The 115343-nt window shown below is 57.5% G+C and carries 98 protein-coding genes and 4 tRNA genes (2 of these 102 running past the window's edge); 67 read left to right on the forward strand and 35 right to left on the reverse strand.

The genetic code is table 11. The features are described 5' to 3' along the window. On the forward strand, positions 1–1487 hold the 3' portion of the coding sequence (locus GTQ55_RS07250) for a C39 family peptidase (protein WP_161858131.1). The gene continues 382 nt to the left of window position 1, outside the view; the window shows 1487 of its 1869 coding nt (coding positions 383–1869); its start codon lies beyond the left edge, outside the window; its stop codon occupies positions 1485–1487. 114 nt (positions 1488–1601) lie between these two features. Here GTQ55_RS07250 and murQ read toward each other — a convergent pair whose 3' ends face one another. The 3 genes from murQ to GTQ55_RS07265 all read right to left on the reverse strand — a co-directional run bounded on the left by murQ (position 1602) and on the right by GTQ55_RS07265 (position 5154). Continuing rightward, on the reverse strand, positions 1602–2588 hold the full coding sequence (murQ, locus tag GTQ55_RS07255; protein WP_161858132.1) for an N-acetylmuramic acid 6-phosphate etherase: 987 nt from the start codon (positions 2586–2588) through the stop codon (positions 1602–1604). 73 nt (positions 2589–2661) lie between these two features. Further along, the gene (locus GTQ55_RS07260; RefSeq protein ID WP_161858133.1) at positions 2662–3549 is read right to left on the reverse strand and encodes a glucosamine kinase nucleotide-binding domain-containing protein; all 888 of its coding nucleotides are present in this window, start codon (positions 3547–3549) and stop codon (positions 2662–2664) included. Positions 3550–3564: 15 nt separating this feature from the next. Next, positions 3565–5154, reverse strand: coding sequence for a sodium:solute symporter (locus GTQ55_RS07265; protein WP_161858134.1), 1590 nt, complete (start codon positions 5152–5154; stop codon positions 3565–3567). A gap of 210 nt (positions 5155–5364) precedes the next feature. Here GTQ55_RS07265 and GTQ55_RS07270 point away from each other — a divergent pair, with 210 nt between their 5' ends. Next, positions 5365–6219, forward strand: coding sequence for an SIS domain-containing protein (locus GTQ55_RS07270; RefSeq protein WP_161858135.1), 855 nt, complete (start codon positions 5365–5367; stop codon positions 6217–6219). 281 nt (positions 6220–6500) lie between these two features. On the opposite strand, the gene GTQ55_RS07275 is transcribed toward GTQ55_RS07270, so the two are convergent. After that, the gene (locus GTQ55_RS07275) at positions 6501–9662 is read right to left on the reverse strand and encodes an efflux RND transporter permease subunit (protein ID WP_161858136.1); all 3162 of its coding nucleotides are present in this window, start codon (positions 9660–9662) and stop codon (positions 6501–6503) included. A 12-nt stretch (positions 9663–9674) separates the two neighbouring features. Further along, positions 9675–10850, reverse strand: a complete 1176-nt coding sequence (locus GTQ55_RS07280; protein WP_161858137.1) for an efflux RND transporter periplasmic adaptor subunit — start codon at positions 10848–10850, stop codon at positions 9675–9677. Between the two features lie 384 nt (positions 10851–11234). On the opposite strand from GTQ55_RS07280, the gene GTQ55_RS07285 reads away from it, so the two are divergent. Continuing rightward, positions 11235–12284, forward strand: a complete 1050-nt coding sequence (locus GTQ55_RS07285; RefSeq protein WP_161858138.1) for an isoaspartyl peptidase/L-asparaginase family protein — start codon at positions 11235–11237, stop codon at positions 12282–12284. Positions 12285–12360: 76 nt separating this feature from the next. Here GTQ55_RS07285 and GTQ55_RS07290 read toward each other — a convergent pair whose 3' ends face one another. Both GTQ55_RS07290 and GTQ55_RS07295 read right to left on the reverse strand, forming a co-directional pair. After that, positions 12361–13050: a 2OG-Fe(II) oxygenase gene (locus GTQ55_RS07290; RefSeq protein WP_161858139.1), complete on the reverse strand. Its 690-nt coding sequence runs from the start codon at positions 13048–13050 to the stop codon at positions 12361–12363. A 339-nt stretch (positions 13051–13389) separates the two neighbouring features. Then, a tRNA-Arg gene (locus tag GTQ55_RS07295) sits at positions 13390–13465 on the reverse strand. A gap of 572 nt (positions 13466–14037) precedes the next feature. On the opposite strand from GTQ55_RS07295, the gene GTQ55_RS07300 reads away from it, so the two are divergent. The 11 genes from GTQ55_RS07300 to GTQ55_RS07350 all read left to right on the forward strand — a co-directional run bounded on the left by GTQ55_RS07300 (position 14038) and on the right by GTQ55_RS07350 (position 22850). After that, positions 14038–14211 carry a PA3496 family putative envelope integrity protein gene (locus GTQ55_RS07300; RefSeq protein ID WP_161858140.1) on the forward strand — a complete coding sequence of 58 codons (174 nt, stop codon included), beginning with the start codon at positions 14038–14040 and terminating at the stop codon, positions 14209–14211. Positions 14212–14480: 269 nt separating this feature from the next. Next, positions 14481–14825, forward strand: a complete 345-nt coding sequence (locus tag GTQ55_RS07305; RefSeq protein ID WP_183946558.1) for an STAS domain-containing protein — start codon at positions 14481–14483, stop codon at positions 14823–14825. Between the two features lie 15 nt (positions 14826–14840). Then, positions 14841–16616 carry an ATP-binding SpoIIE family protein phosphatase gene (locus GTQ55_RS07310; RefSeq protein WP_161858141.1) on the forward strand — a complete coding sequence of 592 codons (1776 nt, stop codon included), beginning with the start codon at positions 14841–14843 and terminating at the stop codon, positions 16614–16616. Between the two features lie 36 nt (positions 16617–16652). After that, entirely contained in the window at positions 16653–17339 is a 687-nt protein-coding gene (gene ccmA, locus GTQ55_RS07315; protein WP_311736341.1) for a cytochrome c biogenesis heme-transporting ATPase CcmA, read from the forward strand. A gap of 4 nt (positions 17340–17343) precedes the next feature. Next, a complete protein-coding gene (gene ccmB, locus GTQ55_RS07320; RefSeq protein ID WP_161858142.1) occupies positions 17344–18063 on the forward strand; it encodes a heme exporter protein CcmB in 720 nt (239 codons plus the stop codon). Between the two features lie 68 nt (positions 18064–18131). Further along, positions 18132–18890 (forward strand): heme ABC transporter permease, encoded by a 759-nt coding sequence (locus tag GTQ55_RS07325; protein ID WP_161858143.1) that lies wholly within the window; start codon positions 18132–18134, stop codon positions 18888–18890. Between the two features lie 10 nt (positions 18891–18900). Further along, positions 18901–19134 carry a heme exporter protein CcmD gene (gene ccmD, locus GTQ55_RS07330; protein ID WP_161858144.1) on the forward strand — a complete coding sequence of 78 codons (234 nt, stop codon included), beginning with the start codon at positions 18901–18903 and terminating at the stop codon, positions 19132–19134. Positions 19135–19183: 49 nt separating this feature from the next. Then, positions 19184–19633 carry a cytochrome c maturation protein CcmE gene (gene ccmE / locus GTQ55_RS07335; protein WP_161858145.1) on the forward strand — a complete coding sequence of 150 codons (450 nt, stop codon included), beginning with the start codon at positions 19184–19186 and terminating at the stop codon, positions 19631–19633. Beyond that, positions 19630–21639, forward strand: coding sequence for a heme lyase CcmF/NrfE family subunit (locus GTQ55_RS07340; RefSeq protein ID WP_161858146.1), 2010 nt, complete (start codon positions 19630–19632; stop codon positions 21637–21639). The genes ccmE and GTQ55_RS07340 overlap by 4 nt, the downstream gene beginning before the upstream one ends. Positions 21640–21700: 61 nt before the next feature. Then, positions 21701–22282: a DsbE family thiol:disulfide interchange protein gene (locus GTQ55_RS07345; RefSeq protein ID WP_161858147.1), complete on the forward strand. Its 582-nt coding sequence runs from the start codon at positions 21701–21703 to the stop codon at positions 22280–22282. Further along, positions 22245–22850: an IMPACT family protein gene (locus GTQ55_RS07350; RefSeq protein WP_237567876.1), complete on the forward strand. Its 606-nt coding sequence runs from the start codon at positions 22245–22247 to the stop codon at positions 22848–22850. The genes GTQ55_RS07345 and GTQ55_RS07350 overlap by 38 nt, the downstream gene beginning before the upstream one ends. A gap of 333 nt (positions 22851–23183) precedes the next feature. Here GTQ55_RS07350 and GTQ55_RS07355 read toward each other — a convergent pair. Next, positions 23184–23260, reverse strand: a tRNA-Asp gene (locus tag GTQ55_RS07355). Between the two features lie 49 nt (positions 23261–23309). Further along, positions 23310–23385, reverse strand: a tRNA-Val gene (locus tag GTQ55_RS07360). 187 nt (positions 23386–23572) lie between these two features. Here GTQ55_RS07360 and GTQ55_RS07365 point away from each other — a divergent pair. The 7 genes from GTQ55_RS07365 (at position 23573) to GTQ55_RS07395 (ending at position 35056) form a co-directional block, all read left to right on the forward strand. After that, a complete protein-coding gene (locus tag GTQ55_RS07365; RefSeq protein ID WP_237567877.1) occupies positions 23573–24103 on the forward strand; it encodes a cytochrome c-type biogenesis protein in 531 nt (176 codons plus the stop codon). Then, positions 24096–25412 carry a c-type cytochrome biogenesis protein CcmI gene (ccmI, locus tag GTQ55_RS07370; protein WP_161858148.1) on the forward strand — a complete coding sequence of 439 codons (1317 nt, stop codon included), beginning with the start codon at positions 24096–24098 and terminating at the stop codon, positions 25410–25412. The genes GTQ55_RS07365 and ccmI overlap by 8 nt, the downstream gene beginning before the upstream one ends. 227 nt (positions 25413–25639) lie before the next feature. After that, positions 25640–29143 carry a chromosome segregation protein SMC gene (gene smc, locus GTQ55_RS07375; protein ID WP_161858149.1) on the forward strand — a complete coding sequence of 1168 codons (3504 nt, stop codon included), beginning with the start codon at positions 25640–25642 and terminating at the stop codon, positions 29141–29143. 106 nt (positions 29144–29249) lie between these two features. Continuing rightward, on the forward strand, positions 29250–30716 hold the full coding sequence (gene zipA, locus GTQ55_RS07380) for a cell division protein ZipA (protein ID WP_161858150.1): 1467 nt from the start codon (positions 29250–29252) through the stop codon (positions 30714–30716). 113 nt (positions 30717–30829) lie between these two features. Beyond that, the gene (gene ligA / locus GTQ55_RS07385) at positions 30830–32866 is read left to right on the forward strand and encodes an NAD-dependent DNA ligase LigA (protein ID WP_161858151.1); all 2037 of its coding nucleotides are present in this window, start codon (positions 30830–30832) and stop codon (positions 32864–32866) included. 232 nt (positions 32867–33098) lie between these two features. Then, positions 33099–33533 carry a hypothetical protein gene (locus GTQ55_RS07390; protein ID WP_161858152.1) on the forward strand — a complete coding sequence of 145 codons (435 nt, stop codon included), beginning with the start codon at positions 33099–33101 and terminating at the stop codon, positions 33531–33533. A 98-nt stretch (positions 33534–33631) separates the two neighbouring features. Next, positions 33632–35056, forward strand: a complete 1425-nt coding sequence (locus tag GTQ55_RS07395) for a class II fumarate hydratase (protein WP_161858153.1) — start codon at positions 33632–33634, stop codon at positions 35054–35056. Between the two features lie 53 nt (positions 35057–35109). On the opposite strand, the gene GTQ55_RS18045 is transcribed toward GTQ55_RS07395, so the two are convergent. Next, positions 35110–35232 (reverse strand): hypothetical protein, encoded by a 123-nt coding sequence (locus GTQ55_RS18045; protein ID WP_260182114.1) that lies wholly within the window; start codon positions 35230–35232, stop codon positions 35110–35112. A 237-nt stretch (positions 35233–35469) separates the two neighbouring features. Between GTQ55_RS18045 and GTQ55_RS07400 the strand changes: the two genes are divergently transcribed. From GTQ55_RS07400 to GTQ55_RS07425, 6 genes are all read left to right on the forward strand, one after another. Beyond that, a complete protein-coding gene (locus tag GTQ55_RS07400) occupies positions 35470–35676 on the forward strand; it encodes a hypothetical protein (protein ID WP_161858154.1) in 207 nt (68 codons plus the stop codon). Positions 35677–35754: 78 nt separating this feature from the next. Continuing rightward, positions 35755–36819, forward strand: coding sequence for an AraC family transcriptional regulator (locus GTQ55_RS07405; RefSeq protein ID WP_161858155.1), 1065 nt, complete (start codon positions 35755–35757; stop codon positions 36817–36819). A 353-nt stretch (positions 36820–37172) separates the two neighbouring features. Then, positions 37173–38966 (forward strand): acyl-CoA dehydrogenase C-terminal domain-containing protein, encoded by a 1794-nt coding sequence (locus tag GTQ55_RS07410; RefSeq protein ID WP_161858156.1) that lies wholly within the window; start codon positions 37173–37175, stop codon positions 38964–38966. Positions 38967–39070: 104 nt separating this feature from the next. Further along, the gene (locus tag GTQ55_RS07415) at positions 39071–39421 is read left to right on the forward strand and encodes an SCP2 sterol-binding domain-containing protein (protein ID WP_161858157.1); all 351 of its coding nucleotides are present in this window, start codon (positions 39071–39073) and stop codon (positions 39419–39421) included. 463 nt (positions 39422–39884) lie between these two features. After that, positions 39885–41522: an AMP-binding protein gene (locus tag GTQ55_RS07420; RefSeq protein WP_161858158.1), complete on the forward strand. Its 1638-nt coding sequence runs from the start codon at positions 39885–39887 to the stop codon at positions 41520–41522. Between the two features lie 124 nt (positions 41523–41646). Further along, positions 41647–42174: a phosphate-starvation-inducible PsiE family protein gene (locus GTQ55_RS07425; protein WP_183946556.1), complete on the forward strand. Its 528-nt coding sequence runs from the start codon at positions 41647–41649 to the stop codon at positions 42172–42174. 86 nt (positions 42175–42260) lie between these two features. Here the strand turns inward: GTQ55_RS07425 and GTQ55_RS07430 are convergent, their stop codons facing one another. From GTQ55_RS07430 to GTQ55_RS07440, 3 genes are all read right to left on the reverse strand, one after another. Continuing rightward, positions 42261–44057, reverse strand: a complete 1797-nt coding sequence (locus GTQ55_RS07430) for a M28 family metallopeptidase (RefSeq protein ID WP_161858159.1) — start codon at positions 44055–44057, stop codon at positions 42261–42263. A gap of 40 nt (positions 44058–44097) precedes the next feature. Next, positions 44098–45228: a M14 family metallopeptidase gene (locus GTQ55_RS07435; RefSeq protein WP_161858160.1), complete on the reverse strand. Its 1131-nt coding sequence runs from the start codon at positions 45226–45228 to the stop codon at positions 44098–44100. A gap of 570 nt (positions 45229–45798) precedes the next feature. Further along, a complete protein-coding gene (locus GTQ55_RS07440) occupies positions 45799–46374 on the reverse strand; it encodes a lipid-binding SYLF domain-containing protein (RefSeq protein WP_161858161.1) in 576 nt (191 codons plus the stop codon). Positions 46375–46623: 249 nt separating this feature from the next. Here GTQ55_RS07440 and GTQ55_RS07445 point away from each other — a divergent pair, with 249 nt between their 5' ends. Both GTQ55_RS07445 and GTQ55_RS07450 read left to right on the forward strand, forming a co-directional pair. Beyond that, positions 46624–47157 (forward strand): hypothetical protein, encoded by a 534-nt coding sequence (locus tag GTQ55_RS07445; RefSeq protein ID WP_161858162.1) that lies wholly within the window; start codon positions 46624–46626, stop codon positions 47155–47157. A gap of 4 nt (positions 47158–47161) precedes the next feature. Beyond that, on the forward strand, positions 47162–48148 hold the full coding sequence (locus GTQ55_RS07450; RefSeq protein WP_161858163.1) for a heme-dependent oxidative N-demethylase family protein: 987 nt from the start codon (positions 47162–47164) through the stop codon (positions 48146–48148). Between the two features lie 111 nt (positions 48149–48259). Here the strand turns inward: GTQ55_RS07450 and GTQ55_RS07455 are convergent, their stop codons facing one another. Beyond that, a complete protein-coding gene (locus GTQ55_RS07455; protein WP_237567878.1) occupies positions 48260–49180 on the reverse strand; it encodes a helix-turn-helix domain-containing protein in 921 nt (306 codons plus the stop codon). Positions 49181–49456: 276 nt separating this feature from the next. On the opposite strand from GTQ55_RS07455, the gene GTQ55_RS07460 reads away from it, so the two are divergent. The 4 genes from GTQ55_RS07460 to GTQ55_RS07475 are packed head-to-tail and all read left to right on the forward strand — an operon-like array spanning position 49457 to position 53675. After that, positions 49457–50803: a flavin-containing monooxygenase gene (locus GTQ55_RS07460; RefSeq protein ID WP_161858164.1), complete on the forward strand. Its 1347-nt coding sequence runs from the start codon at positions 49457–49459 to the stop codon at positions 50801–50803. A gap of 13 nt (positions 50804–50816) precedes the next feature. After that, entirely contained in the window at positions 50817–51773 is a 957-nt protein-coding gene (locus GTQ55_RS07465) for a bile acid:sodium symporter family protein (RefSeq protein WP_237567879.1), read from the forward strand. 49 nt (positions 51774–51822) lie between these two features. Next, positions 51823–52818, forward strand: a complete 996-nt coding sequence (locus GTQ55_RS07470) for an SDR family oxidoreductase (protein WP_161858165.1) — start codon at positions 51823–51825, stop codon at positions 52816–52818. Then, a complete protein-coding gene (locus tag GTQ55_RS07475; protein WP_161858166.1) occupies positions 52815–53675 on the forward strand; it encodes an SDR family NAD(P)-dependent oxidoreductase in 861 nt (286 codons plus the stop codon). Before GTQ55_RS07470 ends, GTQ55_RS07475 begins: the two co-directional genes overlap by 4 nt. A 5-nt stretch (positions 53676–53680) precedes the next feature. Here GTQ55_RS07475 and GTQ55_RS07480 read toward each other — a convergent pair whose 3' ends face one another. After that, complete coding sequence (locus tag GTQ55_RS07480; RefSeq protein ID WP_161858167.1) at positions 53681–54280, reverse strand: LysE family translocator; 600 nt, start codon at positions 54278–54280, stop codon at positions 53681–53683. A 274-nt stretch (positions 54281–54554) separates the two neighbouring features. Between GTQ55_RS07480 and GTQ55_RS07485 the strand changes: the two genes are divergently transcribed. After that, the gene (locus GTQ55_RS07485; RefSeq protein ID WP_161858168.1) at positions 54555–55337 is read left to right on the forward strand and encodes a TatD family hydrolase; all 783 of its coding nucleotides are present in this window, start codon (positions 54555–54557) and stop codon (positions 55335–55337) included. Further along, on the forward strand, positions 55334–57010 hold the full coding sequence (locus GTQ55_RS07490; RefSeq protein WP_161858169.1) for an aminotransferase class V-fold PLP-dependent enzyme: 1677 nt from the start codon (positions 55334–55336) through the stop codon (positions 57008–57010). Before GTQ55_RS07485 ends, GTQ55_RS07490 begins: the two co-directional genes overlap by 4 nt. A gap of 4 nt (positions 57011–57014) precedes the next feature. Here GTQ55_RS07490 and tcdA read toward each other — a convergent pair whose 3' ends face one another. The 3 genes from tcdA to GTQ55_RS07505 all read right to left on the reverse strand — a co-directional run bounded on the left by tcdA (position 57015) and on the right by GTQ55_RS07505 (position 59088). Beyond that, positions 57015–57824: a tRNA cyclic N6-threonylcarbamoyladenosine(37) synthase TcdA gene (gene tcdA / locus GTQ55_RS07495; protein WP_161858170.1), complete on the reverse strand. Its 810-nt coding sequence runs from the start codon at positions 57822–57824 to the stop codon at positions 57015–57017. Between the two features lie 122 nt (positions 57825–57946). Further along, positions 57947–58411 carry an FKBP-type peptidyl-prolyl cis-trans isomerase gene (locus tag GTQ55_RS07500; protein ID WP_161858171.1) on the reverse strand — a complete coding sequence of 155 codons (465 nt, stop codon included), beginning with the start codon at positions 58409–58411 and terminating at the stop codon, positions 57947–57949. A 242-nt stretch (positions 58412–58653) separates the two neighbouring features. Continuing rightward, positions 58654–59088 (reverse strand): globin family protein, encoded by a 435-nt coding sequence (locus tag GTQ55_RS07505; protein ID WP_237567880.1) that lies wholly within the window; start codon positions 59086–59088, stop codon positions 58654–58656. 458 nt (positions 59089–59546) lie between these two features. On the opposite strand from GTQ55_RS07505, the gene GTQ55_RS07510 reads away from it, so the two are divergent. The 4 genes from GTQ55_RS07510 (at position 59547) to GTQ55_RS07525 (ending at position 63800) form a co-directional block, all read left to right on the forward strand. Continuing rightward, positions 59547–59966, forward strand: coding sequence for an HIT family protein (locus GTQ55_RS07510; protein ID WP_161858172.1), 420 nt, complete (start codon positions 59547–59549; stop codon positions 59964–59966). A 115-nt stretch (positions 59967–60081) separates the two neighbouring features. Further along, on the forward strand, positions 60082–60870 hold the full coding sequence (locus GTQ55_RS07515) for a GIN domain-containing protein (protein WP_161858173.1): 789 nt from the start codon (positions 60082–60084) through the stop codon (positions 60868–60870). Between the two features lie 294 nt (positions 60871–61164). Beyond that, positions 61165–62616 carry a YcjX family protein gene (locus GTQ55_RS07520; RefSeq protein WP_161858174.1) on the forward strand — a complete coding sequence of 484 codons (1452 nt, stop codon included), beginning with the start codon at positions 61165–61167 and terminating at the stop codon, positions 62614–62616. Next, the gene (locus GTQ55_RS07525; protein ID WP_237567881.1) at positions 62616–63800 is read left to right on the forward strand and encodes a TIGR01620 family protein; all 1185 of its coding nucleotides are present in this window, start codon (positions 62616–62618) and stop codon (positions 63798–63800) included. The genes GTQ55_RS07520 and GTQ55_RS07525 overlap by 1 nt, the downstream gene beginning before the upstream one ends. A 35-nt stretch (positions 63801–63835) precedes the next feature. Here GTQ55_RS07525 and GTQ55_RS07530 read toward each other — a convergent pair whose 3' ends face one another. Further along, entirely contained in the window at positions 63836–64330 is a 495-nt protein-coding gene (locus tag GTQ55_RS07530) for a hypothetical protein (protein WP_221296187.1), read from the reverse strand. Positions 64331–64664: 334 nt separating this feature from the next. Here GTQ55_RS07530 and gorA point away from each other — a divergent pair, with 334 nt between their 5' ends. Beyond that, entirely contained in the window at positions 64665–66026 is a 1362-nt protein-coding gene (gorA, locus tag GTQ55_RS07535; protein ID WP_161858175.1) for a glutathione-disulfide reductase, read from the forward strand. 270 nt (positions 66027–66296) lie between these two features. Here gorA and GTQ55_RS07540 read toward each other — a convergent pair whose 3' ends face one another. Then, positions 66297–66656 (reverse strand): HPF/RaiA family ribosome-associated protein, encoded by a 360-nt coding sequence (locus tag GTQ55_RS07540; protein ID WP_161858176.1) that lies wholly within the window; start codon positions 66654–66656, stop codon positions 66297–66299. A 510-nt stretch (positions 66657–67166) separates the two neighbouring features. On the opposite strand from GTQ55_RS07540, the gene GTQ55_RS07545 reads away from it, so the two are divergent. Continuing rightward, positions 67167–68192 (forward strand): hypothetical protein, encoded by a 1026-nt coding sequence (locus GTQ55_RS07545; protein ID WP_161858177.1) that lies wholly within the window; start codon positions 67167–67169, stop codon positions 68190–68192. Between the two features lie 116 nt (positions 68193–68308). On the opposite strand, the gene thpR is transcribed toward GTQ55_RS07545, so the two are convergent. Further along, positions 68309–68872: an RNA 2',3'-cyclic phosphodiesterase gene (gene thpR, locus GTQ55_RS07550; RefSeq protein ID WP_161858178.1), complete on the reverse strand. Its 564-nt coding sequence runs from the start codon at positions 68870–68872 to the stop codon at positions 68309–68311. Between the two features lie 239 nt (positions 68873–69111). Here thpR and GTQ55_RS07555 point away from each other — a divergent pair, with 239 nt between their 5' ends. Next, a complete protein-coding gene (locus tag GTQ55_RS07555; RefSeq protein ID WP_161858179.1) occupies positions 69112–69612 on the forward strand; it encodes an Hsp20 family protein in 501 nt (166 codons plus the stop codon). A gap of 2 nt (positions 69613–69614) precedes the next feature. After that, on the forward strand, positions 69615–70292 hold the full coding sequence (locus GTQ55_RS07560) for a class I SAM-dependent methyltransferase (RefSeq protein ID WP_161858180.1): 678 nt from the start codon (positions 69615–69617) through the stop codon (positions 70290–70292). Positions 70293–70313: 21 nt separating this feature from the next. Here the strand turns inward: GTQ55_RS07560 and GTQ55_RS07565 are convergent, their stop codons facing one another. Next, positions 70314–71360 carry a GlxA family transcriptional regulator gene (locus tag GTQ55_RS07565; RefSeq protein ID WP_161858181.1) on the reverse strand — a complete coding sequence of 349 codons (1047 nt, stop codon included), beginning with the start codon at positions 71358–71360 and terminating at the stop codon, positions 70314–70316. 230 nt (positions 71361–71590) lie between these two features. Here GTQ55_RS07565 and GTQ55_RS07570 point away from each other — a divergent pair, with 230 nt between their 5' ends. The 11 genes from GTQ55_RS07570 to GTQ55_RS07620 all read left to right on the forward strand — a co-directional run bounded on the left by GTQ55_RS07570 (position 71591) and on the right by GTQ55_RS07620 (position 87597). Then, the gene (locus tag GTQ55_RS07570; protein WP_161858182.1) at positions 71591–73450 is read left to right on the forward strand and encodes a beta-ketoacyl synthase N-terminal-like domain-containing protein; all 1860 of its coding nucleotides are present in this window, start codon (positions 71591–71593) and stop codon (positions 73448–73450) included. Positions 73451–73537: 87 nt separating this feature from the next. Beyond that, positions 73538–74128 (forward strand): cupin domain-containing protein, encoded by a 591-nt coding sequence (locus GTQ55_RS07575; RefSeq protein ID WP_161858183.1) that lies wholly within the window; start codon positions 73538–73540, stop codon positions 74126–74128. A 354-nt stretch (positions 74129–74482) separates the two neighbouring features. After that, complete coding sequence (gene fadB / locus GTQ55_RS07580; RefSeq protein ID WP_161858184.1) at positions 74483–76639, forward strand: fatty acid oxidation complex subunit alpha FadB; 2157 nt, start codon at positions 74483–74485, stop codon at positions 76637–76639. An 11-nt stretch (positions 76640–76650) separates the two neighbouring features. Beyond that, positions 76651–77826, forward strand: coding sequence for an acetyl-CoA C-acyltransferase FadA (gene fadA, locus GTQ55_RS07585; RefSeq protein ID WP_161858185.1), 1176 nt, complete (start codon positions 76651–76653; stop codon positions 77824–77826). A 202-nt stretch (positions 77827–78028) separates the two neighbouring features. Beyond that, positions 78029–78113 (forward strand) — tRNA-Leu (locus GTQ55_RS07590). Positions 78114–78292: 179 nt separating this feature from the next. Further along, positions 78293–79606, forward strand: a complete 1314-nt coding sequence (gene tig / locus GTQ55_RS07595) for a trigger factor (protein WP_161858186.1) — start codon at positions 78293–78295, stop codon at positions 79604–79606. Positions 79607–79880: 274 nt separating this feature from the next. Beyond that, positions 79881–80525: an ATP-dependent Clp endopeptidase proteolytic subunit ClpP gene (gene clpP, locus GTQ55_RS07600; protein WP_161858187.1), complete on the forward strand. Its 645-nt coding sequence runs from the start codon at positions 79881–79883 to the stop codon at positions 80523–80525. Positions 80526–80750: 225 nt separating this feature from the next. Then, complete coding sequence (clpX, locus tag GTQ55_RS07605; RefSeq protein WP_161858188.1) at positions 80751–82037, forward strand: ATP-dependent Clp protease ATP-binding subunit ClpX; 1287 nt, start codon at positions 80751–80753, stop codon at positions 82035–82037. 394 nt (positions 82038–82431) lie between these two features. After that, positions 82432–84837 (forward strand): endopeptidase La, encoded by a 2406-nt coding sequence (lon, locus tag GTQ55_RS07610; protein ID WP_161858189.1) that lies wholly within the window; start codon positions 82432–82434, stop codon positions 84835–84837. Positions 84838–85230: 393 nt separating this feature from the next. Continuing rightward, positions 85231–85503, forward strand: a complete 273-nt coding sequence (locus GTQ55_RS07615; RefSeq protein WP_078083765.1) for an HU family DNA-binding protein — start codon at positions 85231–85233, stop codon at positions 85501–85503. A 201-nt stretch (positions 85504–85704) separates the two neighbouring features. Further along, positions 85705–87597, forward strand: a complete 1893-nt coding sequence (locus tag GTQ55_RS07620) for a SurA N-terminal domain-containing protein (RefSeq protein WP_161858190.1) — start codon at positions 85705–85707, stop codon at positions 87595–87597. Between the two features lie 79 nt (positions 87598–87676). On the opposite strand, the gene GTQ55_RS07625 is transcribed toward GTQ55_RS07620, so the two are convergent. Both GTQ55_RS07625 and gloB read right to left on the reverse strand, forming a co-directional pair. After that, a complete protein-coding gene (locus GTQ55_RS07625) occupies positions 87677–89245 on the reverse strand; it encodes a LysM peptidoglycan-binding domain-containing protein (RefSeq protein WP_161858191.1) in 1569 nt (522 codons plus the stop codon). 158 nt (positions 89246–89403) lie between these two features. Continuing rightward, positions 89404–90162 carry a hydroxyacylglutathione hydrolase gene (gene gloB / locus GTQ55_RS07630; protein WP_161858192.1) on the reverse strand — a complete coding sequence of 253 codons (759 nt, stop codon included), beginning with the start codon at positions 90160–90162 and terminating at the stop codon, positions 89404–89406. 201 nt (positions 90163–90363) lie between these two features. On the opposite strand from gloB, the gene GTQ55_RS07635 reads away from it, so the two are divergent. Genes GTQ55_RS07635 through dnaQ form a run of 3 tightly spaced genes read left to right on the forward strand, consistent with a single transcriptional unit; the run spans position 90364 to position 92416 of the window. Further along, positions 90364–91191, forward strand: a complete 828-nt coding sequence (locus tag GTQ55_RS07635) for a class I SAM-dependent methyltransferase (protein ID WP_161858193.1) — start codon at positions 90364–90366, stop codon at positions 91189–91191. 57 nt (positions 91192–91248) lie between these two features. Next, positions 91249–91686 (forward strand): ribonuclease HI, encoded by a 438-nt coding sequence (gene rnhA / locus GTQ55_RS07640; RefSeq protein WP_161858194.1) that lies wholly within the window; start codon positions 91249–91251, stop codon positions 91684–91686. Between the two features lie 4 nt (positions 91687–91690). After that, positions 91691–92416: a DNA polymerase III subunit epsilon gene (gene dnaQ, locus GTQ55_RS07645; protein ID WP_161858195.1), complete on the forward strand. Its 726-nt coding sequence runs from the start codon at positions 91691–91693 to the stop codon at positions 92414–92416. A 109-nt stretch (positions 92417–92525) separates the two neighbouring features. Here dnaQ and nhaB read toward each other — a convergent pair whose 3' ends face one another. Continuing rightward, the gene (nhaB, locus tag GTQ55_RS07650; protein ID WP_161858196.1) at positions 92526–94058 is read right to left on the reverse strand and encodes a sodium/proton antiporter NhaB; all 1533 of its coding nucleotides are present in this window, start codon (positions 94056–94058) and stop codon (positions 92526–92528) included. Positions 94059–94368: 310 nt separating this feature from the next. Between nhaB and GTQ55_RS07655 the strand changes: the two genes are divergently transcribed. The 7 genes from GTQ55_RS07655 to GTQ55_RS07685 all read left to right on the forward strand — a co-directional run bounded on the left by GTQ55_RS07655 (position 94369) and on the right by GTQ55_RS07685 (position 102073). Further along, positions 94369–96066 carry a FimL-related protein gene (locus tag GTQ55_RS07655; protein WP_161858197.1) on the forward strand — a complete coding sequence of 566 codons (1698 nt, stop codon included), beginning with the start codon at positions 94369–94371 and terminating at the stop codon, positions 96064–96066. Between the two features lie 53 nt (positions 96067–96119). Next, the gene (nudC, locus tag GTQ55_RS07660) at positions 96120–96941 is read left to right on the forward strand and encodes an NAD(+) diphosphatase (protein WP_161858198.1); all 822 of its coding nucleotides are present in this window, start codon (positions 96120–96122) and stop codon (positions 96939–96941) included. Between the two features lie 39 nt (positions 96942–96980). Further along, entirely contained in the window at positions 96981–97631 is a 651-nt protein-coding gene (locus GTQ55_RS07665; protein WP_161858199.1) for a cation/multidrug efflux pump, read from the forward strand. 48 nt (positions 97632–97679) lie between these two features. After that, positions 97680–98879, forward strand: coding sequence for a protease SohB (gene sohB / locus GTQ55_RS07670; RefSeq protein ID WP_161858200.1), 1200 nt, complete (start codon positions 97680–97682; stop codon positions 98877–98879). Positions 98880–98926: 47 nt separating this feature from the next. After that, entirely contained in the window at positions 98927–99931 is a 1005-nt protein-coding gene (locus GTQ55_RS07675) for a YhdH/YhfP family quinone oxidoreductase (RefSeq protein WP_161858201.1), read from the forward strand. Positions 99932–100131: 200 nt separating this feature from the next. Continuing rightward, positions 100132–101394: a patatin-like phospholipase family protein gene (locus GTQ55_RS07680; RefSeq protein WP_221296186.1), complete on the forward strand. Its 1263-nt coding sequence runs from the start codon at positions 100132–100134 to the stop codon at positions 101392–101394. Then, positions 101375–102073, forward strand: a complete 699-nt coding sequence (locus GTQ55_RS07685) for a DUF4919 domain-containing protein (RefSeq protein WP_161858202.1) — start codon at positions 101375–101377, stop codon at positions 102071–102073. Before GTQ55_RS07680 ends, GTQ55_RS07685 begins: the two co-directional genes overlap by 20 nt. Positions 102074–102085: 12 nt before the next feature. Here the strand turns inward: GTQ55_RS07685 and GTQ55_RS07690 are convergent, their stop codons facing one another. The 5 genes from GTQ55_RS07690 to GTQ55_RS07710 all read right to left on the reverse strand — a co-directional run bounded on the left by GTQ55_RS07690 (position 102086) and on the right by GTQ55_RS07710 (position 107422). Further along, complete coding sequence (locus tag GTQ55_RS07690; protein WP_161858203.1) at positions 102086–104341, reverse strand: ATP-dependent helicase; 2256 nt, start codon at positions 104339–104341, stop codon at positions 102086–102088. Positions 104342–104409: 68 nt separating this feature from the next. After that, entirely contained in the window at positions 104410–106143 is a 1734-nt protein-coding gene (locus GTQ55_RS07695; RefSeq protein WP_161858204.1) for a SulP family inorganic anion transporter, read from the reverse strand. Positions 106144–106236: 93 nt separating this feature from the next. Then, on the reverse strand, positions 106237–106659 hold the full coding sequence (locus GTQ55_RS07700; protein WP_161858205.1) for a DUF6691 family protein: 423 nt from the start codon (positions 106657–106659) through the stop codon (positions 106237–106239). A gap of 4 nt (positions 106660–106663) precedes the next feature. Further along, positions 106664–107098, reverse strand: coding sequence for a YeeE/YedE family protein (locus GTQ55_RS07705; protein ID WP_161858206.1), 435 nt, complete (start codon positions 107096–107098; stop codon positions 106664–106666). Positions 107099–107107: 9 nt separating this feature from the next. Further along, entirely contained in the window at positions 107108–107422 is a 315-nt protein-coding gene (locus GTQ55_RS07710; RefSeq protein WP_161858207.1) for an ArsR/SmtB family transcription factor, read from the reverse strand. 157 nt (positions 107423–107579) lie between these two features. On the opposite strand from GTQ55_RS07710, the gene GTQ55_RS07715 reads away from it, so the two are divergent. The 3 genes from GTQ55_RS07715 to GTQ55_RS07725 are packed head-to-tail and all read left to right on the forward strand — an operon-like array spanning position 107580 to position 110679. Further along, a complete protein-coding gene (locus GTQ55_RS07715) occupies positions 107580–108467 on the forward strand; it encodes an MBL fold metallo-hydrolase (RefSeq protein ID WP_420028970.1) in 888 nt (295 codons plus the stop codon). Between the two features lie 34 nt (positions 108468–108501). Continuing rightward, on the forward strand, positions 108502–108909 hold the full coding sequence (locus tag GTQ55_RS07720) for a protein tyrosine phosphatase family protein (protein ID WP_161858209.1): 408 nt from the start codon (positions 108502–108504) through the stop codon (positions 108907–108909). Between the two features lie 12 nt (positions 108910–108921). After that, complete coding sequence (locus GTQ55_RS07725; protein ID WP_237567882.1) at positions 108922–110679, forward strand: SulP family inorganic anion transporter; 1758 nt, start codon at positions 108922–108924, stop codon at positions 110677–110679. Positions 110680–110729: 50 nt separating this feature from the next. Here the strand turns inward: GTQ55_RS07725 and GTQ55_RS07730 are convergent, their stop codons facing one another. The 5 genes from GTQ55_RS07730 to ahpF form a co-directional block, all read right to left on the reverse strand. Next, the gene (locus GTQ55_RS07730) at positions 110730–111284 is read right to left on the reverse strand and encodes a DUF1415 domain-containing protein (RefSeq protein ID WP_161858210.1); all 555 of its coding nucleotides are present in this window, start codon (positions 111282–111284) and stop codon (positions 110730–110732) included. Positions 111285–111288: 4 nt separating this feature from the next. Beyond that, positions 111289–111834, reverse strand: a complete 546-nt coding sequence (locus GTQ55_RS07735) for a DUF2058 domain-containing protein (protein ID WP_161858211.1) — start codon at positions 111832–111834, stop codon at positions 111289–111291. A gap of 262 nt (positions 111835–112096) precedes the next feature. After that, the gene (locus GTQ55_RS07740; RefSeq protein WP_161858212.1) at positions 112097–112675 is read right to left on the reverse strand and encodes a YceI family protein; all 579 of its coding nucleotides are present in this window, start codon (positions 112673–112675) and stop codon (positions 112097–112099) included. A 256-nt stretch (positions 112676–112931) separates the two neighbouring features. Beyond that, positions 112932–113765: an alpha/beta fold hydrolase gene (locus GTQ55_RS07745; RefSeq protein ID WP_161858213.1), complete on the reverse strand. Its 834-nt coding sequence runs from the start codon at positions 113763–113765 to the stop codon at positions 112932–112934. A gap of 219 nt (positions 113766–113984) precedes the next feature. Then, positions 113985–115343 carry the 3' portion of an alkyl hydroperoxide reductase subunit F gene (ahpF, locus tag GTQ55_RS07750; protein ID WP_161858214.1) on the reverse strand. Its footprint extends 234 nt past the window's final position, so only the last 1359 of its 1593 coding nucleotides appear in the window; its start codon lies off the right edge, out of view — the gene reads right to left on this strand; the stop codon is at positions 113985–113987.

The raw sequence follows: 115343 nt of genomic DNA on the forward strand, positions 1-115343 counted from the left end.
CGCAAGCGGAGGTCAGCGCCTGCCAAAGCCTCAGTGGCGGCACGGCGTGTTTCACCAACCGCTGGTCTGCGGGATTTTATCTATCGGTAAAAGAGGAAATGAATCAGCAGCCGGGTGTTCTCACGAACAAATTTGGTGCCTGGCTATGGTATATCGATGAGCAGGGGGTGAATCGCACCCATGCGCAGCTGGCGGATGAGCTGGCGGCCTTGGGAGTAAAGCGTATTTTTATCAAGATTGCCGACGGTACACAGAACTGTAACCTGTTTGCTGACGCCTGCTCTTCGACAACCACAGATATCTATAAAAGCCGCGGAATCGAGCCCTGGGCGTGGGCGTATAATTATCCCAATAATTATTCCGCACAGGCGGATGCACTATATTACGCGGCACAATATGGCTACGTGGGCTTCGTATCTGATGTGGAAGTAGAGTTCAATAACACCACCACGGCATTGCACAGCCTGTTTCAGGCATTCACCGATGCCCGGATAGACGCCCAGAATAACGGTTACACTGATAGCAGTTTCGCCATCGGTGCCACCACCTGGGGCAATCCTGCAGACCAGGGCATGAATGTCGGCATTATTGATCAATATGTAGATTTTCATATGCCGCAAACCTACGTCGAAGTTTGGGGCGGCAGTTACATGGCGGACCCGGCCTACTGGATCGAAGTAGGGGACTGTGAATACCGGCAGCTGGGCGCGCAGAAGCCGATCTGGCATATAGTCTCTACCGAGTACAACCAGATTACGCCGGCGCAAATCGAGGCCTTTATGTCTGCCGCCGGTCCCAATGCCAGTATCTGGCGCGTACCTGGTGGCTCCGTTCCCCAGGCTGTGTGGAGTGACTGGGGCAATTTGGATTGGGAGCGTGTGAGTTTTACTCCGGGCAATTGCAGTGCGGGCAATAACGACCTGACGGATCGCCTTGATGATGCTGGAGACCCTCCGCCGCCACAGGTATCGGTTCCTTACTGGAATCAGCTGGATAACTATTACGACCCGTACGGCACCTGCTCGGTGACTTCCCTGGCGATGATCACAGACTATTTTGGTATCACCGACCCCGGTGAGGTTGGCCGTACGCCGGATTATATTTACGAGCGCTTCAATGGCGTATTGCAGACAGTGTCGGCACTGAAGAGCGGATTCAACACCCTGGCACAGGAAGCTGGCAGTGCTATCCGTAATGTAGGCAAAGAGAACGGTACTATTGCTGAGCTGCGCGCACTGGCGTCACAGGGCACTCCAACCATTGTGCACGGGTGGTTTACCCAGCCGGGCCACATCATGGTGGTCACCGGGTTTGACGGTGAGTACTACACCGTGAATGACCCCTTCGGGAAATGGAACCTGCAGAAGTGGGGCAGCTATGACACAAGTGTTTCGGGAGAAGGGCAGCGTTATCCGAAGGATGCTTTTGAATACGCGATCAATGACAATGGAACCGGCGATGATTTGTGGATCCACATCTTTGAGTAAGGAGCTGAAATAGTCAGCCGGTTTTTGCTCTTCTGTGGCACTGGGAGGGGAGTAGATCCCCCCCTTTCAGAGTATTGGATGGGCTTGTTCTGCTTAATTTCTAAAAAGCACTGGTTATACCGCCGGCTCCTCGTCCTTTAGTGCGGTACATTGACGGGGCCCGGAGGTATTTGTATCAGAGGCATCGCGTATCTCTTGCAACGCCCGACGCAGGAAGCCCTGAGATTTTGCCAGTGCCTCTTCCGCCTTGCTGCGCTCAAGGCCACTCAGAATCATCATGATGGCAAGTTTTGCGTTGTGATCGCAGCTTTGCAGTACGCGGTCTGCTTCGTCGAGCCCGACCCCGGTAGTTTCCATTACTATGCGACGCGTGCGGCTGACCAGCTTTTCGTTGGTGGCTTTTACGTCAACCATCAGGTTGTAAAAACTTTTCCCGATACGAATCATACTGGCGGTAGTCAGCATGTTCAGTACCAGCTTTTGTGCCGTACCTGCTTTCATACGTGTGGAGCCGGTGAGAATTTCCGGCCCCACTTCCGGGAGGATGGCGATATCCGCTTCCTCGGCAATCGCTGCGGATTTATTGCATGAAACGGCTATGGTTGTGCAGCCGAGTGCACGGGCGTAGCGCAAGCCTCCAATCACGTATGGCGTACGACCGCTGGCCGCGATCCCGACCACGACATCATTTTCGCTCAGGTTGATATTGCGTAGATCCTCGCCGCCCAGCGTCAAACTGTCTTCGGCACCTTCCTGGGCTCTGTAAATAGCCTCCTCGCCACCGGCAATCAACGCCACCACCATATCTTCGCTGACGCCGAAGGTTGGGGGACACTCAACCGCATCGAGAATACCAAGCCGGCCGCTGGTTCCGGCTCCCATATAAATAAGGCGTGCACCAGATTTAAATGCTTCGGCGATTGCGTCCACCGCGCGGGTAATGTTTGGTAACTCCCGGTATACGGCCTCTGGAACTTCCCGATCCGCATTGTTGATTTTCGTTAGAATTTCTTCGCTAGACAGCAGGTCAATGTCGAGCGTGTCCGGGTTGCGGGCTTCGCTGGCCAGGGATGCCAGTTCGTTGAGCAGTTGTACGTTCATGGCTGAGTAGGACTCCAATGTCTTCGCCAGGATGTGATCAGAAAAATTTTGGCTGGACGATTGCAAAATGGGTTTACGAGGGTTGATGTAAGCTGAGCTTCTGTGCAGTACTTCTTGCCAGCATGCAGGCGCCATCCAGCGCCGTTCCCAGCGCTGGAATCTGCCTTCGCTGGTAATCGGGGTGCAGATGTGGTCTGAGCTTTTCTGCCAGACCGCCAAGAATCGCCAGAGGAAGTGCGTCACCATCACTGGCTGCACGGATAAGTCGGTCTACCTCCGCCGCGGTTTTGGCAATAATGTCGCGGGCCAGCGGGCAACTTGGGTAGTGAGCGAAAACTGCTGGTGCCAATGCAGCATATTCCCGAGATCCTGCGCGCTGCAGCCAGGGCAGTATTTGAGAACGAACCTCACCCACTTCCCGCATGATCTGTCGACACAAGGGGCTAATCACTTTTCCGTGCTTATCCAGTTCCCAAAGCAGGGCGCGCACTGCGCTCTTGCCGATTGCCGCGCCACTACCTTCGTCCCCGACCGCCAGGCCCCAGCCGCCGTATTGGCGGATTACACCATCGCGCCCTAGCCGCATGGCGACAGAGCCCGTACCGATAGCAACCATGACGATCGGGGTCCCGGCACCGGCGCCCAGCAGGGAGGTTTGTGCATCCGATGTAACTTCGACACTGAGAAAGCCCAGTTTCCGCAAACTTTGTCGAAGCTTCTCGGCAGCGACCGGGTTCCCGGCGCCAGCGACACCGCAAGCGAGGTGGACACAGCCGGGCTGAATTCTTTGCCGGGCAACGATTTGCCGGCTGAGTTCGGCGATAGTCTGTATCGCACCGTCGAGATCCTGCGTGAGCGAGCTCGCGCCGGCTTTCAGTGTGAGCAGTGCGCCCGTTGAGTCCTCAAGACGCGCCAGGGTCTTGGTTCCTCCGCCGTCTATCCCTAGAAAAAAAGCACTCATATATGGTGTTCTTGTCTATCCGTTTGCTTGGGTCTGGTTGGGGGTAACTGTGAAGTCCTGTGTACTTTCCGGTACCGGTTTGCCCAGATTACATACTGCAAATGACGCCAGAGTGCCCAGGCATAGCTGCCAAGGGAAGGCGATAACCAGTGGTTCATTGGTATCGGTAAGCAGAGTGATCATCCACGGTTGCTGTAGCAGGGTAACCACAAATCCGACAGCCAATGCCCACCCCACACTGCTGGCATTACCGCGTCTGGTAAGTAGTACTGTGAAAAACACACCGAGTAGGCCCGAGTAGGCAAATACCATTACGGACAGGGCAAACGTTATCAGTGGCAGATCGCTGATCTGCTGCCAGAAAAAGCAGAGTATTGCCATGCCCCCCAAAGCGCTCGCCACCAGAGCCATGCCCCAGCGTCCAGCGCGTACAAAGTGCGCTGCTGGTCGGTGGATGCCGCGCACTCGCAGCCAGTGGCGGTACAGGTCCTCAGTGAGAACGCTTGCCATTGAATTGAGGCTGGAATTAAGGGTGGAAAGGGCGGCGGCAATGACTCCAATCGTCACCAGACCGCGTAAACCGGCGGGCATTTCGTTAAGCACATAGTGCATAAACACTGTGACATCTCCGCCGCTGGGCGCGGATACACTGGTCCCGGCCATCAGCTGAGGATTCTGGTAAAAAATATGCAGCAAAAGGCCGATGCCCATGAATACGGCCATTACCGGTACCACCATGACAACGGAAAACAGTACTGCTCTGGCTCCATCGCGTGGGGTTTTACAGGTGAGGATCCGCTGCGTAACATCCTGATCCAGGCCAAAGGCAGCAATATTCAGCAATACGAAGCCGGTCAGGGTTGCCCACAGGTTGAACGGATCGCTCAGATCCCAGCTGGTATCCACGAGAGTTAACTTGGAGGCTTCACCACCCGGAGGCGTATTCAATGCCGCAAAAAGCTGGCCCATATCTGCGGGAATTTGCCAAAGAAGCACCGCGACTACGGCGACGGCTGCACTGACGTAAACGATGCACTGCAGCACATCGCTCTGAATCACGGAGCGTACGCCACCGATTAGTGTCTGTAGTAGTCCTGCCGCGGTGAGCAGAATGACGGCCGCTATCACATGATTGGCGGCGATATCATTGAACAGAATCATCGATACAGCGATGGCGGCCATATACAGCCGCGCGCCACTGGCAAAAACTCGCCCAAGAAGATAGATTCCACCAGCGCGATTTTTAGCCTTTTCGCCAAAACGGGACTGCAACAACTCGTACACGGTGGTAACGCGATGGGCATAAAAGCGTGGAATGAGGAAACGGGCGACAACAATCGCGGCGATGACGGCTCCCACATTGGTAAACAGATAAGTGAGGTCCCCGCGGTAACCGAGATCCGGTCCGCCGAGGAAGGTGGCGGCAGACTGCGTGGTAGCGAGGGTAGAAATCGCCACCATCCACATCGGCATGCTGTTGCCGGCAAGAAAATAGTCCCGACTGTTATTCGCTCGGTTTTGACTGAAGTACCAGCCGGATGCGGCCAGGACCCCGAGGTAGAGAGCAAATATTCCCCAGTCCAACCCGGTAAACTGCAGTTCCATCAGATGTCACTCATTCTGTTTGCTCGGCCCGCACTTCCATGGGGCTAATTAATTATTCCTGTTATTCCTTGCAATTGGTATCATTTATTCTTTGTGTAAGCAAAGTATTTTCCATCGGTAGTACCGATGGCGACTGCACTGGCTGCCGGATAAGCGCGCGGAATTAACGCCGCGGCAAGCAGCACCACGTTCACTCACTCCGGGATAAATATGGGTTCATTGGCTAAAATTCGTGCGATGCGCGATTCCATGTCCAACCACGAGCGGCGCATTGCCGACTTTCTGTTGGATAAAGTGGAAACAGTGCGCACGCACTCGTCAAAGTCACTGGCAGAAATGGTGGGAGTATCCCAATCCAGCGTCGTTAAATTCAGCCAGAAGTTGGGATACAAGGGATATTCCGATTTTAAGCTGTCGCTGACTGAGTCCGTGGCACGCTCGACGATGATGCCGCAGGCCGCCATCCACGGAGATATTGCCTTTGATGATGATCTTGCCACTGTGGCGCAAAAACTGATCAGCCGAAAGAATCTCGCTTTGAGCGAAACGGTCATGGCGAATTCTGAAGAGGCACTGATGCAGTCGGCGCAGGCTTTGCGCGGAGCCAAACGCATCCTGTTGTTCGGGGTAGGGGCGTCTTCGCTGGTTGCACGGGACCTGGCCTACAAGTTGATGAAGCTGGGTAGGTCCGTGCTGATTGAAGGGGATACACATGTACAGGTTGCCAATGCGGCAACGCTGGGCCCTGGGGACCTCATTTTTGCGATCTCCGAGTCCGGGTTAACCCGCGAGGTGATCCGGGTTGCGGAAACCGGTGCGGCACAGGGGGCCGAGGTGCTTTCTCTCACACGCTTCACCCGCAACCCGCTTACAGAGCTGTCTACTTACCGCCTCTACTGTGTCGCCAACGAGGCTGAGGCGCGCAGCTCGTCGATTCTCGCGCGCACCGCGCAATTGATGGTGACCGATCTGCTGTTTATTTTGACGTCGCAAAAGGACGATAAAGCCAACGAGCTGTTCGAGCGTAGCCGGAAGGCAGTGGAAGTACTCCGCGGCAGGGGATAGGCGCTATTTTTCTCTTTTTCGACAGATTCGAAGTAAAGGGTTGAATCTCAATTGGGGGAATATTATATTCCTAACTGCTCGATGCTTTTGGAATTTATATTTCACTGATGGCTGAGGGCAATTCACCTTGTACTTCCAATTCTGATTTCCTTTTTCGTTGAATTGGCTTTGGAGCCCTCGGGCTCCAATTTTTTTGTAAGACGCCCAGCCATTTTCCCCGCTCGTGAATATTGGTGTTTCAACCAAAGTCCATACCGCGAGCGGGAAACCCACCCAGGTGCTTATCGTGCCGGCGTACCGGTTGCAGGATCCGCTTGTGTACCGCCAGCGCTGCCAGTCAGCCCACGTTTCAAACCTGAGGCCCGATGACGAATATCCATGCCGATGCCGTAAAGAGCCGGAACCAGTAGCAAGGTGACAAAAAAGGCCACGAAAACGCCAAATGCCAGTGCGACCACGATGGGTTGCAGGAACGCGGCCTGGATACTGCGTTCCAGCATCATTGGCAGCAGGCCGACGATGGTGGTGACCGTGGTCAACAGAATCGGGCGGAAGCGGGCAACACCGGCCTCTACCACGGCCTTCAGTGGCGCCATGCCTTTTTCGCGCAATCGATTGCAGTGATCCATCAGCACCAGGTTGTCGTTGACGACGACCCCGGCCGCTGCGGCAATGCCAAAGTAACTGAAGATGGCCATGGTCATGCCGGTGACGGCGTGGCCGAAGATGGCGCCGACGAATGCAAACGGGATGGCGATCAGGATCAGGATCGGTTGCGAGTAACTGCGGAACGCAACCGCCAGCAGGCTGTACATGCCGAAGAAGGCCATGATGTACAAGCCCAGCACTTCCTGAATAAAGCGCTTTTCACCCTCGGCCTGGCCTACGGCACCGCGGATTATTCCCGGGTAGCGCTTTTCCCAGGTGGGGAAAAAGTTCTCATCCAGGTCCTTCATGATCTCGCCGCGTACATCGTCCTTCAGGTCTGCCATCACCCGGGCCGCGCGGTTGCCGTTCCAGCGCTGGATACGTTTGATTCCCGGCGCATAGTGCAGGTCGGCGACGGCGAGCAGGGGTACCTCGCGACCGTCGGTAGTGCGTACGCGGAAGTCTTTCAGGCTCTCGATGGAGCGGCGGGACTCCAGCGGGTAGCGCACCATCACCTTCACGTCCTGGCCAGCCCGAGGCAGTCGCTGTACTTCCTCACCGAAATACGCCTGGTGTACCTGGCGGTTTACTTGCGCGAGGGTGAGACCGAGCTTGGTTGCACCGGGCTTCAATTCGATGCGGATTTCCTCGGAGGCTCCCTCGAGATTGTTGCGTACGTCGTACAGGCTTTCGTAAGAGCGCAGTTGCTCCTCCAGGTCAGCAGTCGCTGCCCGCAGCACGTCCAGATCCGGATGGCGGATGGAGAGTTCGAAACCCGGACCGCCATTGTTGAATGAGTACTGTACCGATACTTCTTTCGCGTCCGGGATATCGCCGAGCAGTTCCCGCAGTCGCAGGGCTGCGTCTTTGGCGGACATATCGCGCAGTTCCGGCGGAGCCAGTTTGACGATGGCCATGACGCTGTCGCGACGGGAGCGGGTATACCAGTTTTCAATCAGTACCCCTTTGCCGTCTGTGCGCTCATTCACTTCTGCTTCCAGGCGCTTCTCTGCGTCCTGCAGTTGTGCCAGTACTTCCAGTGCCCGGCTATAGGGGGCGCCTTCGGGCATGACGACATTGACGATTACTTCGTCAGACTCGATTTCAGGCATGAAGCCTTTTTTCACCCAGCCACTGCCGAACATGCCGAAGCCAATCATCATCACTGCGATAAAAATACTCAGTGTCAGGTAGCGGCGATCAACGGCCCACTGGCCGATACGACGATAGTGGTTTTGGGCAAAATAGATAATGCGGTCGGCAATACTCTTCTGAATGCGACCAAAGCGGCCGAGGGTATTTTCGGCTTCGCTGCGCGGCTTCAGGTTGCGCAGGTGCGCCGGCAAAATAAACAGGGACTCGATCAGTGAGAACAGCAGCGCGAGAATCACCACCCAGGTGATATGACGGGTAAATTCACTGGTGGAGCCGCTGATGAATATCCATGGCAAGAACGCGAAGATGGTCGTCACCACTGCGAAGATCACCGGTTTGGCGACCAGCTGGGTACCGAGCACCGCCGCCGCCAGGCGACCTTTTTCGTCATCCCCGTGCTCGGGGTTATGAGATTCCGTATGAATACTTTCGCCAACCACAATCGCATCATCCACCACGATGCCGAGAACCAGCAGGAAGGCAAAGGTGGACAGCATGTTGAGGGAAACCCCCATGCTGGGCAGCAGAACAAAGGCACCGGCATAGGCAGTGGCAATACCGAAGGCGACCCAGAACGCGACTTTGGGACGCAGACTGAAGACCAGCACCAGCAGTACCAGGATCAGGCCCATCAACGCGGATGAACCGATGGTTTCCAGGCGCCCCTTGAAGTCCACCGCGTTGTCGGTCCAGAGCGTGAGTTTCGCCCCGGCAGGCAGCGTTTCGCTACGCTTGGCGATCCAGTTGCGGATGGATTCAGAGGCCGTGAGGATATCCATGGTCTCGGTGCTCATCACCTGCAGCAGCACTGCCGGCTCCCCGTTCAGGGTTGCGAGGATTTCATTGTCCTCAAACCCGTCCACCACGTTGGCCACGTCCGCGACACGAATGGTTCCGCCATCGGCGGTCTGGCGCACGATGACATTGCCGAACTCCTGTGCGGAGTCGGCCTGGTTGCGCACCTTCAGCTGGTACGTGCCCACCTCGGTGCGCACGGTGCCTGCAGACTGGTTGATGGAGCTGGTACGGATCGCGTCGGCCACCTGTTGAAAGGTCATGCCGTAGCGGCGAAGAGCCTCTTCGCTCACCTCGATAGAGACTTCCTCCATGCGGGTGCCAAACAGGTTCACCACCGACACCGCGGGCAGGGTGGCGGCCTCGCGCCGCAGTTGTTCCGCCAGCCGCTTCAGTTCGCGCTCGCCGAGGTCGCCGTGCACCGCAACCCGGATAAATTCCTGACGGTTTACCCACTGGTGTACCTGCGGTGGTTCAATATCCCGGGGAAACGACGAGATACCGTCGACACGGATTTTCACGTCATTCATAAAACGGGAAAAGTCCACGTTGCTCTCGGCCAGGATATAGACCTCGCCGGAGCCCTCGGAAGAGGAAGAGCGTACCCACTCGATATTGTCCATGTCGCTGACCGCTTCTTCGATGCGGGCGACAATCTGCTCTTCCACTTCCTGGGGCGCCGCGCTGGGCCAGGAAACCCGGATCTCCAGGCCGGGGAAGCGCACCTGCGGGTCCATCTCACGTTCCATGCTGAAAAAGCCGATCAGGCCCGCCACGAAAATGCCAATCATGGCGAGGTTGGCGGCGACAGGATTGCGCGCCCACCATGCAATCAAATTGTTCATCGACGGGCTCCGTTAGTTTCTGGCCAGGTGGGTAATTGGTTGTACTTTCATGCCGTCCACCGCGTTGGCTACGGTGGAGGTGACCACGCGCTCGCCATCGGCAATACCCGCTGCGAGTACCACGCGGTTTTCTGACGTCGAAAGTATGTCAACGGTGCGGATGTTCAGCTCATCGTTTTCATCGACCACATATACCTTGTCGGCGCTGCGCAATGCCGAGCGGGGAACGACCACCGCCAGCTGTTCCTGCTCGCTTTCCGCTTCGGCGGTGACAAACAGGCCTACTGCCAGTGGCGTACCGTGACTGGCGCCCGTGCCGTAGGGGTCTTCCACTTCTGCTACGGCGTAGATCAGGCGTGTCTGTTGATCCACCGCCGCCTGGGTACGGACGATTCGCCCCTGCCAGAAATGTTGTTGCGCACCAATTTGTGCGGACAGCGTCACTGCGGGACCAGATTCCTTGTCACTGGCTTCAAAGCCCATGGGGAGGTTCAGTTCCAGCAGCTGGGAGTCGGTTAGCGGAAGACGTATTTCAACGCGGTCAGTGGCGAATACTCGACCGAGTACAGTACTTGGTGTCACGTACTGACCGATGCCGATATCGCGACTGGCTACCCGCCCGCGAAACGGCAAGCGGATTTTGGTGCGCGCGAGATTCAGTTTGGCGTCGGCGAGCTCGGCCTTGGCGGAGCGGAGATTCGCTTCTGCTTCCAGTACCTGCGGTTTGTTCACCTGCAGTGGGGAAGGGTGTTTGTTCGGATTTAGCTCGAGCCACTGCTGACGCTTGATCTTGGCTGCGGCCTGGGCCTGAAGGAGCAAGACCTCCGCCTGTGCCACGCCGGCCTCGGCGCGCGCAAAAGCGAGGCGGTAGTCTGAGTCATCCAACTGGATCAGGGCTTCACCTGATTCAAACCCCGCGCCCTCGGCAAAGCTGCTTGCCACAGATATAACGCGTCCGGAAACCTCCGGCGTCAGTTCGATTTCTGTATGCGCGCGTACCTCCCCCTGAGTGGTTACCGCGAGATGCACGGCTTGCTGTCTGGCCTCCGTGTAGACGAGTGATACCGGCCGTTGCTCTTCTACTTTTTTTTCTGGTGCCGGCTTGGAGGCAGACATAAGTTGTACAGCGCCAAACCCCAGTGTAAGTACGATCACTGGCGCGGCAGCCTTCATGATTCGTTTCTTCATTGCTCTCATCCTGCCTGATTCGAATTAATCGCCAACAGTCCCGTTGGTGTATGGGTGATAAAACCACGGAATTGCGAAGCCTTGCCACGGCCCAGAGTCGAGAGGAGCTGGATCCGCGGTAAATGGTCTGTGTATCTGGTTTATTGACAACCTGAGGTGCGCGTTTGGATGCGTGGGGGAAAAATAATTTTTTCTGAGTGAATTTCAGGCTCCGCGCGAGGAGCTGACCGGGTGGGGGAAGGGCGGCCATGATCGACCTGTTACTGGCTGCGGGGGATGATCGAAACGGTATCCCGTACGGTGCTTTGATCCGGTGACTGGCAGCCGAGAGGTGGCTGGGTTATTTTGGGTGGCACAACACGTCAACGAATAGCGGAATATGTGATGAAAACTCTTCTCTGTATGACCTCCTGCCTGCTGTGGCTTTCGTTGGGTGCCCAGGCATCTGAACCGGCGAAGTTTGCCATTGCGATTCATGGCGGCGCGGGCACCATTGAAAAGTCAAAAATGACGCCAGAAAAAGAAGCGGCCTACAGGGCCAAACTGGAGGAGGCGTTGAATGCCGGATACCTGGTATTGGAAAAGGGCGGCGCCAGTCTCGATGCGGTAGTGGCAGCAATCAATGTGATGGAAAATTCGCCGCTGTTTAACGCGGGTAAGGGCGCGGTGTATACCTACGAGGGTGCGCACGAGCTGGATGCCTCTATCATGGACGGCCGTGATCGGCAGGCGGGCGCGGTGGCCGGAGTAAAACGGGTAGCCAACCCCATTAACCTGGCGCGTATGGTAATGGAGGATTCTCCGTTTGTGATGCTGGCCGGGGAGGGCGCGGAGGCGTTTGCCAGGAGCCGCAATGTGCCAATGGTCGATAACAAAAGCTTTGATACCGAACAGCGCCGGCAGCAGCTGGAGCGCGCGAAGGAAAAGCTCGACAAGGAAAACAGGCAGGACAAGGACTACCGCGCGGCTGTGGAGAACCTGCCAATCCCCTTTCGGGTAGGTACGGTGGGAGCGGTGGCCCTGGACAAACAGGGCAACCTGGCCGCTGGCACATCGACCGGCGGCATGACCGCCAAGCGCTATGGCCGTATTGGCGACGCCCCGGTGATTGGTGCGGGCACCTTTGCCGATAACCGCTCCTGCGCGGTATCGGCAACCGGTCATGGCGAGTTCTTTATCCGTTACAACGTCGCCGCCGATATTTGCACCCGCGTGGATTACCAGGGCAAAAGTGTCGCGCAGGCGGCGGACGAGGTAATCAACCAGGTGCTGCTTCCTGTTGGGGGAACCGGCGGGGTGATTGTGCTGGATGCCAAGGGCAATATCGCACTGACGTTCAATACAAAGGGCATGTACCGGGGCAGACGGGTTGCGGGCGAACCGGCAGAAGTTGCCATTTTCGGGGCGGATCAAGCGGCACCCGCCGCTCCATAAGGCAGTCGGGAAAGCTTGCCCCCCCGGGCTGGGCTCGGACCACCAGCCCGGTGTCATTGACTGCCGGGAAAGGTGATCAGTTGGCGGTGGCGCCGCTGCCGCCACCCCAGCCAAACAGGGATTTCAATTTTTGCGCAAACCGGCCGCGCTTGGCTTTGCGTGCCTTGTCTTTTGCGCTCACAAGCCATGCCACCTGGATGACGAGCCGCTCCCCGGCAAAGGGGAGGTGTCCGTGGAAGGAGTTGTCCGCGCGCTTGAAAGCGGCCAGCGTGCCGTACTCAGGGCGGATCTCCGGGACAACGGTATCCTCGAAGTCATCAATACGGTTGAGAAAGCGCAGGCAGCCGTCACTGGTTGCTGGCCAGTCGCTGTTCAGGTAGAGCAGGGCGGTGGCAATCTTGGACTGGCCGTCAGTGTGGATGTTGCCATGCCGCTTTTTCAGGCTTCGTGAAATGGAGATAAAGGTGGGGTACTGGGCCAGGTTATCGATGCCGAGCTGTTGGCCCAACGCGTTGGCAAAATCGGGCGCGGTCATATACTCGATCAACTGGTTGATTTTCTCCCCGCACTGTTCCTTTTCATAAGGCAGGTAGCCCGCGCCTTTCAGGCGGGGGAAGTGTTCCTGCAGGTCCTGCATCAAGTGTGCCGGGAGTACATTTTTGGCAACCAGGAAGGAAAATGGATCCGAGCGGACAAGGGTGGTGTCCTTTTGCAGGGCGGAGGCCGCAAGCCATGGAGCAGCATCTGAGGTGGCGACGGTTGTCATTATTATGTCCCTTATTTAGATAAGTGTTCGATCGTTCCTAACGAAACCTTTGCATATCTATTCGTGAAAGTAACAAAGCCGGCAGGCTCGGCCAAGCGGCAATGCAGGGGTTGGCAGGATGCTGTGTATTTTTTGACCTTCGGCTTTGGGGGCCTGATCCTGGTGTCAGACAAGGCCATCGGCGGCACCTGGAGGGACGGCAATAGATTGCATTACCCATGGTTGGTGGCGTCGTGTCTGTTTTGTAGCGGGTTGGATTGATTGCTGAGCAAAAATTGATAAAAAGTGATTCAAAGCAGAGGGTTAGTAGTTGGTGGTGGGGGAGCTTGGATGGAAAGCTGGCGCCCCCGGGTGGACTCGAACCACCAGTCCGGACTTAGGAGGTCCGTGGTTTATCCTGTTAACCGACGGGGGCCGGTGGAAGGGCGCCTATTCTAGCGGCTGATACCGCGCCTGTCACCGCAATGACTTTCGCACGGCTGTGGGTGGTTGCAAATCAGTCAGGGGTAACCCAGTGGCAGGGTGGGTTCTTCCGCTGTGCGCCCGGTTTACGCTGAGCTTTCAGTACGGTATTTCTAACCTCAGGTCCGCCCGTCTTTTTTGTACCCAATCTCACCGGAAGTGCCAACCTCTTCCATCTTAAGCTCGGCACTGTCACCAACGGTAACGTCCGGTGTTGTCGGGTTACAGGCGTTCGTCATTAAGTCCGTCGCGACCCGCCATCTTTCCTGTCCATATATTTGAGGAAAACTGTCGCGAATTGGTAACTATATGCAGGTATTTTGGCGCCAGCTGCAGGCTGTCGGGGAGAGGTTTTTCCCCAGTGGGAATTGGCTGCCGTGTGCGCAGTGTAACCCCGATAAAAAACTTGTTTCCGCAGTAAAAAAGATGCTTGACCGGTGAAGTCGGAGCTGGCTAATCTGCGGTTGCACAACAAAAACAGACAAAGTGTTTCTGCCTTGGCAGATCGAGATTATGGAGTTTTCTATGAGCGGCAACGTTATCGAAAATGACATGGATTTTGATGAAAGCGATTCCTCAGTGGCAGAGGAGCTGCTGTATACGCCCCAGAACCCCAGAGATGCTCGCCGGATGGTCGAAGACCGGTTGGAGGAGATGCGTCTCAGGCGGGAACTGATGGACTATCAGTACGAATTCTAAGCCGACGGGAGTCATCTAGCCTTTTAACACCAACCGGGGTACTTCCGGGTTTATCAGTAAAAGAAACTGCCCGATCGCCATGAGCAACGTGTCTCTGGGAACTGTGGCAGGCCCAAAGAAGGGTGCCTTTGGCACCCTTTTTCATTGGTGGATTACCGTGCGAGCGGCGGGGAAGGTTTCCGGCCGAGCCCCCGCCAGTTTGCACGCCTCCCGGTGGCGTGTATATTGGGACGCAATGGTCAGGAAAGGGAAGGAAAAGGGACCTTCAGATGGTAGTTTCCGACAGGTTTGATAGCAGGGTGACCTCACAGGTTTCCGATGGCGGAGATGCGCTGGTGATTCGCGTTGCCGGTAACTTCGATTTCAATATGCACCGGGAATTCCAGAGGGCGTACCGCAATGTGTCGCCGCCTCCCAGGGCCTTCCTGGTAGACCTCTCGGAAACCGATCACCTGGATAGCGCGGCGCTTGGCATGCTACTGCTATTGCGTGACTACTGCGTGGAAGTGGGGGGTGACGGACCCCAGCCCACTGTCGAGCTGATGAATGCCAATGCACACGTTTCCCACATTCTCTCCGTTTCCAACTTTGATCGAATTTTCAGCATACGCTGAGGGTCCCGGCTTCTGATGCCCGTCTTCCGCGTCCTGATTGTCGAGAGTGATGCCAGCGAGGCGGAAGAGCTGCGGGACCTGGTCCAGTGCTGTGAGTGCACCACCTCCACGGGAGCAATGGTGCCCGTGGCCACTCATTCTGTTCAGAGTGCTGCCATGGCTCAGGAGGCGTACCGGGAATTCCCCCCCAGTCTGGTCATCTTCGGGCCTGTGGCGGCGGCGAAGGTATCTGATGTTGAGATACGCCGGCTGCGCCAGAGCAGTGGGGTTGAACTGGTCCCTATTCTGTTTGTGCAGGATCTGACGGGCCAGGAGACGCCGCCTGCGCCGCCGACCATCTGTGACGATATCCTTGCCAAACCCTACAGTCTGCCACTGGTGGAACTCAAGCTCGCGTCCATCCGGCGCTTCAGTGACTTCAGTCGTTCCCTGATCGCACAGCGCGACCGCTTGCGCCGGCATTATGCGGATTTTTTACACGAGCAGGCCAGCGCGCGCGAGATATTCGGCAACCTCGGTAATGAAAGTTGTCTGGATGATACCTCGGCAATTCGCTACCACCTTTCTCCGCGGGCGGTACTGAACGGGGACCTGCTCGCGGCAACCTATACACCGGACGGCAAACTGGTGCTGATGCTGGGGGATTTTTCTGGCCACGGGCTGGCGGCGGCCGTCGGCGCAGTGCCGCTCACTTCCATTTTCTATTCGATGATGCCGCGCGGCTTTTCCATGAGCCGGGTACTGCGGGAGATCAACCGCAAACTCTACGGCATCCTTCCCCGGCAGATGTTCTGTTGTCTGGTAATGCTGGAGCTGGACCCGCGCCGCAGTCACCTGCGTGTCCTCAATGCCGGTATGCCAAGCCCCTGTCTCAAGCGCAGCAATGGCGAATTGCGCCTCCTCGAATCTCGGCACCTGCCGTTTGGGGTTCTCTCCTCGGACCAGATTGACACCGCCATCGTCAACCTGAGGGTACTCCCGGGGGATCGGCTGTTCCTATGGAGTGACGGCATTCACGAAGCACGGAATAGCAAGGGCGAACATTTTGGTGAAGAAAGGCTGCTGGAACTGTTGCGTGCTGCTGGCGGGTCAGATCACGCGTTTGACCAGATCCTGATGGCAGTGAATGCGCATGCTGCTGAACAGCACGATGACCTGTCGCTGGTCGAGCTTGATCTAAGCGATACCTCGTTGCGCAAGAGCGGCGGCCCAGAGCTAGACCAGGCCGGTGATCGCAAGGGTAGCCGCATCGGCAACTGGTCGATACGCCTGCAGTTGTCGCAGGAGGAGTTGCGGACGTCCGACCCGCTGCCTCATCTGCTCAGTGTGCTGGTGCAGATGCCGGGCGCAGCGCGCTTTCAGGAAGACCTCGCCACGGCGCTCGGCGAGCTGTTCCGCAATGCACTGGAGCACGGGGTGCTGGGGCTGGACTCTTCCATTAAGACAACCGACGACGGTTTTGTACGCTATTACGATTTGTTGGCTGAACGTCGCAGTCGCCTTAAAGAGGGGTGGGTGAGTATTTCACTCAGTTGTAGTGAGAGTGAAGACCGTGGCACCCTGGTGCTGGTGGTCGAGGATAGCGGCTCTGGTTTTGCCGAAACCCGGGAGCCCCCCAGCATCTACGCAGGCAGAGGGCTCAACCTGCTGCAGACGGTGTGCGATGAGGTGAACTATTTGCCGGGCAGCAGTAAGGTGGAGGCCGTTATTCGCTGGAGCAAGGCCGCAGAAGAGCAGGATATGGCCGAGGGACACGTTAATGCCATGCAAAACCCGCCGCTACCGGTATAATGCCGGCTAGTTTTTCATCAACTGCGGTGGGCAATCGTGCCTGGACAATCGGATACAGCAACAGACCCTGTGCGAGACCTCGCCCTCTGTGCGCGTGCGCTGACCTGTGAGCGTGACGGACGAGTCCTGTTCGAAGGTCTTGAATTTGTCCTCACGCCGGGGGCTGCGATCCAGATTGAAGGTGCCAACGGCGCCGGCAAGAGCACCCTTATCCGCACCCTGATCGGCACCGCATCAGACTACACCGGTGATATCTTCTGGAAGGGCCGCTCCCTCCCGAATGCGCTTCCCGCGCTTCGCGCATCGCTGTTGTATATTGGCCACAATGCCGGTGTCCGGCGCGGGCTGACTCCGCTGGAAAATCTGGCCTGGTACGGTGCCAGCGGCACCGATGCGATGGCGGCGCTGGATGCCGTGGGCCTTTTTGGGTTCGAAGATGTGCTGTGCCAACAGCTGTCCGCCGGGCAAAATCGCCGGGTGGCACTGGCGCGGCTGTACCTGTCCGATTCCCCCGCATTGTGGATTCTCGACGAACCGCTGGCGGCGCTGGATGTGGCCGGGGTTGCCAGTCTGGAAGCGCAGATGAACCAGCATCTGCAACGCGGTGGAAGTGTGCTGCTCACATCCCATCAACCGGTAGCGATCGCGCCGCTGACCAAGGTCAGCCTTGCGGATTTCCAGCCACTTCTGGATGCGTCAGCGGAGCAGGCCTATGCGGGCTGAGACCATGCGTTCATCCACTGACATTGCCGAGGCGGTGAAAGTCGGCCCGTCGCGTGCGCCCGGTTTTTACACCCTGTTCCGAACCGAATTTACGCTGGCGGTACGGCGGCGTTCGGATATCGTCAATCCGCTGCTGTTCTTTGTTACCGTGCTGGCGATGATGCCACTCGGCATCGGTCCGGATCCGGAAATGCTCGCGCGCATGGCGGCGGGGCTGATCTGGGTGATGGCTTTGCTGGCGACCCTGTTGTCTCAGGAGTCACTGTTTCGCGGTGACTTTGAAGATGGCTCCCTGGAGCAGCTGGCACTGCAGCCTCAGCCCCTGTATTTCCCGGTCATGGCCAAGGTGCTGGTGCACTGGCTGGTGACCGGGCTGCCACTGGCACTGCTGTCGCCACTGCTGGGGATGATGCTCAACCTCGGAGAGACAGGTTATTGGCCGCTGTTTGTGTCCCTGGCAATGGGCACGGCGAGCCTCAGTCTTATTGGTGCGGTGGGTGCGGCTTTGACGGTGGCCCTGCGGCGACCGGGCCTTCTGCTGGCGCTGATTATTATGCCGCTTTATGTGCCCGTGTTAATCTTCGGCACCGGAACGGTGCAGGCGGCGCTGGATGGCTATAGCTACGCGCCGCAACTGGCAATCCTTGGTGCCATTCTGGCCGCAGCGGCGGCGCTGGCGCCACTGGCGGCCGCGGGTGCCATCCGTATCAGTCTCGAAAACTGACCCTTCTGCATACATTTCACAACCCTGGTGGGGGAAATGGGTAAGAGAAGGGCGTAGGAGTACATATTTTGTCCTGGCAATGGTTTCACAGATTGGGATCGCCGCGCTGGTTTTACCAGAAAACCGGTGCTTGGCTGCCGTGGCTGGGTGCCGCAAGCGTTCTGCTCCTCACCGTCGGTATCGTCTGGGGGCTCGGCTTTGCACCGCAAGACGCGAAGCAGGGCAACAGCTACCGCATCATCTATATTCACGTCCCCGCCGCGTTTCTCGCGCTCGCCGGCTACTACATCATGGCCATTTGCGGTGCGATCGGCCTGATCTGGAAGATGAAGCTGTCTTTTGTGGTCATGCGGGCGGCGGCACCGATCGGTGCTGCACTCACATTTATTTCACTGTTTACCGGTGCAGTGTGGGGTAAGCCGACCTGGGGCGCATACTGGGTGTGGGATGCCCGTATCACGTCCATGCTGATCCTGTTTTTCCTGTATCTCGGGGTAATGGCGCTTTCCGGGGCGTTTTCCCGGGAGCAGTCGGGCGATAAGGCCAGTGCTCTGCTGGCACTGGTGGGTACCGTCAATATCCCGATCATCTACAAATCCGTCGACTGGTGGTTCACGCTACACCAGCCCGCCACGATCAAGCTCACCCAGGCCAGCACCATTGACCCGAGCATGTTCTATCCGCTGATTACCATGATCGCCGGTTTTTACCTGTTCTACGCCTGGGTGCTCACTTTGCACACGCGCAGCCTGATACTGCAGCGGGAGTGGCGTACCCAATGGGTGCGCGAATTGTTCGGGCCTTCTGTGCCTGCGGCCAAGGCTTGAGGGGGCGACCATGCAATTCCAGTTTGAAGATTTCGCCAGTTTTCTCGCCATGAATGGTCACGGCCCCTTCGTGTGGGCCGCCTATGGTGTAGCCCTGCTGGTTCTCGGAGCGTTGGTGGCCTTACCGCTATTGCGCCAGAAAAAGCTGCGCCGGGAATTTGACCGCCAGCTGCGTCAGGAAGAGGCCCGTCGCCGCGCGGCAGTGCAGCGTCAGGAACGCCCGGAGCCCGCGACAGCCGATTGAGGCTCGCTAGCACCCGTAACCGTTTTTATAGATTGATAACAGGTCAACCATGCATCCAGCCCGTAAACAACGCCTGATTCTGGTGGTACTTCTGGTGGCACTTTCCAGTGCTGCCGTGGGGTTTGTCGCCTACGCAATGCGATCGAACATGGACTACTTCTACGCGCCTACCGCTTTTGCCGCCGGTGAAGTTCCATTTGAAAAGCGTATCCGCGCCGGTGGCTGCGTTGTCCCGGGCAGCATCGTGCGCGACGACGATTCCCTCGACGTGCGTTTTGCGCTCACTGATGGTGACGCCGAGCTGGAAGTGGTATTCGACAAGATCCTTCCCGACCTCTTTGCAGAAGGGGAAGCCGCGGTAGTGACCGGAAAGCTGCAGCAGGGCGGTTATGTGCGTGCTGACCAGGTGCTGGCCAAGCACGACGAATCGTACACGCCGCCGGAAGTGGCAGATTCCATGCGCGGTAAGGCGGATTGCCAGGGAGACGCCAAGATATGAGTCCTGAACTGGGCCACTTTGCCCTGATTGTCGGCCTGCTGCTATCGGTCGCGCTGTCCGTGATACCGATGCTCGGAACCTATACCGGCCGGGTGCTGTGGATGGATACCGCGCGACCACTGTCTCTGGGGGTGCTCGCATTCACGTCGCTGGCTTTTGTGTGCCTGACAATGGCCTTTGTAAACAGCGATTTTTCCGTTGCCTACGTAGCGCAAAATTCCAATAGTATTTTGCCGATGATCTACAAGATTACGGCTGTGTGGGGTGGTCACGAAGGTTCGATCCTGCTGTGGCTATTGATGCTGGCGGGCTGGACCGCAGCCGTTGCCCTGTTCAGCCGGCAGCTGCCGGATGTGCTGGTGGCACGGGTATTGTCGGTGCTCGGCATGCTGCTGATCGGCTTCTTCCTGTTTATCCTGCTTACCTCGAACCCATTCGACCGCCTCCTGCCGTTCCCGCCGAGCGACGGTGGCGACCTGAACCCGCTGCTGCAAGACCCGGGGATGATCATTCACCCGCCGCTGCTCTACATGGGGTATGTCGGCTTCGCTGTCGCTTTCTCGTTTGCGATTGCGGCATTGCTGGAGGGGCGGCTGGACAGTGCCTGGGCCCGTTGGGCGCGACCGTGGACGGCGGTGGCCTGGTCGTTCCTTACCCTCGGTATCGCTCTTGGTAGCTGGTGGGCCTATTACGAGCTGGGCTGGGGCGGCTGGTGGTTCTGGGACCCGGTGGAAAACGCCTCCTTTATGCCCTGGCTGGTAGGTACCGCGCTGCTGCATTCTCTCGCTGTGACTGAAAAGCGCGGGCTTTTCCGCAGCTGGACTATCCTGCTTTCTATTTTTGCGTTCAGCCTCAGCCTTCTGGGCACCTTCCTGGTGCGCTCCGGGGTGCTGACCTCCGTGCATGCGTTTGCCACCGACCCGCTGCGCGGCGGCTTTATCCTGGCGTTCCTGGCGGTGGTTGTTGGTCTGTCCCTGCTGTTGTTTGCACTGCGCGCACCGGCGGTCAGTGCGGGTAGTGTGTTCTCCGTGCGCTCCCGGGAAACCTTCCTGCTCGGTAACAATATTATTCTTGTGCTGATCATGGCGGTGGTGATTACCGGTACCCTGTACCCGCTCCTCGCGGATGCGCTGAACTGGGGCAAAATCAGCGTGGGCCCGCCGTTTTTCAATATGTTCTTTGTGCCGCTGATGCTCGTGCTGAGCCTGCTGCTGGGGCTGGGAATACATTCGAATTGGAAAGACAGCCAGATGGGCAAGTTGGCGAAGACCTGGGGGGCACCGGCGTTGATTGCTGCAATTGGTGCGCCACTGGTCACCTTGTTGGCCGGAGATTTCCACTGGGGCGCCATGCTGGGTGTGTTTGCCGGTCTGTGGGTGGTTGCCTCGAGTGTGGCGGACATGCTGGCAAAATCCCGCAATGCCGACTCGCTTTGGGCGGGGCTCAAGCGCCAGCGTGCGAGTTACTATGGCATGCACCTTGGTCATATCGGACTTGCCATCTCTGTGCTCGGGGTGGCGCTCACCACGGTGTACAGTGTTGAGAAAGACCTGCGCATGTCGCCGGGGCAGAGCGCCCAGCTGGCCGGTTACGAGTTCACTTTTGAAGGTGTGCGCCAGGTGCCGGGCCCCAACTACCGGGCGTCAGAGGGTGTGCTGGTTGTGCGCAAGAATGGCCGTCAGGTTGGCGAGCTGCTGCCCCAGAAGCGCAGTTACCTTTCCGGTGGAAACATCATGACGGAAGCCGCCATCGACAGTGGCCTGTTTCGCGATCTGTACGTCGCGCTGGGCGATCCCATGGATAAAAGCAATCTGGGGGGCGACTGGGCCGTGCGCCTGCAGTACAAGGCGTTCGTGATCTGGATATGGCTGGGTGCGGCGCTGATGGCGCTCGGCGGAGCCATCGCCGTAGCGGACAAACGCTATCGTAAAGTAAAGGCGGCACATACCGGCAAGGGCAAGTCGCCTGCTGCTGATGCTTCAGCCCCCTCTCTGGCCGGGACCTGATCCCGGCCGGTTGCGCTTTACATTCTCAAGCCGGATTGAACTAGAAGGATTGCTACCCTTGATGGCCAGGCTGAAACTGTTTCTTCCTCTCATCATTTTTGCCGCGCTGGCATTATTATTCTGGCGCGGACTCTCCCTGAATCCGCAGGACATGCCTTCTGCGCTGGTCAACAAGCCGGTGCCGGAATTCGCGCTGCTGGATGTGGAGTCCAACCGCGAACTCAAAAAGTCGGACCTTCCCAAGAAGCCTCTGCTGCTGAACGTGTGGGCGACCTGGTGTGTTTCCTGTCGAGTGGAGCATCCGTACCTCAACGATCTCGCGGCGGGCGGCGTACCGATCGTTGGTATCAACCTGAAGGATGATAATGAGGCTGCACAGAAGTGGCTGGAGAAATTCCACAACCCGTACCTGTTTTCCGTTTCCGATGTAGAGGGAAGGCTGGCCATGGATCTGGGTGTCTTCGGTGCGCCGGAGACGTTCCTGGTCGATGCGGGGGGCACCATCCGTTGCAAGCATGTGGGCGTGGTGGACGACAAAGTCTGGCAGACCAAACTGCAACCGCTTTACGAGCGTTTACAGAATCAGGAATGGGACAGTTTTTCTGGTGACTTATCAGATTCCCTGCTCGCCCGTTGTCACTGAGACGGAAGAAAAAAAGAGCCGCTTTATCTGCTGGCTGGGGCCAGTATCCGATAAAGCGGCTTTTTTGCGTGAGCTCGAGACAATGCGCGCACGTTACCCGGATGCATCCCATCACTGCACGGCACTGGTTATTGGCAACCCTGCCAATCCCGATGTAATGCAGTCCGATGACGACGGTGAGCCCGGCGGTAGCGCTGGTCGCCCGATGCTCGAGCTGCTGCTGAAGCAGGAGGTTGGCAATGTCGGGGCGATCGTGACGCGCTATTTCGGTGGAACCAAGTTGGGGGTGGGTGGGCTGATGCGTGCCTACCGTGGTGCCGTGGGCGCTGCTTTGCAGGCTGCCGAACTAGAAACATTTGTTCCTACGCTGGCAGTGCGGATTGTCTGCGGTTTTGCCGCGGAGTCCCGCGTGCGTTTTCTGGTGGCGCAACGCAGTGGTGTATGTGAAGACGCCAGCTACACCGACCAGGTAACCATGCCGGTTCAGCTTCCCCTGAATCAGTGGCCCGAGCTGAAAGTCCAGTTGGAGGCGGAAGGAATCTGCTGTCAGGAGTTAAGCCAGGATTAACTCCTTGCTCCCTCGTTTGCCGTCGCGCTAGCGATTATGTCATCTACCTTCATACCCTCTCCGAGCATCTTTGCCCCTCCCGGTATAACCCGTACTGGCCAGTCGCCAGATTGGAGGAAGCGGGAGATCAACGTGTATGTAGCGGCGGAACGTCTGTAGTCCGGGCTGCTGAAGCGCACTAAGATCGGCAATGGCGCCGCGATAGGGTTCGTCAGTGATATTGGGCATAGCCTTCTCCCACGGTATCGGAGAAATACCAGGGTCATGTGGGTAAAGTCGTTAACCGGGGAAAACAAAAAAGGCCCACACTTTCGTGTGAGCCTTTTCTGTATATGGCGGACCGGACGGGACTCGAACCCGCGACCTCCGGCGTGACAGGCCGGCATTCTAACCAACTGAACTACCGGTCCGCATTCCTGACTTTCCTTTGAAAAATCTGCCGGGCAGATGAAAGGATAGTGGTGGGTGGTACAGGGGTCGAACCTGTGACCTACGCCTTGTAAGGGCGCCGCTCTACCAACTGAGCTAACCACCCCGCGTCAGGAGCTGCGTATAGTAATGATATTTTTTTGGGCGTCAACGCTTTTTGAAAATATTTTTGAGATTCAATGAGTTAAGCCCGCGAGCGGGTGAAAAGCGGCGGCTGTGTGGCACTTGCCGCGAGGCGTGTAGGGACGCCGTGGCGCTGCTATAATCCGCGCACTTTCCACCGGAGAAATTCAGTGCCGAACAAAATTCACAGGACGCCGCTTATCGCCACCTTGACCTTGCTGGTCGCTGTGGTCATGCCTATTGCAGTTGCCCGCGCCTCTGTGGAGGTGGAGCCGCTGTCCAGCCGGGAGCTACAGGCGCGCTATGAGGTGCTCATCGAAGAGATGCGTTGCCCCAAATGCCAGAATCAGAATCTCGCCGGTTCGGACTCCATGGTGGCTACGGATCTCCGTCGGGAAATCCGGCGTCTGCTGGAGGAGGGTTTCAGCGATCGGGAAATCAACGACTACATGGTCGCCCGTTACGGGGATTTCGTGCTTTATCGCCCGCCGCTGCAGCGCAACACCCTGGCGCTATGGCTGGCACCGGGTGTATTTGCCGCGCTCGGGCTGTTGACTCTGATCATGATCGTGGTGCGCTCTCGCAGCGGCCGTGGCGGGCAGCAGGGTGAGGCGTCCGACGAGCTGAGTGTGGAAGAGCAGCGGCGTCTTGCGCAGTTGCTGAATGCGGATGAACAGGGCGGAAGCAAGAACAATGATTGATCTCTGGCTGATATTGGCACTGCTGTTGTTGCCCCTTGCGGCATTTGTGGCCTGGCCCCTGATTCGCAACAAGCAGGGAATTACGGAAAACCAGCGCGTCGGCGCAGCGGACGTAGACGCAAGTGATGAGGGCGCGAGTGCCCAGGCGCTGTTGTATCGGGAGCATCTTGCAGAGCTCGATGCGTCCCGGGTCAGCGGCGCAGTGGATGAAGCCCAATACGCGTCATTGAAAACCGAGCTGGGTCGCAAGCTGCTGGCAGAGCAGGGCGAGGCCTATCGGCTTTCGGCGGCTCGTAACGGTGGACGCGGGCTGCTGGTCGCGCTCGCACTTGCGGTGCCTTTCACCGCAGTGGGCCTGTACTTCTCTTGGGGCGCGCACGACGACCTGGCGTTGTACCGTGACATTGCAGCCAGTCATTCCGGTGAGTCCGACATGGTGGTCGAGGCCCGTATCACCCAGCAACTGCAGGAGCGCGCGAAGACGCATCCTCAGGATCTTACCAGTCGCTATGCGCTCGCCCAGCGCCTGTTGGTAAGCAATGACCTGCCGGGCGCAGTAGCGCAGTATCGCTATATCGTGGCCCGCGAGCCTCAGGCTGCAAACGTCCGCGCGGAATTGGCCCAGGCCCTGTTTTTTGCCAATGGTTCACAGATGTCCCCCGAAGTGGTCAGTGAAGTGAATCAGGTGCTGGAAATCCAGCCAGACAATACCACCGCTCTCGGGCTGGCTGGCATCGCCGCGTATGACCGCAAAGATTACGCCGGGGCAAAATCATACTGGCAGCGCGCCCTGGCGCAGATGACACCTGGCTCCAATGCGTCGCAGGCGCTGGCGGCCGGGGTTGCGCGTGCCGAGAGGGCGCTTTCCGAGTCGGGCGGCCAGGTGGCTGTGGGGGAGGCGTCAGCAGGTGAGCCGCAATCGGCGGCACAATCCGTGGCGCAGGACGGCAAAGGCACCGCCGGTGATGCGGGCAACCGTATCTCCGTGAAAGTCACGCTCCCTGACAGCATCCAGACATCTCCAGACACCCCGGTGTTCATTTATGCGCGTACGGGCGAGAGCCCCATGCCGCTGGCTATCGTGCGACTGAAGGCGGCAGACTTACCGGCCGACGTGGTGCTGGACGAATCGCGCGCGATGATGCCCGGCCGTAGCCTGAAAACCGTGGATGAGGTGCAGCTGGTTGCGCGCCTCGCGATTGGCGGTAACGCGCGCCCGGCACCCGGGGACTGGCAGGGCGAAATCAAGAAGCTGCCGCGCGCGGAGTGGGGCAAGCCCGTTCATATCGCTATCGATCATAAAATCTGACGCGAGTTGGTTTTTCGCCGTATCCCGCCGCGCCCTGCGGGTGTCGGTGGGTCGGTCAAAAATAGCGCTGAAACCGCGCCCGCAGCCATGTACAATCGGCGGTTTGCAAAGACAAATCGGCGATTTGGCTGCACCGCAGCCGGATCCCTCCTGAGATTACAACGAAGAGCGTTCGGCGGCGGCAAATGTGACCGCACGGACGCCGGGTATTACCGAGTTTCAAGACCATGCGTTTGAAGTGCATCAAGCTGGCCGGATTCAAATCCTTTGTAGATCCGACCACCGTCTACTTCCCCTCCAACCTCAGCGCCGTGGTCGGCCCCAATGGTTGTGGCAAGTCCAACACCATCGATGCGGTGCGCTGGGTGATGGGTGAATCCTCCGCGAAAAACCTCCGCGGCGACTCCATGACCGACGTCATTTTCAATGGCTCCAGCGGTCGCAAGCCTGTGGGCCAGGCCTCCATCGAACTGGTATTCGATAACTCCGAGGGCAAGCTGACCGGAGAGTATGCTGCGTTCAGTGAAATCTCCGTCAAGCGCAAGGTGACCCGCGACGCCCAGAACAACTACTACCTGAACGGCGAGAAGTGCCGTCGCCGGGATGTGACCGACCTGTTCCTGGGTACCGGTCTCGGCCCGCGCAGTTACGCCATCATCGAACAGGGCATGATCTCCAAGTTGATCGAGGCCAAGCCGGAAGAGTTGCGGGTTTTCATCGAGGAAGCGGCGGGCATTTCCAAGTACAAGGAGCGCCGGCGCGATACCGAAAACCGTATGCGTCGCACCAAGGAAAACCTGGAGCGTCTCACCGATATCCGCGACGAGCTGGACCGGCAGCTGGCACGCCTGGAGCGGCAGTCTGCGGCTGCGGAAAAATACAGCCGCTTCAAGGACGAGGAGCGCACGCACAAAGCGCACCTGCAGGCACTCAAATACAAAGACCTCGACGATCAGGCCAAGGCCAAGCAGCAGCAGATTGGCGAGCTGGAACTCACCGTGGAAGAGCTGGTCACCCGTCAGGTGAGTTGCGATACCGGTATCGAAGAGCAGCGCGTGGCCTACCACGACCTGTCCGACGCATTTAACGAGGTGCAGGGCCGCTTCTACTCCGTAGGTGCGGACATCGCGCGTCTGGAACAGAGCATTTCCCACGCGCGCGAGCGCAACACCCAGCTACAGACCGATTATTCCCGCACCGAGCAGGAATACAGCGAGTCCCAGTCCCTGCTCGCAGCAGACGAGGAAAAGGCGGTGGAGTTCGATGCGGAACTCGAAGTCATCGTGCCGGATCTTGAGATGGTGCAGGCTGCCGAAGAAGAGTCGGCGCAAACGCTGCTGACCGCCGAAGATCAGATGCGCGATTGGCAGAATGAGTGGGACCAGTTCAACCAGGGCGCGTCCGGCTCGCGCCAGAAGGCGGAAGTCCAGCAGTCCCGCATCCAGCACCTGGAAACCTCTACCCAGCGCCTGCAGGATCGCATCAGCAAGCTGCAGGGCGAGCGCGAGAGTCTGTCTGCCTCCGGTGACGACAGTGAACTCGAGCAGCAGAATGAAGAGCTGGCGGAGTTGGAAATGCAGCTGGCGGAACTCCGCGAGTCCATTTCCGAGCAGGTAGAGCAGCTGGCCGAATTGCGCCGGCAGGAAACCGACGTCGCCGCCGAACTGGATAAAGAACGCCTGCAACTGCAGACCAGTCGCGGCCGCCAGGCCTCTTTGGAAGCGCTGCAGCAGGCTGCCATGGGGCAGGGCAAATCCGTAGCCAGCTGGCTGGAGCAGCAGGGGCTGCACGATCGCCCGCGCCTGGCGGAGCAGATCAGTGCCCGGAGCGGGTGGGAAACAGCGGTGGAAACCGTACTCGGCACCCAGCTGCAGGCGGTATGCATTGACCAGATCGAGTCCCTGAAAGAATCCCTCGCCAGCTTCGATGGCGGCCAGGCCGTGTTTGTCGATGGTCACAGCGTTGCGCCGGCCTCTACAGGCAGCCTGCCCAAGTTGGCCGACGTGATAGATGGGCCCGGGTCCCTAAGCGGACTGGTGGACGGTATCTATACCGCGGAAGACCTGAACGCAGCACTGGCCCAGCGCGACCAGCTGCGCGCGGGCGAATCCATTGTTACCCGCGACGGCCTCTGGCTCGGCCCCAACTGGTTGCGTGTCAGCCGCGGCGCCGATGCCGAAGCCGGCGTGCTCGCGCGCAAGCAGGAACTGGAAAGCCTGGAGCAGTCCCTGGCCGAATGCGAAGCGCGCATCGAAGAATTCTCTGAGCAGCGCGAACAGCTGCGCACCCGCGCTGGTGAGCTGGAGTCGGGAATAGAGCAGTCCCGCAACAACGCGGAGCAGTTGAATCGCCGCGCCGGCGACCTGCGCAGCCAGCTCTCGGCACAGCGCGCGCGTCAGGAGCAGATGGACGAGCGTCGCCGTCGCATCGAGCAGGAAATAACCGAAGTCAAAGAACAGAAAGAGATGGAGTCCGAAGCCATCTCTGAGGCGCGGATTGAGCTGCAGGAAGCGGTTGAGGCTATGAGCGACGACACCGATCGTCGCGAGTCCCTGCTTGCCCGCCGCGAAGAGCTGCGCGAAGCACTGGATGCCGCACGCCAGCGTGCCCGTGAAGATAAAGATCGTGCTCACGAGCTGGCGATGCGCGAACAGTCTGTACGTACCCAGAAAGTATCCCTTGAACGCACGCTACAGGTTCTGCGCGAGCAGGTAGAGCGCCTGCAGGAGCGCCGTGAGCAGCTGAAACTGCAGATGGAGGAGGCGCAGGACCCGTCGCAGGACTTTCAGGCCGAGCTCGAGGAAAAACTTGCGCAGCGTATCGAGGTGGAAAACGAACTCGGCGAAGCGCGCAAAAAACTCGAAGAAGTGGAGTCCGGCCTGCGCAACCAGGAGCAGGAACGGCACAAAGCGGAGTCCGCGCTGCAGGGCGTACGGGCCCAGCTGGAACAGCAGCGCCTGGTTGCCCAGACCCTGGAAACCCAGCGCGGCGGCCTGGTAGAGCAATTGCGTGAAGCGGATCACGATGTGGAAGCACTTCTCGAGGAACTCCCGGAAGAGCTGACCATCGAAGCAGTACAACAGGATATCGAGCTGGTGGCTGCGCGTATCTCCCGTCTTGGTCCGATCAACCTGGCGGCTATCGACGAATACAAGCAGGAATCCGAGCGCAAGCACTACCTGGATCGTCAGTATGCCGACCTGACCGATGCGCTGGAGACGCTGGAAAACGCGATCCGCCGTATTGATAAAGAAACCCGCACCCGATTCAAGGAGACCTTCGACCAGGTCAACAGTGGCCTGCAGGAGCTGTTCCCGAAAGTGTTTGGTGGTGGTCACGCCTACCTGGAGCTGACCGGCGATGATCTGCTGGATACCGGTATCGCGATCATGGCGCGACCGCCGGGCAAGCGAAACAGCACCATCCACCTGCTGTCGGGGGGCGAGAAGGCGTTGACGGCGATCGCGCTGGTATTCTCTATTTTCCGCCTGAACCCGGCCCCCTTCTGTATGCTGGATGAGGTGGATGCGCCGCTGGACGATGCCAACGTTGGGCGCTATGCCCGTATGGTGAAGGAAATGTCAGCGCACGTGCAGTTCATCTACATTACCCATAACAAGATTGCCATGGAGATGGCGGATCAGCTGCTGGGGGTGACCATGCACGAGCCGGGTGTATCCCGCCTGGTATCCGTAGACGTGGAAGAAGCAGCGGAGCTGGCGTCTGCGTAATGAACAGTCTGCGTTGTTTTAATCGGAAGACCCCCGGTGGATTGCAACAGGTGGAATCTGGGCCGGCAGATTCGATGGATGTCGGCTTAGGGAGAGGGAAGCATCAATGGACAACTGGCTGATCAATTTGCTGGCACTGGTATTGCTCGCGGTGGTGCTTGACGGTGCCCGCCGGGCTTACCTCAAGCACCGCGAAACCATGAAAGTCTCCCGTAACCTGTCCCGTTCCATGCGCCGGGAGATGGAGGAGCGCGACCAGGACATCCTCTCGACACCGCGAGAAGTGCGGCCTTCCGAGCGCAATGCCGCGCCGTCGAGAAAAGATCGACCGGCAAAGTCGTCTCCTCGTAAAGCCGCTGGGCTTACGGAATCCGAGCTCGAATACATTGATCCGGAGGAGGCGGAAAAGCGTCGCCAGATCTCCGCAGAATTGCCCGGTAGCGTGCGCGTGGTCCAGCGCCGCAAGCCGGAAGATGCGTCTCAGGTTAACCGCAAGGTGCAGCAGAACTTCCAGTCCTCCCGCAAGCCGCTGGCCGGCAGCAAGCCGGAGCGCCGCGACGGTGAATCCTTCGCTGCGGACTCGGAACGGCTGCTTGAACAACCTCAACCGGCGTACACAGGCATACCTGAGCAGGTGTCCCTGAATCTCGAAGAACAGGTGCCGATGCTGATGGATTCGGTCGCGGATACACCGGTCGAGCACGCTGAAGAACAAAGCCAGACCCTCGGTGCCGCAGGCTCACGTGCAGAAGCAGCGTCGGATGACGATGCTACCAGCGCGCTCGCCGAGCCGGCACGACACGTTGCCGACCCCCTTGCGAGCCTGTCTGAGGAGCCAGTGGCCAGTGACCGTCGTGAGCCTTCCCTGGATGAGTCGGTGAGTCTTGAGTCCCTTCAGGCGGTGACTGATTCCGACTATGACGACGGGGCCGGAAGTGAAGAGAGCATTTTCCCAGCCAGGTCCGGCTGGTCTGCGCCCGACATCAAGTTACCAGAGCTGAAATTTCCCGATCTGAAAAAGGCGGTGTCTTCGTCCCGTGAAACGCGCCCTGTAAAAGATAGCGGAAGCAAGCGTGGCGGGGAGAAAGGCGCGAGCGCCAGAAGCGCTTCCAATGCGTCGCGTAAAGAGCACCCTGTCGAAGAAGTGTTGATCCTCAATATCATGGCGCCGGCGGGCGACTGCTTCGAGGGCAATGACCTGCTGCGGGTGCTGCTCTCAAGCGGGCTCAGATTCGGGGAAATGAACATTTTCCACTATCACTGTGGCGAGGCGGGTGAGGGGCCAGCGCTTTTCAGCCTGGCAAATATCGTTGTGCCAGGCACATTTGATATGTCAGAGATGGAAGACTTCACCACCCCGGGTATCAGTCTTTTCCTGGCGCTTCCCGCCGAAGTGGAAGCGCTCAAGGCTTTCGATACGCTGTTGTCCACCGCGCGCAATATAGCGGAACAGCTGGGGGGGGAACTGAAAGATGAAAATCGCAGTGTGTTCACCGCCCAGACTGCCGAGCATTATCGCCAGCGGGTGATGGAATTCCAGCGGCGCAAGGCACTGGCCCGGGCCCAGGCCTAAGTGAATAAGCCCCTCCCTCCGCGGAGGGGTTTTTGTATTGCGCTCGACTATTTCCGATAATCTCCAGTAAATTCCCTGCCATCGGCAAATACTTTCTTTTTCGCGAAATCACAATGACAAAGAGCATCCCCCAGGAAGAGCGGCAGCGTGCCCAGGAACTGCACGAAATTCTCAATCGTGCGAATTATCAATATTACGTGCTGGATACTCCCGAGCTCCCTGACGCGGAGTACGACCGCTGTCTGCGTGAGCTGCAGGCACTGGAAAGCGAATACCCGGCACTGGTCACGTCGGATTCGCCCACCCAGCGGGTGGGTGCAGAACCTCTGGCGGCTTTTACCCAGATTCGCCACGAAATGCCGATGTTGTCACTGGATAATGCATTCAATGATGAAGAGATGGAGGATTTCGATCGTCGTATTCACGATCGCCTGAATAGTAGTGAGCCGGTGGAATATGCCTGTGAGCCTAAGCTCGATGGCATCGCCGTAAGTCTTTTATACCGCAGCGGAATTCTTGAGCGCGCGGCCACCCGCGGCGACGGTACGGTGGGGGAAGACATCACCCAGAATGTGCGCACTATCTATTCGGTTCCCCTCAAACTACTTGCGGATGATGTCCCCGAGGTGCTCGAAGTACGCGGCGAAATCTACATGCCCAAGGCGGGGTTCGATGCCCTGAATGAAAAAGCGCGCGAAGCGGGGGAGAAGGGCTTTGTAAACCCGCGCAACGCCGCTGCCGGCAGCCTTCGTCAACTGGACTCCCGGATAACGGCACAGCGGCCGCTGGAACTCTGTGTGTACAGTATCGGTATTGTTGAGGGCGGCGATTTGCCGGCACGCCATTCGGAAGTGCTCGAACAGTTGAACCGCTGGGGCTTCCGTATCAACAGTGAAATGGCGGTGGCAGAAAATATCCAGGCATGCCTCGAGTACTACAGAAAGCTTGGTGAGAAGCGCGCGCAACTGCCTTACGATATCGATGGCATCGTATTCAAGGTCAACAGCATACCCTTGCAGAAACGCCTCGGGTTTGTGGCGCGCGCGCCGCGCTGGGCCACCGCCTACAAGTTCCCCGCCCAGGAAGAAATGACGCGTCTGCTGGACGTGGAGTTCCGGGTGGGACGCACCGGTGCGGTCACGCCTGTTGCGCGACTGGAGCCGGTATTTGTGGGTGGGGTAACCGTCTCCAACGCCACATTGCATAACCGCGATGAAATCGCACGGCTGGGGGTAAAAATCGGCGATACGGTGATTATCCGCCGCGCCGGCGACGTGATTCCGCAGGTGGTGTCTGTTGTCGAAAGCCGTCGTCCCGCGGACGCGCGCAATATTGAATTTCCTGAGCACTGTCCGGTGTGCGATTCACCGGTAGAGGCGACGCCGGGTGAAGCGGTTGCGCGTTGCAGTGGCGGTTTGATCTGTAGTGCCCAGCGTAAACAGGCAATCAAGCATTTCGCCTCGCGCAAGGCGATGGATATCGATGGCCTCGGCGACAAGCTGGTGGAGCAGCTGGTAGACGAGGGGTTGTTGAATTCGGTATCTGGCCTTTTTCACCTGTCGCTTGAGCCGCTGGTGGGGCTGGAGCGGATGGGGGAAAAGTCCGCGCAAAATCTCCTGGACGCGCTCGAGAAAAGTAAAAAGACCACACTGCCCAAGTTCCTTTACGCGCTGGGAATCCGCGAGGTGGGGGAGGCCACGGCGCGCAACCTGGCACGCCACTTTGGCGACCTGGATCAGCTGATGCAGGCGGATACCGAAGCACTGCAGCAGGTGGAAGATGTGGGCCCTGTGGTTGCGCACTATGTGGCCGAATTTTTCGAGCAGCCGCACAACCTTGAAGAGATCGCCGCGCTGCAGCAGGCGGGTGTTCACTGGGAAGCGGAAACGCAGGAAGAGGGCTCCCAGCCTCTGGCGGGCCAGACCTGGGTGCTGACCGGCAAACTGGAAACATTATCCCGCAGCGAGGCAAAAGACTACCTGCAGCGGCTGGGCGCCAAGGTCGCCGGTAGCGTGTCCGCCAATACCCACACGGTTGTTGCGGGGCCGGGTGCGGGTTCAAAGCTGAACAAGGCGCGCGATCTCAATCTTCCGGTACTGGATGAAGACGGGTTGATGGATATGCTGCGACAACAAGGTATCGAAATTTAACCGTCCTGTTCGCTTATTCGTCAACCTGTCGACTGGGTAAACAGCGGCGTGTCTCGCGTGTGTAATGAGGCGGAATCCAGAATCAGAAAATGCGACCGGATAGCCCATTTCTATCGTATCGGTTGTGGCAATCTCGCTGTTGCGCCGTTAAAGTTGGCGGAATAAGTTTTTTTTGAATTGGCTTACTGGCAACAGGATTTTGTTGCCACGGCAGCGTAGGGGTTAGCGCAGAGTGATTCAGGGCGATCAGGAATCCATTGTTTACGGCTGTATCAAAGACAGTAGCAGCCTGACCGGCGGCAGCGAGCGCCGCCGGGTCAATCGCGAAGCCGTCCTGGCGCTGCCCAGCGCCGACGAGTGGCCCTTTCTGTGCCGCGATATGTTTGCCATTCCCACCATCAAGGTCAAACAGTCCCAGTACCAGACCGACGTGATTCATTTCGGTGCTTCCTATCGTGCGGTAGAGTACGAATGGAACCACTGGATCCAGAAGTTCGAAGAACTGCTGCAAAGTATGTACTGGGTGTCCGCGACCGTACATCTTGAAACGGAACTCTCCGGAACGCACTCATTTACCTGGGAAGCGGCAGGCCTTTTTCACGAGCCTGGTTGTGGCGAAATGCAGGTGCGCTGTGAGTGGACCCAGGAAGGCCGGGTGAGCGTCTGAGCACGCTCTTTTGACCCTGTCGTTCCTTACGCTACCCTAGTCCTGTTTTACCCTTTCGCAATACTCTGTTCAGTTCACGGATCGACCGGGGGTGCCCAATGCCGAAAACATCGCCTGAAAGCGCGTCTGAGACTCCCAATACGTTTCGCGTAGAAAAGGATAGCCTCGGGGAGGTTCAGGTGCCCGCGTCTGCCTGCTACGGTGCACAGACCCAGCGCGCCGTTGATAATTTTTCAGTGAGTGGATACACATTGCCTGAAGAGTTCCTGCGGGCGATTGTGGCAATAAAAAAAGCGGCCGCAGAGGCGAACCTGAGCCTGGGCTTACTCGACAGCGAGATGGCACAGGCCATTGTTCAGGCTTGCGATCGGCTTGACGACAGGGATTTTGCCGAACAGTTTCCGGTCGATGTTTTCCAGACCGGGTCCGGTACCAGCACCAATATGAACGTGAATGAAGTGCTGGCGCATATGGCATCCGCGCAGAGCGGCCTCACCGTGGGTGCCAATGACCACGTCAATATGTGCCAGAGCAGTAACGATGTAATTCCCACGGCCATCCACCTGTCTGCGTTGCTCGCTCTGCAAAACAAGTTGCTGCCGGCTCTGGTGCACCTGATCGAGATCATCGAACAAAAAGCGCAATCGGTGCAGGGCGTGGTCAAAACGGGCCGCACTCATTTGATGGACGCAGTACCTATCGCTCTCTCTCAGGAGCTGAATGCATGGGCCGCCCAGGTGCGGTTGTGCAAGGAGCGTATCGAGTCAACGCTCCCGCGACTCGAGCAGGTGGCACAGGGCGGCACTGCCGTGGGGACCGGCCTGAATGCGCACGCGGAATTTGCCGAGGTCATTGCGCAACGCCTGAGCCGTGACTGTGGCGTATCCTTGCGGCCCGCAGAAAATCCTTTTGCGGCTATCGCCAGTCAGGACACCGCGGTGGAGGTCTCCGGGCAGTTGAAAACACTTGCCGTTGCGCTGATGAAAATTGCCAATGATCTGCGCTGGATGAACAGTGGCCCACTGGCGGGTTTCGGTGAAATTGCACTGCCGGCATTGCAGCCGGGAAGCAGTATCATGCCCGGCAAGGTCAACCCGGTCATTGCCGAGTCCGTCTCCATGGTGGCGGCCAAGGTGATTGGTAATGACACCACTCTGACGGTGGCCGGGCAGAGTGGCAACTTCCAGCTCAATGTGATGTTGCCGGTGATTGCGTATTCCCTGTTGGAAAGTATCCGGATACTCGCGACCAGCGCGCGTATGCTGGCGGACAAGGCCATCGCCGGCTTTACCGTCGATGAGACGCGGATGCAGGAGGCCCTGGCGAGAAACCCGATTCTGGTGACCGCGCTCAACCCCGTTATCGGCTATGCAAAGGCGGCCGACATTGCCAAGGCGGCCTACGCCAGCGGGCGTCCAGTGCTGGATGTGGCTGTAGAAATGACTGATCTGTCAGAAAGTGAGCTCAAGCAGCTACTCGACCCGGCACGGCTGAGCCGCGGCGGAATCGTAGATGAAAAGTGATGGGATGACGGGGCTCGGTGAATCGGGCGAGGGCGGTTGCAGGTGGCCGGCGATCAACTGAGCAGCAGAATGCCCAACAGGATGGTGCCAATGATCATCATCATGCATTCGACCCATATGGCCAGCCTACGCAGCATGTTCCTGTCTTCCTGTCGATAAAGCAGTCGTTTATGCATGATCTGCCTCTCTCCGGTCACCGGTCCTGTCTGCACCTGAACATCGGTTTCGTTGACAGCTCGCGGCCGATGCTGCACGATTCTGCGCCATATCTGGCGCCCGATCCTATAGTTCTTGCCCACGCGAACATAGCCTGCCATGTGGCCGCGTTTGAGGCTGTGCCTCTATATTGATAAGGGTAGTGTTGTCGGGGTTCGCCGACCAATCATTCATTTCCCAGCCAAAGTGTTTCTGTTATGGCCTCAAAACGCCGCCGTTCATTCATCACCAGTGTACTTGCCTGTATTGCCTTTATTGCTGCGGCGATCTGGAGCTGGGACCTGCCGGTCGCGGATGTGCTCAGCTACCTGGTGTTGATGCTGGTTTTTCTGGCGGTCATCGTCGCCGTGGCATTTGGCTTTGGTGCGCTACTGAACTGGCTGCGCAATCGCCGCAATAAATAATTTTATCGCGCTGTTACCGTACAGCGCGTATCGGATAGCAATATCGCCAACAATACTGATTGGACTGCCTGCGCCAGAATGGAAACTACCAACGAAGATATCCGTATTCCTATTGCCTATGTGCAGCGCTTGCTGGACGAAGCTTCCAGTCACGGTTGCGATCGCGCCGAACTACTGGCATCGGTAGGCATATCCGAGGGGGATCTCGCAGATACCGCGGCGTTTTCCGCGGTGAAATATGGCCGCCTTTACCAGCGTGTGATGTGGTTTGCGCAGGACGAGTGGTTTGGCATGTTGAGTGGCGGGCGCGTGCGCTCGGGTTCCTTCCGGCTGCTGTGCCTGACCGTTGTGAATTGTGCAACGGTCCGGCAGGCCATTACCCTGAGTGCCGAGTTTATGGAGATTTGCCGCGGGTTTCGTGTCAAGCCGGTACTGCACCGGGAGGGCGACAAAGACCGGGTCGTTATCGAGGGTATCAGCTCGCTGCAGGCGGGAGAGTTTGATCAACTGATCGCCGAGACTTCGCCAAGCGTGATCCGTACCACCCTCGCGGTCTGGCATCGGTTCTACTGCTGGCTGGTCGGTCGCGAAATCCCCCTGGCCAAGCTACATTTTTCCTTTCCCTGCCCGGAAGAGTTCCTGACCCTGGCCCAGAGTGAGGCGGGTGAGCTGCTGTTTGACCAGCCGGCCAACGCACTGGAATATGAGAGCCGCTACCTGGATTATCCCATCGTGCAGAGCCCGCAAACGTTAGAGGATTTTATCCGTACTGCGCCATATCACCTGGTGATCAGCGACGGCAATGCCAACAGTATCAAGACCAAGGTAAAGACTATTCTCAATCGTGATGTGAGTGAGTCCATGCCGGCGGCAGAGGCCGTGGCAGAACGGCTGAATATGTCCGTGACTACCCTGCGACGTAAGCTCCAGCAGGAAAACACGTCCTATCAAAAGCTGAAAGATGAATGCCGTATGGAAGCGGCGTTTCACTACCTCAGCTGCCCGGATCTCTCCAATACCCAGATTGCGGAAATGCTTGGTTTTGATGAGGCCAGCGCTTTCTTTCGTGCATTCAAGAAGTGGACTGGTGTAACCCCCGGCGAATATCGCAAGAGCCCGCGCTCGACGTCGGCTGACTTGTGAGTTCTATGTGTGTTCGGGCTTGTGCTGTGGTTTTGCACTAGCCTGGCGCACACTTGGCGGTCATTTCTTTCCTGCTTGCGGATTACCGCCCAGCCGGTTGTGCTTATTGTGGGCACCAGACTTTTCCCAATATCTTGACTGAAGCGTCAGCTATACACTCGCTATATTCCCGCCGTATTTTGTTAGTGCTTTGGACACTTTTCGCCATAGTGAGTTTTGCCGATTTGCAACTAATATGAATAAAACCAAAAGTTGAGTCACCAGCTGGAGTGCTGGTTTTTGTTGCTCCGCAGAGACTCCCGGCATGAAAAAGCCGGTCCACCGACGACAAATATCGAAAGAGGGTACACAGGATGAGCGAGATCAAGATTCCGCTGCGTGACATGCGCTTTGCCATGCGCGAGCTGTTCGATTGGGATCAGCACTATGCGACGCTGGGCTATGAAGACGCGAGCCCGGACGTGGTCGACGCCATCCTGGACGAGGGGGCCAAGTTCTGTGAGAACGTGCTGGCGCCCCTGAACCAGATCGGTGACCAGCAGGGCTGCACCTGGAACGATGGTGAGGTCAAAACCCCGGATGGCTTCAAGGAAGCCTACCAGCAGTTCGTGGAGGCCGGCTGGCCGTCACTGGCGCACAATGTGGATCACGGTGGACAGGGTCTGCCGCCGTCCCTGGGCACCATCCTGAGTGAAATGGTGGGCACTTCCAACTGGTCCTGGGGTATGTATCCGGGCCTGTCCCACGGCGCCATGAACACCCTGGAGGCCCACGGTACCGACGAACAGAAACACACCTACCTGACCAAGCTGGTCGAAGGTACCTGGACCGGTACCATGTGCCTGACTGAGCCGCATTGTGGTACCGACCTTGGTATCCTGCGTTCCAAGGCCGAGCCCAATGACGATGGGTCTTATTCCATTACCGGTACCAAAATTTTCATCTCTGCCGGTGAGCACGATATGGCCGAAAACATCGTGCATATCGTACTGGCGCGTCTCCCCGACGCACCCGAAGGTACCAAGGGTATCTCCCTGTTTATCGTTCCCAAATTCCTGCCCAACGCAGATGGTTCCGTGGGCGAGCGCAACGGCGTGGCCTGTGGTTCGCTCGAACACAAGATGGGTATTCACGGCAATGCAACCGCGGTGCTGAACTTTGATGGTGCCAAGGGCTTCCTGATTGGTCCTCCCAACAAGGGCCTGAACTGCATGTTTACCTTCATGAACACCGCGCGCCTGGGGACTGCCTTGCAGGGCGTGGCCCACGCGGAAGCGGGTTTCCAGAAGTCCCTGGCGTACGCCAAGGACCGCCTGCAGATGCGCTCTCTGAGCGGCCCGAAAAACCCGGAAGGTCCGGCAGACCCGATCATCGTGCACCCCGATGTACGCCGCATGCTGCTGACCCAGAAAGCCTTCTCCGAAGGTGGTCGTATGCTGGTGCTGCTGTGCGCGCAGCAGGTAGACCGCTCCCAGAGTGGCTCCGAAGAGGAGCGCAAGGACGCCGACGATCTGCTCGCCTTCCTGACGCCGATCGCCAAGGCCTTCCTGACCGAAACCGGCTATGAGTCTGCCAACCTGGGCATGCAGTGTTTCGGTGGCCACGGTTACATCGCCGAGTGGGGCATGGAGCAGAACGTGCGCGATGCGCGTATCTCCACTATTTACGAAGGCACCACCGGCATCCAGGCTCTGGATCTGCTGGGCCGCAAGGTGCTGATGAGCCAGGGCGAGCTGCTGCGCAAGTTCACCAAGATTGTGCACAAGTTCTGTCAGGCGGAAGTCGACAACGAAGCGCTGGCGCCATATGTCGCCAGGCTTCAGGAGCTGAACAAGGAGTGGGGCGAGCTGACCATGAATGTGGGCGTCAAGGCGATGGAAAACCCCGACGAAGTCGGTGCCGCCTCCGTGGACTACCTGATGTATTCCGGTTACGCGGTACAGGCCTACCTGTGGGCTCTGAGCGCCAAGGTTGCCAATGAGAAAATCGCTGCGGGTAGTGCGGAAGAGGATTTCTACCGCGCCAAACTGGCGACCGCACGTTTCTTCTTCGACCGGATTCTGCCGCGCACGGCAACCCATGCCAGTGCCATGCAGAGTGGTGCGGAAAACCTGATGAGCCTGGATGCGGAACACTTCGTATTCTGAGCTTGAAGTAGGAAAAGCACCGCCGCTGGAAACATCGGCGGTGTTTTTGAATCCGGCTTTTGCCAACGGCGGTGAAAGCGGGGTGTTTAACATCCGGAGCACCGATGCAACTACCCGCGCGAATCATTGAGCGGCTGCAGCAGCTGACTTGTCTGCCAAAAACCGCTCGGGTACAGTTTCGATTGCCCGATGGCAGCGACTTTTACCTTGAGGTGCACCACCGTGAGGCCGGCGCTGGTACCCCAGCGGGCGATCGCGGCATGATCGAAGCCGAGCAGTTTTCCGGCGTCGTCGAAGGCGCCGACCTGGAACTCGAAATGTCCTACAACACCCTGAAGGACGTTATCGATGGGCAGTTGAGTGGCCGACACGCATTTTTGCTAGGGGACATCCGATATACCGGCAACCGGGAACTGGCGGCGGCACTGGCGGATCTTTTTTCCGTGCACCCGTGACCCGGGTTCCGGAGCGCGTTCCACGCGGATGAGGCGGTTTGATGATGTTCGTGTGAGGATTACCTCGGGAGGAATAGAACTGCCTTGCCTTCGGTGCTCCAATATTCATACTGGTGATCTTCAACGGTATAAATTGCTGCATGCTGGCAGCTCATATAACAATTAGTGAAGACAATGCGCTGTGTCTGAAAATTCAGGCGGCTTATTTGTTTCTTGTAGCGACATTCACCGAATAACTATCAAAACTTACAATAATTATCTGTCCGCATGGCTCGTGGCCTGAGGATTTCGTCTATATACGGACATGGGTACCAGAACTGGTCGTTAAGCGGCCAGTTTCGGCGGTTGGTTAATTTCCACGCCATGGTATCTTCGGCCTGTAACCTGACCGATAATCCCGGGTTAAGGGGCGCATCGCATCACGCGGGCAGCACCACAAAAACAACATATTGGGAGAAATAAGTTGGACATCGAACACAGTATTCTTGACGTGTTTTCCAATGCCACGGCGAAATACGCCGATCGGCCGGCCTTTACCTGCCTCGGGCATACTCTGACGTTCGGCGATATCGACAGGCTCAGCGCCAACTTTGCCTCCTACCTGCAGAACAAAACCAGCCTCAAGCCTGGTGATCGGATAGCTGTTCAGTTGCCCAACGTCCTCCAATATCCGGTTATTGTCTTCGGTGCACTGCGAGCCGGACTCATCGTGGTGAATACCAATCCCCTGTACACCCCGCGTGAACTCAAACATCAGTTGAACGACTCGGGTGCCAAGGCACTCGTTGTTCTGGCGAATATTGCCGATGTCGCTTCAGAAGTTATCCCGGAAACCGGGGTGGAGCAGGTGATCGTATCCGAAATTGCCGACCTGCATCCGCCGCTCAAGCGTATTCTGATCAACAGTGTCGCCAAATACATCAAGAAGATGGTGCCCGAGTTCAGCTTCGCCAATCGTGTAGATTTCCGCGATGCGATGTCTGTTGGTGCCAGCCAGAAGCATCAGGATGTACAGCGGACTCCGGATGACCTCGCCGTATTGCAATACACTGGCGGTACCACTGGCGTGGCCAAGGGCGCAATGCTGACCAATCGCAACCTGGTTGCGAATATGGAGCAGGTGCGTGAGGCGCTGGGCGACTCCATGCGAGAGGGGGAAGAGTTTTACATTGCACCGCTGCCGCTGTATCACATCTATGCATTCACTCTTCACTGCATGTGCCTGTTTAGCACGGGTAGCCACTCGCTGCTCATCCCTAACCCGCGCGATATTCCCGGCTTTGTTAAAACCCTGAAGGGAAAACGTTTTACCGGGTTCTGTGGTCTCAATACGCTTTTTAATGGCCTGATGCGCTGTCCTGAATTCGCCGACCTGGACTTCAGCAAGCTCCACACCACCTGTTCCGGTGGTATGGCGCTGACCCGTGCTACCGCGGAAAAATGGGAAAAAATGACCGGCTGTGTGGTGACCGAAGGTTACGGCATGACCGAAACGGCGCCGGTAGTTTCCTTCAACCCCGCGGACGCCGTGCAATTGGGTACTGTGGGTGTTGCGGTCCCGGGTACCGAAGTCAAAGTCATTGACGAGAATGGCAACGATCTGCCCAACAATACCCCGGGCGAGCTCTGTGTACGCGGACCCCAGGTGATGAAAGGTTACTGGGAGCGCCCGGAAGCTACCGCGGATACCATCGATTCGGAAGGGTGGCTCAAAACCGGGGATATGGCCGTGATCCAGGATGATGGCTACATCAAGATCGTCGACCGCAAAAAAGACATGATCATCGTGTCCGGTTTCAACGTGTACCCGAATGAGATCGAGGACGTTGTGGCGGCGCATCCCAAGGTTGCCGAGGCTGCGGCTGTTGGCATTCCTGATGAACGCAGTGGTGAAACCGTCAAGCTGTTTGTGGTGAAAGCCGACGACGCGCTGACAGCCGACGAGGTGATTGCCTATTGCCGCGAAAATATGACGGCGTACAAAGTGCCAAAAAATATTGAGTTCCGCGACGATCTGCCCAAGACCAATGTGGGCAAGATCCTGCGTCGGGAGCTGCGCGACGAGGAAATCAAGAAAAACGGTGAGCCCGTTAGCGCCTGAGTATGTAAATACCCGTACGCTAGAAAACCCCGCTGCTTGCAGCGGGGTTTTTTTGTCCTCAATTTACTCGGCTAGTGTTGCGCTATAACTATGGAGTCCCTGACTCCGATGATAGAAGCGCGCTATGACAGAACAGAAAAAACGGACCACATTGCTCCATGAGGAGTTGCCCGCGGAGCACGATGATCCGTTGATCCGTGTCTTGCACATCGTCATCCGGGCCTCCATACGCTTACTGGCCATATTGATGGCAATGGTCATCATGTGGAGTGTCGCGGATGTAATCTGGGTGCTGTACGAGCGCCTGTCCGTGGATCCTGTTTTTCTGCTTGATCACAATGATTTGTTCGATGTGTTTGGAGCCATCATGCTGGTGCTGATCTCGATTGAGATTTTTATCAATATTCGCCTTTATCTGGGTTCGAACGTTATCCCGATCAAGCTCGTCGTCGCGACCGCCCTGATGGCCATCGCGCGAAAGGTCATCGTGCTCGACCTGGACGATACCGGGCCAAATTATGTGATCGGAATTGCCGTGACAACGCTGGCGCTGGGAATCACATACTGGCTGATAGCCAGAAAAGACGCGCTGGCCTATGAAACATATCGGCGTGGGGATGATTCTGAATCTGACAATTCTCAAGAAAATTGAGTCGGTCAAAAATGGCCGATACATAAAAAAGGGGCGCCAAAGCGGCGCCCCTTTTCGTGTCAGACTACTTGCTTAGTGCAAGCCAGTCACTTTCTGTTTTCCGAGCTGTTGTCGCGAATAGCCCGGAACTCATTGCCCTTGTACCAGTTCGGCCAGTCCCGGCTATTGGCCAGTGCCAAGCCGATATCGAGGCCGAGGGCCAGATCCAGCGCTGCGCCTTCCAGGTTCCACTGTGGGTCGTATTCATCGCCGGGCTTGTGGTAGTGCTCTGCTGTGTACTCTTCACCTTTCTTCTGGGCCCATTCGCGACCGTGTTCGAAGCTATCGGTACCGGAATCGAAGTAGAGCATGGGTACACCCTTTTTCGCCAGGCTGAAGTGATCGGAGCGATAGAAGTAGCCGCGTTCCGGATGATCTTCCGGGGCCAGGTAGCGCCCCTGAGCAGACGCGGCTTTCTCCAGGTCCTTTTCCAGCTCGCTGTTACCGTATCCCACCACGATCACATCGCGCATTGGGCCAAGCACGCCCATGGCATCGAAGTTGATGCCGGCCACGGTCTTCCCAAGGGGGATCACCGGATTGGCGGCGTAGTATTTGGAGCCCAGCAGGCCGGATTCTTCAGCGGTGACTGCGACAAATACCAGTGAACGTTCAGGTGCCTGGGGCATCTTGGCAACCTGATGGGCCATTGCCAGCAGGCCGGCGGTACCGGTGGCGTTGTCGACCGCGCCGTTGAAGATCTGGTCACCATCATCTGCGTGGGTGTTTACACCCAGGTGGTCCCAGTGCGCGGTATAAATAATCGCTTCCTCGGGGTATTTGCTTCCCTCGATTTTGGCCACCACATTGCGGGAGTTTGAGGTGCGGACCTTGCTAGTGAGATCAACCGATGCAGTGAGGTTCAGCGGCTTGGGCTTGAAACCCTGCTGCTTGGCTGCGTCCATTTCCTCGGTCAGGTCCAGACCCGCGGCACTGAACAGGGACTTGGCTGCATCACTGGTGATCCAGGATTCCACGGCTACGCGATCGGCATTCTTGTCCGCGGCTTCCAGGCTGATCTGTGCCCCGGACCAGCTGCCACTGACCACTTCCCAGGGATACCCGGCGGCGCCGGTTTCGTGGATGATGATGGCGCCGGCGGCTCCCTGACGCGCGGCTTCTTCAAACTTGTAGCTCCAGCGTCCGTAATAGGTCATGGCGTTGCCATTGAACAGGTTTTTATCCTGAGTGGCGTAGCCCGGGTCGTTGACCAGGATCACCGCGGTCTTGCCCTGCATATCCAGACCGGCGTAATCATTCCAGTCGTTCTCTGGCGCGACGATGCCGTAGCCGACAAACACCAGTGGACTGTCTTTCAGCTGGCTTTCCGGAGTCTGCCGCTGGGTGAAGGCGACCATGTCCTTGAGTGGCTGCAGGGATTGTTCGAAGTCCTTGCCCTTGATCTCAAGTGGGGTGCTTTCAATCTGCATCTCCACCACGGGGACATCCTGGAACCAGCTGGGGTTGCCGTCCGCGTCAGTGGCTCCCGGTTGCAGCCCCAGTTTTTTGAACTCATCCGCGAGGTAGTTCACGGTCAGTTCTTCTCCCTTGGTGGCCGGGGCGCGCCCCTCAAACTTGTCGGAGGCGAGTACCGCGATGTGCTTGTGCAGGTCTTTGGCGATTTCCGCCACCTCGGTCTTTTCTGCGTCGCTCAATGTTGGCTCGGAAATGACATCCACGGTGGGCATTTCCTTGGGCGCAGGCAGGTTGCGCTCGGCGGGCTGCTCGCTCTGAGCCTCCTGCTGGGGCTTGTCTGCAGTGTCTTTGCTGCAGGCTGCAATCACAGTGAGCCCCGCGAGGGCGAGCGGTAGCGCCAGGCGCCGCCAGTGGTTGGGTGTGCGCATAAAGGGTCCTTTTCTGGTTATTAGAGGTGTGTTGTTCCGGTTATTTCTTGTCCATAAATGCCAGGGTCTGGCGGATGGGAAACAGCATGTCGCTGGCGAGGCTGCGGCAGCGCGCGGGAGACCAGCCTTCGATCGGGTCCGGCAGGTTGTCGTTGTCCTTGAACGGCATTTCAAGGGTCAGTGCGAGAGTACGGAACTGGTGGCCACACCAGTTGGTACCCACGGTCATGTTGGCCTCGCCGGGCTTGTCCAGCGGGTAGCCGCGCTCGGTCTGAAAATCGGGGCTGATCTGCTCGAAAGCCTGCTTGAAGGTGGACTCGAGTTCCGCGTGCTTTTCGTCGTAGCCCGGAATGCCTTCACAGGCGGCCACAAAGTTGAACGGCAGCGCCTCATCGCCATGGATGTCGAGGAACATATTGCCTCCGGTAGCCAGCATGCGCTCTCGCACCAGGTAGACCTCCGGGCTGCGCTCCATACTCGGTGACTGCCACTCGCGGTTCAGGTTGGCACCGGCCGCATTGGTACGCAGGTGCCCGCGTACACTGCCGTCCGGGTTCATGTTGGGTACAACGTAAAACACCGTGTCTTCGAGCAGGCTGAGAGCGGAGGGGTTGGATTCATCCAGCAGGGTCTCCAGGAAGCCCTCGACAAACCATTCCGCCATGGATTCACCGGGATGCTGGCGTGCGATCATCCAGACTTTGTGTTTTGCGGTATCCGGGTTGCCTACAGTGAGCAGAGTCATCTCTCGGCCATCCAGAGTGAGCCCGAGGGTTTCTGTCTGAACACGCTCATCAGACTGTGCCCAGGCGAGCAGGTCCAGGTGCCGGTCCCAGGAGTAGGGGGCGAAGTAGGCCAGGTAGATGGCAGGCTGTTCCAGGTTTACCGAAAAATCCAGAACTTTGCCGTCGTACTGTGCGTCGATCCGAAACCAGTTGTGGCGATCGTAGGAGGCGCAGACCCGGTAATTCTCCCAGCCTTCCGGATAGGCGGCTTTGCCAGCGTTGGTGATGCGCAGTGGGTATTCCTTGCCGACTTCACCTTCGAGGCGAAAGTGGAACCACTGATAGAAATCCGACTGATTGTCGATCCGGATGGCGAGTTCGACAGGGGTGCTGTTCTTGTCGATGACCGTGATATTGCCGCTGTCAAAGGCGCTGCTGATATGCATGCGTTGGCTCCGCAGTAGTTGTGGGCGAAAGGGGTAGAGCCGGTTGCCGCTGGCGCATCCGGCAGTTTAATTCGTTTGATATTGCAGGATACAGATTCAAAATAAAAATTCAGGATAGTCCACGGCAGCTTGAAGGAAATATCTGCTCGGATTTGGTTTTTGAGGACAAAATATTGAAAAGTGAAACGCGAGGATATTTTTGGGCCGGGGCGAGCTGACTGGAAAGCACGGGTTTTAATACATGCACCATTAAAAAGGCGCGATGTCCTTGCGAACACCGCGCCCCTGCCATTCCCTGGCGGCACCTGCTGAGACTACTGCTCCCTGAAATTTCTGGCGTCAGACCAATGACGACTTCTCACTGCCCCGGTCAATGCGCGGTGCGAACCACAACCACACCATCAGAAATGTTGTACTGCTCCCTGACATCCCTCAGCAGGTGCTGTTTAAAGTTTAGGCAGGCTATTTCCGGATCGCAGTCCCGGAGTCAAAACTTGGCGCTCAATCGGTTAACTTTTATACAGCTCCGGGCATCCTGTACCTGCCTGCTCAAACAAGAGGAGGCGAACGTCAGTCGAAATTCAGTTCGCTGTCTTTCCAGTATTTGGTCCCCTTCAGCGTAGCCTGAAGCGCGATACCGCTTTCGGTGAGCTGGTAGACCCGCATACCATCGACGACCACTTCCCCACCCACGGCAACACCTTTGTCCTGTGCCTTGGCCGCGGCGTCCGCGTGCCCACCGAATGACCAGCCGCGCTCGACGAACCGCTCCATCACCTCGGGAGAATCGAACACGAACAGGGCGCGAAAATCTTTGATGCCAAGACCGAGACCAACACCCACCTCACCCATTTTCATATAGGTGCGCTCGCCAGACTTGCTGACAGCGACGCCATAACCGGTGGACGCGCTGGCCAGCAACAGGTTGACGTTCACGTTGCTGAATACGGCATAACCGGGAGCCCGGGCGACATCGTTGCGCAGGTCCGGTTTCAGCTGATACAGCGCATTCAGTACCTCGCGCTCGGTTTGACGGATGTTTTGCCGCTGCTCATCGCGCGTCTGGCCAGGAGCGGCACAGCCACCGATCATGAGCAGGTGTGCGAGCACAAGTAGCAGCGTGCAGTGTCGGAAGAAGGCTGGCATGGTTGGTTCTCCATCGCTGCCCCGAGGGGCGGATTGTTATGGGGGCGGTAACTGGTAACAATGCAGGCAGTATTGCCGCAGTTTTTCGACGCATAGCCCTGACGGTGTCCAGAATAACGGTGAACTATTGGCATGCCTGCGACGTGGCGCACAAAGATCCAAATGACGCCACTTTCGGCGCGGCTGGCAAATCGGTATTCTTGCGGGCCTGTACTATCTGGCGAACCGTTCCAAAAGGAATCAACACCCATGAACAAATCTATCAAGCGCGGCGTTGCCGTTTCCTGCCTTTTGACCCTGATGCTGAATCTGACCGCATGCGGTTACTTCCTGTACCCGGAACGCAAGGGGCAGAGTGGCGGCCGGGTTGATCCAGTCGTGGTTATCCTCGATGGCGCCGGCCTGCTGTTTGGTATTCTGCCTGGTGTGGTGGCATTTGCGGTTGACTTCACCAATGGCACAATCTACCTGCCCGCGGGTGGCTCTTCTGCGATTGACCGCCATATCAGCGCAGTGGACCAGGACGTCAACAATGAGAAAGCCGGTGCGCTACTGGAAGAAGGCAAGCCGGTAATCGACCAGAATGGCCAGGCCTGGATCGAGCTGCCGCTGGAAGCGGTTACCGGCGAGAAAGATGTCGAGAACACCAGCATGGAACAGGTGCGTGCTGCGCTCGGCGAATTAACCGGGCAACAGGTTGCCGCTGCCGATATTGTCTGGCTCCAGGATCTGGCGGCACTGTCACAGGCACGCGCTGCACAGCAGGCAACCGCGGCACGCTAACACCGTGAGTGGCTCTCTTGCGGCGCCAACCGGCGCCCAAGTCGTGGCGGCGCAAAACGGGCGCCGTTACGCGCAGAACCTGCGCGCTCCCACCGCGGTGCTGCCGTTTATTCGGGATCCTCGCATCGTGCATATGGGGCTGAACCGTCTGTCACCGGACCGGTGGTTGCAACGCTGTTCCCAGCTCACCCATTATCATCACAATAAGCTCACCGCCCGCCGTTTATACGGGGAGGGGGTATACGCCCAGCTGCCATCCTCGCTTCCGGCCCAGCGGGAGTTGGCGGGGTTGACGGCCAGGCACCTGCTGCAAGATCACCCCGGTTACCATCTCCTGGCGAATGGGGATCTCCAATGGCAGGGAGCGGGCGGGACGCTTCGCTGGCCAGGTGCCGAGGCCGGCGTCAGCAGTGCCGAGCCGCTGTGGAATACCAGCGCGTGGGTAGCGGATGACCTGTGTTTGTTGATGCCGGGCGAACATGGCTACGAGCTGGTTGCGGCATCGCTGGCCGCGCCCAGTTACTGGCGCCTGGAAGAAAAAATAGGTCGGCCGCTGGATGTCATCCACGGGCCTGTGCCCGGCTTTCACAAAAAACTGGCCCAGCAGGTGGCGCGCTTCTTTGACCACCTGCTGCCGGAGTTTCCGGTCTGGCGCGGAAACTGGTCTGTGGTGGATTCGCCGGAGTTGCTGCAGCGGGGAGAGGGGGGCGATATAGCAGGCCACGCACCCGCTAAGGCTGATGAAGCTTCCGATGCGCTGTATCTGCGTATCGAGCGGCAGTCTCTGCGCCGGCTGCCGGAAACTGGTGCGGTGGTATTTACCATTCGGGTGATGATCAACCCGCTGTCGGATTTACTGGAAGTTCCGGATGGGCTTTCGGTACTGAAGGCCTCGGTGGACGCGATGTCGCCGGAAGAATCCCGCTACAAGTCCATTGCCCCGATGCGGGCACGCCTGAATTCCTTTTTTGCCGCACACCTTTCCGGCTGAACCGTTATCTGGCGGCAAGCATGCCCGCAATCGAACTGACTGGGTGAGCGTCCCTTCCGGGAGCGGCCAGCGCCACATGTCACAGGGTGAACCCGTGCGCGCGGCGGCTAGCTACGACGAGCTTCCTGTCTTGAATGCCTTTGGCGAGAGTCCTGTCCAGCGTCGAAAGGCCTTGCCGAACGCACTCTCATCGCAGTAGCCGAGGGCCGCGGCGATATCCACATTGGTTTTCTCACCCTGTCGCAGCCACTGGCAAGCGTAGTGGCTGCGCACCTCATCCTGAATGGCGCGGAAACTGGCGTTTTCTTCCAGCAGCTTGCGGCCCAGGTGACGGGGGCTGATACACAGCCGCGCGGCCACCTGTTCGCGGCTGAGCTGCGGCTCCTGCTGCAGCAGGTGGGCAACGCGCAATTGCAGGCTTTTACTGGTGAGGGCCTTGAGCAGGGCATCTGCTTCGGGTTTGAGGCGGGCCATTACCTGACGATCGGCCGCAACCAGGGGGATTTCCAGGTCCTGTGGACGCAGGCGAATACCGGAGGATTCCGCGTTGAACTGTACCGGTGCCTGTAGCAACTGCTGATACTGCTGCTGTACCGCCAGCGAGGGCGTGGGGTAAGCAAACTGAACACTCTGCGGCTGGAACTCGCGCCCGGTCATGGCGCGGGCCTGGGCCAGGCAGATCGAGAGCACGGTTTCCACGCGCAGGCGAGCGCACTGCAGGTAGTTGGGGCGGTAGCAGAAATCCACATAGAAGCTGCCGCGGCGCATTTCAAACTGGCCGCCTTCGCCGAGAAGCGGGTGGTAGATGAGCAGCTGGTCCAGTGCTGCGCCCAGGTTCTTTTGGGTCATCAGCAGGTAGCCCACCAACCCCATCTGGCTGCCCTGCATGGCCTGGCCCAGGCGGATGCCCAGAAGCGGGTCCGGGTGGGCGGCCTGCACTGCCAGCCAGATGTCTTCCTGGAGCTGCATGGGAACCCTGTCTCCCTCGTTAATGGAGGTCAAGAGTGCCTCAACCTCCGGGGGGAGCTTCATCTGAAGTCGTTCCAGGGCGCTTATAATTGCGCGTGTATAGCTTAAAGTTACGCTTCTGCTGTCTGCTGTGTTCAAAACGTCTGTCCGAAATTAACCAGATGCTGCCCGATTATGACGACGGTGCCTCCGGATGTCACGTTATATTGATTGCCAATGCGTTTTGGCAAATGTCCGGAGCGCGATGAGTGAGAGTTGAGCGCCCCACCTGAACCTTTCCGAGCGGGGTGTTACGAGCAAAGCCGCGAGAAAAGCGCGAGAAAAATCGGGAGAAAAATAATGAAGCCCTTCGCTGTTATCGGTGCCGGTCCCATGGGGCTGTGTAGTGTACGCAATCTGGCCAAGCACGGTATTCCCTGTGTGGGTTTCGAGATTCATAGTGATGTCGGCGGGCTGTGGGATATCGACAGTTCCACCAGCACCATGTACGAATCCGCCCACCTGATCTCGTCGAAGAAAATGACCGAGTTTGCGGAGTTCCCGATGGGCGACGACGTCGCGCTTTTCCCGCACCATAGTGAGCTGCGCGAATATTTCCGTGCCTATGCGCGGGAGTTCGACCTCTACCGCCACTATGAGTTCGAGACCGAGGTGGTCCGCTGCGAGCGTGAGGGCGATGACTGGCAAATCACCACCCGTCGCCATGGCGAGGAGCAAACCCGGGTATTTGGTGGCCTGCTGATTGCCAATGGCACGCTGCATCACCCGAACATGCCGTCGCTGCCCGGTGATTTCGCCGGCGAACTGCTGCACTCCTCTGACTACCGTGACCCGGCCATTTTCGATGGCAAGCGCGTGCTTCTGGTGGGCTGCGGCAACAGCGGTGCGGATATTGCGGTCGACGCCGCGCACCGCGCCAAGAGCGTGGATATCAGCCTGCGCCGGGGCTATTACTTCCTGCCCAAGTTCATCGGCGGCAAAGCCACGGACGCCCTGGGTGGCCGGATCAAGCTACCGCGGTTTATCCAGCAGCGCATCAGCGCCGCCATTTCCAAATTGATGCTCGGCACACCGGAGCAGTACGGGCTGCCCAAGCCGGACTACAAGATGTTCGAGTCCCATCCGGTAATCAATTCATTGATTCTGCACCACATTGGCCATGGCGACATCAAGGCGCGCAAAGACGTCGCCGAGGTGGATGGCCACAAGGTGACCTTCGCGGATGGCACCTCAGGCGAGTACGACATGGTCCTGATGGCCACCGGGTACAAACTCCATTATCCGTTCATCGACAGTGAACACCTCAACTGGGAAGGCTTTGCGCCGCGGTTGTACCTGAACGTTTTCCATCCCCAGTACGACAATCTGTTCCTGATGGGAATGGTGGAAGCCGCGGGCCTGGGCTGGGAAGGGCGCAACCGCCAGGCGGAGATGGTGGCGCTGTACATCAAGCAGCTGGCGGCGGGGGCGGAGTCCGCGCGCAAGCTGAAGCAGACCAAGCTGGCCGAGGCGGGCACGCGTGCGGACGGTGGCATGAACTACCTGAAGCTCGAACGCATGGCCTACTACGTGCACAAGGATACCTACCTGAAAGCACTGGCCGGTCACACCCAGGACTTGCTCCGGGACCACCAGGTTGCGGATACTGCACACTTTTCATCCAATCCGGCCGCGGCGACCCGCTGAGGTCGCCAAGACCATGAATGAATTGAATCCTGTAGTCACGGCGTCTGTCGAAAATTTCCAGATGTCACCTGTCGCGCTGGTAGTCCTGAATGCCGTGCTGGCGTTCATGATGTTTGGCGTATCCCTGGGGCTGCGCAAGGCGGACTTCCGCCGCGTGCTCGGTCGCCCCGTAGCGCCGGTGACCGGGCTGGTGGCGCAGTTCCTGTTGCTGCCGGCCATCACCTGCCTCGGCACCTGGGCGTTGGGTATCAGCCCGGGCCTTGCGCTGGGCATGATCCTGGTGTCCTGCTGCCCCGGCGGCACCTTTTCCAATGTGATGACCTGGATCGGGCGCGCCAATGTGGCCACATCGGTCAGTATGACCGCGGTCTCCAGTCTCGCCGCGGTGGTCATGACGCCGTTTAATTTCGCGCTGTACGGCAGCCTGAACCCCAATACCCGTGAAGCCCTGCAGGCGATTGCCCTGCCGGCAGAAAACATGGTGATGATGGTGGTGCTGGTGCTGGCGCTGCCGATGGCCCTGGGCATGATCGTGGGGGGGCGCTTCCCGCGCTTTGCCGAGCGCAGTGAGCGTTACTTTCGCACGGCGTCATTGCTGGTGTTCCTGCTGTTTGTGGTGATCTCCTTCAGCAAGCACTGGCACACCGCGTTGCAGATCGCCGGCTCGGTTCTGGTGCTGGTGGTTGCGCACAATGCCCTCGCATTCCTTATCGGGGATCTCTCGAGCCGTGCGGCGCGCTTGCCGCAGGGTGACCGGCGGGCGGTCACTATGGAGGTGGGGATACAGAATTCCGGCCTGGCACTGGCGATTCTTTTCACTTTTTATCCCGAGGCGGGAGAAATGCTGGTCATCGCCGGCTTCTGGGGCGTATGGCACCTGGTTTCCGGTCTCAGTCTGGCGGGGTACTGGAACTTCAGCCAGCGTCGCGTGGCGCAGGCGCATGGGGATGCCGCCGACTACGCGGGCTAGCCATTCCCCGAACTGAAATGCTGTATAGAACAATAAGAGCTGTATAAAAATGAGTGAACCAAGGGTTTTGATTACCGGCGCTGCCGGCTATGTAGGTGGCCAGCTTGGGGCCCTCCTGAGCAAGCAGATGCCGGTAGTAGGGGTGGATATCCAGCACCGGGAAACCACATTCCCACTGTTTGTGATGGACATCTGCGACGGTGCGCTGGCTGAGTTGATGCGTGCCGAGCGGATCACCCATGTGGTGCACCTGGCGTCCGTGGTGTCTCCAGGGCGCGACCGCGCGCGGGAATACCAGATCGATGTTGAAGGTACCCGCAATGTACTGGATGCCTGTATCACCGCGGGCGTCGAACACCTGACCCTGACCAGCAGTGGTGCCGCTTACGGCTACCACGCCGACAATCCCTCATGGCTTGTAGAGAACAGTCCTCTGCGTGGCAATCCCGAGTTTGCCTATTCCGACCACAAGCGGCTGGTGGAGGAAATGCTGGCGGAATACCGGCAGAAGCACCCGCAGCTCAAGCAGTTGATTTTCCGTCCCTGTTCCATCATCGGCGCGACCACCAACAGCAAGATCAGTGAGCTGTTTGCCGGCAGCAGTATCCTGGACCCTGGCGGCCACAATTCACCGTTTGTGTTTATCTGGGATGAGGATGTCATCGGTGCGATCGAGTACGGGGTAACCCGCAGTGCCAGTGGAATCTACAATCTTGCCGGTGACGGCGCACTCACACCCGCGGAAATCGCGCGGCTGCTGGGCAAGCCCGTGCGGCGCCCGCCCGTGTGGTTATTGAAAGTTCTTCTGGGGATCAGTTATTACCTGCGACTGGGTAACGTGAGGCCGGCCCAGATCATGTTCCTGCAGTACCGCCCTGTGTTGCTGAATACGCGCCTTAAGACAGAGCTTGGTTACCAGCCAAAGAAAACGTCTGCAGAAGCGTTTGCCTACTTTGCCACCCGGGCACTGGGCATCGCGGTGGAAGCCGATACCGCACGGGTCAGTTTTTCGGATGATGCCATATCCGAAGGGCAGCCAGCATGAGCGCCCCGGTCGCTGTGGGTTTGAATCGCGCAAAAACCTTTGTAGTAACCGGTGCTGCAGGCGGTCTGGGCTGGGCGCTCGTGCAGTCGCTGATTAAAGCGCATGCTGGTGGCCAGCCACTGCGATTTGCTCTGGTCGACGTGAACGAAGAGGCTGTGGCTGCGCGAGGCCGTGAGCTGGAGCAGCAGGATATCGATGCCGATGTGTTTGTGGCCGACCTGTCCTGTGAAGATTCGGTCGCGGAATTGTGCGGGCGGTTGCGTTCGCTCTATCCGCAGGTGGATCTGCTGATCAACAATGCGGGCATTACCCACCGCAGCCTGTCTACCCAGACTACCAATACGGTGATTCGCCGGGTGATGGCGGTGGATTACCATGCGCCGGTTGAGCTGGCACAGGGGTTGCTGCCCCAGTTGCGCGCTGCCGCCGGATGTGTGGTGAATATCAGCTCGATGGCGGGCTGGATGCCGGTGCTGGGACGTGCCGGTTACTGTGCGGCGAAGAGCGCCCTGCATCAGTATTTTGAAACCTTTCGCGAAGAGGTTCGGGAAGAGGGCGTCCGTGTGCTGATGGTCTACCCGAGCTTTGTTGCGACCGGTATCGACGCAAACGCGCTGTCCGGAGACGGTGGGCGTGCGCAGCACGCGCAGAGCACCATCGGTCCGGTGCGCAGTGCGGAGTGGATGGCAGACAGAATTGTTGCCGCCCAGGTTGCTGGCAAGGAGCGGTTGTTCCCGCGGGACAAAACCCTGCTGGGAGCCTACTTGTACAAGTTCGCCCCGCGCCTGTTCCTGCGGCAGATGGTCAAAAACTTCCGGGTAGAGCTGGAAGAGGGGCGCAAGCTGGCGCGCGACTAAGCGAGTCAGCCAAATTCGGTGGTCAGCATCGGGATGACGCTGGCTGCCAGTAGCAGCCCCATGGTTACATTGAATATCCGCAAGTGAACGGGCTGCGTCAGCAGCCGTTTGAGGCCTACGCCAAACATCATCCAGATCGTGATACACGGCCCGCCGATCAGGATGAATGCCAGGGCGATTCGACCCGCTTCCATCCAGGTTTCTCCATCCGGCGTGGTAAACGCGGCCAGTGCCCCCACCGCCATAATCCAACCTTTTGGATTGACCCACTGAAAGGCCACCGCCTGTAAAAAGGAAAACGGATGTGCCCGCCCAGCAGCGCCCACCTGGCGTGTTCTGGCAATCTTCCAGGCGAGATAGAGCAGATACGTGATCCCTGCCCAGCGGACCACCTCGTGCAGGAACGGAAACTGCCGGAAGAGCGCTCCCATACCGAATCCGATCGCCAGAATCATGGCGGGAAACCCGACGCAGATTCCCAGCAAGTGGGGCAGTGAGCGACCCACGCCGTGGTTCAACCCCGAAGCCATGATCATCAGGTTATTCGGCCCCGGCGTAATGCTGGTGGAAAACACGAACAGTGCGATAGAGAGCAGAATTTCCAAAATGGTCCTCGAAGAGTGGTGGCGGGTGGGCGCCGTACAGCGGGGAAAAGCCGCGGTTGGTAACGCGCGGATAGGCGCAGATTATCCCCGCTGGAAGTGCGTATAGCAACGAAGCCGTCCGGCAATACCGGGGGTTGACTGGCGTCGCAATTCTGGTTCGTCCGACCTACAATTCACGCTCTACGGAAGTCGGGGATGGTATACGTGATGTGGTTGGATACCGCCCCGTTCGTCGCGAGGCGTTCCGTTTTCAACGTGACCCCCGAGCGTGCCTATGCCCCTGATCGACAGCCACTGTCATTTTGATTTCGATGCGTTTAGCGCGGATCGGCCGCAGGTCTGGGCCCGCTGCCAGAGCCACGGCATGCAGGCACTGGTGATTCCGGGGGTGAGTATTCCCCAGTGGCGGCACCTGTTCGCGCTGGTGAATTCGCAGCCTGGTTGGTATGGCGCAGCGGGGGTCCACCCCTGGTGGGTTTCGGAGTTGGCCGTAGCGCCAGACCAGGTGCGCCGCGCGGTTGTTGAAAGGGCGCGGCATGAGCGCAATGGCGGGCGTTGTGTGGCGGTAGGGGAGTGCGGCCTCGATGCCAATATTGATCTATCTCTGGCGCAGCAGCTGCCGGTATTCGAGGCGCAACTGGAAGCAGCGGGCGAGTTGTCACTACCGGTCATCGTTCATTGTGTACGCGCGCACAGCGAAGTAATTCGTGCACTGAAAAATGCGCGTATTAAAAAAGCGGGTGTGATTCACGCGTTCGCCGGCAGTCGGGAAATTGCCGAGGAGTACATCAAACTCGGGTTTTACCTCGGGGTGGGTGGCACGGTCACCTATAAGCGGGCGGTCAAGACCCGTAAAGCCCTTGCCAGTGTTCCGCTGGAGCACCTGCTACTGGAATCCGATGCACCGGATATGCCGCATGCTGGGCGGCAGGGCGAGCGGAACAGCCCTGAGTATTTGCCGGCGGTGGCAGAAACGCTGGCGGCGTTGCGCGGTGTTTCTGTGGAATCTGTCATCTCTCAAACCGGAAAAAATGCCCAGGCGCTGTTCGATCTATGACTTTCTCAGCCGAAAAATTCAAACAACAGTTTCCGCTGTTTGCCCAGAGCGAAAACCGTAGCCTGGTTTACCTCGACAATGCGGCAACAACACAAAAGCCCGCCTGTGTCATCGATGCCATCAGCGACTTCTATCTGCATTCCAATGCCAATACCCATCGCTCCAGCCACCGGCTGGCGAGACGCGCGACCGAGATGGTGGAAAAAGTACGGCGTGATGCGGCTGCTTTTCTTGGTGCGCATTCTCCCCGCGAAATTATCTTTACCCGCGGAGCGACGGAGGGGCTGAACTTGCTCGCCAACAGCCTGTGCGCTGGCCTCTGCCCAGGGGATGAAATACTGCTTTCCACCGCCGAACACCACGCCAATCTGGTGCCCTGGCAGATGATGGCAGAGCGCTACGGGCTGAAGTTGTGTTTTGTCCCCGATGAAGCCGGTGTGCCGCGGTTTGACCGGATCAGCGAAGTGCTGACGCCGCGTACCAGAGTTGTTTCCGTCACCGCTGGCTCCAATGCGCTGGGAATTCGCACCGATCTCCACGCTCTGCGCAAGGCATTGTCGGGGCACGACCTGGTGTGGGTGCTGGATGGCGCGCAACTGGCGGCACACGATGTGGTTGATGTGGCCTCGATCGGTTGTGATTTTTTTGTGTGTTCTGCGCACAAATTTTATGGCCCGACAGGTATCGGCCTGGTGTTTGGGCGGGAGTCGCTTCTACAGGGTATGCCGCCGTGGCAGGGCGGCGGAGAGATGATTGCCAACGTTGACCTGTTGTCCAGTGAGTTTGCTGGCCTGCCCCACCGGTTTGAGGCGGGCACTTCCTCGCTGGCATCCATTGCCGGACTCGGGGCCTGTATCGACTTTCTGGCGCGCCAGAATCGGGCGGAAATGGCGCGCCACGAACAGATTCTCCAGCAGTATCTGCATGAGCGGTTGGCGCAGGTTCCCGAGCTCGTGATGTTGAGTCATGGGGAGGACAACCTTGGCATAGCAACCTTTGTCCATCCGCGCTGCGCTGCCGTTGACCTGGCTCAGTGGCTGGATGGCCGCGATATTGCGGTTCGGGTGGGGCATCACTGCGCCCAGCCACTGCTGCGGGCGGCGGGGCACACCGCCACCGTACGTGCGTCGATCGCGGCCTACAATACCCGCGAAGATATGGACCGGTTTATCGCTGGCGTGGAGGAATTTCTCCTGCAGCTCGATACGGATGGGGTGGAAGCTGCACCACAGCCGTCGGCCCGCAGCACGCCTGTGGCTGAGCACTGGAGCCCGGATGACCTTTCCGCGCTAGATCTGGACGAATTGCGCCGACGGCACAACTGGCAGGATCGTTATCGCACGCTGATGGGTTGGGCCAAGGCGATTTCCCGCAAGGAGATCATCCGCTCTCAGGAAAATCTTGTGCGCGGCTGCGAGTCGAGTGCGTGGTTGGTGCATCGCTGTGAGGATACGGGGGTGCATCGCTTCGCGATCGACAGCGACAGCAGGATAGTGAAGGGGCTGGGTGCGCTGCTACTCAGCCTGATCGATGGCCAGGCGAGCGACGCTATTTCGCGCGACCGGGTATTGAGTATCTTCGATGAGCTGGGGCTGGCGCAGCAGCTAAGCGACTCCCGCAGTAATGGCTTCCGCGCACTGCTGGATCGGGCATTCGAGTTGTTGGAAAGCTGAGGCTTCAGCGGGCAGTCTTTGACTGCTTGAGGATGCGTTCCACGGCCTTCGCTGCGGCCACAAGCCCGAAGGTCCCCGTGACCATGGTGGCGGCGCCGAAGCCGCCGCTGCAGTCCAGTTTCACCCCGTTTTGCATAGCGCTTTTCTGTTGGCACACCTGCCCATCCGGCTGTGGATAGACCATCGGCTCGCTGGAGTAGATGGCATCCACCCCAAACTGGCGCTTGCTGGATTTCTGGAAGTTGTGGAAGCGATACAGGTGCTGGCGTACCTTGGCCAGCATCGGGTCATTGACTGTGCGGCCCAGGTCGGCACAGGAAATGTCGGCCGGGTTCTTTTTGCCGCCGGCGGAGCCCACGGTGACAAGGCGAATTTTGCGCGCCTTGCAGTAAGCGATCAGGGATGCTTTGACTCGCGCGTTATCGAAGGCATCGACAACAATGTCGATGGTCTCGCTTTCGGGGTCCAGGAACTCGCCGAAGTTATCGCTGGCGATAAAGTCTTCATGGGTGCGGACAGCAATTTCCGGATTGATTGCGCGCAGGCGTTCCGCCATCACCGACACCTTGATATGGCCCACCGTATCGATAAGCGCGTGAATCTGGCGATTGGTGTTAGTGATGCAGATGTCGTCCAGGTCGATCAGGGTGATTTTTCCAATACCGCTGCGTGCGAGTGCCTCGGCGGTCCAGCTGCCTACGCCTCCGATGCCGATGACTACGGTGTGCGCATTGTGCAGAACCTGTAGGGCGGATTCACCATAGAGCCTGGCGATACCGCCAAATCGTTGAAGGTAGGAGTCGCTTAGGGGCATGGGCGTATTCCGGGATTACTTCACGGGATGATCGATACCAGGTATCGGTATCAGTTTATGTCGGGGTGGGGGTCGCGGGGGGAGAATTCAGGGCCCGGGTGGGCCCTGCGCACGGAAATCACTCAGTGGACGTGACCGTGGTCGACTTCTTCGGGCGTTGCTTCGCGCACGGCGATCACTTCAATCTCGAAGTGCAGCTCGACACCCGCCAGCGGATGGTTACCGTTGATAGTGACCTGGTCGCCATCGATGTCGATGATTTCAACTTCAATCGGTTGGCCGTCGGTGCTCTGGGCGCGGAACGCCATGCCAACTTCCAGTTTCTCGACACCGCCAAACGCACTGCTCGGCAGGGTCTGGATCAGTTCCGGATTCTGCGGGCCGTAGCCTTCTTCCGGTGCAATCACGACGGTGAACTTGTCACCAGCGCTCTTGTCCAGCATTTCCTTTTCCAGGCCAGGGATGATGTTGCCTACACCCTGGAGGTACTTCAGCGGCTGGCCACCTTCGGAGGAGTCGATCACGGTGCCTTCGGCATCTTTCAGGGTGTAGTTGATCTCCACCACACTGTGGTTAGCAATTTTCATTGGCAATCTCTTGTATCTTGAGAGTGAGTTGTAGCGCTTACCGCTTACGGAAGGAAAAGCAAACGGGGATTAAAGGCTGTGTGAGGGGGCATTGTATGGGCCGGCCCCGGCCGTCGCAACCGAGGGGCAGATGTACCCGGCATGCACCGCGGTCAAAAAAGGGGGGATTGGTAGTTGCCGGGGGCGGACGAGGGGGGAGAGCAGTGCCGGCCGTCGCCGGCCGGACTTGCGTAGTGAACCGCTCAACAAGCGATGGATAGCGGTTCCTGGCAGTTGTCATAGAGCTTGCTGGCAGTGCGAACCAGTCGGTCACATGTGGCCGCCGAGAAGCCCATCTCCAGCAGGCGTGCCTCAAAGTACTCGAGCAGTGCTTCGAATAGCATGGGGTTCAACCCTCGCGCCAGGAAATTTGCGCGGGCTGTGTACACCGGCTCCGGTTGCCCGGAAAGGGCATGGCTGAGGAACTGTGCCTGACGACTCTGCTGCTTGTCGTGGTCTGCGCTGTCGTCGTCGGTAAGGTATTTGCCGATGGCTCGATAAAAATCGCTGACGATGTCATTGACAAACTGGCGCCCCCCCATCTGGGCAAGCAAGCCATGTTCCGCGACTGCCGCGGGCTCGGTGGTTGTGTTTGGGTGTCCGGGTAAAGACGCGAGTACGGGCACTACTTTCGACATTGTTGGATCCCCCTGTGAGAGTGTAATCAGTCTGTCGCGGTGGCGCCCGGATTGCCTCAATTCTAAGTGTTCACCCTATGAAGTTACTGTTTCCACAGGAACCGGGTGAGGGCTTGGGACTGCCTGTCGCGATATGGGCGGCAAGATTACGGGATGGAAATACAACTGCCAATGAACGGGCACGATATTGTCACACTCTTCCACGGGTTGTGCATGACGGTTTAAATAGGTGCAAGATTCGGGCGCAGTATACTTCCGGTGCCATTTTTTAATGCATTTTTTCGGCCCGGTTGGCTCCTTTGGAAGTGAGGTGGAGCCTCAAACTACCAAAGTAGCCTGGGGAGAAGTGCCGCTGTTAGACTTACCGGCTTCGCCCCGGGCGAAATATTCAATGCAAACAGCATTCCAGCAGTGACCAGCGGGATGAAATTGGCGGCTTAATATAGAGGCTAACCACAATGGCGAGTATTTTTACCCAGATCATGAATGGCGACCTGCCAGGACATTTTATCTGGCGCGACGAGGTCGCCGTGGCGATCATGACCATCGCTCCGATCAAACCGGGCCACTGCCTGGTGATTCCCGTCGAGGAGATCAATCACTGGGATGATGTGCCGGCGGATGTGTCCGCCCACCTGATGGCGGTGGCGAGCAAGGTGGCCAAGGCCCAGAAGAAAGTGTATTCGCCAAAGCGTGTAGGCGTGATGGTGGCCGGAATCGAGGTGCCCCACACCCATTATCACCTGGTGCCAATCAACGAAATTGCCGACCTGGACTTCGCCCTGCAGAAGCAGGCGGAGCCCGAGGCTCTTGCCGCCGAGGCAGCCAGGTTGCGCCAGGCGCTGGTCGACCTCGGCTACCGGGAAAGTGCCGAGTAACTGAACCCGCTCGCCGCGCGGATACAGCCCCTGGAAAAATTTGTCTACACCGGTGCATCCAGAGCAAATGGTGGTGGCGTCCTAGTGGCATTGAACAAGAACAGGTGATCGGATCATGCTTCGCAATTTGTCTTTTTTCGTATCTCTGATGTTGGCGCTGTCCTTCGCGGCCGGCGCTGCACATGCCCAGCAGAGCAGCAGGTCATACCCTCTGGATGGCTTTACTGCGATTGCCCTGAAAGGTGGTTCCAATCTAAAAGTGGTTCAGGGTGATTCATTCTCGGTTTCTGCCCATGGTGAGGAAAACGATCTGGTTTTCGCCAAGGCCGAGGTCAAGCGCGATACGCTGGAGCTTTCCGTCGAGCCGGAAAGCAAAAGCCTGTTCGGGGTGGTGACCGTCAGCAGTGAGCCGGACGTGGAGTTTCGTGTGACCCTGCCCACCATCAGTGGGATCCGCGTCACCGGCTCTGGTGATGCCACGGCGGATACACTGGAAAGTGAGAAGCTCGACCTGCGTGTCACAGGTTCTGGCCTGATTCGGGTAGAGAAGGTGGCTGCGGAGTCGTTGAGCACCGGTGTGACAGGCTCTGGTGACCTGATTCTGGGAACCGTGCTGGCAGTACATGGTTCCGCCGGAATTACCGGCTCTGGTGACATCCGTATGGACAATTTCATCGGCGAGGATTTTTCGGGCCAGATCAAAGGTTCCGGGGATATGGCGATCGGCGGAAAGGTGGCCAACCTGAATGTAACCATAATGGGCTCTGGTGATTTTATGGGGCGCGGCCTGAGTGCAACCAACGCCGGCGGTGCGGTGATGGGGTCGGGTGATATTGTGCTGAAGCGGCCAATCAATGAGTCTTTTTCGGTAATGGGTTCGGGAGATGTGGCACTGGTAGAGTAAGGCTTGCCGCTGGCGCCTGAAGCCATCCACAGAGCGCGAGCCCGCTTGCCGATACGGCAGGCGGGCTCGCGTTTTTTTGTGCCCGGTCAGGCCTTGTTTAAAAAACTGCGGGGGCCTCGACGCCAATCATGCCGGGAGCATGTAGACTTGTCGGGTTGAAACGGTCACTGCGGCCCTCATTTTTCCCGGCAGGTGGGGGCGAGTCCCCACCTGCCGGCCGCAAACCGGGAGAGGGCCAAAAATTCGATGCCCGGGCAGTGAATTACAGAGTTTCGGTGGATACAGGGAGAGTTCATGAGCGCTTCTGACGAAGAAGGCCACACGCCCGGCAAGGGTGCAAAAACCCGGCTGCGTGCGCTCAGGCAGCAGTGGAAGCAGTTGCGTAAAGAGGCGCGGGAGAAATCCCACTGGGCGGCCGAGCGTCTGTTGGACAAACGTATCTGTATCGGTATCACCGGCCTCAGTGGCGCTGGCAAATCAACACTGATCACCAGCCTTATCTACCAGCTCAGTCATCCGGACAGGGCTCAGCTACCGGGCTTTGCCCCCGCATTGAGCGGTCGTTTACTGGGCGCCGAGTTGCACCCGGCGCTGGATACCGGCCTCCCCCTGTTTGAATATCAAGATTGTCTGGATGCCCTTACCGCCAACCCTCCACGTTGGCCGCAGTCCACCCGTGACCTCTCCGCTCTCGAGTTGCACGTGCACCTGCAGGGGCGTCGCCTGGGTCGGGATTATCAGCAGAAGCTGATACTGGAATTGCGGGATTATCCGGGCGAGTGGTTGATGGATCTGCCGCTGCTGCATATGGATTTTGCCACCTGGTGTCGCCATCAGCGGGACATGCTCAGCGGATCGCCGCGCGCAGAACTGGCGCCCGAGCTGCTGGCGAAACTGCATGCACTATCCCCTGAGTCGATCGTCGATGCGGCACAGCTCGACAGCCTCTGGCAGAACTACCGTCAGTTCCTGCGGGACTGCCGCAGTGAGCGCAAGCTCAGTTATCTGCAGCCGGGAAGGGCGCTGCTCGATAACCAGGAGTACGGCTTTTTCCCGCTACCGGCGCTTGGGCACTTGTCGGAGCAGGCGTTGAATGCGCTTCCGGAAGGGTCGGTTTACAAGATTCTTGAGGCGCGCTATCAGAGCTACGTCGACGAAAATGTCGCGCCTTTTGTGGAGAGCCACTTCCGTCACCTGGACCGGCAGCTCGTGCTGGTCGATCTGATCGGCACACTGTTTGCCGGCGAGGAGTCCCTGGAAGATATGCGCAAGGCCTTTGGGCACATCGCGGATACCTTTCGTTACGGCAGTAACGGGCTTTTGCGCAAGCTGTGGCGCCCACGTATCGACAGACTACTTTTCGCCGCCACCAAGGTCGATCAAGTGCTGGCAGCGGACCACGATGCGCTGCGCCAGCTGCTGGGCCAGCAGCTACAGCAGGTCTTTTCCGGGGCGCGTCACCGCGGGTTGCCGCTGTATTGCGAAGCCATCGCCGCAGTGCGCTGTTCCAATGAAAGTGTACGCGACGGGCGGCGCATGCTCGTGGGGCACGGTATGGATGGCCGCTACCTCGGGTTTGAAAATGCCGAAATCATGGCGCACCTGCCCCAGAACGGTGAGTGGCAACACTATAACGGGGGGCTGCCTCCACAATTGCGTCCGCCGGTAGGGATTGGCCGCGAGGGCTACCTGCCGCACATCCGGATCGATGCGCTGTTGAATCTTCTGTTGGGAGACAAGGTGTAATGGCTGCCTCTGATGAACAATTTGAAACGTCCTCTTCGCCGGGGGACGAACCCCGTCCTCGCCGGCACACCCGCATTGAAAACCTCGAGTACGAAGAACCGGCCGTGCATGAGCGGGCGAGTACCCGGGTAGAGTCGCTGGTTGATGAGCCTGGTGAGCTTCCACGCTCTATTACCACGGGCGAATCTCTTCCCGACAAAATCTCTTTTTCTGAATTGCGGTTGCCGGTGTTTCGCCTGCGGATGTGGAAGCCGGCCCTGCTGGCCGCTCTGGCACTGGCGTTCGGGGCGGTATTCTGGGAGTTGCGCCAGTTTTTCTATTGGGCGGCTGACATGCACTGGAGCCTGGGCCTGCTGGCGGGGGTGATTATCAGTGCGTTGGTCGCAACCATGGCCAGCGCCGTGTGGGAATACTTTCGCGCCGGCAAGCCCTTGCGAAAATTGCAGAAGACTCAGGAACTGGCGGCAGAAGTTCGAGACAGTCGCGCCACGGATGCGGTAGATCCGCTGAATCAGCAGCTACGGGAGCTGTTTGCGGGGAAACCGCAGGGGGCGCTGCTGGCGCGGGTACAGGAGGAAACGCCGGATTATTACGACAACAGCGAGCTCCTGCGCCATCTGGAGCTGAATTTTTTCGAAGCGCTGGATCAGGAGGCGCTGCGGCGTATCGTTCGCCATGCGACAACAACCGGGGCGCTGGTGGGGCTCAGTCCCTTTACTACGCTGGATGTGCTGGTTGCGTTGCGCCAGTCCATGCGCATGATCGACGACGTGGCGCAGATCTATGGTGTACGCCCCTCCATGGTCGTGCGTTGGCGCCTGTTCAAGAAAATACTCGCCCTGGTGGCCTACAGTGGGGCCAGTGAGTATGCGGTTAGCGAGCTGTGGCCTGAGCTGGTGGGAGACAGTATGTTGAGCACGGTATCAGCAAGGCTGGGGCAGGGGATGGGAGCAAGCCTGTTTATGGCGAGAATCGGCCTCGCAGCGGTACATAGCTGCCGACCTATACCGTTTTCTGAAAAGCAGCGTCCACGCTTGGGTGCGCTGACCAGACGCATTGCCAGTAGCCTTAAAGAACGCCTCCTGGGGCGCGAACAAGGCCAGTGGTCGAGTGCGGTTAGTGGAAAAGCCGCAACGGGCGAATCCGTAAAAGTGGGCAAAAAGAGCACCCCGGGCCCCGATTAGCGGGGCCCGGTTGCCAGCGAATCACAGCCTTCGACTTACTGGAACTGCTTCTTCATCAACATGCGGGTGTGATGTTGATCAACCAGCGTGGCCAGGGTTTCATAGCGGCTTTTGATAAACGGGCGGGGATTGTTTGCACCGGTTTCGTCCGGGTATTCGACCCCATCGCGCACCAGCTGGAGTTCCTTGGCCAGATCCTTCATGGCATCGAAGATGGCCTTGGTGTTTTGCTCATCGTAGAAAATGCGGGTTTGGGCCGTATCTGCCAGGTAGGCATCGCACTCACCCAGCCACTCCGAGCGCTGGTTGAGGAAGTTGATGGTATTGCGGATGCCACCCTTGTATTGGGGTTTGAAGTTTTCGTTGACGTATTTACCCAGGCTTCGCATACCGTAATCCACGAATTGCTCCACCAGAGTGTTGCAATAGCTTTCGGTAAGATAGGAGGGGTGCGCTTTGGCGGTCGCCGTGGTCGCGCACAATGCGGCGATCAGGCTTGCCATCACGGCGGTTGTGAACGACCGTTGCATGCCCTTGCGGGAAGCTTTCGGTAAAGAGGGTGCTTTTGATAATTTTGGCGCTTTCATTCTTGAATGCCCTGCTGTTGTTTTCGCTATAAGGCTTGTTATTGTGACAAACATCACATGAATAACGAAACGCCAATCTTATGTCAACGGCTTTTAAGTATGATTTGTCAGTATTGTACTAATTGCAGAACTACTGCGCATTTTTAGCCGCAATTTAGGTGTATTAGGCGCGGTTTCCTGACGGCAGGCCATCGGTCAGGTGAAGAAATTTTGAGCGCTGCGACATCGGCTGGAGCCCGTGATAGATCGTGATTTGCGCCATTGAAAGGAGCACGTTTTGTCAGAATTTGATTTTGATCTCTTTGTAATCGGTGCCGGGTCCGGCGGTGTGCGTGCTGCACGTATGGCCGCCGCGGCGGGTATGCGCGTAGCGGTTGCGGAGGATCGTTACATGGGTGGTACCTGCGTCAATGTGGGGTGTGTACCAAAAAAGCTGTTCGTATATGCCAGCAGCTACCGAGAAGCATTTGAGGATGCCGAAGCTTATGGCTGGAAAGGGCAGGTCGACGCCAGGTTCGAGTGGCCGACCCTGCGGGACAACAATGCAATGGAGATCACCCGGCTCAACGGAATCTATCGAAACCTGCTGGGCAGCGCCGGGGTTCAGGTTATCGATGGCAGAGCGAAGCTGAGTGGTCGCCAGCAAGTGAGTGTCGGCGATACCACCTACAGCGCTGAGCGGGTATTGGTGGCCACGGGCGGGTGGCCGTTTGTGCCGGATATTCCAGGTAGTGAACACGCGATTACTTCCAATGAGGTGTTTTCACTCGAAGTGTTCCCCCGTCGGATACTGGTGGTTGGCGGCGGATATATTGCGGTTGAATTCGCCGGTATTTTCGCCGGTCTGGGTGCGGAAACGCACCTGTCCTATCGTCGCGAGCTGTTCTTGCGCGGTTTCGACAACGATGTGCGCCGGTTTGTCCGGGATGAAGTGGGTAAGAAGCAGGTCAAACTGCATTTCAGTCATGAAGTGCAATCGATCGAAAAGCAGGCAGATGGCACTCTGAAAGTGCACGGTGTGGATGGCAGTGTACTGGACGTGGACGCGGTGCTTTATGCCACTGGCCGCAAACCCAACACCCATGGGTTGGGGCTGGAAAAATTGGGCGTGGTTTTGCATAAGGATGGCACAATTGGCGTGGACGACAACTTTCGTAGCAGTGTGACCTCAATCTACGCGCTGGGAGATGTTACCGGGGGGCCTGAGCTCACCCCGGTTGCGTTGGCCGAAGCCATGGCGCTGGTGAAACACTGGCAGACCGGGAAAACCGCAGAGATCGATTACAACAACATTCCAACCGCGGTGTTCAGCCAGCCAAATATTGGTACCGTCGGCCTGACGGAGGAGGAAGCCCGTCAGGCCGGTATACCCGTTGTGGTCTACAAGTCGGATTTTCGGGCCATGCGTCACTCCGTGAGTGGTCGAGACGAGCGCACGCTGATGAAGCTGATTGTCGACGGAAGTAATGACAAGGTAATGGGTGCCCATATGGTGGGGCCTGATGCTGGTGAAATCATCCAGGGGATTGCGGTGGCAATGAAGGCGGGTGCGACAAAATCCGTATTCGATCAGACTATAGGTATTCACCCTACGGCGGCCGAAGAGTTTGTCACCATGCGTACGCCGGTGGCTGATTGACCGGCCTCGCTGGGCCTTCGCCAGCTGCGCCGTAACGGTCCTCCCCCGCCAGACATTCGCGAACGCTCAAAAAAAGGCTGTGCCGAATAACGGCACAGCCTTTTTTGCATCTTAACCATCTCCTCGCCCAGCGGTGTGGGCCAGTTGGCAAGGCCTGGCAGCGATGGCTGCCGGCAAGCTGGGCACCTGTGCTAGTGCGTACAGGCACCTCTGATAACTGTATCTGTATAAATTTTACGGTCCCCCTCTATCAAGGTGTGTGAAAGCGGTTTATTCAGCTTCTTCAACAGGCTCCAGCTCTGGTAGCTGGTGCCGACGCGACTTGCGACGGTCTCCGCGCTCTTTCAGGCAGCGCTCCACTGAATTGAATGCTCCGGTAACTGCGCGATGGATAGAATCGCTTTCGTTGGTAATGGTGACCGGATTTCCGCTGAGGGCAAGTTCTACGGAAGCCTTGTATTGCTTCCCTTTATGCTTGTGTTGATGGGGGGCTTCGAGGACCACACGGCTACGTATGATGTCGCCACAATAACGTTCGAGCTTGTGTAGTTTCCTGGATACGGTGTCAGCCAGAGCGGCAGATTTGTCGATATCGCGGAACACAATGTTATCGTAAGGCGCAGATTTCATGGGCACATACCTCCGGTTATAAAGGGTCCATGCAGGCCGCAAAGTGCGGTTTGCTGAAAGAAGGTAGGGCGCCCTGTAGGGAGAGTCTGCTCAGCCAGAAAATCGGATCACCAGAGGTCGCATGTTCAATATTTGCCGCATTGGCAATGGTGGTGTTTTGCGCCCGGGCCGGTTTTCCAACTGGGTCAGGAGTATCTCCCTGTAGGTCATAATGCGATTCTCAAAAAAAAAATCAAGCACTTGGATCAATAAAATGTCATAAAAATTTGTTAGTGGCGGGGGAACTTTTTTCGTGCAGTCGATGTTCCATTTTGAGGCGCGAGTCACCGATAGTGCATGAATCTTGTTGGCATGGTCATTGCTGCATATATAAGTCTGGGGTACATTGGCCACCCTCGTGGGGGTGCAGGTAATCTCGGTTGTCCTGGGGGATACACCGCGACTCTGCGAATGGCGCTTTTGCTCCTCGCGACTTCTGAAGTAAAAAAATCAAACAACGGACTTTTGACTATGGCGGTAAACCGTGGCTGCGCTCTGTTTTTTGCGGGCGTGTTGGGGGTGTTTGGCTGGTGTGGACTGGTGCAGGCGGCATCTTCTCTCACCGTTGAGCAGAACAAACTTGCGCGTATGGAACAATCCCAGGAAAACCGGCTGGTAGAACTGGAAGATGTCGAGAACGAAATGCTCGCATACGAATACAAACTCCAGCGTGCGCAGGAGTCACTGTTGAAAGCTCGTGCGAACTACGCGGAGAGCCTTAAAGCGCTCAAGTCCGCAGAGCGGGAGCATAACCTGGGTGCCACGAGTGACACCGAAAGGGCGCTGCACAAAGCGAAACACGCCTACGCAATGGCTGAGCGCGGTGTTGACAGCCGTAACCGTCGGGTGGAAATCATCCAGTCCACGTTCGGAGAGCTGGAAAGCCGCCTGAAGGCCTCCCAGGGCTCGGTCAAGGCTGGCGAGTCCCGTCTCGCTGAGCAGCAGGCACTGGTGGACAAGCTGGTCAAGTCCATGCTGGTGAAGGTGGAGAGCCAAAAAGCGGCGCAGGAACCCGCAGCGGCCGCTCCACCACCGGTAAGCGCGCCATCGGTGCCGGCACCTAGCCTGGCGTCGCTGGAGCCTGTTGCGCCCAGCATAGCCGAACCCGAAGCCGCTGAATCGGACGCCGAGGCTGCTGCAGAGCGTGAGATTGATCCGGAGTTGATGGAATATGTTCGCGGTGAGCGAGAGCGCCTGAGTGAGCTTCTCGGGGAGCTCGAGGAAGGGGAAGAGGGCAAACAAACGTTCCGCAACCTGACTCTTCGCCCCTCCGATGGGGATTCCGTCGAATTCGAATTCCTCGGCCAGAACCAGTATCGACTGATCGCGCCGGTGAGTGCGGGTCGGCAGACCTACAAAATCAACTCGTGGCGCTTCCGTCGCACAATTCCGTCGGACGATGACGGTGAGCGCTACGTGTTTATTTTCGATGCCCGGCGTCTGGCGCGTCCGCGACTGGTCATGTATCCGGAATACGTATTGTCCAAGCTGGACTGACTGGTCAGAAAATAAAAAGGCCCGCTATGCGGGCTTTTTTTATGCCGGTCCGTTCGCGGATGATCTATTCGACTGACCTCGGCTGGGCGGCAGTGCAGTACACGTTTCCTTTGGTGTCATCCTGCGAGGGGGAGTGAAAGTAGCGGTTGGTATTGACTGCCTCCCGTCGCGAGAAGGCTGTGATACAGGGTGATATTGTCCAGTCGACAGATGAAGTCGGCGGGAGCGGCGGGCATCCTTGAAAAGCCCGTACGGCTTCTGGCCAGAGTGAAATGCGGGCGAAACGTTTTGCGCTCTGGTTGCTTGCCAATAGCCGCCATCAGTTTACGGCACTTTTCATGCAGGGCTGTAAGCGCGGGGGTTGGCAGAAGTTCCGCCGCCAGCATTTTGGCTCTGTCCCTGGGGAAGGGGTGTGTGCTGACGATCTGGCCCGGGCAGGTGGGCGATTGCCGGGCGATTTCTCGCAGTCTTTCTTCGATGGAGCCCAGGTGGCGACGCTCTGTATCTCCCAGAAATGCCAGCGTAAGGTGGCGGTTGGTTTCGCTGATCCAGCGGCAGTCCCGAGGCAGGCGAAGCCCCTCCAGGTAAGCGCAAGTGGCATCGAGAAACCGCTGGGTCGCGGCATTGGGAGCGATGCCGATAAAAAGCCGCACTGGCTCCAGATCAGCGTCTGTATCCACGGCGGGCCTCACGTTCTTTTCCTTTGACCAAAAATTTTTCCATTTTTTTATTGGATCCCCTTGAAGGCGGTTGCGCAGCCCCTATATCTAATTGTGAGGGGGCAGGCTCGACAGAGGTGTCTCCCCACAAGCCCGGTCTCTTTCCTGGCAAGGTGCCAAGGGATATTGCCGGGGCTAAACCGCCTGGTATATTTTGTACAGGCGCTATTCCAATATTGCTCTGAATTGAGGATATGACAATGCGTAACTTAGATCTTTCTCCACTTTACCGTTCTGCTATCGGCTTTGATCGTCTGGCCAGCCTGCTGGATACCATGACCACCACCGAACAGAATCAGCCGGCTTACCCTCCCTACAACATCGAGTTGACCGGTGAGGATGCCTATCGAATCTCCATGGCCGTTGCGGGTTTCGACCAGTCTGAGCTGGATATTCAGATGGAACAGAACCGCCTGACTGTCAGCGGCAAAAAGCCGGCTGAAGAAGGCAAGCGCAACTTCCTGCATCGCGGAATCGCTGCGCGCAACTTCGAGCGGCGCTTTCAGCTCGCCGACCATGTGCGCGTGACCGATGCGAAACTGGCCAATGGGCTGCTGCATATCGAGCTGGTGCGCGAAATTCCCGAGGCAATGAAACCGCGCAAAATTGAAATTTCCAGTGGCAACCTACTGCAGTCCAAATCATCCCCTGAGCCAGAGGCGGAAGCGACGCACGTAAAGGTAGGTGAGCAAGCCGCCTGATCGTGTCTTCACCCGAGCCCGAACTCACGCATAAGGGGTCTTCGGGCTCCTGCCCACTGTGCCGCCAGTCGGCGGCACAGTTTTATCATCGTGACAAATTCCGCGATTATTACCAGTGTGCCCGGTGCGCACTGGTATTCGTCCCTCCTGCGTATCATCTGTCTCCCCAGGCTGAGAAGGCCTACTACGAATTACACGAAAACAGCCTGGAGGACGAGGGCTACCGGCGTTTTCTGGATCGCTGTGCAAAACCCGTTTTGGCTCGCCTGTCGCCCGCATCCCGAGGCCTGGATTTTGGCTGTGGCCCGGCGCCACTGTTGGCCAGAATGTTCGAGGAGCGTGGTCACAGTGTATCGACATACGATCTGTACTTTCAGCCGGATGCTTCAGTGCTGGATTGCCGTTTTGATTTCATTGTCAGTACAGAAGTGATTGAGCACCTGGCGAACCCGATGGTGGTTCTGACAAGGCTATGGCATCAGGTCGATGCCGGGGGAATTCTGGCGTTGATGACCAAGCTGGTTGCATCACCCGAGCGCTTTGCCAGCTGGCACTATATTCGCGATCCCACGCACATCGTGTTTTTCAGCGTAGAAACTTTCCACTGGCTGGCAAAGCAGCTTTCCGCCACGGTGGAGTTTCCCAGCCCGGATGTCATTCTTTTGACAAAACCGGATTGAAATACCGATTACTTTCGTTGCTCAGGTGTTTACCCTGAAAAGTTTGGCGCGAACGGTGGTGCGGTACTCGCTCGGTGTGGTGGAGAGAAATTTTTTGAACAGCGCGGTAAAGTGTCCCATGTCCTGGTAGCCGACTTTCTCTGCAATCTCGTTGACGGACAGGTTGCTCGACTGCAGTAGCTCGCGCGCCATGTCTATTCGTACATTCTGCAAGTATTGCAGTGGTGTCTGGCCCGTTGCCAGCTTGAAGCGGCGGTTAAATGAGCGCACGCTCATATCGAAATACTTGGCGACCTCGCTGAGCTTTACATCTTCACTACAATGTTGCTTGAGCCAGGTCTGGGCCTGAACGATATCTTCGTCGGGGTGCAGATGTACCGCCCCTTCCGAATAGGCAATTTCCTCAAAGGGTCGCCGAATTTCGTGCGAGAAGTTTCGTTCTACATGGCTGGCAATGGAAGGGCCATAGAGCTGGCGAATAAGGTGCACGGTGACATCCGCCAGTGCGTTGACGCTGGCGGCGCAGAAGAGCTTGTTCGCCTGGGTGATGAAATACTGTCGCTTGAGTTTTACATCCGGGTAGTCGGATGCGAACTGGTCAAAGTAATGCCAGTGCGTGGTCGCCGGCTTGCCATCCAGCAACCCGGCCTCGGCGAGAAAACATACCCCGGTACCCACCGCGCTGATTGCAGCGCCTTTTTCCGCCTGTTCGTTCAGCCACTTGAGGAGAGGTTTGCTCCGGCGTAATGCGGGACGGGGGTTCCGCCACAGCGCGGGCAGGTAGATGATGTCGCTGTCCGGGGCATCGGCCAGGGCCACATCCGGAGACAGGGAAAAACCCGAGCGGGACTTGACCGGGGCACCATCGATACTGACGGTAACCAGGTTAAGTGGCGCCTGCTTTTTGTCGGCCTTGGGGTCTTCGCCCTGCCTCCGTGCCGCCTTCGCGCCTTCTCCCCGGCTTCTCTCCACTCGCGCGCGGCTTTCCGCCCCACGTAGCATTTCCAGGGGCAGTACCGTTCCGGTGGAGAGCATCTGGTCGAGGAGCATAAATGTGACGGTGGGCATGGGTAACTCTCTGAAGACTGCGTGCGACGATAAGACTGTCTGGGGTAACTGTGACCCGCAAACGGCTTTTGTTCCCGCTGAGGCGAGGCTGTGCCGGGCGGAATGGCCAGATGCTCAAATTTGCTGGCCAGTATGCCCATAACGAGGCCGAATCGCCAGCCCATACACTGGCGCACCATCGGATTTACTCAAAAAATTCGACCCGTTTCTGAATCAGGCAGGAGGTCAGGATGCAGCGCCTACCCGTAATTACCGCGTTTGGGGGATTCAATCCCGCCGGCCGCAGTTCGTTTCACCGCGGCTACAAGCGGCTGGTGCTCGACAATCTTGGTGCAGCGGAGCGAACTGACGTCCTGTCTGACCTCGCCGCACTAATGGGGTTGCGTACCGGTGACGCCGCGCAGGGCGCCCTGAGTGCGGAATTGGAGACGCAGGTACTTCAAGGCACTCTGGTTCGGGAGCTGGAGTCACGATTCTATGATTACCGCAAGTGTCACTTTCACCAGGCCGCAGACCTTAAAAGCGAAAACGGTTTTACGTTTGAAATGTCTGCACGCCAGCTGCCGACCCCACTGCCTGAAGACTGGAAAGTTGAGCCCCTCGACACTGGTCGCGTACGCGTCCATGCCGCCAGTCTTTCTGTAATGTTAGACAGTCACCGCGAAATTTCGGTGGCTTCAGCGGGACAGCTTCCCACCGGTTTTGAGCCTGGCCAGCAATACAATTCCCGTTTTCACCCGCGCGGCCTGCAATTAGCTATCCTTGGCGCCTCCGATGCCGTGCAGTCACTGGGGATTGACTGGGAACAGGTTGCCGAAAAGGCGGGGCCTGACAAAATCTCTGTTTATGCCAGTTCCGCCATGAGCCAGCTCGATACCAATGGTAATGGCGGGCTTCTGCAATCCCGGTTGCGCGGTGGCCGCGTCAGCTCAAAGCAGTTGGCCCTGGGCCTGACCAGTATGCCGGCGGACTTCGTGAATGCATACGTACTGGGTAGTGTGGGTACAACAGGCGCGGTGGCTGGCGCCTGTGCGACTTACCTGTACAACCTGCGAGCTGCGGTAGAGGATATTCGCTGCGGACGCGCTCGCGTCGCTGTGGTCGGTGCGGCTGAAGCGCCACTGGTTCCCGAAGTGGTGGATGGGTATGCCACCATGGGGGCGCTGGCAAACCTGGATGGGTTGCGCAAGATTTTCGGCGACGAAATCGATTTTCGCCGGGCGAGCCGCCCGTTTGGAGACAACTGTGGTTTCACCCTGGGTGAGGGGACCCAGTGGGTTGTGCTCATGGATGATGAGCTTGCACTGGAGCTGGGAGCGCCAATTCATGGCGCGGTTGCGAATGTGTTCGTTAATGCCGATGGTCCCAAGAAGTCAATTTCTGCACCGGGACCGGGCAACTACCTGACCGTCGCGCGCGCCATGGCCGAAGCTCGTGCGATTCTCGGTGAAGACAGTTTGCGCCAGCGCAGTTTTGTGCAGGCGCACGGTTCCAGTACGCCGCAGAACCGGGTTACCGAGTCTGCGATTTTTGATCGTCTTGCGGGGGCCTTCGGTATCGAGAAATGGCCGGTGTGTGCGGTGAAGGCATTTGTCGGCCACACGGTGGCTGCTGCCAGTGGCGACCAGCTGATTTCCAGCCTGGGTATCTTCAACCGCGGTATTCTGCCTGGTATCACGACGATCGACCGCATTGCCGATGATGTGCACCATGAACACCTGAACCTGTCCATGTCTCATGTCGAGCGGGACCCGGAATCTCTGGACGTGGCGTTCCTGAACTCCAAGGGCTTCGGTGGTAACAATGCAACCGCCAGTGTTCTGGCGCCACATATCACGCAAAAAATGCTGGCGAAACGTCACGGCGAGCATGCGATGACCGCTTACCGTAAGCGCAGTGAGGCGCCCGCAGAGCGTGCGGCAACGTACGATGCCCGCGCCAGCCGTGGGGACCTGAATGCCATTTATCGTTTTGGTGAGGGCTTGATCGATGAGGCAGGTATTGCGCTGGACGGTTCAAGTATGACCTTGCCCGGTGTGGCCGGTAGTGTATCCCTGCCAGATGAAAACCCGTTCTCCGACATGGTGTGAGTGCCCCGCGAGCGGACGGCCGGCGCTGTGCGCCGGCGCCAACAGGCGGTAGACTCCCTGCATGTGTTCCGTAGCAGGAAGGATCGGATGACTGAGAAGGATGTGAACTCACCGCCGACGGAAATTACGGGTGGTGATGATGTTGGCGCGCGACTCAAGTCGGTGCGCCAGATGCACGGCTGGTCCCAGCGAGAGATGGCCAAGCGTGCGGGTGTGACCAACGCCACGATTTCCCTCATCGAGCAGGGGCGCGTGAGCCCCTCTGTCGGTTCCCTGAAAAAGGTTCTGAACGGCATTCCCATGTCGCTCGCCGATTTCTTCACGTTTCAGTTCGATAGCCAGCCGCAGGTTTTTTTCCGTTCGACCGAGATGCCCAATGTGGGCCCCGGGCCGATCCAGTACCGTTTGCTTGGTGCCGGCAATAACCAGCGCAGCATGTCGATCCTCTATGAAGTCTACCCGCCCGGGGAAGATACCGGCCCTGAACTCCTGAGCCACGAAGGGGAAGAGGGCGGAATTGTGGTATCCGGGGAACTCGAAGTGACGGTAGGTCGTGAGATTTCCGTGCTGGGGCCTGGTGATGGTTACTATTTCAATAGCCGGCGCCCGCATCGTTTTCGCAATGTGGGTGATTGTGATTGTGTGCTGGTCAGTGCCAATAACCCGCCGAGTGTCTGAGTACTTTCCTATATTTTTTCTGCACCACCATTTTCAATTTGACGCCCTCTCCTTAAAAACTGGCAGTTGCCGCTTCTTACGGCATTTTGGTTATATTTTGATCTGGAGAGGGGGTTAACCACAATTCGCGCATCAAACCGGACAGTGTATATGGCGGAAATGGTATTCAAACGCGCGTTTTAATCTGGCTATACTTGGGCGTTGACCGATTTTGGGAAAAGCGTCATCCGCCGGTTACGGTTTGGCGGTAAGCTAGCCGACCGGTAAACCCGAAATCTGTCTTGTATAACCCGACCCCCCGGACCGGTGCATTCCCTGGAGTGGCACCCCGGTCACCAATCAATGAGGTCAATAATGTTATTTAGTGGCAAAGCGCTATCCGTGCAGATGCTCGACAACGGCATCGCGGAACTGAAATTCGATCTGGAAGGCGAGTCCGTCAATAAGTTCAATCGTCTCACCGTATCGGAGTTTTCCGAGGCCCTGGATGCGATTGAAAAGGCTGGCGATATCAAAGGCCTGTTGCTGACGAGTGGTAAAAGTGTATTTATCGTCGGCGCGGACATTACCGAGTTTGGTGGGGCGTTTTCCGCCGGCGCCGAAGGTATCGCCGAGCTGATGAACAAGAACAACGAAAACATCAACCGTCTGGAAGACCTCCCGTTCCCGACTGCGGTTGCCATCAATGGCTATGCCCTCGGCGGCGGTTTCGAGGTTTGCCTCGGTTGCGATTTCCGTGTCATGGGTGATAAGGCCAAAGTGGGTCTGCCGGAAGTGAAGCTTGGCTTGATTCCGGGCTGGGGCGGTACCGTGCGTCTGCCCCGTGTAGTCGGCGTCGACGTCGCGGCCGAGTGGATCGCCGCGGGCAAAGAACAACGTCCGGATGCTGCGCTGGCCGCACATGCCGTTGATGCGGTTGTTCCTACAGACAAACTGAAAGACGCTGCGCTGAAGGTTCTCGCGCGAGCGATTGCTGGTGAGCTGGACTATCAGCAGCGCCGCGAAGTTAAAAAATCCCCGATCCCCCTGAACGACACCGAAGCCCTGATGGCCTTCTTTACCACCAAGGCATTTGTCGGGCAGCAGGCCGGACGCAACTACCCGTCCCCTGTCAACGCGGTCACTTCTATCGAGCAGGGCTACAAAGTCGATCGCGATGAAGCGCTGAAAATTGAGCAGCAGCAATTCATCGCCAGTGCGCAGACAGAAACCGCTGCATCCCTGGTGGGCCTGTTCCTGAACGATCAGAAGGTAGGCAAGGTCGCCAAAGGTTGGGAGAAAAAATCCGACAAGGAAATTGAGCGCGCAGCGGTGCTGGGTGCGGGAATCATGGGTGGCGGTATCGCCTATCAGTCTGCCTACAAAGGCACGCCCATCAAGATGAAGGACATCAATCAGGATGGTATCGACCTGGGCCTGAAAGAAGCCGGCAAGCTTCTGACCAAACTGGTCGACCGCGGGCGCATGACGCCGGCCAAAATGGCGGAGACCCTGAACCGTATCGAGCCAACCCTGAGCTACGACGGTTTCGATGATGTCGATATCGTGGTTGAAGCCGTAGTGGAAAATCCGAAGGTAAAGCACGCCGTGCTGAAGGAAGTGGAAACCAAGGTTTCCGAAGACACTGTGATTGCTTCCAACACCTCCACCATTTCTATTGATACCCTGGCTGAACCGCTGTCTCGTCCGGAAAATTTCCTCGGCATGCACTTTTTCAACCCGGTGCACAAAATGCCGCTGGTTGAGGTCATTCGCGGTGAGAAGACTTCGGAAAATGCCATTGCCCGTGTTGTGGCGTACGCCAACAAGATGGGCAAGAAAGCGATTGTCGTACGCGACTGCCCTGGATTCCTGGTGAACCGGGTGCTGTTCCCGTATTTCGCCGGTTTCGCCATGCTGGTACGTGACGGTGCGGACTTCCAGCAGGTGGACAAGGTAATGGAGCGCTGGGGTTGGCCGATGGGGCCCGCTTATCTGATGGATGTGGTTGGCATCGACACCGGTGTTCACGCCGAGCAGGTAATGGCGGAAGGTTTCCCCGAGCGTATGGGCAAAACCTTTACTGCCGCGTCTGATGTGATGTACGAAGCCGGCCGTTACGGCCAGAAAAACGGCAAGGGCTTCTACAACTACGAAGAAGACAAGAAAGGTCGCCCGAAGAAAGTGGCTACGGAAGAAGCCTACGAACTGCTCAAGCCGCATGTGGCAGAGCGCAAAGAGTTCGAAAATGACACCGTGATCGAGCGCATGATGGTGCCCATGGCTACCGAACTCGCCCGCTGCCTGGAAGAGGGGATTGTCGATTCTCCCGCTGAAGCCGACATGGCGTTGATTTACGGCATTGGCTTCCCGCCTTTCCGCGGTGGCATCTTCGCCTGGCTGGACAGCATCGGCCTGGATAACTTCGTGAAGATGGCGGAGAAGTACAGCGAGCTCGGAGAGCTGTACAAGCCGACCGAAGGTATGCGCGAAATGGCCGCAAGCGGCAAAACCTACTACGGCGAAAAGTAAGGAGAGTTTCCATGAGTCTGAATCCTAGAGATGCCGTAATCGTCGACTATGCGCGTACCGCCATGGGGCGATCCAAAAACGGTGTGTATCGCAACGTGCGCGCTGACGACATGTCAGCAGAATTACTGAAGAAGTTTCTGCAGCGCAACGAAAAACTCGACCCGAAAGAGATCGACGATGTGATCTGGGGTTGTGTGATGCAGCGCGATGAGCAGGGCTTTAACGTGGCACGCATGATCGTGCTGCGTGCTGGTCTGCCCCATACCGTCCCGGCACAGACGGTAAACCGCCTGTGTGGTTCCTCCATGTCATCACTGCACACCGCGGCGGCCAGTATCCAGGCCGGCCTGGGAGATGTGTATGTGGTGGGTGGTGTCGAGCACATGGGCCACCTGAACATGATGGAGCATGTCAGTCCCAACCCTATGCTGGGCCGCTACATGGCCAAGGCTGCGGGCTCCATGGGCATGACAGCTGAATACCTGGCGATGATGCACGGTATCCAGCGCCAGCAGATGGACGAGTTTGGTGCTCGTTCCCATCAGCGTGCCGCAAAGGCCACCAAAGAGGGCAAGTTCGATCGCGAAATCATTGCGATTGAAGGGCACGACGACGACGGCGTCCCGATGCTGGTTGAGAAAGACCAGACCATCCGCCCGGATACCACGGTAGAAACGTTGGCCCAGTTGAAGCCTGCGTTTGATCCCAAGCACGGCCAGGTGACTGCCGGTACCTCCTCGCAGATCACCGACGGTGCGTCTGTGATGTTGGTGATGTCTGCCGAGCGTGCACAGGCCCTCGGGCTTACGCCAATCGCGAAAGTGCGCGAGATGGCATTGGCAGGTGTTGATCCCTCCATCATGGGTTATGGCCCGGTGCCGTCTACGCAGAAGGCGCTGAAGAGCGCTGGCCTGACGGTCGAGGATATCGACAAGGTCGAGCTGAATGAGGCCTTTGCGGCACAGGCACTGCCGGTGCTCAAGGACCTTAACCTGCTGGATGCAATGGATGAAAAGGTGAACCTCTACGGCGGCGCGATTGCCCTCGGTCACCCATTCGGCTGCTCCGGTGTGCGTATTACCGGCACTCTGTTGTCAGTAATGCAGAACGAAGGCGGCGACCTTGGTATTTCCACCATGTGTATCGGCCTGGGGCAGGGGATCACTACGATCGTCGAGCGGGTGTAATACCTGCGCGCTCGCGCCTTACAGGCCAAAACGGGGTGCCCGAAAGGGCGCCCCGTTGTTTTTTAGGCCTGTCGCGCCTATACGGGCGCACTTTTGTTGAAGCCCTGTGTCCACTGTGGCACAATCTGCTCCCCTCGCTGCGGGCCTGCTTGGAATTTACTCAAAACTACAAGCAAATCAACGGCTTAGCGCAGAGGGGCATGGGGACGTGGTGGAATTGGTAGACACGCCAGATTTAGGTTCTGGTGCCGCAAGGTGTGGGAGTTCAAGTCTCCCCGTCCCCACCAATCCGTATTTTGCAGTCCGTGACCAAATGCACGTTTCTCCAGAGTGGGAGCGGTGTGTGGTGCGGGCTGTTTGTATTTGGCGGCCGGTTCAATGATTACCGGCGCAAACGCTAGCTGCTGGTGCCGGGGATTGCCCGTAGCCCGGCATCTGTGAAGAGAAAAGTCTCACGAGGATTATCATGCAGGTTTCCATTGAAACAACTTCCGGTCTGGAGCGTCGCTTAACGGTCAATTTGCCGGCAGAAGTCGTCGATAAGGAAGTTGACAAGCGCCTTCAGCAGGCGTCCAAAACCGTGCGCATCAACGGCTTCCGTAAGGGTAAAGTGCCGATGAAGGTTGTGCGTCAGCGTTTTGGTGCCGGCGTACGTCAGGAAGTCCTGGGTGAAGTGATGAGCCGTTCTTTCTATGAGGCAGTGCAGAAGGAACAGGTCAAGCCTGCGGGCCAGCCCAGCATCGAAGCAAAAAACGTGACCCCGGGTGAGAACCTGGAGTACGTTGCCACTTTCGAGGTTTATCCGGAAGTGACCCTGACCGACCTGGGTGAAGTTGAAGTTGAGCGCCCGAAGGCGGAAGTGACCGATGCCGATGTCGACAACATGATCGACGTTCTGCGCAAGCAGCAGTCCGGTTGGAAAGAGACCAAGCGCAAGGCGCAGAAAGGCGACCGCGTAACCATCAACTTTGTTGGCCGCAAAGACGGCGAAGAGTTTGAAGGTGGCAAGGGTGAAGACCAGAAGCTGGTACTTGGCTCCGGTAGCATGATCCCCGGTTTTGAAGACGGCATCATCGGCATGAAGCCCGGTGAAGAGAAGGAAGTCGAGGTTACTTTCCCGGAAGATTACCAGGCAAAAAACCTGGCGGGTGCCGCAGCGGTATTCACCATCAAGGTAACCGCATCCGAGAAGCCCGAACTGCCTGAACTGAACGATGAGTTCTTCGCCGCATATGGCGTTGAAGAAGGCGGCGAAGAAAAATTCCGCGAAGAGGTTCGCGGCAATATGGAGCGTGAACTGAAAAATGCTGCGCTGAACAAGGTCAAGACCCAGGTCATGGACCAGTTGTTCGAAAAGCATGACGTGGAAATTCCCGCAGCGCTGGTTCAGGGTGAAGTTCAAACCCTGCGCGGTCAGATGGTTCAGCAGTTCGGCGGTCAGATCAAGCCGGAAGATGCGGCCAAAATGCTGCCGGACACCATGTTCGAGGATCAGGCCAAGCGTCGCGTTGTTCTGGGTCTCGTTGTTGGTGAGATCGTTAAAGAGAACAAGCTTTCTGTCGACGGCGATCGTGTAAAGGCGAAAGTCGAAGAGTTGGCATCTACCTACCAGCAGCCTGAAGAAGTGGTTGAGTACTACTTCAACAATCGCGAACTGCTGGCTGGTGTTGAGTCTGTCGTACTCGAAGATCAGGTGGTCGACTTTGTGCTGGACAAAGCCAAGGTCAGCGAAGTGGAAAGCACTTACGATGACGTGATCAAGCCGCAAAAGCAGGCCTGATAGCGTAGAAAACGGCCACCTAAGGTGGCCGTTTTTTCTTCAGGTGCCGGCGGCAGCCACATGGTGAGCCGCGCCGCGGCCTGCCGACCTGAGTCTCCCTGCCTTCAGCAAATCACTTCTCGCTACACTCCTTTTGTATTCCCGCTGCGCCCAACTGGCTTTATCGCCGTTGAGCAGTTAAGCTCAGTTTGACCATATTTTTCAGGGTTGTGCCTTTTTTGAGCACGTCCGTTCTGTAGTCGCCTAATACGCCGAATAAGGAAGCATCGTATCCATGGCATATATTGATAATTCTGCGAACGCTAAAGAAATTCTCGCCACTGGTGGTCTGGTACCCATGGTGGTTGAACAGACCGCGAGAGGGGAGCGTTCTTTTGATATTTATTCCCGTCTGCTTAAAGAGCGGGTGATCTTTCTGGTGGGTCCGGTAGAAGACCATATGGCCAACCTGGTAGTGGCTCAGTTGTTGTTTCTAGAGGCGGAAAATCCCGACAAGGATATCCATCTTTATATCAACTCGCCGGGTGGTTCAGTGACCGCGGGTATGTCCATTTATGACACCATGCAGTTCATCAAGCCGGATGTGAGCACCATGTGTATTGGCCAGGCCTGCAGTATGGGTGCTTTCCTGCTGACTGCTGGCGCCAAAGGCAAGCGCTATGCAACCCCCAATTCGCGGGTAATGATCCACCAGCCCAGTGGTGGTGCCCAGGGGCAGGCGTCGGATATCCATATCCACGCGCAGGAAATCCTCAAGATCCGCTCGCGCCTGAACGAGCTGATGGCTCATCACACCGGCCGCAGCGTCGCGGATATAGAGCGCGATACTGACCGGGACCGTTTCCTCAGTGCGGATGAGGCAAAGGAATACGGTTTGGTGGACGACGTGTTGGCCAGTCGTCAGGCGATGGCCAAGTGACCCTGAATATTGATAACAGGGCATCATTCGCCTAATTATCCCGCGGAAGCCGGAGTCTTTTTCTTCGGAAACGGGTTGCTGCGAGCACCTCTTCTGGGTGCAGCTGACCCGACTTCCGCTGGGGCGTACAAAAAAGCTTGAAAAACCTGCCAAAAGGCCGCATCTTGCTAATGAACCCTATTTGCCGCCGCTTTTCGGCTGGCTGCCAGACCACGGAGTACATAGATGACTGATCAGAACAGCGGAGAAGATAACGGCAAGCTCCTTTACTGTTCCTTCTGTGGCAAAAGCCAGCAGGAAGTACGCAAGTTGATCGCGGGTCCATCTGTTTACATTTGTGATGAGTGTGTTGAGCTCTGCACAGATATTATCCGCGAAGAAGTCCAGGAATCCGTCGATGGTGACGATTCCCGCCTGCCAACGCCGCAGGAAATTACCGAAATCCTGGATCAATACGTTATTGGCCAGACTCGCGCCAAAAAGGTGCTGGCAGTAGCGGTTTATAACCACTACAAGCGCCTGCGTACCAGCAAGGGCGTGAAAGGCAAAGACGACGTTGAATTGGGCAAGTCCAACATCCTGCTGGTCGGGCCGACCGGTAGCGGTAAAACCCTTCTGGCGGAAACCCTGGCGCGCTTGCTGAATGTTCCCTTCACCATTGCGGACGCTACCACGCTGACCGAAGCCGGTTATGTGGGTGAGGACGTCGAAAACATCATTCAGAAGCTGCTGCAAAAGTGTGATTACGACGTGGAAAAGGCCCAGCAGGGCATTGTGTACATCGATGAGATCGACAAGATTTCCCGCAAGTCGGACAACCCGTCCATCACCCGCGATGTGTCCGGTGAGGGCGTGCAGCAGGCCCTGCTGAAACTGATCGAGGGTACCGTTGCGTCTGTTCCTCCCCAGGGCGGGCGCAAGCATCCCCAGCAGGAATTCCTGCAGGTGGATACGTCCAACATCCTGTTTATCTGTGGCGGCGCATTTGCCGGCCTGGACAAGGTGATTCGAGATCGTTCGGAGAAGGGCGGAATCGGCTTCTCGGCAGAAGTGAAGTCCAAAGATGCCAAAAGTAACTTCGGTGAAGTGCTGCTGGATCTGGAACCGGAAGACCTGGTGCGCTACGGACTTATTCCCGAGTTTGTTGGTCGTCTGCCTGTTACGGCGACGCTGGAAGAGCTGGATCGAGCAGCGCTGGTGCAGATCCTTACCGCACCGCGCAATGCGCTGACCAAGCAGTATTCCAAACTGTTTGAGATGGAAGATGTGGAGCTCGATTTCCGTCCGGATGCGCTGGATGCTGTGGCGACAAAAGCCATGGAGCGCAAAACCGGTGCGCGAGGTTTGCGCTCGATCATGGAGTCGGTACTGCTTGAGACCATGTACGATATTCCTTCCATGGACAATGTCGCGAAAGTTGTCATCGACGAGGCTGTGATTAAGGGAGAATCTGCCCCTCTGTTGGTTTACGAGCAGGCGGAGCAGCCCCAGAAGGCCGCGCCAGAAGAGTAAGTTGCACGGCGCCAGAGTTACCCAGCGCTCCCTGTCGGAGGCGCTTGGTGCGATGAGCTTGTAACGCTTCTTTCGAAAAGCCCCGTATCGGGGCTTTTTTGTGCCTGCTAGAAAAGTCTGTTTGCGCTATTTCACCGGCGCTTGCCCCCTTGAGGTGGATTTCTGTGCTATGACATCTGGGTGTACCGGAATTTGCATGTTCAATGACTATCGATGTATGCCCTGAATTAAACTAATTTTGCTGCAAGGGCCGGCATGGGCTTGTTATTCTGGGCCTTGCCCCCAAGTTAGCATCTGAACTGGCGCATACCGGTAGCCGGAAATGGGTACTACCGAAGACCAATAAGTCGCCAAAGTGGTGGCCGAGAGCCGCCTGAAGGCCGAGAGGAGTTTTATGGACCAGCCATCCGAGACCTTGAACGAATACCCCCTTTTGCCGCTGCGTGATGTGGTGGTCTACCCCCATATGGTCATTCCCTTGTTTGTGGGGCGGGAGAAGTCCATCGATGCGCTGGAAGAGGCCATGCGCAGCGATAAACAAGTGCTGCTGGTGGCCCAGCGCCAGGCATCTGAAGATGATCCGGGCGCCGATGACGTTTACCGTATTGGTACCGTGGCGAGTGTCCTGCAGCTTCTGAAGTTGCCTGACGGCACCGTCAAAGTGCTGGTGGAGGGCGGCCACCGCGTAAAGGTTGAGGAGATTCAGGAGGGCGATGGACATTACCGTGCCTCCGTTTCTCCGCTGGAATCTGAGGAGTTGCCAGAGGCCGAGGCCGAGGCGCTGGTACGTTCTGCAATGTCGCAGTTTGAACAGTATGTCAGTGTCAGCAAGAAGGTGCCGAACGAGGTAATGACCTCTCTGTCGGGCATCGATGAGCCTGGTCGACTGGCCGATACTATCGCTGCGCATATGTCGCTGGATCTTCCCCAGAAGCAGGAGCTGCTGGAGACCGTCAGCGTCAAGGAGCGCCTCGAGCACCTTCTCGGACTGATGGATTCCGAGATTGATTTGATTCAGGTTGAAAAGCGTATTCGCGGCCGTGTCAAAAAGCAGATGGAAAAGAGCCAGCGCGAGTACTACTTGAATGAGCAGATGAAGGCTATTCAGAAAGAGTTGGGTGAAATTACCGAAGAGCCCAACGAGATCGAAGAGCTTGAGAGAAAAATCGCGGATTCCGGAATGTCTGCGGAAGCAGAAAAGAAAACCCGGGCCGAGCTGGGCAAGTTGAAAATGATGTCGCCGATGTCTGCGGAGGCATCGGTGTTGCGTAGCTATATCGATTGGATGCTTAGCGTCCCCTGGAAAAAAGCCAGCCGTGTGCGTCACGACCTGATCAAGGCCGAAGAAATCCTCAACAAGGATCACTACGGCCTGGAGGAAGTGAAAGAACGCATTCTTGAATACCTCGCTGTGCAGAAGCGCGTGAAGAAAGTCAAAGGCCCCATTCTCTGTCTGGTTGGCCCTCCAGGTGTGGGTAAGACCTCGCTGGGTGAGTCCATCGCGCGCGCGACCAATCGCAAATATGTGCGCATGGCGCTCGGCGGCGTGAGAGACGAGGCGGAAATCCGCGGGCATCGCAGGACGTATATTGGTTCTCTACCGGGTAAGCTGGTACAGAAAATCTCCAAAGTGGGTGTAAAAAATCCACTGTTCCTGCTCGACGAAGTCGACAAAATGGGGATGGATCACCGTGGCGATCCCGCTTCCGCGCTGCTGGAAGTGCTCGACCCGGAGCAGAATAAATCATTCAACGATCACTACCTGGAAGTGGATTACGACCTCTCCGATGTAATGTTCGTGTGTACCTCTAACTCCATGAATATCCCCGGTCCATTGCTCGACCGGATGGAAGTCATCCGCATCCCCGGTTACACCGAGGATGAAAAAATGAATATTGCCCAGCGCTATTTGATCCCCAAACAGCGCAAGGCGGCGGGACTCAAGCCGGAAGAGCTGGAGTTGACCGATGATACGGTCCGCGATGTTGTTCGCTATTACACCCGCGAAGCCGGCGTGCGTGGTCTTGATCGTGAGATGGCAAAAATTTGCCGCAAGGTGGTCACCGAGCATGTGCGTGAGTCCACCACCAGCAAGGTCGTAATCCAGCCCGAACAGCTGGAAGACCTGTTGGGTGTACGCAAATTTGACTACGGCCGCGCTGAGGAAGAGAACAAGATCGGTCAGGTGACGGGTTTGGCGTGGACGGAAGTGGGTGGCGAGCTGCTCACCATCGAGTCTTCTGCTGTGTCCGGGAAAGGCCGTGTTATCAAGACGGGCTCCCTTGGTGATGTGATGCAGGAGTCGATCCAGGCTGCGCTGACGGTAGTCCGCGCGCGCGCGCAGGCACTGGGTATTCCCCCGGACTTCCACGAAACCCGGGATATCCATATCCATGTTCCGGAAGGGGCGACGCCAAAAGATGGACCTTCCGCGGGTATCGCCATGTGCACCGTACTGGCCTCGGTACTCACAAACATACCCGTGCGCTCCGACGTCGCCATGACCGGGGAAATTACTCTTCGGGGTGAAGTGCTGCGCATTGGCGGGCTAAAGGAAAAGTTACTCGCGGCCCATCGCGGCGGTATCAAGACGGTTCTGATCCCGGCCGATAACGAGCGTGACCTGAAGGATATTCCCGATAATATCCAGCAGGACCTGGTTATCAAGCCGGTGAAGTGGATCGACCAGGTACTGGAATATGCTCTGGAAAAAATGCCGAGCCCTCTGAGTGATGAAGAGTACTCTGCATTGCAGAAGCAGGCAGAAGAGCGTTCGCAGAGATCAATCCAGACCCACTGATCTATTGATTCAAAACTGCACTTTTTAGCACCAACCATCCCGGGGTAGTGATTATCCCGGGGTGGCTGGTTTTGGGCGTGAAAAAAAGCGTTGAATAGAGTGATCAAAGTCGCGTAGAGTACGCAGCCTGCTAATGTGCAGGTTAAAAAATGATCGCGACGGACATTGGCTGAACAAGTGTGATTCAAAAATGCCCAACTCCCCGCAAAGCCGCATGGTTCCTTGACCCACCAACAGGCAGTTGGTATAAAACGGGGCTTGTTGCGCTGCGGGGAGCCGCAGGCGATCAAAATTTAACTGCAAAAAAATGCATGAATGCGCCTCGTCAAACGAGGCAGCAACAGACCCAACATACACACCTAGAAACCTAGATAAAGAACAGAGGGATATAGCGTGAACAAGTCCGAACTGATTGAAGCCATTGCCGCATCTGCCGACATTCCTAAGGCAGCCGCTGGCCGTGCTCTGGACGCCATGGTAGACAGTATTACCGACGCACTGAAACAGGGTGATCAGGTAGCCCTGGTTGGCTTTGGTACCTTCGCTGTCAAAGAGCGCGCTGCGCGCACTGGCCGCAACCCGCGTACCGGCGACCCCATCGAAATCGCTGCAGCTAAAATCCCTAATTTCAAAGCCGGTAAAGCTTTGAAAGATGCGGTAAATTAAGAAGCCTTGTAACCTTCAATGCTTCAAAGGGGCGTATCAGATGGATGCGCCTTTTTTGTTTCTGAAAGATTGAAATTTTATTTGGATCAGCCGGTTTAGGCGTATTCAGTGAAGTCTCGGCGACGACGCGTACACTTCACTGTAACAACAATAAGCATCGATCCAGATGAGTACTGATAGAGTTAAATTTCGGAGCTGAATATGCTTCAGTCCATGCGTGACAACCTCAAAGGAACCGCTGCAATTATTGTGGCCGCGTTCTTTGGATTTATTATGGTTATTGGTGGGATTGATTTCTTCACTGGTGCCAGCGGGGGCTCGGCCGATCAAGTGGCTGCAGTCAACGGAGAAAAAATTTCAAATATCGACCTGCAGCGAGCGATCCAGAATCGCCGTAACATGATCGAAAGCCAGTACGGCGAGAATGTACCGGCAGACCTGCTGACCGATGAACAGCTGCGCGGCCCCGTGCTTCAGCAGCTGGTGAACAGCTCGGTAATGCGTCAGGTGGCGCAGGAACGTGGCATGGTCATGAGTGCCGCAGCCGTCGACAGGGAAATCGTGCAGATGCCCGGTTTTCAGGTTAACGGTCAGTTTGACCAGCAGATGTACCGCGATGGCCTGCGTCGTATGGGCTACAGCCCTACTGGATTTCGCCAGCTGCTTGAGCAGGAAATGGTCATGCAGCAGTACATCGGAAGTGTTTCCGATAGTGCTTTCGCGACCCGTGTCGAAGCGGAAGAAGTTGTGTCCATATCGATGGAAGAGCGCGACTTTGATTACCTGACCCTGTCGGCCTCGCCGCTTCTGGCTGAGATTCAGGTTAGTGACGCCGAAGTGCAGGCCTACTACGATGAGAATCAGCAGGCTTTCCTGCATCCTGAGCAGGTGGCAATTGAGTACATCGAGTTGACCCCGGAACAGTTTGCGGCAAATCTGGATGTCTCTGAAGAGGATGTGCGCGCACAGTACGATCAGGAAGTGAAGAACTTCCAGGCCAGTATCCGTCGTCACGCTGCGCACATTCTTATTGAAGGCGATGACGAAGCGGCGCAGAAAAAGGTAGGCGAAGTGCAGGCCAAATTGTCAGAAGGTGCTGAGTTTGAAGCGCTCGCGAAAGAGTATTCTGACGATATCGTCTCGCGTGAGGAAGGCGGCGACGTGGGCTTCACCAGCGGCGATGTTTTCCCTGAGCCATTTGAAGATGCATTGGCCGACCTCGAGGTTGGTCAGGTTTCTGGTGCCGTCAAAACTGAAGCCGGCACTCACTTTATCAAGCTGATTGAAGTCGCCGATGCCGAGCCGCCGAGTTTCGAGGAGCGCAAGGCCGCAATCGCTGCGCGTTTGCGCACTGCGGAAGCGGAGCGCGAGTTCGTGGGTGCGGTAAGTCGTCTTGGCGATCTGGCCTACAATGCAGAAACGCTGGCCGGGCCAGCGGAAGAGCTTGGTGTTTCCGTACAGAAATCTCCGCTATTTTCCCGTCAGGGTGGTGCAGGCGTTACCGCCGAGGGCAAAGTGGTCGAGGCCGCTTTCTCCCCGGAAGTGATGGAGGATGGTAATACCTCGGATGTGCTCAACCTGTCTGAAAACCACTCTGTGGTTCTGCGTGTTGTGGAGCACAAGCCCGCAGGTGTGAAACCTCTGGAGGCGGTGAAGCAAGAAATTACCCAGCGCCTGAAGCGTGATAAAGCGAGTGAGCAATTGGCGAGCAAGGCTCGTTCTATCAAGGAGCAGGTACAGGCTGGCGAAGCGCTTGCGGACGTGGCCTCTGCCGAGGAGCTCACCCTGGAAACCAGCGATAACACCCGCCGTGGTGGATTTGGTGCGCGTGGTGAGGTTGTTGAGCACGCATTTGGTATGGATGCTCCCAAGCCGGGTGCCAAGAGCCTCGAGCAGTTTACTCTGGGCTCCGGGGACGTTGTGGTGGTACAGCTGCGTGACGTGCGTGCTGGAGACCTGTCCCGTCAGAGCAAGGAGCAGCGCGAAGCACTGATGCAGCAGCTGGCTTCCATGCAGGGTACTGCAGAGCTGGCGGCGGTCCAGAACTACCTGTCGAGCAAGGCGGATATTGAGCTGTCGACTACGGACGACTGAGCCAGGCAGCAAGACAGGCACAAAAAAACCGGCGTTATCGCCGGTTTTTTTGTGCCTGTCTATTTTATGTCGGGCGGTGTCAGCCGCTGGAAGCGCTGTCGACAAACAGTGTGAGGCGCTGGCCTGGCTGAAGATAGCTATTTTTGCTGATCTTGTTCCAGCGCACGATATCACCGATGTCGATGCTGAATTTCCGCGCGATACGGTACAGGGAGTCACCATTGCGCACACGATAGGAAACCTTGCGGGTCGTGCGTCCGCGGTCATCGCTGTTGCCTTTCGAGTATGCCACCAGTTTGCGGCCGGGCCGCAGGGTGTCGCCGGGGGCCATGCTGTTCCAGCTGGCGAGCTCACGTACCTTTACGTCGAGGGAGCGTGCAATACCCCAGAGGGTATCGCCGGGGCGGACGGTATAGCTGGACTTTTCACCCTTTCCGGAAGATTGGCGACGCTGTACACGCTGGTCAATCGAGTACGCATATTGCGCGCTTGGGCCTGAAGCGCTTGGAATCAGCAGCGTCTGGCCGGCGCGGATACTGCTGCCGCGCAACTTGTTGGTCTGCTGGATCGCCGAGACCGTGGTTTCGTAGCGGCGTGCGATTACGGACAGGGAGTCTCCGCGTGCCACCTTGTAGCGCTGCCAGCTCACCCTCTGGTCAGCCGGAAGCTTCTCGAGCGCGGCAATAAAACGCGCACTCTTGTCATTGGGGATCAGCAGTCGATGGCTTCCGTTGGGGTCTGTTGCCCAGCGGTTGTACCCCGGGTTCAGCAGGTAAAGCTCTTCGATTTCCACGCCCGCCAGTTCTGCTGCCTGGGCCAGGTCAATCTGGCTGCCGACATCTACCGCGGTGTAGTAGGGGGTATTGCCAACATCGTGCAGAGGGACGCGGTAGTGATCCGAATGTGCGACGACTTCGGCCAGCGCCAGCAACTGAGGGACATAGCGCTGAGTTTCGCGCGGTAATTTCAGGTCCCAGAAGCTGGTACCCTTGCCTCTGCGACGGTTGCGCTCCATCGCGCGACGCACAGTGCCTTCCCCGGCGTTATAGGCAGCGAGGACCAGCAGCCAGTCACCGTCAAATTTGGCGGAGAGGTAATTGAAATATTCACTCGCAGCGCGGGTGGATTCCACTACATCGCGACGACCGTCGTACCACCAGTTCTGGTTCAATCCGAAAGATCGGCCGGTGGCGGGGATAAACTGCCACATGCCAGACGCCTGGGCATGGGAGTACGCGAAAGGGTCGTAGGCACTTTCCACGATGGGGAGTAGGGCAAATTCCATCGGGATATTGGATTGCTCAAGCTGTTCCGCCACATGGAAGATGTAGCGACGCGAACGCTCGGTCACGCGTGCCATATAACCCTGGTTGGAGGAAAAGTAGTTGACGTAGTCCTTCACTTTGGGGCGTTCGGTCTCTCGATCGAGAGTGAACCCCTGCCTCAGGCGCTGCCAGATATCATTTGGTGGAAGGGCCGGCTCGGACACGTCCATGATGTTCTGGCTGATGGCGATCAGGTCGCCGTCAGTGCTGTCAACCTCTGATTCAGCCTGTGAAACGCTCGCGGATTGTGGCGCATGATCAAGTTGTGCGCATGCCCCCACTGCCGCTGCGAGTAGTGCAACAGCAAATTTTTTATAAACCATTCTGGTGTCCGCAGTCTGTTGTTTGTTATCTGTTTGCTCCGCGCTGGGCTGTGCCTGGTGTGGCCCTGTCGCCGCAATTATTGAGTAATACGCTTGAGCTTTGATTTGTAATTGTCTGATTCTAAAGAGGGTGGTTGGTTCCGGTCAATGCAAATTGCTCAAAAATTGTCCTTCCATTGACGTAAACTGGCGAATATTTCTACAGGTGTGCCATCCGGGCTGCCGCCATGAGAAGCCACCCGTGCACGGACTTCCGGCGACTGGGTACGGAGAAAAGGGTTGGTTTTGAGTTCGCTGCTGATGGTGGAGGGCAGGGTTGGCTGGTTCTTCGCGCGAGCGGAGCGCGCAGAGGCGATGCGGTCTTCTATGTCGTGGTTACCCGGCTCAACCGCCTGTGCAAATGCGAGATTGGCCAGGGTGTACTCGTGCGCGCAGTAGACGCGCGTGCTCGGGGGCAGGGCTGCCAACCTCGACAGCGAGTGGTGCATCTGCTCCGGTGTTCCCTCGAACAGACGGCCGCAGCCCGCGGCGAAGAGAGTGTCGCCGCAAAAAAGATGATTGCCGTCCGGCTGGTGAAGCAACAGCGCGATGTGATCGAGAGTATGACCGGGGACGGATAGCACCTCCCAGTCGCAGCCCATCAGCGAGAACTTGTCGCCATCGGTAAGCGGTTTGGTCACCCCTTCGATCGATCCCGGCCCATAGACCGAGCAGTCAAATTGATCCGTCAGGGATTTCACCCCGCCAGTATGGTCGAGGTGGTGGTGGGTAAGCAGTATGCCATGCAGCGCAGCGTCTCCGAGGGCCCGTAGAACCGGAGTGGAATCCCCCGGGTCTATCACCCAGTTTTCGCGACCTTGCTGTAAATGCCAGATATAGTTGTCATTAAATGCCGGTATCGGGCGGATTGTGATCATCGGCGGTCCCCGCTAACCTAGCGTTGTGCAGAACTCGATTATGTTGGGGCAACTCTAACATAAGCGGGGCCTTCCCTGGCTTGCCGGCCGGGGGATCTGATCGTGTAGCGGCACACCCTCCGTCTCATAGCTCAGCACTATTAGAAGGGAGACGGCTGTCAATACAACCTTATACAACCTTCAGAGAAGCAGGAGCTGTTGATGGGCAGAAAAGCGGGCCGGAAACCCCTGTTCTACCGCGGTAAGGTTCAGACCCCGCCGCTGGCTCAGTCCTGCGCCAGCCTGGGTGACTGGTTTGAAAGTGCATTGGGGCAGGAGATCCTGACCCAGCAACTGGCGCTTGCTCAACCACTCGTGGAAGGGTTGTTTGGATACCATCTGATGCAGGCGAGTGTGGCGCGGCAGGTAGACTTTGCCGCCTGTAGCCGGATTAACCACCGGTTCCGCCTCAGCCCCTGTAAGGACGGCGGTGGCGCGGCTCTTGTGGAGTTTGAACAGTTGCCACTGCCATCTGAGTCCATAGATGTGGCGGTACTTCATCACCTGCTGGATTTCTCTCCTCACCCGCACCAGGTGCTGCGCGAGGCTGCGCGCGTGCTGATACCGGGTGGACATATGGTCCTGATTGGTTTTAACCCGTTTTCACTGCTTGGGTTGTCGCGGATTTTTCGCTCCTCCAGTGCGTACCAGTCGGGCAACCAGCTGCGCGCTGCACGAGTGGCAGACTGGATGAACCTGCTCGATCTGCAGGCCGAGCCGGTAGAGCGAGGCTTTTTCCGCTTGCCGCTACAGCACTCGGACCTGCTGGCAAAGACTGCCTGGATGGAGCGCATGGGGAACCGCTGGCACTTGCCCTGTGGGGGCTTTTACATCATAGTCGCGCGCAAAGAAGTGGCGCGGATGCGCACAATAAAGCTCAATTGGCACGGGGATAAAAAGCCGGTCCTGAGCGCCGTGCCGAGTAGTCCGCGGGTGGCGGCCAACAGCCGTCACCGGAGCCGCGACCAGAGCCGCCACAAAAAGCGCTAGCCAGTATTTTGCGATTTGGGGCGCTGCTGAACCCTATTCGAATGACAAGAGTCCGAGTTGAAACAAGTTACCATTTATACCGATGGCGCCTGCCGCGGAAACCCGGGCCCGGGGGGCTGGGGAGCATTGCTGATGAGCGGTGATGCAGAAAAAGAGCTATGCGGTGGCGAGGCCATGACCACCAACAATCGCATGGAGCTGATGGCTGCAATCGAGGCTCTTGGCGCACTCAATCAGCGCTGCCATGTGGATCTGCATACAGACTCGCAGTATGTACGCCAGGGGATCACTGGCTGGATCCATAACTGGAAGCGCAACGGCTGGAAAACCGCCAGTAAAAAGCCGGTAAAGAATGCCGATCTCTGGCAGGCTCTGGATGACGCGATTACCAATCACGAGGTGCAGTGGCACTGGGTAAAGGGGCACGCCGGTAATCCGGGTAATGAACGCGCGGACGCCCTGGCAAACCGCGGTATTGATGAGTTGGGGGAGTAATTCCATGCGTCAGGTCGTACTTGATACTGAAACCACTGGTCTGGACCCGAAGTCTGGCCACCGCATCATCGAAATCGGCTGTGTTGAGCTGATCAATCGCAAGCTGACCGGAAGGCACTACCACCAGTACATCAATCCGGAACGGGAAGTGGATGATGGTGCGATCGAAGTCCACGGTATCACCAACGAATTCCTCGCAGACAAGCCGGTTTTTTCTCAGGTCGCTGATGAATTTATGGCGTTCTGTGAAGGCGCCGAGCTGGTGATACACAATGCCCCCTTTGACGTCGGCTTTATCGACGCAGAGCTGAAGCGTCTCGGCAGTCCGCGCTGGCAGGCTGTTGCCTCACACTGCGGTGTACTGGATACCCTGACTCTGGCGCGTGAAAAGCACCCGGGGCAAAAAAACAACCTGGATGCACTGTGTAAGCGGTACTTTGTAGATAACTCCCAGCGGGATCTACACGGCGCTCTGCTCGATGCGGAAATTCTCGCCGATGTCTACCTGCTGATGACCGGCGGGCAGACGGATCTGGCGCTCGCCGGTTCGGGCAACGGCAATGAAGAGGGGGAAGACCAGGAAGACCGGCAGGCAGAAGCGGGCACCATTCGTCGATTGAGCGCTGACCGCGCGCCGCTGACTGTTTTGGCTGCCAGCGCGGATGAAGCGCAGGCGCATGCCGAGTTCCTCTCGTTACTGGAAAAGGCGGCGGGCAAGCATTACTGGTGAGCTGTGTGCGAGGACGCGCACGAGGGTGAGTTTGAAAGCTGAGTAGCGATAAAAAAGGGGGCCAAATGGCCCCCTTTTTTATTGCTTTAGCGTTTTTCGCTGGCGAAACTTACAGGGCGTAAATCACGCAGGTGAGGGCAACGACGGTCAGCACAATAGTGTATGGCAGGGCCATGATCACCATGCGTCCATAGGACAGCCGGATCAGTGGCGCCAGGGCCGATGTCAGCAGGAACAGGAAGGCTGCCTGACCATTCGGTGTGGCAACGCTGGGCAGGTTGGTGCCGGTATTAATGGCGATGGCCAGTTTGTCGAAATGCTCGCGGGTGATCTCGCCGGCGGCCAGAGCCGATTTCACTTCGTTGATGTACACGGTCGCCACGAATACATTGTCGCTGATCATGGACAGAATGCCGTTGGCAAGGAACAGCATACCGGGTTGTTGTTCAGGTTCGAGGCTGAGCACGAAATGGGTAACCGGTTCAAACAGGTGCTGCTCGTGAATAACGGCCACGATGGCAAAAAATACCACCAGCAACGCGGTGAAGGGGAGCGCCTCTTCGAATGCATGACCAATACGTGCTTCCTGAATAACGCCGTTGAATGCCGTCAGCAGAACAATGACCATCAGGCCGATAATGCCGACCTCGGCCACGTGAAACGCCAGTGAGAGCACAAGGATGATGGCAACCACCCCCTGGACCCACAGCTCAATAGTGTCGCGACTGGTGCGTTTCCGCTCTTGCTCGGCGGCGAAATTTGCGAGCACTCCGCGTACAGCATCCGGCAGCTTGGCGCCGTAGCCGCAAATCCCGGTTTTCTCCAGAAGTACACAAGTGATCAGCCCGGCGGCCAATGCAGGCATGGTCACCGGTGTCATGTTGATGAAAAATTGCACGAAATTCCAGCCGGCTTTCTCCGCGATCAGCAGGTTTTGCGGCTCGCCAACCAGTGTGCAAACACCGCCCAGAGCGGTGCCCACGGCGCCGTGCATAATCAGGCTGCGGAGGAATGAGCGGAACTGGTCCAGATCAGACCGGTGGTACTCGACAACCTCGTCATCCTTTGAGTGGTCGTGTTCTGGATGCGCCTGCCGATTGGACGCCACCTTGTGGTATACCGCATAAAAACCGACCGCTACAGCAATCAATACCGCGGTCACTGTCAGGGCATCGAGAAATGCCGACAGGATTGCCGACACACCGCAAAACAGCAGGGACAGTGCGGTTTTTGAACGGACGTTGATCAGTAATTTAGTGAACACATGCAGCAGCAGGTTCTTCATGAAGTAGATGCCCGCAACCATGAACATCAGCAGCAGGATTACCTGGATGTTTTCGTTCACTTCATGAAACACGGATTCACTGCTGGTCATCCCCAGAAGCACGGCTTCGATGGCTAGCAGGCCGCCTGGCTGCAGTGGGTAGCACTTGAGGGCCATGGCGAGCGTGAAAATAAACTCACCGATGAGAACCCATCCGGTGATAAAGGGTGAAGTGGTATAGAGGAGAATTGGGTTGATGATCAAAAAAACGGCAATGGTGAGCTTGTACCATTCGGGAGCTTCGCCGAGAAAGTTTGCGGTAAAGGCGCGGCCGATACCGGCGCTTGCGCTTGGCATGATGTCATTGAGAGCGTTCATTTTAGCTACTGCTTCCTAGGTTCCCGGTAAGCCCCTTCCCGCTACCACTGGGAAGTCGGCGGGGAAACTACCCATTTCTTGCGAAAAATTCAATTGGTTTTACCAATGGCACCCCCGGTAAATCTATTATGTCGATTGTTCGGTGGAAATAGGGGCGCGAAAGGTGGAATATCCAGCGGTTTAGTATAAATTGCACTTCTGCCTGAATTTACCTGCCGTGTTCTCCTGGCGGTTAGGATAAAAAGTCACCAATTGAAGGATGGGTGTCTCGGGCCGAAATAATATAAAGAAACTTGCAGTGGTGTAGGCAGTGAGTGAATTACGCGAAATCAACCTGACTTCAGTCAGCCTGGTAAAACACGAGTTAGTCGCAAGTATTGAGGGGGCCACCGGTCACCTGGATCAGTTCGCAGCTGATCACTCGGACAAACAGGCTCTTGAAAAGTGCATCCAGGCACTGCGCCAGGTAACCGGCGTACTGCAGATGGTGCAGCTGAATGCCGCGGAACTGCTGGCTCAGGAAATGCTGGTTGCGATGGGCGACCTGCTACAGGACCGGCAGCAATCTCCGGAAGAATTACTCGAAGGGGTGGGGACTGCGTTTTATGTCTTGACCCGATACCTGGACTTTGTTCAGAGCCGGGCGTCTGCACGCCCGGAATTGCTAATTCCCTACATTAACAATCTTCGGTTGGTGCGTGCTCAGGCGCCGGTGCCGGAAAGTCATTTCCTGCGCTGCCGTCTGGATGCCAGTGTGCCGGGGGCTGTGTCTTCGGCGGTCATGTCGGAAGACCTCAAGACGTTCGTGCGGCGCTTCCGGCACATGTATCAAGTGGGCCTGTTGGCCCTGCTGAAAGGTAAGCCGCGGGGCCCCGCTTATACCATGATGGCCCGTGCGCTGCAGCGGATTGCGAGCGTTTGCGCCGGGCGTCCAAACGGAAAGTTGTGGTCAGTGGCCGGTACCGCGATTGGCACCATGGCAAGCCGGGAGATGCTGGTGAACCGCCAGCGAGTAATGGTGTTCAGTATGCTGGATCGCCGCCTGCGAAATATTTGCCGGGACGGTGATGCTGCGCTGGATCAGCCGGCACCTCCGGTGCTGATCAAGGAGTGCCTGTACTGGCTAGCTCTGGCGGGGCCCTCGGATAAGGGTGAAAGACTCCTGCACGTATTCGGCATGAAGCCTCTGCCATACCGTGAGCCGGAACTGGAGCGTGACCGTGCGAGCCTCGGCGGCCCGGGTGCGACCGCGATCACCGCGGTGGCAAATGCCCTGGATGAAGAGCTGTCCGGTGTGCGCCGGATGCTGGACGATGCTGAAATGATCGGCGCTGCCGACCTCAATGAGGAAGGGGGGCTGGTCGAAACCCTGCGCCGAATCGCCAACACCCTGGTCCTGCTCAATTTCCGCCGTATAGGAGAGAACCTGGCGGGTTCCCTTACGGCTTATCAGAGTTGTGCACACGCCGGTGGCCGTGCAGCGGATAACGCGCTGCAGCAGCTCACTAATCAGATCCTGACGGTCGACAGCACCATTCGTGCTCTGCGTCAGACCTCAAGTATTGAGCTGGACGAGTCAGGACAGGCGGATATCGCGCTCGAACACAGTCAGCTTGCGGAGGCAGAGCTTGCGGTACTGAAAGAGGCGGAAGCCGGCTTGTCGCTGATAAAGCGTGCGCTGGCATCGTATGCAGACTCAGGTTTCGATCATGGCCACATCCGCAATGTATCCACCACGCTGAATAGCGTGCGCGGTGGATTGGTGGTATTGAACCTGGCCCGGGCGGCGGCTGTGGTAGAGCGACTTGCGCACTTTGTTGACGCGGTGATCGATCAGAAAAACGCCGCTCCAGCGGTTGAGCAATCGCTGGAAATTTTCGCCGATGCAATCATCAGTCTGGAGTACTACCTCGGTGAAGTGAAGCTCCATCGCCAGACTGATATGCAGTCCCTTGACTTGGCGATTGAAAGCCTGGAAGCGCTCGGCTATCCGGTGGAGGTTGCCTGATACCACCGGATGCGTCAGCCTTGGGCCGGGCATCCGGCGAGTCCAAACGTACTATGACAGATTTCAGTCCGGCCGGTAGTGTGCTGCCGCACCCGGAATTTCAGTGGCATATCGTCGTCTCCGGTGGTGAGGTACTGTGCTCCCCCCGGGGGCCGCTTCACCGCTCGCTTCCCGTTCAGCTGCCAGCTGGCCCCTCCCCATCAGTAACGGATATGTCTGCCAGCCACTACCTTGGCGAGTGGTGTGGCGCTGCCTGTGGGGTACATCATTTACCCATGCGTGTCGATATTCCCGGGTGTGAGTGGCGTGGACTGCGCAGCCTGTTGGGTGCTGTGGACGAACCGCTTTTCTTTCTGGTGGGGCGAGCGATGCAGGTGGCGAACTGGGATCTTGACCATCGCTTCTGTGGCCGCTGCGGCATCCAGACGGTTTACCATTCCAGGGACCGCGCGCGTGTCTGTACCCACTGTTCTCTGGCGGTATACCCCCGCATCTCCCCGTGTGTCATCATGCTGGTTACTCGCGGCGATGAATGCCTTTTGGCTCGCCATACCCGTCACCCTCATGCCCTGTATACCGCGCTCGCCGGGTTTATCGAGCCGGGGGAGAGTGCAGAGCAGGCGCTGGCTCGTGAAGTGCGAGAGGAGGTGGGTCTCGAAACGGGGGCTGTGCGCTATATCGGTAGCCAGTCGTGGCCGTTTCCCGGGCAGCTGATGATCGGTTACCTGGCGGAGGTGGCCGGCGGTGCATTGGTTCCCGATCAGGAAGAGATTTCCGAAGCTCGCTGGTTTAACCGGTCAGAGATACCACAAGCTATCCCGCCGGCAGAAACGCTGTCGGGGCAGTTGATTCGAACATTTATTGAAATGGGGTGAAGCTAGCGCTTTGGCCCTTCTTAAATCGAGGCAAAGATAATGTATATCGCCATTACGTTTCTGATCGCCTTTGTTGCCCTGTTGCTGGTGTTCTGGGGCGGCAAGGTACTTTTGAAGGGCAACTGGTTACTGGGTTTTGTGCGTGGGACGGTCGGGCTGGTGTTGTTGGCGGGAGCGCTGATGATCGTACTGCTGGCTCTGGACGTATACAGCTACCGTAACCTGGCACAAGAACACAGTGTCGGAACCGTGAGTTTTGAGCGCCTGGATAACCAGCACTTTATGGTGAAGTTTGCCGATGAAGACGGTATCTCCCAAGAGTTTGAGTTGTACGGGGATCAGTGGCAACTGGATGCGCGGATGCTGAAGTGGAAAGGGGTATTGGCGCGGTGGGGTATTGAGCCTGCGTACCGCCTGGATCGTCTCAGCGGTCGTTACCTCACACTTCAGGATGAGCGCAACAAAGAGCGCTCGGTATACTCGCTGAGCCAGAGTGAACACGGTGTTGATGTATGGAGCATGCTGCGCGACATGGATAACCGGGTACCAATGGTGGACGCGGTTTACGGTAGTGCTACCTTCCTGCCCATGCAGGATGGTGCTGTTTATGAGGTGCGTATCAGCCACACTGGTCTGCTGGCTCGGCCGCTTAACCAGCAGGCGCGCTCTGCTCTGAATGAATGGCAATAGTCACGGCGCTGGGCCGGCGAGAAGATAACTGGAATTTTTGGGGGTTGAGTGGAATTTCTCAGTGAATATGGACTGTTTCTGGCAAAGGTGGTGACCATTGTTGTGGCGCTGCTGGTGGTGATCGGGATTATTGTTGCCAACAGGGCGCACATGAAAGACCGGCAGCCGGGACATATCGCGGTGACACACCTGAATGACCGTTACGAGGATATGAAAGAAGCGCTGCTTGAGGCAGTCATGGACGATGCGGACTATGCCGAACGTAAAAAGCAGCTGGAAAAGGACCGCAAAGCAGAGGCGAAAGCCCATGCAAAAAAACGCAAGGCCGAACTGAAGGCGCAGGCCAAGGCGCGAAAGGAAAACAAACATTCTGACACCGGTAATCCCCGGGAAGTGAAGGCGCTGGAGCAGGCCGAAGCTGACGCAGAGGCCGGTGCAGCGCCGGATTCAACCGTCGCCGAGAGCGATATGGACAAGTCCGACACCCGCAAGCGGCTGTTTGTCGTGCACTTTGATGGCGATATTAAAGCCAGTGCACTGTCGAACCTGCGTGAGGAAATTACCGCGATTTTGCAGGTAGCCCATAAAGACGACGAAGTCGTCGTCAGTCTCGAGAGTCCGGGCGGGATGGTTGCCAATTACGGGCTGGCCGCAAGCCAATTGGCGCGGGTGCGCAGTGCCGGTGTCAAATTGACGATTGCGGTCGATAAAGTCGCTGCCAGTGGCGGCTACATGATGGCCTGCGTGGCAGACCGTATTCTGGCCGCGCCCTTCGCTATGCTCGGCTCCATCGGGGTAGTTGCGCAACTGCCAAACTTCCACCGGCTGTTGCAGCGTAACGATGTGGATTTTGAGCTGTTTACCGCTGGGGAATACAAACGCACCGTCACCATGTTTGGAGAAAACACGGCGGAAGGGAAAGAGAAATTCCAGAGTGACCTGGAAGAGATCCATACACTGTTCCAGCACTTTGTCTCCGAATATCGTCCACAACTGGATATCGCAAAAGTGGCTACCGGCGAAGTGTGGTTTGGTCAGCGCGCTCTCGATCTCGCGCTGGTGGACGAGCTCAAAACCTCGGACGAGTACCTGACGTCCCGCGCGCAAAACGCAGACCTGTACCAGGTGGAGTACAAAGAGCGACAGAACATTGCCAAGAAAATTGGTTTTGCCACTCAGTCTGGTATCGAGAGCGCGCTCGCGCGATTGTTTTCCCGGCTGGCGGCCTGGCGCCATCAGGCACAGTAAGTTCACGGGATAGAGTCCATCGAAGTGCATCGGCTAATGGAATAGTTATGTCTGACAACACATTTCGCGCAGTGCTGGTAGAGGAGGTTGCCACGGGTAAATACGATCAATCGATTGTTACCCGCGGGCCTGCCGACTTGCCAGCAAACGCCGTTCGAATTGGCGTCTCTCACTCCGCCCTGAACTACAAAGACGCCTTGTCAGCGTTCGGTAACCGCGCGGTCACCAGGGAGTATCCGCATACCCCGGGTATCGATGCTGTGGGCACGGTGCTCACAGACGACAGCGAGCGATTTACCCCGGGTGATCGGGTTATCGTGACCGGCTATGACCTTGGGATGAATACGTCCGGAGGGCTCGCCGAGCAGATATCAGTGCCGGCTGAATGGGTGGCGCCGCTTCCTGAGGGACTTTCGCCGCGTGAGGCCATGATTCTCGGTACGGCAGGACTCACGGCGGCCCTGTGTGTTGAGAAATTACTGGAGGCCGGTGCGCGCCCCGAAGATGGCGAGGTTCTGGTGACCGGTGCCACCGGAGGCGTCGGTTCTATCGCGGTGGCGCTGTTGGGCAAGTTAGGCTTCAAGGTGGCTGCGGTCACTGGCAAGCTCGAGTCCGCGGAATTCCTCACCAGCCTGGGGGCATGGAAGGTGCTCGACCGGGAAACCCTGGCCCCGTTTGCTGACAAGGCCATTGCCAAGCCTCTATGGGCCTGGGCGGTGGATACGGTTGGCGGCGAGACACTCTTTAATGTCATCAAGTGCCTGAAGTATGGCGGCGGTGTCGCTGCCTGTGGTATGGCTTCTGGTTCCCAGTTCCAGGCCAATGTATTTCCCTTTATTCTCCGCGGCATCAGTCTCCTTGGCGTCGATAGTGTCGAGTTACCACTGCAGAAGAAATCAGACGTGTGGGAAAAACTTGCCGGTGAGTGGTACATCGGAGAGCAGCTGGACAAAATCGCTGAAGATATCTCACTCGATCAGGCGCCAGAGTTTCTCGCTCGCCTGCATCGCGGACACGGTATCGGACGCTATGTTGTGGATATGGCCAGGTAAGGCTTTTGGTTAAATTCTTGTGGCTGTGCGTGGTTCTGGCCTTAGTTGCGTGCGGGGGTAGCAGTATCGAGCAGCCATATTGCCTGCTATGCTGAGCTACAGTGCTGAATTAGCCACAATAATCTTCGATGGGATGGGCTGCTCGAAATATGAGCGAAATTGAAATGCCATCCCGGTTTTTGTCGATCTGGTAGCAAGCTTTGTCGGTAAACATTCCGCCTCCCTCTCAAATAGTCGATGCCGGCGCACTGGTGCTGTCGGGCGGTGGCGCGCGTGCCGCCTATCAGGTTGGTGTGCTCAAGGCCCTGGCTGAACTGACCCCGGATACGGAATCACACCCGTTTAAAATCATCTGCGGCACCTCCGCTGGAGCGGTGAATGCACTGCTTCTGGCTACGCACCCCGGCACTTTCAAGGAGGCCGTGGCGCGCCTGTGCGATCTGTGGATGGGGCTCACGGTTGACCAGATATATTGCAGTAACTGGAGCAGCTTGCTCGGTAACGTTCTGACCATTTCGCGCTCTTTTTTCAATCACGGCGTTGCCCGCCGCAAGCCCCTGGCGCTGTTGGACAATGGGCCACTGCGCGAGTTGGTGAGCGAGGTGATCCCGTTTGCGAACATCCAGCGCAACATTGATGAGGGATGGCTGCGGGCCGTCAGTGTCAATGCGATGTCCTACAGCGAGGGCGAATCAGTCAGCTTTTTCCAGGGAAGTGATGATCTGCTGGAGTGGCGGCGGTTTCGCCGGTGCGGAGAGAGAACGCAGCTTACGGTCGAACACCTGATGGCTTCCGCTGCCATTCCGACATTGTTCCCGTCGGTGAAAATCGGGGAAGATTATTTCGGCGATGGCGCCGTGCGGCAACTGGCGCCGATCAGTCCCGCGCTGCACCTTGGAGCCTCGCGGGTATTTGTGGTGGGGGTGTCAGACAACCGTTCTCCGGTTCACTGGGGCAAGCGCCGCAAAGTGGCGAAGCACTCACCGTCGCTGGCACAAATAGGCGGGCAGTTGTTCAACGCAGCGTTTATCGACAGTTTGGAAGGAGATCTTGAGCACCTCGACAGGGTCAATTTACTGCTGGACTCTGTAGAAGATAAGGTGCTCCCGGGGCTTGCACCGCTTCGTGCGGTTGAATCCGCAGTGATCGAACCCAGCCAAAGCCTGGATCGTATCGCCGGGCGCAAGGTTCGCTACCTGCCACCAGCACTGCGCTGGCTGTTTCGATCTACCGGGGCCACTACGTCCGGAGGCGGCGCTTCAGCTGCCAGTTACCTCTTGTTTGAAAAGCCCTATCTGGGCGAGCTTATGGAGTTGGGCTATCAGGATGCCATGTGGGAGCAGGAAAAATTACGCGATTTCCTTCGCCCCCGCACGCAACTGGTTCAGGCGCAACAGAAAGGTCTATTTGGAATCCGGGTTAAACCGGCAACGGAAGCAAAAGATGGCAACACATCCTCATAAACCGATTCTCAACTTCCGCGGGGTTGTTTTGCGGACACTGGCGATAAGTGTGGCTGCTACGCTGGCCGCTTGTAGTGGTCAGGGGATGAAGGAGGCAGTCGACGAGCCGGGCTTACGCAAGCAGAATCAGAGTGAATACCGCCAGTTGCTGGAAGAAGCCTACCAGCTTAGTTTCACCCTGGATTTTGATCGCCTGCGCAAGGCCTATGTACAATCCTCCGAGTACAACCCTTATGGTGGCGTAAAACTGGAGGGATTACCGGAGGCCTATAGCTCGGTGGAGAGCGCGGATTTTGATGGCTGCCTGCGCAATGTGGATCGGGTGCTCAAATACAATTATATGAGCCTGGAGGCACATATGATTGGTGTCGTGTGCAGCGGGCAGGCGGGAGAATTTGAGCGCGAAGACCTTCATCGATATATGGTAGAGGGGTTAATGACCTCTATTGAAAATAGTGGCGATGGAAAGTCTCAGGAAAGTGCCTTCCAGACGATCAGTACATCCGAGCTGCGGGGCTTTGTTCGCCTTAAGGGGCTTCAGGTTCTGGACCAGTCTATCGTCTACGATAAGCAGGGCATCTACGACAAAATGCAGGTGCGAGACCCTGAGTCGGGCGAAGAGTACCCGCTGTTTTTCAATGTCAGTCAGCAGTTCGCGCAGGGTTCCGAGGGAGAGTAAAACTCTCCCTTTTTACATCAGGAATTGTGTGAGTTTTTCCCAGTCGAAGCGGCGCGTCCTGCGATCGCTGAACAGTATCTCTACTTTTGAATCCTCCCATTTGGTCACCCGGCCATAGCCCAGCTTTTGGTGCCGGACACTTTCCCCCAATTGCGGCTTGCGCAGAGCCGCACGCGGTGCATTGATATCCGGGTTGTACTCGCAGGCGGCAAGGTACCGCAGCGCCAGACGAGTTATCGGTACCTGCGTGGTTATATTGTGCGGACGCTCGCGCAACGTCTCGCCCAATAAGTTGCTGAGTGGCAGGTGCATTTCGTCGAGGAACAATGAGGGCTTCTGTTCAAGGTCCGGACTGCTTGTGTCTTGCTGTGTACTTTCTGTTGGTGGTGTAAGCAGATACAACTGTTTTTTCGCGCGGGTCATGGCCACATACATAAGGCGACGCTCACTCTCCGTGGATGCCGGGGTCGAGAAGTCCCTTTGTGGTTGATAGGGCATGTTGTGTACCGTCAGGGACGGAATGATGACCTGATCCCACTCAAGGCCTTTGGCCTGGTGCATGGTGGTGATCTGGATTGTGTCGGTGGGTTTGGCGTTAGTGCTATCGCTGCGGCTTTGTTGCTGGTGCTGCAGCTGAAGCTGCTGGAGGTGTTCCAGTGTTTCTCGCGGTGGCAGGCGCAACTGGTCCAGATACTGGCAGAATGCCAGAATGGTCTGCTGCTTTTCCTCGGCCTGCTGACGATTGAAGGCGTCCTCCCCGATGCCGCTCAGGTAGTCCAGCTCGCCGAGCTGCCGGCGTAGTAGCTCGCCACCGTGGCCGCGCCACTTTTCTATCTGCTGCAACAGTTCTGCGCGCTGCCGCAGGCGTTTGACCTGGGGTTGGCTCAGCGATTCCGGGATCAGTTTGAGCAATTGCTTCCCCCAGCCTTTTTCATATTGGCCGAGCCGCTCGCACATCGGTTCGAGTACCGCTCGCGGAATCCGGATATGCGGGGCGGTCAGCCATTCATACAGCCCCTGAGTCCGGCGCTTGCTCGATTGCTCGGCAAAGCGGCCAGCGGCAATATTCAGGCTCCAGAAAAGCGGCCGCAGTTCGCGCCGGGAAAGCACTGTATTGCGGTTACCGGACCGGTAGGGAATATTGTGTGCCAGTAGTGCCAGCTCCAGCGGTGCGGCCAGTGACCACAGGCGTACCAGGATTGCCATCTCACCGAGCGACTTGCCCTGCTGTTGGCAGCGGCGCACATGCTCCACCAGCCATTTGCCTTCATTGCCGGTGTTTACCTGTTGCAAGTGAGTTTTGGCTTGCGGGTTGCCGGAAACACAAAAAACATCGGCACGCTCACGATTGTTTTGAATGAAGTGATTGGCGGCCAGCGAGAGGCTGTGGCCGTAGCGGAAGGTGCGGCTCAGTTGATATACGTTGGACGGGGGGAAGTCGCCGTCAAAAAGGCGCAGCAAGAATTCCGGCCGCGACCCGCGCCACTCGTAAATCGTCTGGTCCGGGTCGCCGATAGCGATCACATTACCGGATTTTCCATGAAGAATACGCAACAGGTAATGTTGCACTTCATTGATGTCCTGATACTCGTCTACCAGAATATCCTCGTAAAATCCGCCATATTGCTGCGCGATTTCAGGCTGCTGGCTGAAGACGATCGCCGGGTCGTAAATCAAGTCAGCGTAGGTAACCGCATTCCGTGCGCGCCGCCAGTCTTCAAAGTGGCGAAAGACCTTCAGGAAGTACATGTATTCATCGCCGAGCTTGAGCCGCTGGAATGCACTCAGGTCACCGCTGAGAACGGTTTTTGTGTAGTCGATGAAAAACTCGGCAGCCTCGGTTTCGGACTGCTTCCGTGCACGGATCTCTTCAATCTCAGCCGGGGATGCACAGGCTTCAATCGCTTTCCAGATCTGCAGTTGAACCACCGATTGGGGCAGGGGGGTAAGGTCCGCTCGCTCGATTTGACCGCGGGCAATCATGCGCTGGTAAAGCTGAAAACCGAGGCTGTGGAAGGTGTTGACGCGCGGCACCTGGCTTCCGCAAAGGTCTGCAAGACGCAGGGCGAAGTCATCTTTTGCACTGCGGTTGTACATCAGTACCAGCATTCGCTGGGGAGCGATGCCGGCCTCCAGCCGGTTCTTGATGTAGTGGAGCAGCGCGGTGGTCTTGCCGGAGCCGGCTACCGCAATGATTTTCGCGTGCCCCCCGGCATGGTTGGCTATGGCCTGCTGCTCTTCCGTGAGATTGGACTCTTTGCCTGACATGAAAACTCTGCGTCACCTGAGTAAAACACTGTATATATTGCCAGTGTTGGGCCCGTGCGTACAGGAGTTTACGCTGGCTCCTGTTCCGGGGGTGGGTCTTCCTCCCCTTGCTGCAACGCAAGTTCCGCAATATAGGATGAGAGAAATATTCGCCCGGTAAGTTTTTCCAGAAGCTTGGAGCGGCTCAGGCGGTCGAGAACCGGACCTTTCACCTCGGAAAGATGAAGGCGGATACTGCGGCTTTGCAGGTCCTTATTGATCTGCTGCAGGCGCTCCAGCGCAGTGCCGTCGATACGGCTGACCGAAGACAGAATAAGGACCAGTTCGCGAGTTGCGGGGTGCCGTTTGAGCTCGCTCAAAAGGCGGTCTTCTACGGCGCTGATATTGCTGAAGAAAAGGCTTTCGTCGATTCTTAAAAACAGGATGTCATTGTGTGTTTCTACATCGTGGCGCAGGACATTGCGGAAGTGCTCGGTACCTGGTACGCGCCCTACAACCGCGATATGCGGCCGACTGCTGCGCCAGATCAGGGTGGCAAAGGAGAGACCGATACCGAGTGCGATTCCCGCTTCCACACCAAACAGTAATACCCCGGCAAAGGTGCACGACATGGCGATGCCGTCGGTGCGGTCGTAGCGCCAGTTGTGAATGAATCCGCGAAAATCAAACAGGCTGGCTGCGGCAACAATGATGATGGCCGCCAGCACGGTCAGTGGCAGCTCGCTGAACATTCCGGTCAGGAACAGAAGCACAGGTACCATTACCAGTGCGGCGAGCACGCCGGCCAGTGGCGATGCGGCGCCGGCCTCGGCATTGACGGCGGTGCGCGAAAAGCTGCCGGCGACGGGCAGGCCGCCGGATAGTGCACTTGTCACGTTGGCAGCACCCAGTCCCAGCAGTTCACCATCGGCGTTCAGGCGCTCGCCACGGCGTGCAGCCACAGCCTGCGCAATGGAAAGGCTTTCCACAAAGGTCAGCAGGGCGATTATCAGGGCCGGCAACAGGAGCCGATAGACCAGCGCTCCGTTCCATTCGGGTATCACTACTTCTGGCAGCCCCGATGGAATTTCTCCGACAATATCCAGCTTGTCGCCGAGCCTGAGCCAGTGCACAAGGGCAATAGAGCACAGTACAAGCAGCATCGGCATCAGTCTCGCCGCGAGGCGCGCGAACTGTTTCGGCGTGCCCAGCCGGAACAACAGCATTGGCAGCCATATGCGGCTAAAGATTAACAGCAGAGCAGTGGCGACCCCGAAGATCATTGTCGGCAGGTGTGCATCGGGCAGATGCTCGATCACGTGAACCAGTTTCACCGAGGCGGTCTTGCCATCGGCTTCGATACCGAGCAGGGCAGGTAGCTGGCCGACGATAATTAACGCGGCAGCACCGGAAACGAAGCCACTGATCACCGGATGGCTGAGCAGGTTGGAAAGAGTGCCGAGCTTGAATAGCCCCATGGTAAACAGAAACAGGCCACTCAATAGCGTGAGTACGATGGCAGCACCGATGTATTCCGGGCTGCCCATCACGGCTATAGGTGAGAGCGCTGAAACCGTCATCAGGGAGAGGACGGCGGCGGGACCTACCGACATGGCGCTGCTGCTGCCAAACACCGCGTAAGCAATGAGTGGCACCAGACTGGCGTAGAGCCCGACATACGGTGGCAGGCCTGCCAGCAATGCGTAGGCAAGCCCCTGGGGTACCAGCAGCATGCCGGAAACCAGTGCCGCAGTAATGTCGGAAGGCAACCATTGGCGGCGGTAGTTTCTAAGCCATTTTGGGATCAGTCGGTGTGCCCGCATCACTTGTACAGTCGTGTACCAGAGGCTGAATGGGTTCCAACAGGATAGCCTCTGGTACCGGCGCGGGGCCAGCGATCAGCCAGAATGGTCCGATTAGCTGCGTAAGCTCTCGAGCCAGCGGAAGGCGAGCATGCCGGCGACCATGGACGCTGTAAAGACCAGCGCGCCGGTTTTCAGTGCGCCGCTTGCCACAATGCCGGGGCCGGGGCAGAAACCCGCCAGCCCCCAGCCGATTCCGAAAACCAGACTGCCGAGAATCAGGCGCTTGTCGAGGTTGCGCTTGCTGGGGAGGTTGATCTCGCCGCCCAGCACCGCAGTCTTGCGCTTCTTCGCAAGCATGAATGCGGGTAGCCCGACAGCGATTGCCCCGCCCATCACCAGAGCCAGAGAGGGGTCCCAGGCACCAAAGAGGTCGAGAAAGCCGAGTACTTTTTCCGGGTTGGCCATGCCGGAGAGCAATAGCCCGAAACTGAAAATCAGCCCGGATACGAAGGCAGAAAGGGATACTTTATTCATCGTCTCAGGCTCCCAGTAGGTGGCGAACAACGTAAACAGTGGCGAAGCCACCAAACATAAAGGTGGCGGTGGCCGCAAGAGAGCGCGGTGACAGGCGGGAAAGGCCGCACACGCCGTGCCCACTGGTGCAGCCGGCAGCGTAGCGTGTGCCTATGCCTACCAGCAGGCCCGCACCGATCAGCATTGGCGTGCTGGCACGAATCTCCATGACGGGGAGGGCGTGGAACAGTCCCCAGATAGCCGGGCCCGCCAGCAGCCCGAGAATAAACGCGAATTGCCAGCCGCGGTTGCCTCGCTCGCCCCCGAGCAGGCCGCCGAGGATGCCTGAGATCCCGGCGATGCGACCATTCATCAGGATCAGCCAGGCGCTGGCAATCCCGATCAGGATACCGCCCGCGAGGGCGGACATAGGGGTGAATGCATTCCAGTCGATGTTCATGGTGGTGAATTACTCCGCGCAATACAGTTGATACAAAGTTTGCAAAAGGGCCAGAACCCTACGATCGGCGACCCGGTAATAGACCCGTTTCCCCTCCTTGCGGGTGGCAACCAGGCCTTCCCGGCGAAGCACGCCCAGCTGCTGTGACAGGCTAGGCTGGTGGATATCCAGTCGCTCCTCCAGATCGCTGACACACAGCTCTTCCTCGCATAGCTGGCAGAGCAGGAGCAGGCGGTCCTGGTTGCCCAGCGATCGAAGCATCAAAGAGGCTTCCCCTGCTGCAGCACGCATTTTGTCGAGCTGTATATGACTGGTATCGGGCATTTTAGGGTTCTTGTGTAATAGTCAATATATTTGGTTAATGAAAATATATTATATTTGAAAATATAATGTTAACAAGTATATTGTTTTTTGGTTATTATGGTATAACCAAACGATCTATATGATCTTGTCAATTTGAGCGCATTGAGGGGTAACCAGGATGCAGACCATGACTGAAACCGACCGTCGCCCACAGGTGGAGCCCTTTCTCGACTCCGACACTGAGACGTGGAGTTACGTCGTTTACGATCGCGCTGGAGGTAGCGCAGCGGTAATCGACGCGGTATTGGACTTTGACCAGGCTTCCGGGCGCACCAGCACTGCTGGCGCTGAAAGAATTGTCGCGTTTGTGCGTGAAAACGACCTGACGGTCGAGTGGGTGCTGGAAACCCACGCGCATGCCGACCACCTGTCGGCGGCACCGTTTATCCGTGAGCAGCTCGGCGGCAAGATCGCTATTGGCGACCATATTCGTCAGGTGCAGGGCATCTTTCGGGATGTATTCAACCTGGAAAAAGAATTCCTGGTCGACGGTTCACAGTTTGACCACCTGTTCCATGACGGCGACACGTTCAAGATCGGCGACCTGGAAGGGCAGGTGATCTACGTTCCGGGGCACACACCGGCCGATATGGCCTGGCTGATCGGTGACGCGCTGTTTGTGGGTGACACACTGTTTTTGCCGGATGTGGGCAGTGCCCGTTGTGATTTCCCTGGCGGTGATGCCCGTGCACTCTACAAGTCCGTGCACAAGCTACTGGCTTTGCCGGAAGAGACCCGCATGTTCATGTGTCACGACTACCCGCCCAATGGCACACGGGAGCATGAATGCGAAACTACCGTCGGCGCGCAGAAGCGCGACAACATCCACTTGCACGAAGGTGTCACAGAGGATGAGTTTGTGAAGATGCGTAGCGAGCGCGACGCCACCCTAGGGATGCCCCGGCTAATCCTGCCATCCATTCAGGTGAATATTCGCGCGGGTCAGATGCCACCGGCAGAAGATAATGGCACCGTCTATCTGAAAGTACCGATCAACAAGCTTTGATCGGCAACTGAAATTTCAAGTTGAGGAAGCGGCTATGGAACGCAAGACACTGGATTCACAGGTAAGCATTTCTGCAGAGCCTGCGCTTGATGAATTCGCCGCACTGGCGGAGCAGGGCGTGGAAGTGGTTGTGTGCAACCGACCGGAAAATGAGGCGGAAGACAATGCCAGCTTTGCTGACCTGGAGCATGCGGTCACCGCGGCCGGGATGGCGTTTGTCGCCATTCCATTTTCCCGCGGACAGATGCAGCCAGCACATAGTGAGGAGTTTGCCAGGCTGCTCAGCAGTGGTAAGAAAGTGCATGCATTCTGCCGCACCGGCAACCGCTCCTGTAATCTCTGGGCGGCGGCAGGGTGCCTGAATGGCGCGGACAAAGAGCAGCTGCATCAGGCCGCGCAGAAGGCCGGTTTTGATATCAGCGGCGTGCTGGTGACCTACTAGGGATTTCAGCACGTGAAAGATGTCTTCAATAGCGGCCCGGTGCGCAAGCTGGGCCGTTTTCTGCCAGCGGCCACTTGGCTGCCGGGCTATTCGCTGTCTGTTTTGCACAAGGACCTGCTGGCAGCGCTGATCGTCACCATTATGCTGATCCCGCAGTCACTGGCTTATGCGCTGCTGGCGGGATTGCCGGCGGAAGTTGGTCTGTATGCCAGTATGGCGCCGCTGGTGGCGTATGCCTTATTTGGTAGTAGCCGCACGCTGTCGGTGGGGCCGGTGGCGGTGGCATCGCTGATGAGCGCGGCCGCCCTGAGCCAGGTAGCAGCTCAAAATACCGCCGACTATTTGCTCGCGGCCATGTTGCTGGCGTTTCTCTCCGGCCTGTTTCTACTGTTACTGGGTATCTTGCGGCTTGGCTTCCTTGCCAACTTCCTGTCGCACCCGGTGATCTCCGGCTTTATTACCGCATCGGGCATCCTGATTGCATTCAGTCAGTTGAAGCACCTGATGGGCGTTACCGCGCACGGCGACAATTTACCCGAGCTTGCAGAGTCGATGTTCGCGGGGCTGGCGCAGACCAATGTCTATTCACTGCTGATTGGCTTTGCCGTCGTACTGTTTCTGTTCTGGTCACGAAAAGGCGCTGTCTCCCTGTTGCAGCGATTTTCCCTGTCGAAAAACGCTGCGGCACTGCTGGTCAAGGCGGCGCCCGTGGTCGGGGTGATTGCCACCATCCTGCTGGCCAGTGGCTTCGGCTTGGAGGGCAAGGGGGTCAAGCTGGTGGGGGAGATACCCAGTGGCCTGCCACAGTTTATGTGGCCCAACTTTTCGCTGGAACTGGTCCGGCAGCTCGCGGTGCCGGCGATCATGATTTCGATCATCGGCTATGTCGAGTCCATCTCCGTGGGCAAGACCCTTGGTGCCAAGCGCCGGCAGAAAATTGATTTGAACCAGGAATTGATTGGCCTCGGCAGCGCCAATATTGCGTCCGGGGTATCCGGCGGTTTTCCGGTAACCGGGGGCTTCTCCCGTTCGGTGGTGAATTTTGACGCCGGTGCGGAAACTCAGATGGCCAGTATTTTTACCGCGGTCGGCATAGCACTGGCTGCCATGTTCCTGACGCCGTTCCTGTACTACCTGCCCAAGGCCACGCTGGCGGCGACCATTATCGTGGCGGTACTGTCGCTGGTGGACTTTTCAATACTGAAAAAGACCTGGCATTACTCTCCCAGTGATTTTTTTGCAGTACTCACCACCATCGTGGTGACCCTGTTGTTCGGTGTGGAGATCGGCGTATCCTGCGGTGTACTGGCTTCCATTGTGTTGTTTCTGTATCGCACGTCAAAGCCCCATATTGCCGAGGTGGGCCTGGTGGAAGGCACCGAGCACTTCCGCAATATCCAGCGTCACCAGGTGCGTACACTGCCGCAGATTCTGACCATCCGTGTGGATGAAAGCCTGATGTTTTCCAACGCGGCATTTCTGGAAGAGCGGATCTACGGGGATATCGCTGCGACACCGGAAGTGCGCCACGTGATCCTGATGTGCAGTGCCATCAATGAAATCGACTGGAGTGCGCTGGAGTCACTGGAAGCGATCAACGAGCAGTTACAGGCGTCAGGGATCTGCTTTCACCTGTCGGAAGTGAAGGGACCCGTGATGGATTCCCTTGCGCGTTGTGGCTTTCTGGATGAATTGTCGGGCAAGGTGTATTTCACCCAGTACCAGGCTTTCACCGCACTGCGTGAGCAACTGGATGGCTGCCCGCCGTAACGGGGCTGTATGACGGGAGAGGGCGCACTAGCGCCTTCCCTTACTCATTGTCAGCCACCGAAGAGATAGGGAAACAGCGCGCGCTTTTCCTTTTCTGTCAGTGCTTCAACACGCAGGATATTGTTGTGGGGAATACTTTCCGGGTCGGGGTAGTTTTCCAGGCCCCGTTCCAGGCTTTTTTCCCGCAGCAGGTGCAGAATCGGGTACGGGGAGCGGTTGGTCAGGTTTTCCGTGTCTTCTGGCTCGGTATTGGCGAACTGGTAGTGGGGGTGGAAGCTGGCTACCTGGTAGACACCCTCGTAGCCCTGACGCTGCAGCAGCCGCTCCGCTTCGCCGAGAAAGGTGTTGTAGTCGTGAAAGTCCCGCAACTGGGTAGGCAGAATCAGTAGAGTGGTCTCCACTTCTTCTTCCGAGGTGCGGTCGAGCACCTCAAATTCGTCCTGCAGCTCTTCCAGCAATACCTCATTACTATTGGCATCGCTTACGACATAGCGGATTTGCCCCGAACGCATCGGCTTGCGCGCGAAAGGGCAGAGGTTGAGCCCGACCACGACATCCTGCAGCCATTGCTTTACCTGGGAGATTACCGGATCGCTATCGGACATCGCGTTACCACATCAGGTCGTCGGGGATTTCATAGCCCGCATAGGGATCGTCTTCTTCCACTTGCGCGCTGCTCTCTGGCGGCTGCACGACCATTGCCGGGTTGCGCTCGGCGATCTTGTCGGCGATGACGCGCGGCACCAGTTCGAAGTGTTCTCCTTCACCCACAATCAGCAGGCGACCGGCCGTGAGGTGTTCCTGCACGGCATTGGAGACATAGATTTTTTTCACTTTCTTTTCGAAGGTGAAGTGGTACGCAATGTCATCCCTGCCATTGGCGCCCTTGGGCTGCTTGTTGCGCTCGATCAGCTGTTTGATCTGCGCGGCAATGGCCTTCTGTTGGGCGGCCGCCTCGCGCTGGGCGTTCAGCTCCCGGTCCCGGGCAATCTTGGCTGCCCGGGCCTGGTCCGCAGCCTGCTTGGCCTCATCCACCTGGACTTCGCCAGATTTCTTCGCCACTTTGTTCTGTTTGCGCTTTTCCTTGCTGATCTGCTTGGCTTTCTTGCCGTCTACCAAGCCTGCCTTGAGCAGCTGATCCTGCAGTGATGCCATGGGCCCTTACCTTTGATCGGGTTTCGAAATTTGGAGGGATTCTAGCGGATTTATCCGGAGGATCGCAGTGGGCGGCGGAGTTTCAGCAGAGTTTGTGGCTTTTCACCACCAGTAGTGACTTCTCAGACACGCCGCGATGCCATCCCTGGGGCCTCTGCGCCGCGATACATGGATGTTTGGGGCTGGCAAGCCGATCGTCGGCAATGCCATATTCGCATCGGGCCTTTGGCAGGCAAGGCACGACGCGAAATGCGCGGTCCGGTCAATTCGCTTTGAACACCAGTCTGGCGGTCACCGGCACAATCGGGCTGATACTGTCGAGGCCGGCAACTTCACGCAGTTTCTCGATACCTTCCAGCAGTTTGTAGTTACCCGCCTTCAGCACGATCGGAGCATTGGTGGTTACCTGCACCATGTTGTCGGCAAGGCCGGTCACCTGCAGGTGCGCTTTTTCAGTCTGTTGCTGGCCATGCACATCCACGGTCAGTTCTGCTGTCATCGACATGGACTCGCCGGGCTGCAGTGCTTTCAGCTTGGCAGCGTCAACGTCTGCAGTGATGGTTGCCTTGGCAAACTGTGCGGTTTCGAACAGCATTTTTTGCATGCGCTCATTGCGGATCGGGATACTGGTCTCGACACTCGCCAGATCGATCGTCAGCTGTGCCTTACCTTCGTCGGAGATAGTACCGGCGAGGGTTTTAAAGTGGTGGGTTTCGGGAATGCTGGCCTTTTTGATCGACACAAAATGGACGCTGGAGTCTCCGCCTACCAGTTGCCAGTCGGCCAGGGCGGAGATTGGCAGGGCCAGAAGTGACAGCAAAGCGAGGGACTTGAAGGACATGGCGTAATTCTCCTGTTTCAGCCAGAGTTGGGATGATAGTCAAAGTTGCCGGCAATCAGGTGTCGACTGAATTTGACTCATCAGTTCCAGGTGAGAAACGTTATCAGGTAGTGCACGTTCACGCCAGTAAAGTACTGAAAAGATATGTCCGCATTTCTACCCTGTCACCGGGTGCTCTCGACAACCGGAATGCTCAGGCAATAACGAGACTGTCACCATTAATGAGAATCAGCCGGATACCATCGGCGAAGCAGGGTCAGGCGGAGGGCGAGGGCACCTTGTCGGCGGGTGCTTTGTTGGCACAGGTGGCCAGGAAGTCGAGCATCACCCGGTTGACGTCGTGTGGTTGCTCGAGACTCGACAGGTGCCCGGCGTGCTTTATGACTTCGAGCTCCGCGTTGGCGAGCCGGTTGGCGAGAGCTTCTGAGCAGGGCGGCGGTAGCGATACATCCTCTTCCCCCACGATCACCATTGCAGGCTGCTGGATCTGGGGGAGGCGGGCTTTTAACGAATCGCGCGCGCACAGTGCATTTACCATGTGCTGGATCGATACCAGCGGCATGGCTGCAAACTTTTCTTTCCAGTAGGCCACCAGTTCCGGGCGGTGGGCGCGCGTATGCCGGCCGAACATCAGTTTTGCCACCACGTTGAGAAGTGGCCGGATGCCAAAGAGTTTGGCGAGCCCCACCAGCATTTTGTACTTGGCGACCTTGAAGCGCGTTTCGGTACCGGCATGAGTGTCAAGCAACAGCAGGCTGCTTACCCGCTCGGGCACCGTAATCGCCGCTCTGAGAGCGATCATTCCGCCAATCGAGAGTCCGGCCCAGTGAGCGGTGGTGACGCCCTCCTGATCCAGAACCGCCACAACATCTTGCACCAGGTCGTAAATATCCAGCGGCTTATCGGCAACGCCCGATTTTCCGTGGCCGCGGATGTCGATATTGATTACCCGGTAGTCCTTGGCCAACGCTGCCACCTGTTCCGCCCACATTTCGCCATCGCAGAGAAAGCTGTGTAACAGGACAACTGCGGGGCCGGAGCCCTGACACTGGTAGTGGATTTGGTAGTGATCGCTGGCGGCAAATGGCATGGTTTTTCTGTAGCGTTATTGGTTTCAGATTACTTTAGGGAAACCATGCATACGGGTAAACCCTTTTAGTTACCGAAAGCGACAAGCTTTTTTAGACCGAAAAAAAGGCCGGTTGGGGACCGGCCGAAAGGGATGGTTCCCAGTGTCTGGCGGAAAAGAATCCGCCCGGGGCAGGTTTTAGGGTATTGCTGGGAGGCCAATACCCGGCCAGGGTCTGTGTTAGCCGGCCATAGACAGGGGCTCATCTTGTAATTGCTCGTCTTCCGGAATCGAGCTGCGGATCAGGTAATCGAAGGCGCCGAGGGCTGCAGTCGCACCGGCACCCATGGAGATAACGATCTGCTTGTAGGGCACGGTAGTGGCGTCACCGGCGGCGAACACGCCGGGGATCGACGTTGCACCGCGCTCGTTGATGACGATCTCACCCATGCGGTTCATCTCCAGGCCGCTGTCCTTGAGGAATTCAGTATTGGGTACCAGACCTATCTGCACGAAAACGCCAGCCAGTTCCAGCTTGTGGCTCTCACCGCTGATGCGGTTGCTGTACTGAAGACCGTTCACCTTGTTGCCATCGCCGAGGATCTCGGTGGTCTGCGCATTGGTAATGATGTCGATATTCGGCATTGAGCGCGCTTTGCGTACCAGCACCTCATCGGCGCGCAGCGTGTCGGCAAATTCCAGCACGGTGACATGCTTGACGATACCCGCGAGGTCGATGGCCGCCTCGATACCCGAGTTGCCGCCGCCAATAACCGCTACAGCCTTGCCCTTGAAGAAGGGACCGTCACAGTGCGGGCAGTAGGCCACGCCGCGAGTCTTATACTCGGCTTCACCCGGCACACCCAGTTCGCGCCAGCGGGCGCCCGTGGCGAGGATTACTGACTTGCTGCTGAGGGTGGCGCCGCCGCTCAATTCCAGCTCAATCATCTGCGCCCGTTTGAGATCGGCGGCGCGCTGCCCGGTAATGATATCCACACCGTACTCCTTCACATGCTGCTCCAGGCTAGCGGACAGTTTCGGGCCCTCGGTATACGGCACCGAGATAAAGTTCTCGATGCCCACGGTATCCATTACCTGACCACCGAAGCGTTCGGCCACGAGTGCGGTGCGGATACCTTTGCGCGCTGCGTAGATCGCCGCGGCGGCACCGGCAGGGCCGCCACCCAGGACCAGCACATCGTAAGGCTCGCGTGCGTTCAACTCCTGCACCTGGCGCTGCTCGGCGCCGCTATCGATCCTGGCCACGATTTCCTCGAGGCTCATACGGCCCTGGCCGAAATGTTCACCATTCAGGTAGACCGCCGGTACTGCCATGATCTGACGCGCGTCGACTTCTTCCTGAAACAGGGCACCGTCAATCATCTCGTGGGTGATGTTCGGGTTCAGGTTCGCCATCAGGTTCAGTGCCTGAACCACGTCCGGACAGTTCTGGCACGACAGTGAGATATAGGTTTCAAAATGGAATTCACCCTCAATGTTGCGGATCTGCTCAAGCAGTTCCGGGTCCGCCTTGGATGGGTGGCCACCGGCCTGCAACAGGGCGAGTACCAGGGAGGTGAATTCGTGGCCCATGGGTAT

It is taken from the genome of Microbulbifer hydrolyticus, assembly GCF_009931115.1.
Taxonomy (GTDB): domain Bacteria; phylum Pseudomonadota; class Gammaproteobacteria; order Pseudomonadales; family Cellvibrionaceae; genus Microbulbifer; species Microbulbifer hydrolyticus.

Excerpts from the sequence above, each read along its gene's own strand:
- murQ (WP_161858132.1), bottom strand. The coding sequence starts at position 2,588 with ATGAACGTACAACTGCTCAACGAACTGGCATCCCTGGCCAGCGAAGCC.
- GTQ55_RS07260 (WP_161858133.1), bottom strand. The coding sequence starts at position 3,549 with ATGAGTGCTTTTTTTCTAGGGATAGACGGCGGAGGAACCAAGACCCTG.
- GTQ55_RS07265 (WP_161858134.1), bottom strand. The coding sequence starts at position 5,154 with ATGGAACTGCAGTTTACCGGGTTGGACTGGGGAATATTTGCTCTCTAC.
- GTQ55_RS07270 (WP_161858135.1), top strand. The coding sequence starts at position 5,365 with ATGGGTTCATTGGCTAAAATTCGTGCGATGCGCGATTCCATGTCCAAC.
- GTQ55_RS07275 (WP_161858136.1), bottom strand. The coding sequence starts at position 9,662 with ATGAACAATTTGATTGCATGGTGGGCGCGCAATCCTGTCGCCGCCAAC.
- GTQ55_RS07280 (WP_161858137.1), bottom strand. The coding sequence starts at position 10,850 with ATGAAGAAACGAATCATGAAGGCTGCCGCGCCAGTGATCGTACTTACA.
- GTQ55_RS07285 (WP_161858138.1), top strand. The coding sequence starts at position 11,235 with ATGAAAACTCTTCTCTGTATGACCTCCTGCCTGCTGTGGCTTTCGTTG.
- GTQ55_RS07290 (WP_161858139.1), bottom strand. The coding sequence starts at position 13,050 with ATGACAACCGTCGCCACCTCAGATGCTGCTCCATGGCTTGCGGCCTCC.
- GTQ55_RS07300 (WP_161858140.1), top strand. The coding sequence starts at position 14,038 with ATGAGCGGCAACGTTATCGAAAATGACATGGATTTTGATGAAAGCGAT.
- GTQ55_RS07305 (WP_183946558.1), top strand. The coding sequence starts at position 14,481 with ATGGTAGTTTCCGACAGGTTTGATAGCAGGGTGACCTCACAGGTTTCC.
- GTQ55_RS07310 (WP_161858141.1), top strand. The coding sequence starts at position 14,841 with ATGCCCGTCTTCCGCGTCCTGATTGTCGAGAGTGATGCCAGCGAGGCG.
- ccmB (WP_161858142.1), top strand. The coding sequence starts at position 17,344 with ATGCGTTCATCCACTGACATTGCCGAGGCGGTGAAAGTCGGCCCGTCG.
- ccmD (WP_161858144.1), top strand. The coding sequence starts at position 18,901 with ATGCAATTCCAGTTTGAAGATTTCGCCAGTTTTCTCGCCATGAATGGT.
- ccmE (WP_161858145.1), top strand. The coding sequence starts at position 19,184 with ATGCATCCAGCCCGTAAACAACGCCTGATTCTGGTGGTACTTCTGGTG.
- GTQ55_RS07340 (WP_161858146.1), top strand. The coding sequence starts at position 19,630 with ATGAGTCCTGAACTGGGCCACTTTGCCCTGATTGTCGGCCTGCTGCTA.
- GTQ55_RS07345 (WP_161858147.1), top strand. The coding sequence starts at position 21,701 with ATGGCCAGGCTGAAACTGTTTCTTCCTCTCATCATTTTTGCCGCGCTG.
- ccmI (WP_161858148.1), top strand. The coding sequence starts at position 24,096 with ATGATTGATCTCTGGCTGATATTGGCACTGCTGTTGTTGCCCCTTGCG.
- smc (WP_161858149.1), top strand. The coding sequence starts at position 25,640 with ATGCGTTTGAAGTGCATCAAGCTGGCCGGATTCAAATCCTTTGTAGAT.
- zipA (WP_161858150.1), top strand. The coding sequence starts at position 29,250 with ATGGACAACTGGCTGATCAATTTGCTGGCACTGGTATTGCTCGCGGTG.
- ligA (WP_161858151.1), top strand. The coding sequence starts at position 30,830 with ATGACAAAGAGCATCCCCCAGGAAGAGCGGCAGCGTGCCCAGGAACTG.
- GTQ55_RS07395 (WP_161858153.1), top strand. The coding sequence starts at position 33,632 with ATGCCGAAAACATCGCCTGAAAGCGCGTCTGAGACTCCCAATACGTTT.
- GTQ55_RS18045 (WP_260182114.1), bottom strand. The coding sequence starts at position 35,232 with ATGCATAAACGACTGCTTTATCGACAGGAAGACAGGAACATGCTGCGT.
- GTQ55_RS07400 (WP_161858154.1), top strand. The coding sequence starts at position 35,470 with ATGGCCTCAAAACGCCGCCGTTCATTCATCACCAGTGTACTTGCCTGT.
- GTQ55_RS07405 (WP_161858155.1), top strand. The coding sequence starts at position 35,755 with ATGGAAACTACCAACGAAGATATCCGTATTCCTATTGCCTATGTGCAG.
- GTQ55_RS07410 (WP_161858156.1), top strand. The coding sequence starts at position 37,173 with ATGAGCGAGATCAAGATTCCGCTGCGTGACATGCGCTTTGCCATGCGC.
- GTQ55_RS07415 (WP_161858157.1), top strand. The coding sequence starts at position 39,071 with ATGCAACTACCCGCGCGAATCATTGAGCGGCTGCAGCAGCTGACTTGT.
- GTQ55_RS07425 (WP_183946556.1), top strand. The coding sequence starts at position 41,647 with ATGACAGAACAGAAAAAACGGACCACATTGCTCCATGAGGAGTTGCCC.
- GTQ55_RS07430 (WP_161858159.1), bottom strand. The coding sequence starts at position 44,057 with ATGCGCACACCCAACCACTGGCGGCGCCTGGCGCTACCGCTCGCCCTC.
- GTQ55_RS07435 (WP_161858160.1), bottom strand. The coding sequence starts at position 45,228 with ATGCATATCAGCAGCGCCTTTGACAGCGGCAATATCACGGTCATCGAC.
- GTQ55_RS07440 (WP_161858161.1), bottom strand. The coding sequence starts at position 46,374 with ATGCCAGCCTTCTTCCGACACTGCACGCTGCTACTTGTGCTCGCACAC.
- GTQ55_RS07445 (WP_161858162.1), top strand. The coding sequence starts at position 46,624 with ATGAACAAATCTATCAAGCGCGGCGTTGCCGTTTCCTGCCTTTTGACC.
- GTQ55_RS07455 (WP_237567878.1), bottom strand. The coding sequence starts at position 49,180 with ATGAAGCTCCCCCCGGAGGTTGAGGCACTCTTGACCTCCATTAACGAG.
- GTQ55_RS07460 (WP_161858164.1), top strand. The coding sequence starts at position 49,457 with ATGAAGCCCTTCGCTGTTATCGGTGCCGGTCCCATGGGGCTGTGTAGT.
- GTQ55_RS07465 (WP_237567879.1), top strand. The coding sequence starts at position 50,817 with ATGAATGAATTGAATCCTGTAGTCACGGCGTCTGTCGAAAATTTCCAG.
- GTQ55_RS07470 (WP_161858165.1), top strand. The coding sequence starts at position 51,823 with ATGAGTGAACCAAGGGTTTTGATTACCGGCGCTGCCGGCTATGTAGGT.
- GTQ55_RS07475 (WP_161858166.1), top strand. The coding sequence starts at position 52,815 with ATGAGCGCCCCGGTCGCTGTGGGTTTGAATCGCGCAAAAACCTTTGTA.
- GTQ55_RS07485 (WP_161858168.1), top strand. The coding sequence starts at position 54,555 with ATGCCCCTGATCGACAGCCACTGTCATTTTGATTTCGATGCGTTTAGC.
- GTQ55_RS07490 (WP_161858169.1), top strand. The coding sequence starts at position 55,334 with ATGACTTTCTCAGCCGAAAAATTCAAACAACAGTTTCCGCTGTTTGCC.
- tcdA (WP_161858170.1), bottom strand. The coding sequence starts at position 57,824 with ATGCCCCTAAGCGACTCCTACCTTCAACGATTTGGCGGTATCGCCAGG.
- GTQ55_RS07500 (WP_161858171.1), bottom strand. The coding sequence starts at position 58,411 with ATGAAAATTGCTAACCACAGTGTGGTGGAGATCAACTACACCCTGAAA.
- GTQ55_RS07505 (WP_237567880.1), bottom strand. The coding sequence starts at position 59,088 with ATGTCGAAAGTAGTGCCCGTACTCGCGTCTTTACCCGGACACCCAAAC.
- GTQ55_RS07510 (WP_161858172.1), top strand. The coding sequence starts at position 59,547 with ATGGCGAGTATTTTTACCCAGATCATGAATGGCGACCTGCCAGGACAT.
- GTQ55_RS07515 (WP_161858173.1), top strand. The coding sequence starts at position 60,082 with ATGCTTCGCAATTTGTCTTTTTTCGTATCTCTGATGTTGGCGCTGTCC.
- GTQ55_RS07520 (WP_161858174.1), top strand. The coding sequence starts at position 61,165 with ATGAGCGCTTCTGACGAAGAAGGCCACACGCCCGGCAAGGGTGCAAAA.
- GTQ55_RS07525 (WP_237567881.1), top strand. The coding sequence starts at position 62,616 with ATGGCTGCCTCTGATGAACAATTTGAAACGTCCTCTTCGCCGGGGGAC.
- GTQ55_RS07530 (WP_221296187.1), bottom strand. The coding sequence starts at position 64,330 with ATGCAACGGTCGTTCACAACCGCCGTGATGGCAAGCCTGATCGCCGCA.
- GTQ55_RS07540 (WP_161858176.1), bottom strand. The coding sequence starts at position 66,656 with ATGAAATCTGCGCCTTACGATAACATTGTGTTCCGCGATATCGACAAA.
- GTQ55_RS07545 (WP_161858177.1), top strand. The coding sequence starts at position 67,167 with ATGGCGGTAAACCGTGGCTGCGCTCTGTTTTTTGCGGGCGTGTTGGGG.
- GTQ55_RS07555 (WP_161858179.1), top strand. The coding sequence starts at position 69,112 with ATGCGTAACTTAGATCTTTCTCCACTTTACCGTTCTGCTATCGGCTTT.
- GTQ55_RS07565 (WP_161858181.1), bottom strand. The coding sequence starts at position 71,360 with ATGCCCACCGTCACATTTATGCTCCTCGACCAGATGCTCTCCACCGGA.
- GTQ55_RS07570 (WP_161858182.1), top strand. The coding sequence starts at position 71,591 with ATGCAGCGCCTACCCGTAATTACCGCGTTTGGGGGATTCAATCCCGCC.
- GTQ55_RS07575 (WP_161858183.1), top strand. The coding sequence starts at position 73,538 with ATGACTGAGAAGGATGTGAACTCACCGCCGACGGAAATTACGGGTGGT.
- fadB (WP_161858184.1), top strand. The coding sequence starts at position 74,483 with ATGTTATTTAGTGGCAAAGCGCTATCCGTGCAGATGCTCGACAACGGC.
- fadA (WP_161858185.1), top strand. The coding sequence starts at position 76,651 with ATGAGTCTGAATCCTAGAGATGCCGTAATCGTCGACTATGCGCGTACC.
- tig (WP_161858186.1), top strand. The coding sequence starts at position 78,293 with ATGCAGGTTTCCATTGAAACAACTTCCGGTCTGGAGCGTCGCTTAACG.
- clpP (WP_161858187.1), top strand. The coding sequence starts at position 79,881 with ATGGCATATATTGATAATTCTGCGAACGCTAAAGAAATTCTCGCCACT.
- clpX (WP_161858188.1), top strand. The coding sequence starts at position 80,751 with ATGACTGATCAGAACAGCGGAGAAGATAACGGCAAGCTCCTTTACTGT.
- lon (WP_161858189.1), top strand. The coding sequence starts at position 82,432 with ATGGACCAGCCATCCGAGACCTTGAACGAATACCCCCTTTTGCCGCTG.
- GTQ55_RS07620 (WP_161858190.1), top strand. The coding sequence starts at position 85,705 with ATGCTTCAGTCCATGCGTGACAACCTCAAAGGAACCGCTGCAATTATT.
- GTQ55_RS07625 (WP_161858191.1), bottom strand. The coding sequence starts at position 89,245 with ATGGTTTATAAAAAATTTGCTGTTGCACTACTCGCAGCGGCAGTGGGG.
- gloB (WP_161858192.1), bottom strand. The coding sequence starts at position 90,162 with ATGATCACAATCCGCCCGATACCGGCATTTAATGACAACTATATCTGG.
- GTQ55_RS07635 (WP_161858193.1), top strand. The coding sequence starts at position 90,364 with ATGGGCAGAAAAGCGGGCCGGAAACCCCTGTTCTACCGCGGTAAGGTT.
- dnaQ (WP_161858195.1), top strand. The coding sequence starts at position 91,691 with ATGCGTCAGGTCGTACTTGATACTGAAACCACTGGTCTGGACCCGAAG.
- nhaB (WP_161858196.1), bottom strand. The coding sequence starts at position 94,058 with ATGAACGCTCTCAATGACATCATGCCAAGCGCAAGCGCCGGTATCGGC.
- nudC (WP_161858198.1), top strand. The coding sequence starts at position 96,120 with ATGACAGATTTCAGTCCGGCCGGTAGTGTGCTGCCGCACCCGGAATTT.
- GTQ55_RS07665 (WP_161858199.1), top strand. The coding sequence starts at position 96,981 with ATGTATATCGCCATTACGTTTCTGATCGCCTTTGTTGCCCTGTTGCTG.
- GTQ55_RS07675 (WP_161858201.1), top strand. The coding sequence starts at position 98,927 with ATGTCTGACAACACATTTCGCGCAGTGCTGGTAGAGGAGGTTGCCACG.
- GTQ55_RS07685 (WP_161858202.1), top strand. The coding sequence starts at position 101,375 with ATGGCAACACATCCTCATAAACCGATTCTCAACTTCCGCGGGGTTGTT.
- GTQ55_RS07690 (WP_161858203.1), bottom strand. The coding sequence starts at position 104,341 with ATGTCAGGCAAAGAGTCCAATCTCACGGAAGAGCAGCAGGCCATAGCC.
- GTQ55_RS07695 (WP_161858204.1), bottom strand. The coding sequence starts at position 106,143 with ATGCGGGCACACCGACTGATCCCAAAATGGCTTAGAAACTACCGCCGC.
- GTQ55_RS07700 (WP_161858205.1), bottom strand. The coding sequence starts at position 106,659 with ATGAATAAAGTATCCCTTTCTGCCTTCGTATCCGGGCTGATTTTCAGT.
- GTQ55_RS07705 (WP_161858206.1), bottom strand. The coding sequence starts at position 107,098 with ATGAACATCGACTGGAATGCATTCACCCCTATGTCCGCCCTCGCGGGC.
- GTQ55_RS07710 (WP_161858207.1), bottom strand. The coding sequence starts at position 107,422 with ATGCCCGATACCAGTCATATACAGCTCGACAAAATGCGTGCTGCAGCA.
- GTQ55_RS07715 (WP_420028970.1), top strand. The coding sequence starts at position 107,580 with ATGCAGACCATGACTGAAACCGACCGTCGCCCACAGGTGGAGCCCTTT.
- GTQ55_RS07720 (WP_161858209.1), top strand. The coding sequence starts at position 108,502 with ATGGAACGCAAGACACTGGATTCACAGGTAAGCATTTCTGCAGAGCCT.
- GTQ55_RS07730 (WP_161858210.1), bottom strand. The coding sequence starts at position 111,284 with ATGTCCGATAGCGATCCGGTAATCTCCCAGGTAAAGCAATGGCTGCAG.
- GTQ55_RS07735 (WP_161858211.1), bottom strand. The coding sequence starts at position 111,834 with ATGGCATCACTGCAGGATCAGCTGCTCAAGGCAGGCTTGGTAGACGGC.
- GTQ55_RS07740 (WP_161858212.1), bottom strand. The coding sequence starts at position 112,675 with ATGTCCTTCAAGTCCCTCGCTTTGCTGTCACTTCTGGCCCTGCCAATC.
- GTQ55_RS07745 (WP_161858213.1), bottom strand. The coding sequence starts at position 113,765 with ATGCCATTTGCCGCCAGCGATCACTACCAAATCCACTACCAGTGTCAG.